Source organism: Klebsiella sp. K5-204, assembly GCF_030128585.1.
GTDB lineage: Bacteria > Pseudomonadota > Gammaproteobacteria > Enterobacterales > Enterobacteriaceae > Klebsiella > Klebsiella quasipneumoniae.
Genome location: NZ_JAKUZS010000004.1, coordinates 57,672 through 170,387, shown reverse-complemented (window position 1 = coordinate 170,387; position 112,716 = coordinate 57,672). Strand labels below are relative to the sequence as shown.

The window sequence follows — 112,716 nt, the reverse complement described above, 5'->3', positions numbered from 1 at the left end:
CGCCTTAAAACCCGGGGATGCGCTGCCTCCTAAGCCATTGCGCCAGCGCCGCCACGTCAGGGTCATGCAGGAAAGCCACTAACTGTCGGGCTCTGATCGCCCCCACGCCCGGCAGCGTGCGCCATTGCGCTTCACTCTTTGCCGTGAGGAGGCGCCAGTTTTCACTGCCAGGCTGCGCCAGCGCCCCCTGGGGCACCGGGATCCCCATCGCCAACACCCAGCGTATAAAAGGCCGTTTACGAATAAGATCAAACTGATGCCAGAGGTGCTGCCCGCGGGCAGCCGAGATCCCCGGCATCGCCTGCAGCTGCTCCGGCGTGAGCGCCAGCCAGGAAAAAAGATGCTCCATCGGGTGCTGCTGCTGAATAACGCGCCATACGCTTTCCCCTACGCCATCGATATCCAGCGCCGACTTTGATGACAACCAGACCAGCCGGGAAAGAAACTGTTCGCTGCACTCGGGGGTGGCGAAATAGCAGGTTAGCGCATTGAATTTCGCCGCCGGCGGCGTCGGTTTATGGCGCTCGACCGTCCGCCAGACAACAGCGTCGATCCTTGGAATACCCTGGCCTGCCAGACTGATCTGCAGCTGATCGCCAACCCCGATATCCAGCGCCTGCCAGCGGCTCACAGAGCCAACGTTAACCCGCTGCACGCGTTTGTCATCCAGCCGCTGGGGCTCAAGCTCAGCCACTACGTTGAGTCTGCCGCTGCGGCCAGTACTGAAATGGATCGCCCGCACCTCCATCACCCGCGATGCCGGAGGATATTTCCAGGCTGCCAGCCACTCGCCCCTTCCCGGTGACCAGACGCGCCCCGACGGTTCGCGTCCTTCACGCACAATCACGCCATCGCTGACGAAGGGGAGCGGCGAGCGATACCAGCGCTGGCGCCACTCCGCCACCTGCTCAACGCGCGTTACCGAATGGGTGTATTGTCCGCTGTAGCCAAACCCCGCCTGCGCCAGCAGCTGCTGTCGACGGCGCATATCCGAGGGACCGTCTGGCCAGGCCCAGATAAAAACGTCCAGCTGGCTCAGCGGCGCCGCCGCCGCGTCAGCCCGCATCATCAACCCGGCGACTTTCGCCCGCGCGTTCATTCCGCCAGCCTGCTCCTGAATATGCCCCTCCCGACGCAGAAATAGCTCCCCCTGCAGCACGCTGTTGGCCAGTTCGCCGGTCGTCAGCTTCGCCAGCGCCGGGATCTGCCGCGCTCGGGCGGTCCACAACTCACCGCGCAGGCCATCCCCGCGGCTAATAGCCTGAACCAGATGCCCCTGGCGATAGACCAGGGTGACCGCCACGCCGTCCACTTTAGGCTGTACCCACAGGTCGGCTTTATTTTTCATCCAGCGGGCCACGCTGGCCCCATCCGCCAGCTTGCGCACGCCAGTATGGGCGACTGGATGACGCGTATCGCCAGTCGGCGGAGGCAGATCGTCATCCTCAGGCGTCGCGCCCGGAAAGCATTGCCGCCACTGCGCCAGGCGCAAGGCGAGCTGGTCGTAAACGTCATCGCTCACCTCGCTGGCGCCCTGTCGCCAGTAAGCCTCGTTCCAGGCGTCAATCTGCTGATGTAGACGTGCGATCTCCTGTCTGCCTTTGGCCGGCGGCCAGTCCGGACACGTCGCCAGCGCGCTGGCGGAGAACATCCCTATCGCCAGCCACCCTCCTCCTTTACGCATTGCTGTCCCCTCCTTCATCACCTGGCGGAGAGTCTGCGGCAGAATGCCGGAAACCGCGACGGGCGCTTTTTCACCCTGCGAAGCGCCTTCCAGGATTTACACCTCGTTGCAGCAACGGCTGGCGAATTCAGGAAAACGGCAGGCAAAATGAAAGAAACAGCGGCAAAAAGTGTGACAAGGACTGCGTCACGCCGCGGCGACGTGTATAATAGGCTCGTATGTAGGACCTCTTTCGATAACCACATACAAAAGACACTCATGGCTCAAGGCACGCTTTATATTGTTTCCGCCCCTAGCGGCGCGGGTAAATCCAGCCTGATTCAGGCTTTATTAAAAACCCAACCGTTGTATGACACCCAGGTATCGGTTTCCCATACCACGCGGGCGCCGCGTCCGGGTGAAGTGCACGGCGAACATTATTTCTTCGTGAATCACGACGAATTCCGCTCGATGATTGGCGAAAACGCGTTTCTGGAACATGCAGAGGTCTTTGGCAACTATTACGGCACGTCGCGTAAAGCGATCGAGCAGGTGCTGGCGACCGGCGTTGATGTCTTCCTCGATATCGACTGGCAGGGCGCGCAGCAGATCCGTAAAAGCATGCCTGGCGCACGCAGCATTTTTATTCTGCCGCCGTCAAAAGATGAACTGGACCGTCGCCTGCGCGGCCGCGGCCAGGACAGCGAAGAGGTGATCGCGAAGCGAATGGCTCAGGCCGTTGCGGAAATGAGCCATTACGCCGAATATGATTACCTGATTGTGAACGATGATTTTGACACCGCCCTGAGCGACCTGAAAAATATCATCCGCGCTGAACGTCTGCGCATGAGCCGCCAAAAGCAGCGACATGGCGCTTTAATCACCAAACTATTGGCAGACTGAACCCACATTCAGTATCATGCCCAGTCATTTCTTCACCTGTGGAGCATTTTAAGTATGGCACGCGTAACTGTTCAGGACGCTGTAGAGAAAATTGGTAACCGTTTTGACCTGGTACTGGTCGCCGCGCGTCGCGCTCGTCAGATGCAGGTAGGCGGAAAGGATCCGCTGGTACCGGAAGAAAACGATAAAACCACCGTAATCGCACTGCGCGAAATCGAAGAAGGTCTGATCAACAACCAGATCCTCGACGTACGTGAGCGCCAGGAACAGCAAGAGCAGGAAGCCGCTGAATTACAAGCCGTTACCGCGATTGCTGAAGGTCGTCGTTAATCACACAGCGGGTCGCCCTTGTATCTGTTTGAAAGCCTGAATCAGCTGATTCAAAACTACCTGCCGGAAGACCAGATCAAACGTCTGCGGCAGGCGTATCTCGTTGCACGTGACGCTCACGAGGGTCAGACACGTTCAAGCGGTGAACCTTATATCACGCACCCGGTCGCGGTAGCCTGTATTCTGGCCGAGATGAAGCTCGACTACGAAACGCTGATGGCCGCGCTGCTGCATGATGTGATTGAAGATACTCCCGCCACCTACCAGGACATGGAACAGCTTTTTGGTAAAAGCGTCGCCGAACTGGTAGAGGGGGTATCGAAACTTGATAAGCTCAAGTTCCGCGATAAAAAAGAGGCACAGGCCGAAAACTTTCGCAAAATGATCATGGCGATGGTGCAGGACATCCGCGTCATCCTCATCAAGCTTGCCGACCGCACCCACAACATGCGTACCCTGGGCTCGCTACGCCCGGATAAACGCCGCCGCATCGCCCGCGAAACGCTGGAAATCTACAGCCCGCTGGCGCACCGTTTAGGTATCCATCACATCAAAACCGAGCTCGAAGAGCTGGGCTTTGAGGCGCTGTACCCGAACCGCTACCGCGTCATTAAAGAGGTGGTCAAAGCGGCGCGCGGCAACCGTAAAGAGATGATCCAAAAGATTCTCTCGGAAATCGAAGGGCGTTTGCAGGAAGCGGGGATCCCCTGCCGCGTCAGCGGTCGCGAAAAGCATCTGTACTCGATCTACTGCAAAATGGTGCTTAAAGAGCAGCGTTTTCACTCGATCATGGATATCTACGCCTTCCGCGTTATCGTCCATGATGCCGATGTCTGCTACCGCGTGCTTGGCCAGATGCACAGCCTCTATAAACCGCGTCCAGGTCGTTTCAAAGATTACATCGCTATTCCGAAAGCGAACGGCTATCAGTCTTTGCACACCTCGATGATCGGCCCCCACGGCGTCCCGGTCGAGGTACAAATTCGTACCGAAGACATGGACCAGATGGCGGAGATGGGGGTCGCGGCGCACTGGGCTTATAAAGAGCACGGCGGCGAAAGCAGCACCACCGCGCAAATCCGCGCCCAGCGCTGGATGCAAAGCCTGCTGGAGCTGCAGCAGAGCGCCGGCAGCTCGTTTGAATTTATCGAGAGCGTTAAATCCGATCTGTTCCCCGATGAGATTTACGTTTTCACCCCGGAAGGGCGCATTGTCGAACTGCCCGCTGGCGCCACGCCGGTGGACTTCGCCTATGCGGTGCATACCGATATCGGCCATGCCTGCGTCGGCGCGCGCGTCGACCGCCAGCCCTATCCGCTGTCGCAGCCGCTCTCCAGCGGTCAGACTGTCGAAATTATTACCGCGCCGGGCGCACGTCCGAATGCCGCCTGGCTGAACTTTGTCGTCAGCTCGAAGGCGCGCGCCAAAATCCGTCAGCTGCTGAAAAACCTCAAGCGCGATGACTCGGTCAGCCTTGGCCGTCGCCTGCTCAACCACGCGCTGGGCGGTAGCCGCAAACTCGCCGAGATCCCGCCGGAGAATATCCAGCGCGAGCTCGACCGGATGAAGCTGGCCTCGCTTGACGATCTGCTGGCGGAGATCGGTCTGGGCAACGCCATGAGCGTGGTGGTGGCAAAAAACCTGCAGCAGGGCGAAGCCGCTGCGGCGCCGGTGCCGGCCAATGCCTCAAACCACGGCCATCTGCCGATCAAAGGCGCCGATGGCGTGCTGATCACTTTCGCCAAGTGCTGTCGCCCGATCCCCGGTGACCCGATTATCGCCCACGTCAGTCCCGGCAAAGGGCTGGTTATCCATCATGAATCCTGTCGTAACATCCGCGGCTACCAGAAAGAGCCGGAGAAATTTATGGCGGTTGAGTGGGATAAAGAGACCGCTCAGGAGTTCATTACGGAGATCAAGGTGGATATGTTTAACCACCAGGGCGCACTGGCTAACCTGACGGCGGCGATCAACACCGCCTCTTCCAATATCCAGAGCCTGAATACGGAAGAGAAAGATGGCCGCGTATACAGCGCCTTTATCCGCCTGACCGCCCGCGACCGCGTGCATCTGGCGAATATCATGCGCAAAATACGCGTCATGCCGGACGTGATTAAAGTCACCCGTAACCGAAATTAGCTTTTAGACAAAACATTCGAATTGCATCAAGGCGGCAAGCGAATGACAAATCTGCCGGGAGCAGATTTGAACGCTGCCTGCAGCGCCCCCGTCAGGGGCGAGGCCCAGGGATGGGCCGCGTGATCCGCAGCGGCTAAAGAGGTAATTCGAAGGATTAAGAGTAATGAATTCACAGCGTTATGCGCGTATCTGCGAGATGCTCGCCAGGCGTCAGCCTGACCTGACGGTCTGCATGGAGCAGGTCCATAAGCCCCATAACGTCTCTGCGGTCATCCGGACCGCAGACGCCGTTGGCGTACACGAGGTGCACGCGGTCTGGCCGAGCAGCCGGATGCGCACCATGGCCTCCGCCGCCGCGGGCAGCAACAGCTGGGTGCAGGTGAAAACCCACCGTACCATCGCAGATGCCGTCGGCCACCTCAAAGGCCAGGGTATGCAAATCCTCGCCACCCATCTTTCCGACAAAGCCATCGATTTCCGTGAAATCGACTATACGCGCCCAACCTGCATCCTGATGGGTCAGGAGAAAACCGGCATCACTCAGGAAGCGCTGGCCCTGGCGGATCAGGACATTATTATCCCGATGATCGGCATGGTGCAGTCGCTGAACGTCTCCGTCGCCTCGGCGCTGATCCTGTATGAAGCCCAGCGGCAGCGACAGAATGCCGGGATGTACCAACGCGCCAACAGCATGCTGCCGCCGGAAGAGCAACAGCGCCTGCTGTTTGAAGGCGGCTATCCGGTGCTGGCCCGCGTCGCGAGACAAAAAGGGCTGCCTTACCCCCACGTTAACGAGCAGGGCGAAGTGGAAGCCGATGCCGCGTGGTGGGCCACCATGCAGGCTGCGAGGTAAACCCGATGTCAGGCCGCCTGTTAGATGCCGTTCCGCTCAGTTCACTCACCGGCGTCGGGGCTGCGCAGAGCAGCAAGCTGGCGAAGATCGGCCTGCATACGGTACAGGATCTGCTGCTGCACCTGCCTTTGCGCTACGAAGATCGCACCCATCTTTATCCGATAGCCGATCTGCTTCCAGGCGTTTATGCCACCGTGGAAGGCGAAGTGCTCAACAGCAATATCACCTTCGGCGGCCGCCGAATGATGACCTGCCAGATCAGCGACGGCACCGGCATCCTCACCATGCGCTTTTTCAACTTCAACGCGGCGATGAAAAACAGCCTCGCGACCGGTCGACGCGTGCTGGCCTACGGTGAAGCCAAACGCGGGAAGTACGGCGCCGAAATGATCCACCCGGAATATCGCGTCCAGGGCGATATGAGCACCCCGGAGCTGCAGGAGACCCTAACGCCGGTCTATCCGACTACCGAGGGCATTAAGCAGGCGACCCTGCGCAAGCTCACCGATCAGGCGCTCGAGCTGCTGGAGACCTGCGCTATCGGCGAACTCCTGCCGCCGGAGCTGGCGCAGGGGATGATGAGCCTGCCGGAGGCGCTGCGCACCCTGCATCGTCCGCCGCCATCGTTATTGCTTAGCGAGCTGGAAAGCGGCAAGCACCCGGCGCAGCAGCGCCTGATTCTGGAAGAGCTGCTAGCGCACAACCTCAGCATGCTGGCGCTGCGGGCAGGCGCCCAGCGCTATCACGCCCTGCCGCTCGGCGCCAACGATACCCTGAAAAATCAGCTGCTGGCCTCCCTGCCCTTTAAGCCCACCGGCGCGCAGGCGCGGGTCACCGCCGAGATCGAGCGCGATATGGCGCTGGACGTGCCAATGATGCGCCTGGTGCAGGGCGACGTCGGCTCCGGTAAAACGCTGGTCGCCGCCCTGGCCGCGTTGCGCGCTATCGCCCACGGCAAACAGGTGGCGCTGATGGCGCCCACCGAACTGCTCGCCGAGCAGCACGCCAATAACTTCCGCAGCTGGTTTGCACCGCTGGGCATTGAAGTCGGCTGGCTGGCGGGCAAACAGAAAGGCAAAGCCCGCCAGGCGCAGCAGGACGCGATCGCCAGCGGCGAGGTGCAGATGATTGTCGGCACCCACGCCATCTTCCAGGAACAGGTGCAGTTTAATGGCCTGGCGCTGGTGATTATCGACGAACAGCACCGCTTCGGCGTACACCAGCGGCTGGCGCTGTGGGAGAAAGGTCAGCAGCAGGGTTTCCATCCGCATCAGCTGATCATGACCGCCACGCCGATCCCGCGCACCCTGGCGATGACCGCCTACGCCGACCTCGATACCTCGGTTATCGACGAGCTGCCGCCGGGCCGAACCCCGGTGACCACCGTCGCCATCCCGGACACCCGGCGCAGCGATATTATCGACCGCGTGCGCAACGCCTGCACCCACGAAGGCCGCCAGGCCTATTGGGTCTGTACCCTCATCGAAGAGTCCGATCTGCTGGAGGCCCAGGCGGCGGAAGCCACCTGGGAGGAGCTCAAGCTGGCGCTGCCGGAGCTGAATATCGGTCTGGTGCACGGGCGGATGAAACCGGCGGAAAAGCAGGCGGTGATGCAGGCTTTCAAGCAGGGCGAAATGCACTTGCTGGTAGCCACGACGGTCATTGAAGTCGGTGTCGACGTGCCGAACTCGAGCCTGATGATTATCGAAAACCCGGAACGTCTGGGTCTGGCGCAGCTGCACCAGCTCAGAGGGCGCGTCGGGCGCGGCGCGGTCGCTTCCCACTGCGTGCTACTCTATAAATCGCCGCTCTCTAAAACGGCGCAGAAGCGTCTGCAGGTGCTACGCGACAGCAACGACGGTTTCGTCATCGCCCAGAAAGACCTTGAAATTCGCGGTCCCGGCGAGCTGCTCGGCACCCGCCAGACCGGCAACGCCGAGTTTAAAGTGGCGGATTTACTGCGCGATCAGGCGATGATCCCCGACGTTCAGCGCATTGCGCGCCACATTCATGAACGCTATCCGCTGCAGGCCCAGGCGCTGATCGAGCGCTGGATGCCGGAAACCGAACGCTATTCCAACGCGTAGCGGGCTTTTGCCGCGCTGCGGGCAATTTTTCTACACAATGAGTGGATTATGAAACGAGAACTGGCCATCGAATTTTCGCGTGTCACCGAAGCCGCCGCGCTGGCGGGCTATAAATGGCTGGGCCGCGGCGATAAAAACTCCGCCGACGGCGCCGCGGTGAACGCCATGCGCATTATGCTTAACCTCGTCAATATCGACGGCACCATCGTCATTGGCGAGGGCGAAATCGATGAAGCGCCGATGCTCTATATCGGCGAAAAAGTGGGCACTGGCAAGGGCGATGCGGTGGATATCGCCGTCGATCCCATCGAAGGCACCCGGATGACGGCGATGGGCCAGGCTAACGCCCTGGCGGTGATGGCGGTCGGCGATAAAGGCTGCTTCCTCAACGCGCCGGATATGTATATGGAAAAGCTGATTGTCGGCCCGGGCGCTAAAGGCGCTATCGACCTCAGTCTGCCGCTGGAAGAGAACCTGCGCAATATCGCCCGCGCACTGAACAAGCCGCTGGGCGAGCTGACCGTCACCGTGCTGGCGAAACCGCGCCACGACGCGGTGATTGCTCAGCTGCAGCAGCTGGGCGTGCGCGTGTTCGCCATTCCCGATGGCGACGTCGCGGCCTCCATTCTCACCTGCATGCCGGATAGCGAAGTCGACGTGCTGTACGGCATCGGCGGCGCGCCGGAAGGGGTGGTTTCCGCCGCGGTGATCCGCGCGCTCGACGGCGATATGCAGGGCCGCCTGCTGGCTCGTCACCACGTGAAGGGCGACAGCGAAGAGAATCGTCGCATCGGTGAAAACGAGCTGGCGCGCTGCAAAACCATGGGCATCGAAGCGGGTAAAGTGCTGCGCCTTGATGAAATGGCGCGCAGCGATAACGTCGTCTTCTCCGCCACCGGCATCACCAAAGGCGATCTGCTGGACGGCATCACCCGTAAGGGCAATATGGCCACCACCGAGACGCTGCTGATCCGCGGCAAGTCGCGCACCATCCGTCGGATCCAGTCGATTCATTACCTCGACCGTAAAGATCCGGACGTCCAGCAGCACATCCTGTAATACCGCTTTCTCTCCTCCAGGCAACCGTCCGCGGGCGGTTGTCCTGTTCTTCGTTTATATTTGATCAATAGAGCTTTCTTGCGCCTGCGGGGTGGAAATCTTGCCCGTCTGGGCCGAAGATAAAGCATCGCTTGGCAACAGGAGAAGACGATGGCGGACTGGGTTAGCGGCAAAGTGACAAAAGTGGAGTACTGGACGGACGCCTTGTTCAGTTTATACGTGCGGGCGCCGGTTCAGCCGTTTACCGCCGGGCAATTTACCAAGCTCGGGCTGGAAATCGACGGCGAACGCGTGCAGCGCGCCTACTCCTACGTCAACGCTCCCGGCAATCCCGATCTCGAGTTCTATCTGGTCACCGTCCCGGAAGGCAAACTGAGCCCGCGTCTGGCGGCGCTGAAGCCGGGCGATGAGGTCCAGGTGGTGAGCGAAGCGGCTGGCTTCTTCGTCCTCGAGGAAGTACCGAATTGCGATACCCTGTGGATGCTGGCGACCGGCACCGCGCTTGGGCCTTACCTGTCGATTCTCCAGGAAGGCAAAGATCTTGAGCGCTTTAACCATCTGGTGCTGGTCCATGCCGTGCGCTACGCCGCGGACCTGAGCTATCTGCCGCTGATGCGCGAGCTTGAGCAGCGCTACGCCGGCAAATTACGCATCCAGACGGTGGTCAGTCGCGAAACCGTGGCAGGCTCGCTGACCGGCCGGGTGCCGTTCCTGATTGAAACCGGGGCGCTGGAGGAGGCGGTCGGCCTGCCGATGACCAACGACACCAGCCATGTGATGCTGTGCGGCAACCCGCAGATGGTGCGCGATACCCAACAGCTGTTAAAAGAGACCCGGCAGATGACCAAACATCTGCGTCGCCGGCCGGGCCACATGACGGCGGAGCATTACTGGTAATCAGGCGTCCGCTTTCCAGCGCACGTCCTGGGTCTCCTTGCCGAACTTATTCTCGCCCTGGGTGCCGACAAACGCCCCCAGGTCGATCAGCATCATGACGATAATCAGCGTCGGCACAAAGCGCCCGACGCCCCACTGCCAGACCTGCGGCAGCATCGCCCAGTTCCCCGCCAGCAGCATCCACGCCAAAATCATCAGCAGCGCCCACAGTCCGGATTTGCCGCGATCGTGCAGTCGCTTCACCACCACCGCCGCCGTCGGCCACAGCAGGCAGACGATAATAAACGCCGCCGTCTGCAGATTAAGCAGATTGCTCCCTGCGAGGGTGAACAGAGCGCTCATGGTCACCAACCAGATGGCAATCCAGATCCAGAAATCGCGGCGGCCAATGCGCCCTTTAATTGAGAATAACCACTGCTGTAGGGTCATGCGTTTTTCCTTATCATCATCGTCTGCGTAGTTTACCCTGGCGTCGTGACTTTTTGACAAGCGCCGCGCTTCCCGATTTAATCGTCAGCAGGCAAAAAAAGGAACGACGGGCATGAAGAAGTGGACAATCTTGTGTTTCAGTGGGCTGATGGGCCTTGCCGTCGGCCCGCACGCGTTGTCCGCAGAAAGCGAATCGACGACCGCTGCCCCCTACCTGCTCGCCGGCGCGCCGAGCTTTGACCTGTCGATCAGCCAGTTCCGGGAAAAATTTAACGCCGATAACCCGAAGCTGCCTCTGAATGAATTCCGTTCCATATCAACCAGCCGCGATCGGGCTAACCTGACCCGCGCCGCCAGCAAGATAAACGAAAATCTCTATGCCTCCACCGCGCTGGAGCGCGGCACGCTGAAGATCAAATCCATGCAGATCACCTGGCTACCGATCCAGGGGCCGGAGCAAAAAGCGGCGAAGGCCAAAGCGCTGGAGTATATGAGCGCCATGATCCGCGCCTTCGTGCCCACCCTTAGCCCGGCGCAGAGCCAGCAAAAACTGCAGAAACTCCTGACCGCCGGCAAAGGCAAACGCTACTTCGCCGACACCGAGGGCGCCGTGCGCTATGTGGTGGCAGATCATGGCGAAAAGGGTCTGACCTTCGCTATTGAACCGATTAAGCTGGCGCTATCTGAAACGCTGGAAGGTAACAATAAATGACAAAAAGCAAAGCCTTTCCAGTGACGAGTCTCTATACTGTTTCACAGACCATGCTGCCCTCTGGGGCGGCTATATTCCTTAATTCGCTTAAGTAGCGTGGAGAATTAAAATGCGACATCCTTTAGTGATGGGTAACTGGAAACTGAACGGCAGCCGCCACATGGTAAACGAACTGGTTGCGAACCTGCGTACCGAGCTGGCTGGCGTAAGCGGCTGTGCAGTTGCCATCGCCCCGCCGGAAATGTATCTGGACCTGGCTAAGCGTGCGGCAGAAGGCAGCCACATCCACCTGGGCGCGCAGAACGTTGACGTGAACCTGTCCGGCGCTTTCACCGGTGAAACCTCCGCCGAAATGCTGAAAGATATCGGCGCGCAGTACATCATCATCGGCCACTCCGAGCGTCGTACCTACCACAAAGAATCCGACGAGCTGATCGCGAAGAAATTCGCCGTGCTGAAAGAGCAGGGTCTGACTCCGGTACTGTGCATCGGTGAAACCGAAGCGGAAAACGAAGCGGGCAAAACGGAAGAAGTTTGCGCGCGTCAGATCGACGCGGTACTGAAAACGCAGGGCGCTGCCGCTTTCGAAGGCGTGGTTATCGCTTACGAACCCGTATGGGCTATCGGTACCGGCAAATCCGCGACCCCGGCTCAGGCTCAGGCGGTGCACAAATTCATCCGTGACCACATTGCTAAAGCTGACGCCAAAATCGCTGAGCAAGTGATCATCCAGTACGGCGGTTCCGTTAACGCTGGCAACGCAGCAGAGCTGTTCACCCAGCCGGACATCGACGGCGCGCTGGTTGGCGGCGCTTCCCTGAAAGCAGACGCTTTCGCGGTGATCGTGAAAGCTGCAGAAGCGGCGAAAAAAGCCTAATCCGCTTTTCCCGGCGGCGACACGCGACCTGGATGACTGATAACTCTCTGAAGCCCGGCTTCGCACAGCGCAAGCCGGGCTTTTTTTGCCGCTACAGTTTCCCCAACAGCTGATACCAGGCGTAGTCCAGCGGCAGCAAAATCAAATAGCTCACCGCCGCCAGCGCCAGACACAGCAGCATCCCCGCCCTCGCCGGGACCTTGCCTAACCCCATCGCGACCACGATCGGCGACGCTTGATACGGCAGCAGCGGCGTGGAATAGCCCAGCACCTGAATCATAATTACGCTCAGCAACGGGAAGCCGGTGGCGTCGGCAAAGCTCTGGGCAAAGGTGGTGTAGAGCGCCGGCACGCCGTTGGCGGTCATAATAAAGTTCAGCGCGCTGGTTATCCCGGTCAGAGCGAGAAAGCTGGTGAAAGGATTGTCTTTATCCAGGGGCATCACTTCCAGCAGCGCATTGCCCACCACGCCGCCAATCCCGGTTTGGGTGACGGTGATCGCCAGCCCCAGAATCCCGGCGACGTAGATGCAGGTGCGCATATTCACGCCGCTGGCAAACTCCTCGCCGCTGATAAAGCCCACCCGCGGCAGCAGCGTTACCACCGCCGCCGCCAGGCCGGTCCACGCCGGGCCGACGCCGTGCCAGCTCTCGGTCACCCACAGCGTGAGGACCACCGCCAGCAGCCACGCCAGACGCTTCTCGTCGCGGCTCATCGCCGGCAGCGGCGCCAGGTCGCGCGGCGGATGCGGCTTACCAGGAAACAGCCAGCAGATTAGCGCCACCAGCGCCGCCCCTTTCAGCCAGCCAAGCACCGGCGTATGCAGCAGTAAATAGGGGACATAATTCAAGTGGATACCGTACGAGCCTTCCGCCGCGCCGCTCATCACCAGATTCGGCACGTTGGCGGGCAGAATGGTCGCCGACAGCTGAAAGGTGCCGAATCCCACCGCCAGCGCCAGGCCGAACCAGCCGCGGCTACCGTCGGCAATGCCCGCCCGGCGGGCCATCGCCGCCACGATCGGCATCAGCAGCGCGATGCGCCCCATGTTGGAAGGCATCACGAACGCCAGGGCGTAGCTGAGGAGTACCACGCTGGCGACCATCCGCGGCCAGGAGTCGGTTAGCCGCGCCGACAACGCCTGCGCCGCCCGGTCCGCCAGCCCGGTTTTACGGATCGCGATGCCGAGCACAAAGCCGCTGAACACCAGCCAGAAGGCCGAGGAGGCAAAGCCGCCAAAGATCACCTCCGGCGGGGCGATTTTCGCCATCATCGCCGCAGCGAAAAACAGCAGCGCGGTGATAAACTCCGGCAGCAGCGACGTCGCCCAGAGCACAATGGTGACGCCGACAATCAGTGAAGGGAGGAACAGCGGGTGGGTAAGCCAGAGCGACATGCCTGTCTCCTGTCGTTTTTTTCAGCAAGAATACGACGACAGGTAAGACAGGTAAACGCCAGAACTAGTGGTTTGCGTTAAGGATGGCGCAGCGATGATCCTGAATCTCTTCCGCCGAGGCCCGGTTCAGAGACAGCAGGTTACGCTCCGTCGCCAGCAGCACCAGCGAGCCGTCGCTCTGCTGGGCCATCGCCAGCGCGAAGCGTCCCATATGCTGACGCGCCTCCGGCACCTCTTCCGCCAGCATCAGGAATGGGCTGCGCTGGGCCAGCTCCGCCTCCGTCACCCGGCGCGCCAGGTATTCATGGCCCTCAAGCCCACCCGGTAGCGGCAGCCAGCGGCTGCTGATCGCCGCCGCATCCTTATCTAACTGCGCGCGCACATCGGGGCGCAGGCAAGAGATATGAATATGGAAATGGTTTTGCGTGCGTCCGCTGCGCGAGTTGATTGCCAGCGATACCGCGTTATCCGGGACCGGCGCGCCGTGGCGCTGGCTCATGATTTCACGCCCCTGCCAGGCCTGCCAGAAGAAGTTGGGCGTCAGCGGATCCAACAGCAGCGGGCTTTCGGTGCCGTTAATGCGGTAGGTCGGCATCAGCAAATACTGCAGCGGGCCGTTACGGTCTTTAAACAGCACATAGCCGCCCTTGAGGTTCACTTCGGCGCACGGCGACGGGTTTTGCTGCTGTTGCTGATGGGGAACGCACTGCTGCAGAACAATCTTGCGCAACGCGTCCGGGTTGCCAGAGTGCAGCCAGTAGTAGCCGCCGGCCAGCGCCGCGAGGATCGCCACCAGCAGCGCCAGCAAAAAGTATCTTACTCTTCTCATTTTCATTCCCTGTTAAGCCTGAAGCGGAAGAGTAACGTAATTTGATGACTAAATGAAAACAGATGACGGGCGGGGCGCTTTTCCGGATGGCGGCTGACGCCGTACCCGGGCTACGTACGGCGCAAAACTGTAGCCCTGCTAAGCGTAGCGCAAGCAGGGATTCCCGGGTAGCGGCTGACGCCTTACCCGGGCTACGCACGGCGCAGAACTGTAGCCCTGCTAAGCGTAGCGCAAGCAGGGATTCCCGGGTGGCGGCTGACGCCTTACCCGGGCTACGCACCGCACAAAAATGTAGCCCTGCTAAGCGTAGCGCAAGCAGGGATTCCCGGGTGGCGGCTGGCGCCTTACCCGGGCTACGTACGGCGCAAAACTGTAGCCCTGCTAAGCGTAGCGCAAGCAGGGACAAGAGGTTTAACGCTGGCTAATCTGGTCGAAGGTGCCGCCGTTGGAGAAGTGCGCTTTCTGCGCTTTCGTCCAGCCGCCGAACTCCTGATCGATGGTGAACAGCTTCAGTTTCGGGAATTCATTAGCATATTTTTTCGCCACGTTCGGATCGCGCGGACGGTAGAAGTTCTTCGCCGCAATCTCCTGGCCTTCCGGCGAGTAGAGATACTTCAGGTACGCTTCCGCCACCTGGCGGGTGCCTTTCTTATCCACGACTTTATCGACCACCGAAACGGTCGGCTCAGCCAGAATCGACTCACTCGGAGTCACGATTTCAAACTTGTCTTTGCCCAGTTCGTTGGTCGCCAGCAGCGCTTCGTTTTCCCAGGCGATCAGCACATCGCCGATCCCGCGTTCTACGAAGGTATTGGTCGAACCGCGCGCGCCGGAGTCCAGCACTTCCACGTTTTTATACAGCGCCTTGACGAACTCCTGGGCTTTCGCCTGGTCGCCATGGTTCTGATGCAGGGCATAGCCCCAGGCCGCCAGGTAGTTCCAGCGAGCGCCGCCGGAGCTTTTCGGGTTCGGGGTAATGACCGACACGCCCGGTTTGATCAGGTCGTTCCAGTCATGGATCTGTTTCGGGTTGCCCTTACGGACGAGGAACACGATGGTGGAAGTATAGGGCGCGGAGTTATCCGGCAGGCGCTTCAGCCAGTTTTTATCGATACGGCCGCGCTCGGCGATCGCGTCGACGTCGTAGGCCAGCGCCAGCGTAACCACATCCGCTTCAATACCGTTAATCACCGAGGTCGCCTGCTTGCCGGAGCCGCCGTGCGACTGGCGGATCACCACGTTGTCGCCGGTCTCCTGCTTCCAGTGCGCGCTGAACGCTTTGTTGTACTGTTCGTACAGCTCGCGCGTTGGATCATAAGATACGTTTAATAGCTGAATGTCTTTTGCCAGAACGCTGGCGGATGCCAGCAACAGAGTTAACCCTACGCCCCACTTATTCATCGCACCGCTCTCTTTATGTCGTGTTGTGATGGGCTAAGCGTGCCAGAAAGCGATTCAATGATTAAAGAATAAAAAAAGATTGGCTATAACTTGCGAGTATAAAGGAAGGGATAAGGATCACCCCCTCCCTGGCGGGAGAGGGCGCGAAGCGATTAGACTTCTTCCATGCGGCCCAGCAGCGCCTGCAGACGCTCCTGCCAGCCCTGCTGCTGCTCTTTCAGCTGGCTGTTTTCGCGCTCCAGCTCTTCACGACCATGCTGCGCGCTCTGAACTTCCTGCGCCAGGGTGTTGTTCTTTTCTTTCAGCTCTTCGATTTCCATCTGCAACAGAGTGATGGTATCAATCGCCTGCTGAACCTTAGATTCTAATTTCTCAAACACTTCTAATGACATCGTCATACCTCTCCTGAACTTGCAAGGCGTTGATAGAAACTGGTGTTTCGTATACGCGGTCCCGCCTTAACGAAAATTAGCGCACATAGCGGTGTTATCGTCGATTGTATGAATCCCCGCCTCCCCTGTCCAGCGGCAAGCCGCGCAGATTGCGGTTTGCAACACTTTTCAGTCTTTACCTGGTACTTTCAGCGCAGTTAGCTCGTACTTCATGAGCCATTGTTAATTTTATGGTTAACAAAATGCGAGGTGAAACGCTCCGGCAGCGCGCTCAATGCGCGCAAATGGCGCGAAAACGCTCATTTTCTTGACGTGGTACACACATTTGAAGTTCGATATTTCTCGTTTTTGCTCGTTAACGATAAATTAACACTATGCCTACATGGCAATATGGTCGTCTGTGACCACCCTACATACAATAATCATCACCACGCTTCAGGATTCGATTATGAGCCAAACATCAACCTTAAAAGGCCAGTGCATCGCAGAGTTCCTCGGTACCGGGTTGTTGATCTTTTTCGGCGTTGGGTGCGTGGCTGCGCTCAAGGTCGCGGGAGCCAGCTTCGGACAATGGGAAATCAGCATCATCTGGGGTCTGGGCGTCGCCATGGCGATCTACCTGACCGCCGGGGTATCCGGTGCTCACCTTAACCCTGCGGTGACCATCGCGCTCTGGCTGTTCGCCTGCTTCGATGGCCGCAAAGTGGTTCCTTTTATTATTTCGCAATTCGCTGGCGCCTTTTGCGCTGCGGCATTAGTTTACGGGCTTTATTACAATCTTTTCCTCGATTATGAAACCACCCACCATATGGTACGCGGCAGCGTGGAAAGCCTTGATCTGGCTGGCATCTTCTCCACTTACCCGAACCCGCATATCAATTTTGTGCAGGCCTTCGCGGTAGAGATGGTGATTACCGCTATCCTGATGGGCGTCATCCTGGCGCTGACCGACGATGGCAACGGCGTGCCGCGCGGTCCGCTGGCGCCGCTGCTGATCGGCCTGCTGATCGCGGTGATTGGCGCCTCCATGGGCCCGCTGACCGGCTTCGCCATGAACCCGGCGCGTGATATCGGCCCGAAAGCCTTCGCCTGGCTGGCCGGCTGGGGTGATGTCGCCTTCACCGGCGGCAAAGATATACCTTATTTCCTGGTGCCGCTGTGCGCACCGGTGGTCGGCGCGGCGCTGGGCGCGTTCAGCTATCGTAAGCTGATTGGCCGCCACCTGCCTTGCGACACCTGCGTGGACGAAGAGCAACAGAGCCCCTCCTCTTCCACCACTCAACATAAAGCTTCGCTGTAATCTGACTACGGGACACCGACTATGACCGACAAAAAATATATCGTTGCGCTTGACCAGGGCACTACCAGCTCCCGGGCCGTTGTGATGGATCATGATGCCAATATCGTCAGCGTCTCCCAGCGAGAATTCGAACAAATTTATCCTAAGCCAGGCTGGGTCGAACACGACCCGATGGAAATCTGGGCGTCCCAAAGCTCGACGCTGGTCGAAGCGCTGGCCAAAGCGGATATCAACTCCGATCAGATCGCGGCCATCGGTATCACCAACCAGCGTGAGACCGTGGTGGTGTGGGAGCGTGAGACCGGCAAACCGATCTATAACGCCATCGTCTGGCAGTGCCGCCGCACCGCAGAGATCTGCGAGCAGCTCAAGCGTGACGGGATGGAGGAGTATATCCGCAAGGCCACTGGCCTGGTGGTGGACCCCTACTTCTCCGGCACCAAGGTGAAATGGATCCTCGACCATGTCGAAGGTTCCCGTGAGCGTGCGAAGCGCGGTGAGCTGCTGTTTGGCACCGTGGACACCTGGCTTATCTGGAAGATGACCCAGGGTCGCGTGCACGTCACCGACTACACCAACGCCTCGCGCACCATGCTGTTCAACATCCACGACCTGGACTGGGACGACAAGATGCTCGACGCGCTGGATATTCCGCGCGCCATGCTGCCGGAAGTGCGCAAGTCGTCCGAAGTGTACGGCCAGACCAACATCGGTGGTAAAGGCGGGACCCGTATTCCTATCGCCGGGATCGCCGGTGACCAGCAGGCGGCCCTGTTCGGCCAGCTGTGCGTCAAGGAAGGGATGGCGAAAAATACCTATGGCACCGGCTGCTTTATGCTGATGAACACCGGCGAAAAAGCGGTGACCTCCACTCACGGTTTGCTGACCACCATCGCCTGCGGTCCGCGCGGCGAGGTGAACTACGCTCTGGAAGGGGCGGTGTTTATGGCTGGCGCCTCCATCCAGTGGCTGCGCGACGAGATGAAGCTCATCAGCGATGCGTTCGACTCCGAGTACTTCGCCACCAAAGTGAAGGACACCAACGGCGTGTATGTCGTGCCCGCGTTCACCGGTCTTGGCGCGCCCTACTGGGACCCGTATGCCCGCGGCGCGATTTTCGGCCTCACCCGCGGCGTGAACTCGAACCACATTATCCGTGCGACGCTGGAGTCCATCGCCTATCAGACCCGCGACGTGCTGGAAGCAATGCAGGCTGACTCCGGTATCCGTCTGCACGCCCTGCGCGTGGACGGCGGCGCAGTGGCCAACAACTTCCTGATGCAATTCCAGTCCGATATCCTCGGCACCCGTGTGGAGCGTCCGGAAGTGCGCGAAGTCACAGCCCTGGGCGCCGCCTATCTGGCCGGGCTGGCGGTCGGCTTCTGGCAGAACCTTGATGAGCTGCAGGAGAAAGCGGTGATTGAGCGCGAATTCCGCCCGGGCATTGAAACCACCGAGCGCAACTATCGCTACAGCGGCTGGAAGAAAGCGGTGAAACGCGCCCTGGCGTGGGAAGAGCACGACGAAGCGTAAGGTTGTTGAGGTATTCCCGGCTGGCGGCGTAAACGCCTTGGCCGGGATACAACCAGCAGGCCGCACACCCCGTAGCCCGGCTAAGCGCAGCGCGAGCCGGGGAGAAGCCGCGCCAACGCATAAATCCCGGGGTATCCCCGGGTTGCGGCGTAAACGCCTTACCCGGGCTACACAGCCCGCAGACCGCATAATCAGGTAGCGCACCGCCTCCGGGTTTTTATCAGCCAAACACCGGCAGCAGCAGAAACAGCTTAATCACCAGCGCGTTGACGATATCGATAAAGAACGCCCCCACCATCGGCACCACCAGGAAGGCCATGTGCGACGGGCCAAAACGGTCGGTAATCGCCTGCATATTGGCAATCGCCGTCGGCGTTGCCCCCAGACCAAACCCACAGTGGCCCGCCGCCAGCACCGCGGCATCGTAGTTTTTGCCCATCATCCGGTAGGTGACGAACACCGCATACAGCGCCATCGCCAACGCCTGGACCGCCAGGATAATAATCATCGGCAGCGCCAGGGAGGCCAACTCCCACAGTTTGAGGCTCATCAGCGCCATGGCGAGGAACAGCGACAGGCTGACGTTGCCCAGCACCGACACCGCGCGATCGAACACTCGATACAACCCCGCCAGCGCCAGGCTGTTGCTAAGGATCACGCCGATAAACAGCACGCAGACGAAGGTCGGCAGCTCAAAGACGCTGCCCGCCAGCAGTTGCGCAACCACCTTGCCCAGCGTCAGACAGATGGCGATCAGGGCGATACTCTCGATCAGCACCAGCGACGTGATGACACGCCCCACGTCCGGCTTTTCAAAGGCGGTCGGCGCCACCTGATCGTCCGGCGTCCCGTCAGGAGAGGAAGAGTGCTTCACCAGGTAACGCGCCACCGGGCCGCCGATCAGACCGCCGAGCACCAGGCCGAAGGTCGCGCAGGCCATCGCCACCTCAGTGGCATTGGCAAAACCATAGCGCTCAATGAACAGCTTGCTCCACGCCGCGCCGGTGCCGTGGCCGCCGGAAAGGGTGATAGTGCCGGCCAGCAGACCCATCAGCGGATCCAGCCCCAGCAGCTTCGCCATACCGATACCGAGGGCGTTCTGCAGCAGCAGCAGACCAACCACCACAATCAGAAAGGTACCCAGCACCTTGCCGCCCGCCCGCAGGCTGGCGAGGTTGGCGTTAAGCCCGATGGTGGCGAAGAACGCCAGCATCAGCGGATCTTTGAGGCTCATATCGAAATCAATTTCGATATCCATACTTTTTTTCAGCACCAGCAGCGCCAGCGCCACCAGCAGACCGCCGGCAACAGGTTCAGGAATGGTGTATTGCTTGAGGAGGGGAACGGTTTGGACGAGTTTTCTGCCGAGTAACAGCACAAGCGTTGCGGCAACGAGCGTCGATAAGGTATCGAGATGAAACATAAAAAGCTCCTTATGGCGCATGATCCATTCACACGCGACGATATTCCTGGTGTCTTTAGCTTCTCATCATGAGGAGTCAGAGGGGGATTTTACGCAGAACGGCGGAAAAAATGACAGAAAAACATATTTTGTATCCTGAATGATGCGATTTAGCATACAAAATGTTAATTATCTCGTTGCGCATATTCACGGCATAAATTTTTATGGGCAAACGCTGGCAAACGTTTGCTTTTGGTCTACAGTCCGATAAAATTCCCGCTTTGCCACCTTGGGATTGCTTGTGATGTCCGTTAACACCGCAGAGTCAGAAAATGCGCAACCGGTTGCGCATAAACCAGCCAGCGAATTAATCTACCGCCTCGAAGATCGCCCACCGCTACCGCAAACCCTGTTCGCCGCCTTCCAGCACCTGCTGGCGATGTTTGTCGCGGTGATCACCCCGGCGCTGTTAATCTGCCAGGCTCTCGGTCTCCCGGCGCAAGATACCCAACATATCATCAGCATGTCGCTGTTCGCCTCGGGCGTGGCCTCCATTATTCAGATCAAAGCCTGGGGCCCGGTCGGTTCCGGACTGCTCTCCATTCAGGGCACCAGCTTCAACTTTGTCGCCCCGCTCATCATGGGCGGCACCGCGCTGAAAACCGGCGGCGCCGACGTCCCGACAATGATGGCCGCCCTGTTCGGCACCCTGATGCTGGCCAGCTGCACGGAAATGGTTCTCTCCCGCGTCCTGCATCTGGCGCGCCGCATCATTACCCCGCTGGTCTCCGGCGTGGTGGTGATGATTATCGGCCTGTCGCTGATTCAGGTCGGATTGACCTCCATCGGCGGCGGCTACGCGGCGATGGCCGACCACACCTTCGGCGCGCCGAAGAACCTGCTGCTGGCGGGCATCGTGCTGGCGCTGATCATCATTCTCAACCGCCAGCGTAATCCCTATTTGCGCATCGCTTCGCTGGTGATTGCCATGGCGGCGGGCTATCTGGCGGCGTGGTTCCTCGATATGCTGCCGGCCAACACCGCCCCGACCAACAGCAGCCTCATCACCGTTCCGACGCCGCTGTACTATGGCCTCGGCATCGACTGGAGCCTCCTGCTGCCGCTGATGCTGGTGTTTATGATCACCTCCCTGGAAACCATCGGCGATATCACCGCCACCTCCGATGTCTCCGAGCAGCCGGTCTCCGGTCCGCTGTATATGAAACGCCTGAAAGGCGGCGTGTTGGCTAACGGCCTCAACTCCTTTGTTTCCGCGGTCTTCAACACCTTCCCGAACTCCTGCTTCGGCCAGAACAACGGCGTGATCCAGCTGACCGGCGTCGCCAGCCGCTACGTCGGCTTTGTGGTATCGCTGATGCTGATCGTCCTCGGGCTGTTCCCGGCGGTGAGCGGTTTCGTACAGCATATCCCTGAGCCGGTGCTCGGCGGCGCCACGCTGGTGATGTTCGGCACCATCGCCGCGTCCGGCGTGCGCATCGTCTCCCGCGAGCCGCTGAATCGCCGGGCGATCCTGATTATCGCCCTGTCGCTGGCGGTGGGCCTCGGCGTGTCGCAACAGCCGTTGATCCTGCAGTTCGCGCCGGACTGGCTGAAGAATCTGCTCTCCTCCGGCATCGCCGCCGGCGGTATCACGGCGATTGTTCTGAATTTAATTTTCCCGCCGGAAAAAGCCTGATTTAACGCGCCCCCGGTCGTGCCATCGGCCGGGACGCCCCCCTGTTGTCCTCCACCGCCTGCTCCGTCACGGAAATAAACCACGCCTGCCTTGAGAAGTGCGCCTAAATCGGGCATAACACGGTTATGTGCATCTCACAGAATGGAAGACCATGAAATTTCTTGGAAAGCTGATTCTCTGGCTGCTAGTCGCTCTGCTGCTCGTCATGGTTGGCGCGTGGTTCCTGCTGCAAACCCACTGGGGCGCCCGCCAGGCCAGCGCCTGGCTCAGCAATGGCACCGGCTGGCAGGTCTCCTTCGATGCGATGGTTCATGATTTCTCCTCCCCTCTGCATGTGCAGTTGCAAAACGTCACCTTTGGCCGGGAAGGCAAGCCGGCAACCCTGGTGGCGAAAACGGTCGATATTGGTTTCAGCACCCGCCAGTTTAGCGACCCGCTGCATGCGGATGAGATTGTCCTCAACGACGGTACCCTGAATCTGTCCCCCCACTCTGCCGACCTGCCGTTCGCTGCCGACCGGCTGATGTTGCGCAATATGGCTTTCAATAGTCCGGAAACCGGCTGGGCGCTCAGCGCGCAGCGCGTCACCGGCGGCGTCAGCCCATGGGCGCCGGAGGCAGGCAATGTGCTGGGGAAAACGGCGCAGATCCAGATGAGCGCGGGCTCAATGACGCTCAACGGCGTCGAAGCCAGCAACGTCCTGATTCAGGGCAAGATTGATCAGGGCGAAGTCACCCTCTCCACCCTCGGCGCCGATGTCGCCCGCGGCACCTTAACCGGCAATGCGAAACGCAGCGCCGACGGCAGCTGGCTGGTGGATAACCTTCAGCTAAATGAGATCCGACTGCAGAGCGCCGCCTCGCTGGCCGACTTTTTCGCGCCGTTAACCACGGTCCCCTCTCTGCAGATTGGCCGCCTGGATATCACCGACGCCCGCCTGCAGGGGCCGGACTGGGCGGTAACCGACCTCGACCTGAACCTGCGCAACCTGACGCTCAGTCACGGCGGCTGGCAGAGCCAGGACGGTACGCTGTCGATGAATGCCAGCGAATTTATCTACGGCTCGCTGCACTTTTTCGACCCGATCGTGAATGCCGAATTTTCACCCCAGGGTATTGCCCTGCGCCAGTTCTCCTCGCGCTGGGAGGGCGGCATGGTGCGAACCTCCGGCAACTGGCTGCGCGCCGGTAACGCGCTGGTGCTCGACGACACCGCCTTCGCCGGGCTGGAGTACACGCTGCCGGCGAACTGGAAGCCGCTGTGGATGACGCCGCTGCCGGCCTGGCTGCAAAGCCTGACGCTGAAAAAATTCAGCGCCAGCCGCAACCTGATCATCGATGTGGACCCTGCCTTCCCATGGCAAATTACCGCTCTCGATGGCTATGGCGGCGAGCTTCAGCTGGTGAAAAACGGCAGCTGGGGTGTGTGGAACGGTAGTGCGACGCTGAACGCCGCGGCGGCGACTTTTAACCGAATTGACGTGCGCCGCCCTTCACTCAAGCTGAGCGCCACGGCGTCGACGCTCAATATCACTGAGCTCAGCGCGTTCACCGAGCGCGGTATTCTGCAGGCCACCGCCGCGGTATCCCAGCTGCCGCAGCGCCAGGTCAATCTGAGCTTGAACGGCCGCGGCGTGCCGCTGAATATTCTGCAGGCCTGGGGCTGGCCTTCGCTCCCCATCAGCGGGGATGGCAATCTCCAGCTGACCGCCAGCGGCAGCGTGCAGGCCGATGCCCCGCTCAAGCCGAATGTCAACGCACAGCTTAGCGCCGTGAACATGGAGAAACAGCAGGTGGCGCAAACGATGCGCAACGGCGAGGTCAATACCGCCCCCGCCGCGCCAGCGCCCGCTCCCGTCACGCCATAGCGATATCCCATCATCCTCTCCCCCACGGGAGAGGGAAGGCTTCTCAGCAAAAACGCCGCTCTGGCTACGCCCTCTCCCTGTCAGGGAGAGGGTCTGCAGGCATTCTGAAACCTGTGTGCAATAAGCGGCTATCTGTGCCTATTTACCGCTACTGGTTCCCTTCAAATATCAGAGTTGCTATAACCAAAATACTGGAAGTCGATAAAAAACCGCTCCCTGTCCCTACAAAAATATAAAAGGATCAATCATGCCTGAAATACGTCAGCGTATTCTGGAGAATATGCAAAAATTCTCCCGGGCCATGATCGGCGCCGTATTGTTCTTGCCGGTCATTGGCTTAATTCTGGCCCTCAGTTCAGTATTAACTAATCCGACATTAATTGCTGAAACCAGTTTCCTGCACCAGCTTGGGCAGATGCTCGGCGACACCTTTTGGCCTTTATTTGGCAACCTCGGCTTATTATTTTGCGTCGGCATTAGCTATGGTCTGGCAAAAGATAAAAAAACCGAAGTCGCGCTGGTTGCGGTGATGTGCTTCATTATGTTTCTTGGCGCCAACCACTCCTGGCTGGAACACACCCACGGACTCGCCGAAAAAATTAACGGTGAATATTATGGCACCGGGCAAACCCAGCTGCTGGGCTTTGTGGTGGTGGATATGGGCGTTTTCCTTGGCATTATTCTCGGCTGCACCATCGCGTGGGTGCACAATAAAGTCTCTACCATTGACCTGCCCGGCGCGCTGTCGATGTACGGCGGCGCCAAGCTGACGCTGGTGGCGATGACGCCGGTGGTTATCTTCTACGCCATCGCCTTTACCTGGATTTGGCCGTTTATGACCCACGGCATCTCCGCCCTCACCGGCTTTATGAAAAATGCCGGGGTCGCCGGGGTCTTCGTCTATGGTTTCTTTGAAAAATTTCTTATCCCGACCGGCCTGCACCATTTTGTCTGGTCCCCCTTCCAGCTCACCCAGATTGGCGGCACCCTGAACGTGGACGGCCAGGTGGTCTCCGGTACCCAGGCCATTTTCCTCGCCTATATGCGCCACCCGGATCTGACCCCGGTGATGAATGAGGCCCTACGCTTCTCACAGCAAGGGATGACCACTATCTTCGGCCTCGCCGGCGCCTCGCTGGCGTTCTACCACACCGCGAAGCCGGAGAAAAAAGTAATGGCTAAGGCGATTCTGCTGCCGGCGATTATCACCTCCATGCTGACCGGCATCACCGAGCCGATTGAGTTCACCTTTTTGTTTGTCTCGCCGCTGCTGTGGGTGATCCATGCGACGTTAACCGCCGCCTCGCAGGCCATTTGCGACCTCTTCACCGTACGCCCCTGGGGCGCATCGGGCCTGATCGAATTTCTGATCTATAACCTGCCGCTGCCGGTCTCCTTAACGCGCTGGCCGGGATATGTCCTTATCGGGATCGGCCAGTTCGCCGTCTACTACGTGATTTTCCGCACCCTGGTGGTGAAGCTGAATCTGAAAACGCCGGGCCGGGAAGATGACGAGAGCGTGAAGCTCTACAGCAAAGCGGAGTACCGCCAGAAAGTCGCGCAGCCGCAGTCGATTACCGATGACATTATCCGCGGCCTCGGGGGCAAGGAGAATATTCTCTCCGTCGATAATTGTTTTACACGTCTGCGCGTAGCCGTGCGCGATATGGCGCAAGTTGATGACGCGCAATTAAAAAATACCGGCGCCAACGGCGTGGTGCGCAATCGTAATGAAGTTCAGGTTATTTATGGCGTAAAAGTGGGACAGGTACGTTCCCGGGTTGATAACTGGTTAGCAGAAAATTAATGAGGAGTTGGTATGAAATTAACCGTATTAGGCGGGGGCGGCGTTCGCTCTGCATTTTTAGCGAAATCTCTGGCCTATAATGCTCACCGCATTGGTTTAACGGAGGTGGTTTTTCTCGATAACTCTGCGGATAATCTGGCGATATTCGGCGAAATTGCCCGCTATGTATTTACGACCATTCGCCCGGATATTCATTTCACGACCACCACCGACCCGGTCGCGGCGCTGCAAAACGCCAATTATATTATTACCACCCTGCGGGTCGGCGGCGATGAAAGCCGCATTCGCGACGAGCGCATTGCGCTGCAACATAACACCCTCGGCCAGGAGACCACCGGCGCCGGCGGCTTCGCGATGGCCATGCGCTCGATCCCGGCGATCCTCGACTATTGCCGGCTGATCGAAGCCCATGCCGCCGAAGACGCCATTCTGTTTAACTTTACCAACCCGTCAGGCCTGGTGACGGAAGCGATCGTCAAGTCCGGCTTTAAGCGTCGGGTCTATGGGATCTGCGATGCGCCTTCCGAGCTGATTCGTGAACTGCCGGCGATCCTCGGCTGTGAGGAGCGCGACCTGAGCGTGGAATGCTATGGGCTGAACCATTTCTCCTGGTTTACCCACTTCACCGTGCGCGGGGAAGCGGTGACCGAGCGGCTGATCGCCAGCCCGGCGCTGTACCAGAAGACCGCGATGCAGTACTTCTCACCCGAGCTGGTGCGGCTGTGCGATAACCAGTTACTCAACGAATATCTCTATTATTACTACTATCGCGACGAGGCGCTGAAGGCGATTCAGGGGGCAGGCGAAACGCGCGGGGAGCAGATCGCCCGTATCAATCAGGAGATGCGCCAGGCGCTGCGCACCGTGGATGCCAGTACGCAGCCGGAAGCCGCCTTCAATATCTGGATGCAGCACTACCTGCGCCGGGAAAACAGCTATATGCAGAACGAATCCCGGCAGGAGAAATTTCATACCCGCGAGCCGCTGACGCTGCGGCAGTTTATCGAAGAGCCGGACACCGGCGGCTATGCCGGGGTGGCGCTGGATATTCTGGAAGCGGTGAACAGCACCACCACCAAGCGGATCGTGGTGTCGATCCAGAATAATGGCACGCTCGACTTTTTGCGCCCTGACGACGTGATTGAGATCAGCTGCGACCTGAGCCGGGAGGGCCTCAAGCCGGTCACGCCGACGAAGGTGCCGACGGCGCAGAAGAACATGATTTCCTGCGTGAAAGAGTATGAGCGGCTGGCGGTAGCGGCGATCCTGCAGCAGGATAAGTCGCTGGCGGTGCGGGCGCTGATGGCGCACCCGCTGATCGGTTCCTGGTCGCTGGCGAAAACCCTGGTCGAAGCTTATCTCGACGATAAGCAGTTCGCCGCCTGGCGGTAAATCACTGACCGGACCTGGAGGCGTAGGCCGGGTAAGGCGCAGCCGCCACCCGGCAACATGGCGGCGCGGCGCCTGATATATTGCCCGGCGGCACTGCGCTTAGCGAAGCTACCTATTGCCAGGTGCGCGGGTAAACCACATCTTCAGTAGCCGCTCAAAGCCTAGGATGCAGTAGCCGAAAAACGGGTTGCTCCAGTAAATATCATCGTCGAACTTCTGCGGATCGTGAATGATAAACGCCGTATCCGCAGCCTGCGCCAGCGGGCTCTGATAATCACCGGTAAAGCAGACCAGGTTGATCTCCTTCCCCTCCAGGGCCTTCACCCAGTTGAGCGCCGAGCTGCTGCGCCCGGATTTAGAAATGATCCAGATGGAGTCGAAGCGAGCGGCGTTTTTCTGCTCAAGGATTTCGTAATCCGGCCACAGCGCCAGGCTGGCATTCACCCCAGTGACGAGAAACTTGTTATAAATATACTGGGCAATCAGCTGCGAAAAGCCGCTGCCGTGGATCAGGACGCGCTGCTGCGCGAGGCTTGCCAGCAGCGGCGTCAGCGCCTCCGCCGGCTGAATGCTCATATAGTCGATATCGTTGGTGACATCGAGCTTCGGCATGGTGATATTGAACTTGATGAAATAGACCAGCTCCAGCCAGCCGCTGAACTTAAGCTTTTTCGCCAACCGCACCAGCGAGGAGGGGTTACTGTAGCACTGCTCCGCCACGGCGCGGATCCCCTGGCGGATACACAGCTCCGGGTCGTTCTGGATAAAGCGCAGCACGGTCATTTCCGTTTTGCTTAGCTTCACGTCACGAAAGATATTTTCTAAGTCCATGGCGGGCTCCTCTCAGCGGCAGCATACGCTATCACCGTTCAGGAATAGCGTCTGCGGCCTGAGTCACCAGACTGAAATGAATGTTACTTTTTGTACAAAAATGGAATAAAAAAACCCTCTCCGCCGGAACGAGGGTGAACAAGGCGAGAATAATGGGGAGGGTGGCGCCGTCGCCCATGATGCCGTAGCCAATTTTCTCTTTGACGGACAAAACAGGATCTTTCATATGGGCACAATTCCCTTGGCGGCACCACAGATGGGTACCGGTTACATTTTTTATCAGCCTTTGCCGCAGGAAGATGAATTAGGTCATTATCAGAATATGTTTCATGTATTTTGCGATCGCGTTAGCCTGAAAAGAGTATGAAAAAGTGTAACTCTTGGATTTTGAACGGATTTGTCTCAGACTGTTCTGCAAAGTCCAGTTTTAACAGTAAAAAAGTGCGTTCAGGTATGTGGTAAACGGCTGAAAGTAGCTATAATGCGCCCCGCCTCCATGTAGCAATCGAGGCGCGGAAGATCGTCATCTCCGGTGAGGTGGCTGGACTTCAAATCCAGTTGGGGCCGCCAGCGGTCCCGGGCAGGTTCAACTCCTGTGATCTTCCGCCAAAATTGCTCCACCACTATCCGAGAAAATCTAAAAATCCCTTTATTTTTAATACACATAGTTAATCTCTCATTCGTAATCGTCCGACAAGTTCGCCCTGAATCCATGAAAAATATGTATAGTGATGTGTATAGAATTTTTATGCACATTTTTGGCTTATACACATGGCACTGACAGACATACAAATCAAACGAGCAAAGCCCCAAGACAAACCATACACATTGAACGACGGGCAAGGCCTGTCATTGCTTATTAATCCCTAATGGCTCGAAGGGCTGGCGTTTCCGTTTCCGCTTTGCCGGGAAAGCGCGATTAATGTCATCTGGTAACTACGACTTGATAAACCTTGCTGAAGCTCGTGAAAAGCGCGAGATCGCCCACAAGCAAGTTGCTAAGGGCATTGACTCGGTTGAGGAACGTAATACGCAAAAACTGGCACAGCAGCTTTCAACAGAAAACGCATTCGAAGCCATAAGCCGCGAATGGCATGCAAACAAAGCTGACCGCTGGACAGTGGCATACCGCGACGAAATCATTAAGACCTTCGAGCAAGATGTTTTCCCGTTCATCGGCAAACGTCCTGTCAGTGAGATCAAACCGTTAGAATTACTTGAAGTGCTGCGACGAATAGAGAAACGTGGAGCACTGGAGAAAACACGTAAAGTACGCCAGCGGTGCGGTGAGGTTTTTCGCTATGCAATCATAACAGGCCGAGCTGAATACAACCCTGCCCCTGATTTAGCTATCGCATTGGCCGTACCGAAGCAAAAACATCATCCTTTTTTATCCGCCGAAGAATTGCCTCATTTTATCAGAGATCTTGAAGCTTATACTGGCAGTATCATAACCAAAAATGCGACAAAGATTGTCATGTTAACTGGTGTAAGAACTCAAGAAATGCGTTTCTCTACATGGGATGAAGTCGATTTAGATAAAGGAATATGGGAGATACCAGCAGAAAGGATGAAAATGCGTAGGCCACACCTCGTGCCTTTGTCTAAACAAATTATTAAACTTTTCAAACAGCATAAACCTATTACAGCGCATTATCCTTATATTTTCATTGGTAGAAACAACCGCAACAAGCTAATCTCAAAGGAAAGTATTACTCAGGTAATTGAATTAATTGGATATAAAGGCCGAGCTACTGGTCATGGATTTCGGCATATAATGTCAAACATATTACATGAACAAGGATTTGATAGTGCATGGATTGAATTACAACTCGCACATGTTGATAAAAATAAGATCAGGGGTATATATAACCATGCTCAATATTTCGAAGGCAGGATAGAAATGATGCAAATATATTCCAATATAGTATTTCAAGTAATCTAATATAAAGGAAGGGAAAGATTATCTTTCCCTATAAAATATTCATGAATATAAATATTTTTTTATTGCTTTACGTGATATTACTTTATTAAAATTAACTCCAAAATCAAGCCAGTGAATAACATTATAATAGTATGTAATCTGTTTCGAATAATCAGATAATATCATGCTAATTTGATCTTTCGTCATTGACTCAACAACTTTAAGACAAACTCTTTCACGCAAAAGAGTATTTTCTTTATTTAAAAAGTCGAATATCTTATGGTGAGGAATTTCTTTGAAACCATTTGGATTCATTTGAGATACAATATTTATTTTCAGCATGTCTGGCATGTTAATTTCTAACAACTCACTTTCCTTACCTTTTGATAGAAACAAAACAGTATCGGCAAGTATTTTGTTCTTATATTGCCCAATGCTATGAGCACCAAGTAGCGTCCCCTTCTCCTTCATCTTTGAATTACATAAATTATACACATCATCAAAATCTCCATACTTTTTAAAAAAGTTCATTATAACATTACTAAGTGAACTCCCTTTAGACCTCAAGTATCCGCGAATTAAATTTAAGTCCTCTTTTTTCATCGTCTCACAAATAAACTCAACACAGTCAAATGTGATATTATCTTTAACAAAGCCTCCGTGTTCATTAAAAAATTTCACAAACTCAGCCCTATTGTTTTCTGGTATATTGTTAAGTATCTCAGAAATAAAAATCTCTGCATTATCGGATACAATTTCTCTCACCCTCGTTATATTCTTATTATCTTTTTTTGCCAAGGCTATAATATGATCCGCATCAAATATATAGGGTGTTTTCCCCAAATCAATTAGATTCTCATTACTTTCTCTGAAGAGGTTGTGTTTAACATATTTTTTATATATAGAATCTTTATCTTCCCCAGTATTTTTTGTTAATACATCACGAGCTTTTTCTTTATATAACTTATAATTAATAGATGATAGCGTATTAATTACAATATATCTAACATCATAATCATCATGCTTTAATAGCTCTTCAAGCTGACATTCATTTATCGCACTGCGTCGGATCAACGAAGATATACAAAACTCCCTTACCTCCTTGTTTTTCACATTCAGTCCTTCAAATAACTTTTCACTTTCAAGAAGTACTTCCTTCTCTTTTAAAGCATCAAGCATTTTACTACTTATACTACTAGGTTGATACTCAAGTATTGCATCAAACCCTTTTATCACTCCGTGCCTGAAACTTATTGATATTATAGCTTCAATTGCTGAAGAACTAGTTCTAACCTCATTTCGCTCATATTCTTTAATAATTAAAGGGATATCATTTAAAGTGCCGACATCTCCAATATATTTTAAAGCAGATACTTTAACATTTTCATTGGACTCATCAATTAACCAGTCATTAAGATAAATCTGTCTATCTTTCTTAATATCATGTGCAATGAATCGCATTATATCTATAGCTTTTCTTTTACGCTCATCCTTAGTAAGCAAGGTATAGTTTTCTATACTAACGTTACTTTCGTTAATCCATTTCCATAATGGTGTGTTATGAGAATCATAATTATCTATTCCAGATAAAATCAGCCCACTAACTTCTGCTTGCCCCAAGGTAAATGAATTGGCACATTTATATAATAAGTTAGAATCATGAACACCAAGAACATTATCATCATTTAAAGGGGAATTTATAATATTCGCAATTAATCTGAAAAGTGCAATTCGCTCAGACGAAACAGCATCTAAACCTGAACACTGTAAGTTACTGATAAACTCTTTTATGAAAGAAGAAGTACTCGAAGAAAAAAAATTATGGCTGTCATTTTCGCTTTTAAAATTACCATCCACACTATTTGATTCATTGCTATTTTCCGGATGATTAGTTTCACGATCTATTATTGTTAGATTCTTTACATAATCCGAGATCCGCCTGCGTATTTTCCTCTCAAAATCCTTACTATCTGTAAATGTTTCATATAATATTTCCTTTCCGTTTATGAGCCCTTCTTTAAATTTTATTACCTTTTGGAGATCAGGACCGGGATCTCTAAGCAAATCCTTATCAAGTTCTTTAAAAAACATACTTATCTGAGGTATTTTTTCTTTTTTATAACGTTCTAATGATATAGAAAATTCCTCTTCAAAACCTGAAGTAAAATTTCCACAAGTATCAGGAGCCGTCCCCCAACGTTTCCATAGCATTCCAATAAATAATTCACAGCGTGATAAATCCCTATTAATTACCTCCTGTGGTCGCCCTATTTTACCAATTGTTTCCTCCCATCCCACAATTTCTATTTGATAACCTGTCGACTCAGCCCATAATGAATTAAACTCTTCTCCTATCTCACGAGCAATTGTTCTTTCGCTCACTAGATCGCCAGGAGATGCAATAAAAACTTTGATGACCTTTCTTGTATCTTGCATGTTTGTAGTTCCAATAGATTTGTTATCTTACAAATCTAATACTATGAGCCTGAGCACAAATCAACAAAAGTAAAGTGATATTAAGAGCTGGCGCGCAGTACTATCCCTACCTCATGGCATGGTTTACATTCAAGTTCGTAGGCAAGGTGGGAGTTACAAGCCCTATGAGTTCAATGAATTTGTAAGCAATGTAGATTACTATCAGCTTCCAGCATCAACGAAATAACTGATTTTCCTCATCCACTGGTCGACCTTTTCTTGCACTTCTCCTGACCGCCTCAGGGGCTCACCACGCCCCCGAGCAGCACCGTACCACCCACCGACACTCCCGCGAATCCGCACAGCGCAGCGACGCGCTCAGGCCGCGAAATTAAATATCATTAAATAAATACTTTACCGCTGGGCGCAGTGCTTTCCCCGCCTCGCCTGCCCGCTTCAAGGGTCGGTTTTCATGCAGGTGCAGCGGGGGGCTCAGGCCGCGCCGTGATAGGGGCTGGACAGGAATAACAGGGCGAGGAAATGCATGCAAAACCATGCACCCTGTGGATGCATGGCTTAATTCGGGAAAAATAGCGGTATTTTCGGGGATTTTTTGCGGGGGCTACCTGCCGGCCAGTTCCATGCGCCGGCGGGCATAAATCAGGCTCTGTGCGGGGGGGTATTTTTCCTGATTATCTACCCGCGAAGCCGCGTCAGGCCTAAATCCGATGGCCGTTAAAATATCGCTGTCTTCTGCCGAATAATTAATTTCTTCACCGGTACTTAGCCACATGGACAGCGCTTCCCTCAGGTAATGCGCCGAACGGTCGAGCGCATGGCCGGTCAGGAGCGCGGGCTGCTGACTGAGTCCCATCAGCTCCGGGACGAGCGTGGCCGCCAGTTCAGCACCGTGCGCCTGCATAAAGTCATTCAGCCGGTTGCGGATACTGATGCGCTGTACCGCTTCATGGGAGCGGATATAGCGCCCGGCGGCATGATTTATCTCCCATTTTTTGACCTCGATAATATCGCGCAGTGTCTGCATTCTGCCCGGTATACGGTCATCCCCGGCCAGCACCTGCTCGCGTTATTCCTGCTCGGCGGCCGCCAGTTCGGCTTTACAGCGGTTTCGTTCTTCTGACAGGCTTCAAAGGCCTGCTGTAGCGTAAGGGTGGTCATGGTCCGCTCTCCCCTGATCAATGACGGTATGGAGAGCTGTAGCAGCTCTGCACTTTAAGGGGTGCCGGGGGTGTGACTGGCTCCGCGACAGGCGGCGTTTTCTCCGCCGGGGGCCGGATAACCTCGTCGATGGATTCAGTGGTGCGGAACGCCGCCGAGCACTCAATATTGGTGCACTGGTGGTAGCACTGTTTGACGTTCTCCGACAGATAGCGGGATGTGCGGGCATGCGCCGACTTTTTGCAGAACGGACAGTACATCATGACAGCAGCCCCCGCGTTTTCAGGTCAGCCTCCCGCTGACGGATTTTCTCCTGCCAGACCTTACGATGGCCGGTAGTACTGGCGGCGTCATGGTCCATATGCGGAAGCGCGACGGCTGGGAACCTCCAGCTTATTAATGCTGAGGGTCTTAAACGCCCCCTGAAAGGCGGGCAGATCAAAGGGGCATGCCATCTCATCGACGGACAGAAACAGGCCGGAAAATGCCTGTGGATAGCGGAGGGCTATGCGACGGCACTTACCGTGCATCACCTGACCGGGGAAACCGTCATGGTGGCGCTGTCCTCCGTGAACCTTCTTTCTCTGGCGAGCCTTGCCCGTCAGAAATCCCCGGCCTGTCAGATTGTCCTCGCCGCCGACCGTGACCTTAACGGCGATGGCCAGAGCAAAGCCGCTGCGGCCGCAGAAGCCTGTGAGGGGGTTGTTGCCCTGCCGCCGGTGTTCGGTGACTGGAATAATGCGGTGATGCTGAAGGGGGAGGACGCCACACGGAAAGCCATTTATGACGCCATCCGGCCACCGGCTGACAGACCCTTCGACACCATGAGCGAGGCGGAATTTACCGCCATGAGCGCCAGCGATAAGGCGATGCGGGTGCATGAACATTACGGCGAAGCGCTGGCCGTGGATGCCAACGGCCAGCTCCTGTCCCGCTATGAAAACGGCATCTGGAAGGTGATAACGCCGTCTGATTATGCCCGCGATGTGGCCGGGCTGTTCCAGCGCCTGCGCGCCCCGTTCTCGTCGGGGAGAATTGCCTCGGTGGTGGAGCCCCTGAAACTGATTATTCCCCAGCTGGATGCACCGGCGCGCCGTCTGATTGGTTTTCGCAACGGGGTACTCGATACCAGCTCAGGTATATTGAGCCCGCACAGCAAATCGCACTGGCTGCGCACCCTGTGCGACGTGGATTTCACACCGCCAGTAGAAGGAAAAACGCTGGAAACCCACGCGCCGAACTTCTGGCGGTGGCTCGACCGGGCGGCCAGTGGCAACCCGACAAAACGCGACGTGATCCTGGCCGCGCTGTTTATGGTGCTGGCGAACCGCTACGACTGGCAGCTATTTCTCGAAGTGACCGGCCCCGGCGGCAGCGGGAAAAGTATTCTCGCCGAAATTGCCACGATGCTGGCTGGAGAGGATAACGCCACGTCAGCCGATATCGACACGCTGGAAGATCCCCGCAAGCGTGCCTCCCTGACAGGCTTCTCGCTCATTCGTCTGCCTGACCAGGAGAAATGGAGTGGTGACGGTGCCGGACTCAAGGCCATCACTGGCGGCGATGCGGTGTCGGTCGACCCGAAATACCAGAACCCGTACTCGACGCATATTCTGGCGGTCATTCTGACCGTGAACAATAACCCGATGCGCTTCACCGACCGCAGCGGCGGCGTGTCACGTGCCGGGTAATCATCCACTTCCCGGAGCAGATAGCCCCGGAGGAGCGCGACCCGCAACTCAGGGATAAAATCGCCCGCGAGCTGGCCGTCATCGTGCGCCAGTTGATTCAGCAGTTCAGCGACCCGATGAGCGCCTGCGCGCTGCTCCAGTCGCAGCAGAACTCCGACGAGGCGCTCAGCATCAAGCGCGACGCTGACCCGACCTTTGATTTTTGCGGCTATCTGGAGGCGCTGCCGGAGCCGGACGGAATGTATTTGGGGAATGCCAACATCATCCCGCGCCAGCCACGCCTGTATCTCTACTACGCTTATCTGGTGTACATGGAGGCCCACGGCTACAGGAATGTGCTCAGCCTGACCATGTTCGGCAAGGGGCTCTCAGCCATGCTGAAGGAGTATGGTCTGAATTACGATAAACGCCGCACAAATCAGGGCATGCAGACCAACCTCGCCCTCAGGGAGGAAAGCAACGCCGACTGGCTGCCGAAGTGTGATGAACCCACCGCAACATAAACTACCCGGACCGGCAACAGCCGGTCTTTTTTTGCCTGCTCACTGGCCAGAGTGAACAGTAAAGTGTTCACTGCTCACCAAGTATTAACCAGCTAACACTATGAAAATAAACAATAAAAACATCGAGTGAACAGTTTTTCCAGAAAAAACTTTTTACTCCCAAAAGTTATCTGACTGCTCAGTGCCAGGAGCGGAAGTTGGGGGTGCCAGAGACTCTCTAAAAATTGATGGTTCGTTTTGCAGGGATACTTACACTAGGAACGGACGTTGCTAGATTTTTAAATTCAAATGTTGTACCTCAACAAAATTTTTTATTTTACAAATTAATAGTCTAAAATATTATAGTGAATATTATTTCCTTATGAGATAACTTTAAGTATATAATGAAGTGAAAATAATCTCATACTTTGAGGGTGGATCGATGGGAACATGGATTACGATAAATACATCATTTAGGTCATTTTTTAGCGATAGAATCGGTTATAAATCTGGGCTAGCACTCAATAACAATGAAATGATTCAACTCTTAGATAAAAGTGATCCACTACTTGATGTCTTCACTAGCCAAAAAGAGGAATTGTGTCGCATCAGGACAAATCACATAGAAGATACTTTTCAAAAAATTTTGTATCGTCTAGGTGTCACAACACAAGATTTTATTGGTCATGCACCTACATTACTCGAGATGGAATTCAGGAATGACCCAAACAAGAGAAAACTATTCCAACAAGTATTATATACTCTTGGAGAAACTCATTTTGATAAAGGTAAACAGTCGATATTCAATGAATTTGATGAAGGCCAATACTATCAACATATTCAAACACAATTCGGGAATGAGGCATTGATTATTGCACGTAGGCTCGTGGAATTAACGAAAGATAGTGAAGAAGCCAGTCCATGGGACTGGCTTTCAGCAAGAGTACTCGATTGGAAATCACCAATTGAACTTAGAGGCTTGTTTGAGAGTGAATCATTAGATGCAATGTACGGAAGGTTCATAGATCAAAGATATTTGAATTATTTATCCATTAATACCGAAAAACTCGGTTCAATGCATTGGAGACAGTTCGAAGCTCTAACTGCTGAGTACTTTGAACGAAAAGGATACAAAGTTGAGATAGGGAGTGGGAGAAATGATGATGGCATTGATGTACGAGTTTGGAACCCTAATGCGAATGCCAGTGATCCCCCCGTTCAGATTATTCAATGCAAACGAACAAAATCACAAATTGACAAGGTCTTAGTAAAATCTCTCTGGGCAGATGTAATAAATGAAAATGCTAAAGGTGGGATAATTGTAACAACATCATCATTTTCTCCTGGAGCTCGAGATGTCTGTAAAGCCAGAAAATATTCCGTTAGAGAAATAAACAGGAAAAAAGTCATTCAGTGGTTAAATGAATTACGCAGAATCGGTAGAGGGGTATTCATGGGAGATTAGATCCAAGTATTGGGGTTGATTACTAGCTAGGATGACCTGCTCCCCGTAGATTAATACCCTGCGGTGTTAAAATGTCTTACGAACTTCTGCTCCTCGCTCAAAGCAGACTATAGCGCTCGTACCTATAACCTGTGGAGGTGAACAGTAAAGTGTTCACTGTTCACCAACTATTCACCACATAAATATATAAATAATAAAGATTAAAATGCGTAGTGAACAGTGTGAACAGTTTTTCTAAAAAAAGTTTTTTGATAAGAACGGTCACCGGTGCTTTATCTATAAGATAGCTTGTCAGTCAAGCAATTGCGTATAATCATATGTATAAAAAATAATCTTATATTTATAAGTTCCAATAAAAACAACAATATACAACAATAATATTGCTCCTGTGATCTTCCGCCAGTTTGCCTCTGCTCGCCCACAGCCACGCCCAACCAAACTGAGTCGCAAAACCCATCATCTCAGCCAATCATTTTCATCTAAACCCTGCGTTATTTTGTCTCCTGCAAACCCGTTACACTGACGCAAAGGCCGCGTGTCGTTGCCAACCGAAACAGGAGAGCCATGATGACCCCCGAACTGAGACACTGTTTTTCCATTACCATCCAGGTTGATAAACCGGTGATAGTCTCCCGCAGTCCGCAGACCGGCAAGCGCCAGCTGATCCCGATTCTCGGCGGCAGCGTCTCGGGTCAACTACGCGGCCACGTGCTGCCCGGCGGCGTCGATAGCCAGATTATCGGGCCCGACGGCACATGCAGGCTATCCGCCCGCTATGCCCTGCAGGTGGAGGAAGGGACGGTGTACGTGGAAAACAACGGTATCCGCCGGGTGCCGGCCCACTATCATGACCAACTGTTCGCCGACGATATGCGCTTTTTTAGCACTATTCCGCCGGAAGATATCTATTTTCGCACCGTCCCCACCTTCGAGGTGGATACCCCCGCGCTCAGCTGGCTAACCACCTCGCTGTTTATCTGCGCTGGCGGGCGTACTCAGGATGGGGTGATGCTCGATTTCTATCAGGTGGGCTGATTTTCACTTTCTGCATATAACTGTTATTGCCGTTAACCCGTTTTTCCCCTCCCGGCACCGGTCTACTATCGCGTCATCGCTTTATTCACCCGATTCACAGACCGGAGCAGTTATGAAAGCTATCGCCATTACTCAAGCCGCCGCTGACGGCGACAATATCCCTTTTTTAACCGAGATCGACCTGCCGGTCCCCTCCGCCCACGGGCGTGACCTGCTGGTTGCCGTGAAGGCGGTCTCGGTCAATCCAGTAGACACCAAAGTGCGCGCCGGCTTCCAGGGCGACACGCCGCGGGTGCTGGGCTGGGACGCCGTTGGCGTGGTGCAGTCCGTCGGCGAGGAAGTGACGCTGTTCGCGCCAGGCGATGAGGTCTGGTACGCCGGCGCCCTGGGCCGGGCCGGCAGCAACAGTGAATATCAGCTGGTGGATGAGCGCCTGGTGGCGCACAAACCGCGCACCCTCGATAACGCCTCCGCCGCCGCGCTGCCGCTGACGGCGATCACCGCCTGGGAGCTGCTGTTTCACCGTCTCGGCGTCACGGAAGGCGGCAACGCGGGCGACACGCTGCTGATCGTCGGCGCGGCGGGCGGCGTGGGCTCGATCCTGACCCAGCTGGCCAGTAAACTGACCGCCATGACGGTGATCGGCACCGCCTCGCGTCCGGAGAGTCAACGGTGGGTCCGCGAGGCGGGCGCGCACCATGTTATCGATCACAGCAAGCCGCTCGCCGACGAGCTGGCGCGTATCGGCATCAACGCGGTGACCCATGTCGCCAGCCTGACCAACACCGACCAGCACTTCAACGCGCTGATTGACGCCCTCGCCCCGCAGGGCAAGCTGGCGCTGATTGATGATCCGGAGACCCTGGACGTGGTGCCGCTGAAAGCCAAAAGCCTCTCCCTGCACTGGGAATTTATGTTCACCCGCTCAATGTTTGAGACGGATGACATGATCGCCCAGCATCAGCTGCTGACCCGCGTGGCGGCCCTGATCGACAACCACACGATCAAAACCACCCTCGGCGAACACTACGGCGCCATCACTGCCGACAATCTGCAGAAAGCGCATCGCCAGCTGGAAACCGGACGCGCGGTGGGCAAGATTGTGCTGGAGGGATTTTAAGATGATAACCCTGCTCGCCGTGCTCAAGGCGAAACCAGGCCAAACGGACGCGCTGCGCCAGGCCCTGCAGAAGCTGCTCCTGCCGACGAGACAGGAGCCGGGCAATCTCGACTACGCGCTTTTCCAGCTGCGCGACGCGCCGGACACTTTCTACATGCGCGAAGCGTGGCGTGGGCAAGACGCCCTTGATGCGCATGTAGAGATGCCCTATTTTCAGGCGTTTGTTATGCAGATGGAGCGTCTGCTGGCTGAGCCGCTGCGGCTGGACTACCTGACGGCGATTGAGCCCTAAGCGGACCAGCAGGTGGGGGGCGACAAATCACGCCCTTCGCCTGCCAGGCTCAAAAATTGGCGGGAAGCGGTTGGGCGATAGTCATCAACACCCCGCGGTGGATAATAATATAACCGCCTTTGCGCAGCTCCGACAGAATCGACATAATGCGGCTACGCGACAGGTTGGTACGCCGCTGGATAAACCTTAATACATTGATCTGTCTACGGTACGTCTCCGAATAGACCGCCAGCTCCATTAACAGGATGCGCACCATCTGGTAAGAGTCCACCCCCAGCAGCTCCCGCTCGCGCATGCTCAACACCATCAACCGCTGCGTCAGGATATGGGCCATCTCCTGCCACAGGTTTTTCTCATTCAGGATATTGACCGCGGCCTGATGCGCTATCCAGCGCCCGCTTAAATCCGTCTCAGCAAACAGAGAACTGTGGCGTATATCCGGGAGTCCGTTAAACACGCCATAATTATCAATTAATCCCAATATAGCCGGGGCGAGGACCGTCGATATCACCAGTTGATTTTCCGCAAAGCAAACTGAAGCCACGCCTTCTTCGAGGAGAATGAAACCGGATTCGCTTTGGGCCAGGGGAAAATGGTAATAGTTTGACTGCGCCAGTTCAAAAGGGGTGCTGACAGGCCGGAACGCGGATAATAAGGATTCCACCGCAGGTAACGGTTTTGTTCGTCGTCCATAAAAAAAAGAGGGTAATGAGCGGGAATTCTGGCCGTTGGCGTCAGGTTTCGACATCGTGTTGTGTCATTAAGTCAGGTTGAAGGGCATGATTTTCAGCGGTAATAGTATCAACACGCGCAATCATGAATAAAAACCAAGTCGTTTCCATAATAAAAAGAGTGTAAGCATTATTATCGGCATAAGCGGTTTACCTCGATTTTCCATCACTAAAAAACAATAATTTTCGTAAATATTTATACGGCTTAGCCGCTTAAATGATAAACCAGCCTTATAAATTGCGGCTCCGGCGACTCGCTCGCTTACGCCGTGCCTGATGCCGCTTTCCCCCTCGCATCTCTCCCAGTCCAGGCTACCCTTATCGATGCCACTGACCACCCGCATCCATCTCCCGCTCTATTCGATCAAGAGGTTTCGCTATGCTGATCAACGCTATAGGTACCTACTCCGCCAGCCAGCCGCTGGAATCAATGGCCATCACCCGCCGCGAACCGGGGCCGCAGGATGTGCAGATCGCCATCGCCTACTGCGGCGTCTGCCACTCCGATCTCCACCAGGCGCGATCGGAATGGGCGGGAACGCTCTATCCCTGCGTGCCGGGGCATGAAATTGTGGGCCGGGTCACCGCGGTCGGCGACGCTGTCTCGCGCTACGCCGTCGGCGATCTGGTGGGCGTCGGCTGCATGGTCGATAGCTGCCAACAGTGCGAGGAGTGCGCTGAGGGGCTGGAGAACTACTGCGACCATATGGTGCTGACCTACAACGGACCGACTCAGGACGCGCCGGGCCACACTCTGGGCGGCTATTCACAGCAGATCGTGGTTAAAGAACACTACGTGCTGCGGATAACCCATCCCGAAGCGCAGCTGGCCGCCGTCGCGCCGCTGCTGTGCGCCGGGATCACGACGTACTCGCCGCTGCGCCACTGGCACGCCGGGCCGGGTAAAAAAGTCGGCGTGGTCGGCATCGGCGGCCTTGGGCATATGGGAATCAAGTTGGCCCACGCCATGGGGGCTCACGTGGTGGCCTTTACCACCTCCGAATCCAAGCGTAATGCGGCCAGAGCGCTGGGCGCCGATGAGGTGGTGGTGTCGCGTAACGAAGACGAAATGGCGGCCCACGTCAAAAGCTTCGATTTCATCCTCAACACCGTGGCGGCGCCGCATAATCTCGATGCCTTCACCACGCTGCTGAAGCGCGATGGCACCATGACGCTGGTGGGCGCTCCGGCCACGCCGCATCCGTCGCCGGAAGTGTTCAATCTGATCATCCGCCGCCGGTCGATTGCCGGGTCGATGATTGGCGGGATCGCGGAAACTCAGGAGATGCTCGACTTCTGCGCTGAACACGGCATCGTCGCCGATATCGAACTGATCCGCGGGGATGAGATCAACGAAGCCTGGGAAAGAATGGTCAAGGGCGATGTGAAATACCGCTTCGTGATCGACAGCGCGACCCTCGCCGGCTAAGCGCCGCGGCGAAAGGTGCGCCGCCATTCGGTCGGACTGACGCCAAAGCGCGCCTTAAACTGCTGACGCCAGGTGACGGCAGAGAGATAACCCACCGCCTCCGCCACCTGCTCAACCGGCAGATCGCCCGCCTCAAGCAGGCTCTGGCTGCGGCGCAGGCGTTCGGCGGTCAGCCAGTCGGTAATGCTCATCCCGGTCGCCCGGGCGAAGTGGCGGGTCAGGCTGCGGCGGCTCATCGCCACCACCCGGGCCAGCGAATCAAGATTATGCGGCTCGGCAATATGCTGCTGCAGATAATCCAGCAGGCAGTTGATTCGCGCATCGCGGGTGTTTTTCGGCACCGGCTGGGCGATGAACTGCGCCTGGCCGCCCTCGCGGTGCGGTGAAACAATCAGCCGCCGGGCGATCTGGTTGGCCGCGAGGCTGCCGAAACGCTGGCGGATGATGTAGAGGCAACAGTCCAGCGCCGCCGCGGTGCCCGCCGAAGTAATGATCCGCTGGTCGTCGACGTACAGGGCGTTGATATCCAGCCGCACCTGCGGAAACCGACGCTGAAAATCCTGCTCAAACTCCCAGTGGGTCGCCGCGCGTTTCCCGTCCAGCAGCCCGGCGTAGCCCAGGACGAACGCGCCGAGGCACAGACCGACGATTTCCGCGCCGTTATTCCGGGCCCGCACCAGGCTATCAAGCAGCGCCTGCGGCGGGCGGCGGTCAACCTCGCCCCAGTAAGGCACCACCACGATATCCGCCTGTTCCAGCACGGCGTAATCGCCGCTGGCGTACAGCGCAAAGCCGTCGCGGGCGCGCAGCAGCCCCGGCCGCTCGGCGCAAATGTGCAGGTTAAAGCGTTTGCTTTCAGAGACCGAATCGCCAAACAGCATGCAGGGAACGGCGTAATGAAACGGGCTAAAGCCCTCTACGGCAACAATCGCCACGTCGGTGAGTTTCATCGTTCCTTCCCCTTGCGCACGTTAATAAACCACGGTTTCCCCATCCTGCGGGATACACACTACCTCGGCTATCTGATTATCCAGCGCATACTGGCGCATCTCTTCCCGGCTCACCAGGCAGTGGTTGACCGCTTCCAGGTGAATCGCCATGATTTTCGCTTCCGGCAGGGTGAAGTGTACGTTCAGGAGATCCTCTTTGCCCATGATAATCGGGCCAAAGCCGATGACGTGGGCGTAGCCGGCGTTGAGGACCACCACGTCCGGGCGCAGCTTCAGCAGGTCGGCTGCAATTTCATCACGCCAGATGGTATCCCCCACCAGCCATAGCGTCTTCTCCTGCGGATGGCGAAACAGCACGCCGCAGGCCTCGCCCAGGCGTTCGGCCATCGCCGGCACCGCGTAGGTGCGATCGCTGCCGTGCTGGCCGGAGGTGGTTTTCAGCAGGCGCACGCCGGCAAATTCGCTGTCTGCCGTCAGCAGGCGGATATCCTGGAAACCCTGGCTGCGCAGCAACGCGCCGTCGGCTTCGTGCTGGACGAACACCGGCAGGGTTTTCGGGATCGCGGCGATCGCCGCCTCGTCCCAGTGATCGTCATGGGTATGGGTGACGATCACCGCGTCAACGTCGATGATTTTATCGCGGGAAAAAGGCAGCGCCACCAGCGGGTTGCGCAGCTCGCTGCGCGCGGTGCCAGGAAAACCCGGCCAGGCGCCCTTGTCCGCCAGCATCGGATCGATCAGAAACTTTTTCCCGGCGTATTCAATAATCTGGGTCGCGTTACGGATATGGGTGATGTTCATGTTGGCGTTCCTCAGGGGGGTGATTTGACGAACATCGTACTGAGTACCAGCCTGGCGCAATAGGGGCATTTGGGCAAGGATCGATGAAATCGGGCCAACCTGCGGCGATTGCTATCCGCCTCCGGCTATGTTGTTCTGAAGGCTCCATTTTTGACAGGAGTGGCAGGATGAAGAAAAAACTGACCGCCGCCGATATGCACGACCCGCAGGTCATCGCCGAGACGCCGTGGTTCAGCATGCGCAAGGTGGGTATTGATATCGCCCCCGGCGAGCGCCGCGACTTTTACGCCATTCACTATCCGCGCCCGGCGGTGGGGATTGTGGCCATTCAGGATGAGAAAGTGCTGCTGATTCGCCACTACCGCTACCTGATCGACAAGGTGGTGTGGGCCATTCCGTCAGGCGGCGTTGACGAAGGGGAAGATCCGGCGGTCGCCGCGCTGCGCGAGCTGCGGGAAGAGACCGGCTGGCAGGCGCAACGCGTCGAGGAGATCATTCGCTTCAACCCCTCCTACGGCAGCAGCGATCAGCTGTTTATCACCTGGCTGGCCACCGGTTTACGCTGGGTGGGGATGGATGCGGATCAGGATGAAGTGATGGAAACCGGCTGGTTTACCTTTGAGGAGATAAACCAGTTGATCGCCCGCGGCGAAATGCCGGACGGGCTGTCGCTGGTGCCGCTGCTGCAATTGATGGCGCAGCCGCGCACCGGGCAGGCTACGGCTTAAGCATCCGCCAGCGGAACCACAGCTGGGCAACCAGGATCAGCACGCCGCCGATAATCTTCTGCAGCGGCAGCTGTTCGCCATACCACAGCGCGGCGGCAATGACCGTCAGCAGCGGTTCGAGCACCATGATGATCGCCGCGCTGGCCACCGCCGCGTACTTCTGCCCCTTCATCTGCAGACCGAAGCGCAGGCTGGTGGCGATGACAATGCTGGCCACCAGCCAGCCGAAGGTCGGCAGGGTCATCGGCTGGTCCCAGCGTTCAACGGCAGCGGAGAGGGTCAACCCGACGATACCAGTGATCGCCAGCTGCACGGTGGTCAGGGGGATCAGCGGTACTTCGCGCGCGCAGCGGCTGGTGTAACAGAACCAGATGGACTGCACCAGCGCCGTCAGCAAAAACCAGCCCTGGCTGGGATGGAAGACTATCGGCATGTGCAGGCTGAGCAGGCCCAGGCCCACCACCGCGATCGGCAGGCACTCCCACCAGGCCCGCGGCGGACGCACCTTCATCATCACCCACGCGGTCAGCGGGACGAACATCATCGACAGGCTCATGATAAACGCCCCTTCGCCGAGCGATGCCGTCGTGGAGACCGAGTAGATCCACAGGCAGAGGTTGAGCGCAAACCATAGCCCGCTGATGATGAGCTTTGGCCAGTGCTGCTTTTGCGGGCGAAACCCGCGGCAAAACGGCAGCAGCAGCAGCGCGGCGAAGAAAAAGCGCAGCCCAAGGAACGCGAATACCGGCATGCCGGCGATCGCCTCGCGGGAAAAAATCCAGCCGCAGGCGGCAATCACCGTCGCGGCAATCAGCAGCAGATCAGCCTGCCGTTGGCGTACCATACGCGCCTCTCCCTGTAAGTTGGCTTACCAGCCCGGCACCGCGCCGCCGTTGAAGATAGTCTCTGCCGCCTTCGCCACCTCCGGCGACTGGTACGACTGCATAAACTCCTTCACGTTTTCCGCGTCTTTATTGTCTTCCCGGGTCACGATGATGTTCACGTAGGGCGAGTTTTTATCTTCGATAAAGATGCCATCGCGAACCGGCGACAGCCCGGTTTGCTGCAGGTAGGTGGTGCTGATGATGGCCACGTCGACTTTAGGATCGTCGAGTACGCGCGGCAGTTGCGCCCCTTCCAGCTCCATAATTTTCAGATGATGCGGGTTGTCGGTGATATCCACCGCCGTCGGCAGCAGGCCGGTACCGGCTTTGAGGGTTATCAGCTTCTCTTTTTGCAGCAGCAGCAGCGCCCGCCCGAGGTTGGTCGGATCGTTGGGGATAGCGATCGTCGCGCCGTCTTTCAGTTCGGCGACTGACTTTATCTTGCGCGAATAGCCGGCCATCGGGAAGACGAAGGTATTGCCTACCGCCACCAGATGGTAGTTATGCGCTTTGTTGTCCTGCTCAAGGAAAGGCCGATGCTGGAAGACGTTGGCGTCCAGATCCCCGGCGTTGGTCGATTCGTTAGGCAACAGCGAGCCGCTGAACCCCACCAGCTCAACCTCCAGACCATATTTCTCTTTGGCCACTTTCTTCGCCACTTCCGCCACATCCTGTTCAGCGCCGTTAATCACGCCGACCTTAATGTGCTTCGCTTCATTACCCTTTTGGTCGCAGCCGACCAGCGCCAGACCCGCCAGCATTACCGCGGCGGCGGCACGTAAACGTAATCTCATCCTCTTCACCCTGTCCGTCCTGACTGTCGTTGTTTTTTTCGTGCAAAACTATAGCGACTTTCGGGTGGGGTAATAAACAGCAAACCGCGCAACCGGAAATAAAATCATCTTCGCCAGGCGCGAAGCGCTAGCCCCGTCGCCACTCGCCCGGCGTCACGCCATAGCGCATTTTGAAGCGCTTCGAGAAGGACGCCAGCGACTGAAAGCCGCAGCGTTCGGCAATGACCTCGAGGTTGGTCTGACGCTCCAGGCGCAGCAGCCGGGCGGCCAGCGCCATTCGCAGCTGCGACAGCCACGCCTGCGGCGTCAGGTGATAAACGCGGGCAAAATGGCGGGCAAAGGTGGCCCGCGACAGAAAGGCGCGGGCGGCCATGGTTTCCAGCGTCCACGGCTGCTCCGGGGTCGCCATCACCGCCAGCACCGCCGGCATCAGGCGCTCATCGCTCATCAGACGCAGCAGCCCGCCTGGCGGCTGCTGCTCGCCAAGCAGCATGCGCAGCAGCAGCACCAGCAGCGTATCGCCGAGGCTGCGCACGATAGCGCTGCCGCCGGGACGCTGCGCCAGACTTTCGCGGACCAGTATGTTAAGCAACGGCTGCAGCTCCGGGCAGTCTTCGCGCGCATCGGTATGGAGATGGATCAGCGTCGACGCCTCAGTGAACAGCCAGCTGACGTGCGGACCAAAATAGAATTCGCCGCACAGCATCTCCAGCGCCCCCTCCGCCGGGCCGGCGCGCATTTCCGTCACCGTGCCGTTAAAGCGATGCGCCACCGGCAGCACCTGGCCCCACTCCACCAGGCTCTCCATCAGGTGCGGCGAACCGTGCGGCAGGAGGACCACATCTCCCGCGCGCAGGTGATGGGTCTGGCCGCCGACGTTGAGCCGCCCCTCGCCGCGCAGCACCACGTGCCATGGCACCACGCCGCTGCGCATTTGCTGGTGCCCGGCCTGCCAGCGGCCGCCGAAGCGACAGTGCAGGTTCACTTCGCAGCGCGGCGCCAGCAGCGCCAGCAGATGACTGAGACTGTCCATGCTTCTCCTGAGACGATAAGACAAAAAGGTGAGACGAAGACCGCCAGTCTAGCATGCGGCAACCGCCTAAGATGACCCCGATGCCAACACACACCCTCGAAAACAACAGGAGTTAACCATGAGCCGTTTAGCTGATATCCGTGAACAAGACGCCACCGGCAAAGCCGCCGATATTTTCGCCGGGATCAAAAAAGCGATGGGCAAAGTGCCGAATGCCTACCTGGCCATCGGCGGCCACTCGCCGGCCGCGCTGCAGCAGGCGCTGGCGCACAATGCGATGCTACATAAAGGCAGCCTCAGCGCCCAACAGCTGGAAGCCATTAACCTGTCGGTCAGCGAAGCCACCGGCTGTGACTACTGCCTGGCCGCACATACGCTGATGGCGAAAAAAGCCGGCTTCAGCAGCGAACAGATCCACGCCCTGCGCCGCGGGGAGTATGCGGAAGAGGCACAGCTTGATGCGCTGGTGAAATTTGCGCAGACGCTGGTGACCACCACCGGCACGCTGCCGGAAGCCGACGTCGCCGCGCTGCGCAACGCCGGTTTTAGCGACCAGCAGGTGATTGAGATTATCAGCGCCATCAGCGCGATCCTGTTCACCAATATGGTGAACCGGGTTAACGACACGGTGGTCGACTTCCCGAAAGCCGATTAATCCGTCGCGCAGCGCCGGTTTTACAGCCCCAGGTCGCTGAGCCCCGGATGATCGTCCGGGCGACGCCCCTGGGGCCAGTGGAACAGGCGCTCGCTTTCGGCGATCGGCAGGTCGTTGATGCAGGCGTAGCGCGTCTGCATCAGCCCGTGCTGATCAAACTCCCAGTTTTCATTGCCGTACGAGCGAAACCAGTTGCCGCTGTCGTCGCACCACTCATAGGCGAAGCGCACGGCGATGCGATTTTCCTGCCATGCCCACAGCTCCTTAATCAGCCGATATTGCTGCTCCTTATGCCATTTTCGCTGCAGGAATTCGACAATTTGCCCCCTGCCGTGGACAAACTCGCTGCGGTTGCGCCATTCGCTGTCCATGGTGTAGGCCAGAGCGACCTTTTCGGCATCGCGGCTGTTCCAGCCATCTTCCGCAGCGCGGACCTTCTGGATAGCGCTGTCGCGGGTAAACGGCGGTAACGGGGGACGTTGTTCGGTCATGCTGACTCTCCTCTGCGGGCTAATTGCTGCTGCAGGCGCTGATTCTCCTGCTCCAGGTCATGAATACGTTGCTGCAGGTTCTGGCTGTACTCCGCCACCTGCTGCGCGCTGTAGCGCGGCGTAATGTGCTGCGGGCAGTTCCAGTCAAACGCCTGCAGATGAAAAAGAAACAGGCGCTCGATGCGGGCGCGATAGTTGGCCGGCGCCACCTGCGCCAGCAGCGGCGGGTGGTTCTCTGCCGCCACGACCTCGACGGTGGCGTAGATTTTCAGCCTGGCACGGCGCGGATAATCCATCAAAAACAGGCAGGCCCGGTCGCTGCCGCGCAGGTTGCCGGTGGTGATGTACTGACGGTTGCCGCCGAAATCCGCCATCGCCAGGGTGGTATCGTCCAGCAGATGCAGAAACCCCGGCGGGCCGCCGCGATGCTGAATGTAGGGCCAGCCGCTCTGCGACACCGTCGCCAGATAAAAGCTGTCGCGGGTGGCGATCATCCCCGCTTCGCTGTCGCCGAAGCGGTCGGCCTGGCGTCGGCTGTGCGGCGTTTGCCACAGCTGGTCGCTGCCCATTTCATGCTGCACATCCATCACGTCCGGGGTGATGGCGATATCGAGAAAGGTTGCTGCCATAGCGCCTCCTGTTGTCTGGCGCCATCATGGACTGTACTGCGAAAAATGATAATACTGGTTTCGTGGCAATCATCTTTCCAAAAATCGGGAGAATAATGGATCGATTAAGCGCGATGGCGCTGCTGGTGAAAGTGACCGAGCTGGGGAGTATGTCGGCGGCGGCGCGGGCGCTGAATATGCCGTTGACCACCGTCAGCCGCCATATCGGCGAGCTGGAGAACGCGCTGGGGGTGCGCCTGCTGGCGCGGACCACCCGCAAACTGACGCTCACCGACGCCGGGGTCGATTATGTCGCTGCCGCGCGGCGGATCCTTGAGGAGGTGGAAAACGCCGAACGCCAGGCGACGGGCGAGTATCAGGAACCGAAAGGCGAGCTGGTGATCTCTGCGCCGACAATGTTTGGGCGCCAGCACGTTCTCCCGGTGATCGCTGAATTCATCGCCCGTTACCCGCAGATTCACGTCCGTTTGCTGCTCAGCGATCGTAACGCCGACCTGGTGGGCGACCATATCGATCTGGCGGTGCGGATAGGCGACCTGGCGGACAGCAGCATGGTGGCCACCCGCCTCGGCAGGATGCGCATCGTGGCCTGCGCCCATCCGGCGCTGCTGGCGAAATACGGCGAGCCGCAGCGGCCGCGCGATCTGGCGGCGCTGCCGATCATCCGCATTGAATCGCCGATGCCCTATCGCGGCTGGCGCTTTCGCGCCGCTGAGCGCGAGGACCAGTTGATTAACCTGCCGCCGGCGTTATCGGTCACCACGCCGGAGAGCGCTGCCGATGCCGCGCGGCTGGGGGTGGGCGTAGCTCGCTTACTGCACTATCAGGCGCTGGACGGCCTGCGACAGGGTGAGCTCCGTCTGCTGCTGGAGCGCGTCGAGCCGGAGCCGGCGCCGGTCCATTTGCTGTATACCGCCCGGGACCTGGCGCCGCTTAAGCTGCGAAAATTTATCGATTTTGCCGCGCCGGCGCTGCGTCAGGCGCTGCTGCGCATCGCCGGGGCCGCTTAGTGCGTCGCGGTCTTCAGCGGCGCCTCCTTTAACAGCCAGGAGAGGACAAACGCCACCGCCATAATGCAGGCAGCCATGAGGAACGCCGCGTGGATCGCCGCGCCGAAGGCGTCGAGATAGTCGAGGCGGATATCCGCGGGCAGGTGCTGTACCGCCACCGGATTCATTCCCGGCGGCAGTACCGCGCCTTCCGGCAACAGCTTTTGCAGGTTGCTCTGCAGCACGTGCGTGAACACCGCGCCAAACAGCGCCACGCCGATGGAACCGCCGATCGAGCGGAACAGGGTCACGCCGGAGGTGGCGACGCCGTAAAGCTTCGCCGGCATCGCGTTCTGTACCGCCAGGACCAGCACCTGCATCACCAGCCCCAGACCCGCCCCCAGCACGCCGGTAAACAGGTACAGCTGCCACAGCGGTGAGTGAATGGTGATCCGGGTCAGCAGCACCATGCCGGTCACGCCAAGCAGGGTACCGAGGATCGGAAACAGGCGATATTTACCGGTACGGCTGATAATCCGCCCGCTGATAATCGAGGTCAGCAGCAGGCCGCCCATCAGGGGGATCAGCTGCAGCCCGGCCTCGGTGGGGGTCGCCTCCTTCACCACCTGCAGATAGAGCGGCAGGAAGGTGACTGATCCAAACAGCGACATGCCGATGACGAAGCCGATCAGACTGCACAGCAGGAAGCTGCGGTTGCGGAACAGCGACAGCGGAATAATCGGCTCGGCGGCCATTCGCTCTTCGTAGATAAAACCGATGACCCCCACGATGCCGAAGGCCAGAATGCACCACAGCTGCGGGTCATTCCACGCATGAACGCTGCCCCCTTCCGAGGTAAACAGGATGATGCACAGCAGCGCCATGCTGAGGTAAATCGCCCCCAGCCAGTCAATCTCATGCTGGCTGCGTTTATTGCTGCTGTGGAATACCGCGCCGATCACCAGCAGCGCGAAGAGGCCCAGCGGCAGGTTGATGTAGAAGATCCAGCGCCAGGAGGCGTGCTGCACCAAAAAGCCGCCGATCAGCGGGCCGATCACCGTCGCCAGGCCAAAAACGCCGCCGAACAGCCCCTGATAGCGGCCACGGCTGGCGGGCGGGATGACGTCGGCCACCGCCGCCATGCTGATGACCATCAGGCCGCCGCCGCCGAGCCCCTGCAGGCCGCGCATCAGCACCAGCTGGGTCATGTTCTGCGCCAGCCCGCAGAGGGCGGAGCCGACAAGAAACAGCCCAATCGCCACCTGCAGCACGATTTTGCGGCCGAACAGATCGCCGAATTTACCGTACAGCGGCACCGCGATGGTGGAGCTGAGGATATAGGCGGTAACCACCCAGGAAAGCTTGTCCAGCCCGCCCAGTTCGCCGACAATCGTCGGCAGCGCGGTGGAGACAATGGTCTGATCCAGCGCGGAGAGGAGCATCACCAGCAGCAAGGCGCTAAACAGCAGGCGTATCGACTGCACCGGTGGGTTCGCGACTTGAGAAGTCATCACAACACTCGCTTGAAATTAATTAAATGCATAATTAATATTTAGTGAAAGAATGAGTCGGGTCAAGAGATCGCCATATCATGACAGCACAAAAGGATCAGGATACCCCCCGCCGCCCGGGGCGGCCGCGCGGTAAAAAACCGGGTACCGCCAACCGCGAACAGCTGATGGACATCGCCCTGACGCTGTTTGCCCGCGACGGCGCGGCCCGCGTGTCGTTGAATGCCATCGCCAAAGAGGCCGGGGTGACGCCGGCGATGCTGCATTACTATTTCAGTTCGCGGGATGCGCTGGTGACGCAGCTGATCGAAGAGCGCTTTATGCCGCTGCGCAACCACATCAGCCGCATCTTTGTCGACCATCCGCAGGACCCGGTGCTGGCGCTGACGATGATGGTCGAGACGCTGGCGCACATGGCGGAGAAAAACGCCTGGTTCGCGCCGCTGTGGATGCAGGAGATCATCGGCGAGATGCCGATCCTGCGTCAGCATATGGACGCCCGCTTCGGCGAGGAGCGTTTTCAGGTGATGCTGGAGGCGGTGCGCCGCTGGCAGCGGGAGGGCAAGATTAACCCGGCGCTGTCGCCGGAGCTGCTGTTTACCACGGTGATTAGCCTGGTGCTGGTGCCGTTTTCGCGCATCCACAGCGATCCGCGTTTACAGGCGGTCGACCGCCAGACCATCGTCAGCCACGCGCTGGCGTTAATGGGCCATGGCGTCGGGGGTTAAGGCGTGGTTTTGACGCTTTTGTAGCCCGGATAAGGCGCCACGCGCCGCCATCCGGGATTTTCCCTGCTCGCGCTACGCTTAGCAGGGCTACAGAAATAACGGCACAACCGTAAATTTCCCTGCTCGCACTGCGCTTAGCAGGGCTACAGAAATAACGGCACAACCGTAAATTTCCCTGCTCGCACTGCGCTTAGCAGGGCTACAGAAATAACGGCACAACCGTAAATTTCCCTGCTCGCGCTACGCTTAGCAGGGCTACCACTCCCGTGTTATGTCCGGGCAGATTGCGCTCCCGATATTTCTTCTGCGCTATGTCTCTTATGGCGCAGGGAGCGCACAGGGGGCGGCCAGTCGCCGCCGCCCCCTGTACCCCCGGGCTCCGGCCAGCAAAATCGCCGCTACGCGGTACCTTCGACTTATCCCTGCAGGCTTCGGGTCGGGCCGAGGCAGCGTCCATGCAAAACACGGCCCTCAGCCCGCATCCATGCGGGCTGCCCCGGCCTTCCGGGAACGTCTCAGCGATTTTGAGGCCGCCAGCACCGGCAGTTTCAGTCGCGCAAGTGGGTATATCAACAACAGGCCGCTCGGCATCATGGCGGGCACAGCACGAACCGTAGGCCGGGTAAGGCGCAGCCGCCACCCGGCAAGAATACTGGTGCCGTGCCTGATATCCTGCCCGGCGGCGCTGCGCTTGCCGGTCCTGGGTGGGGCGAAACTACGGGAGAACTATGTAGGCCGGATAAGGCATTTATGCCGCCATCCGGCACAATCACAGGTACGGTACCTGACCGCCCGGCGATATCAGGACCGTTACAGCGCCTTCGACAAATAGTGACGCTGCATCCCCGCATGCGGGAAGTCGGGCAGCGACATCTGCAGCTGATAGCCTAATTTCTGATAAAACGGCAGCGCCTGGAAGCTAAAGGTATCCACCAGCAGATGGCTGCAGCCCAGCGCCTGCGCCTGCCGCTCCGCCTCCTGCATCAGCTCGCTCCCCAGTCCGCGACCGCGCGTCGCTTCGCTGACCCACAGATACTCAATGCACAGCCAGTTACCCTTGCGTTTGGCAATCAGCCCGCCCTGCATCACCCCTTGCGCATCGCGGGAGTAAACGCCCAGATCGCCAAACTGCGCCGCATCAAGATACTGCTGATTATAGTGCCGCAGACCGACAAACAATTCTTGTTGGTCGTCGGGATTAATGCTTTTTGTAATAATTAACGCCATTAACTATCTCCAGTATCGCGGTGCCGAAAGGTTATTTTTCCTCTCCACTTTCACAAAAAATTCTTATTTTCTCCATGATTATTTGCCTTAATTTTTTGCGTTCTAAAAGTAAGCAAAAAAACCTTTCCATTATCGCGGCGGATCGTATAATGGGAAAAAATGAGAATAATCATTCTCACCACAAAACCAGAGGAGATGCGCTTTTCACCTCCTGAAGGCCGAAGAGGTTGGCTTCAGCGGAGACACAATAACAATCACGTTCAGGAACATCTGTGTTCCTTTTTTGTCATTTTCGCTTAGCCGAAAATGCCTCAGCGCCCAACCTATTCCCTCGTTTTTAAATAAACGGGGCGGACGTCTTATATCTTGAGAAAATATAATGAAATACATCATAGCTCCCATCGCGACAGCATTATTTCTCCTCAGCGGATGCGATAATGCGCAGACATCTGCCCCGCAGCAACCCACGCCGGAAGTGGGCGTGGTCACTCTGCAAAGCCAGCCGGTTCCGGTAGTCAGCCAGCTCACCGGCCGCACCACCGCCTCGCTCAGCGCCGAAGTACGCCCGCAGGTGGGCGGCATCATCCAGAAGCGCCTGTTTACCGAAGGCGATATGGTGAAGGCCGGGCAGGCCCTTTACCAGATCGATCCCTCCAGCTATCGCGCGACCTGGAATGAAGCGGCGGCAGCGCTGAAACAGGCCCAGGCGCTGGTGGTCTCCGATTGCCAGAAGGCTCAGCGCTACGCGTCGCTGGTCCGGGATAACGGCGTCTCCCGCCAGGATGCCGACGACGCCGCCTCCACCTGCGCCCAGGACAAGGCCAGCGTGGCATCGAAGAAAGCGGCGCTGGAGAGCGCGCGCATCAACCTGAACTGGACCACCGTCACCGCGCCGATTGCCGGACGCATCGGCATCTCGTCGGTCACGCCGGGGGCGCTGGTCTCCGCCGATCAGGATACCGCGCTGGCGACGATCCGCGGTCTCGACACCATGTATGTCGATCTGACGCGATCCAGCGTCGATCTCCTGCGTTTACGCAAACAAAGCCTGGCCAGCAACAGCGATACCCTCAGCGTGACGTTAATCCTTGAAGATGGCAGCACCTACAGCGAAAAAGGGCGTCTGGCGCTCACCGAAGTCGCCGTCGATGAATCCACCGGCTCGGTAACCCTGCGCGCCATCTTCCCCAACCCGCAGCACGTCCTGCTGCCGGGGATGTTTGTCCGCGCGCGCATCGATGAAGGCATCATGAACGACGCGATCCTCGCCCCGCAGCAGGGGATTACCCGCGATGCCAAAGGCGACGCCACGGCGCTGGTGGTCGATGCCGACAACAAAGTTGCGCAGCGCGCCGTGGAAACCGGCGACACCTACGGCGATAAATGGCTGGTGCTGAGCGGCCTGAAAGCGGGCGACAAGCTGATCGTCGAAGGCACGGGTAAAGTGGCCCCAGGCCAGACGGTGAAGGCCGTTGCCGTCAACAATAACGGAGGCAACGCCTGATGTTCTCCCGTTTCTTCGTGCGTCGCCCGGTCTTTGCCTGGGTGATCGCCATTCTGATTATGCTCGCCGGCGTGCTGGCGATCCGCACCCTGCCGGTAGGCCAGTACCCGAACGTCGCCCCGCCGGCGGTGAAAATCTCCGCCACCTACACCGGCGCCTCCGCCGAAACCCTGGAGAACAGCGTCACCCAGGTGATCGAGCAGCAGCTTACCGGCCTCGACCATCTGCTCTACTTCAGCTCCACCAGCAGCTCCGACGGCTCGGTCAGCATCACCGTCACCTTTGAGCAGGGGACCGACCCGGACACCGCCCAGGTGCAGGTGCAGAACAAAGTCCAGCAGGCGGAATCGCGGCTGCCGAGCGAAGTCCAGCAGTCCGGCGTGACGGTGGAAAAATCGCAGAGCAGCTTCCTGCTGATCCTCGCGGTGTATGACAAAACCGACCGCGCCACCAGCTCCGATATCTCCGACTGGCTGGTCAGCAACCTGCAGGACCCGCTGGCGCGCGTAGAGGGCGTCGGCAGCCTGCAGGTGTTCGGCGCCGAATACGCGATGCGCGTCTGGATGGACCCGACTAAACTCGCCTCCTACTCGCTGATGCCTTCCGACGTCCAGTCGGCGATTGAGGCCCAGAACGTGCAGGTCTCCGCCGGTAAAATCGGCGCCCTGCCATCGTCCAGCGCCCAGCAGCTGACCGCCACCGTGCGCGCGCAGTCGCGGCTGCAAACCCCTGACCAGTTCAAAGCGATCATTGTGAAAAGCCAGGCCGACGGCTCGGTGGTGCGCCTGAGCGATGTCGCGCGGGTGGAGATGGGCAGCGAGGATTACACCGCTACCGCCAATCTCAACGGCCACCCGGCCGCCGGGATCGCGGTGATGATGGCCCCCGGCGCCAACGCGCTGGACACCGCGACCCTCGTGAAAAGCAAAATCGCCGAATTCCAGCGTCAGATGCCGCAGGGCTACGATATCGCCTATCCAAAGGACAGCACCGAGTTCATCAAAATCTCGGTCGAAGACGTGATTCAGACCCTTTTCGAAGCGATTATCCTCGTGGTCTGCGTGATGTATCTGTTCCTGCAGAACTTCCGCGCCACGCTGATCCCGGCGGTGGCGGTCCCGGTGGTGCTGCTCGGCACCTTCGGCGTGCTGGCGCTGTTCGGCTACTCGATTAACACCCTGACGCTGTTCGCCATGGTGCTGGCGATCGGCCTGCTGGTGGACGACGCCATTGTGGTGGTGGAGAACGTTGAGCGCATTATGCGCGACGAAGGGCTGCCCGCCCGGGAAGCCACCGAAAAATCGATGGGCGAAATCTCCGGCGCGCTGGTGGCGATCGCCCTGGTGCTGTCGGCGGTCTTTCTGCCGATGGCCTTCTTCGGCGGCTCGACCGGGGTCATTTATCGCCAGTTCTCGGTGACCATTATCTCGGCGATGATGCTGTCGGTGGTGGTGGCCCTGACCCTCACCCCGGCGCTGTGCGGCGCGCTGCTCAGCCACTCCAGGCCTCATACTAAAGGGTTCTTCGGCGCGTTTAACCGCCTGTGGGGGCGCACGGAAGCGGGCTACCAGCGCCGCGTGCTCGGCGGCCTGCGCCGTGGCGCGGTGATGATGGGCGCTTACGTCCTGATTTGCGGGGCGATGGCGCTGGCGATGTGGAAACTGCCGGGCAGCTTTCTGCCGGTGGAGGACCAGGGCGAGATCATGGTCCAGTACACCCTGCCCGCCGGGGCCACCGCGGTGCGTACCGCCGAGGTGCGTCGCCAGGTCACCGACTGGTTCCTGACCAAAGAGAAAGCCAATACCAACGTCATTTTCACCGTCGACGGCTTCAGCTTTAGCGGCAGCGGTCAGAACGCCGGGATGGCCTTCGTGTCGCTGAACAACTGGTCGCAGCGCAAAGGCGACGACAATACCGCCCAGGCCATCGCCCTGCGCGCCAATAAAGAGCTGGGGACGATCCGCGACGCCACCCTGTTCGCCATGACCCCGCCGTCGGTGGACGGTCTCGGACAGAGCAACGGCTTCACCTTCGAGCTGATGGCCAGCGGCGGTACCGACCGCGACAGCCTGATGAAGCTGCGCAGTCAGCTGCTGGCGGCGGCCAACCAGAGCGGCGAGCTGCAGTCGGTGCGCGCCAACGACCTGCCGCAGATGCCGCAGCTGCAGGTGGATATCGATAACAACAAAGCGGTCTCGCTGGGGCTGTCGCTGAGCGACGTGACCGATACCCTCTCCAGCGCCTGGGGCGGTACCTACGTGAATGACTTTATCGACCGCGGCCGGGTGAAGAAGGTGTACATCCAGGGCGAGAGCGACGCGCGCGCCGTGCCCTCCGACCTCGGCAAATGGTTCGTTCGCGGCAGCGATAACAGCATGACGCCCTTCTCCGCCTTCGCCACCACCCACTGGCAATACGGTCCGGAAAGCCTGGTGCGCTACAACGGCTCCGCCGCCTTTGAGATCCAGGGCGAAAACGCCGCCGGCTTCAGCTCCGGCGCGGCGATGGACAAGATGGAAAAGCTGGCCGACAGCCTGCCGGCGGGCTCCACCTGGGCGTGGAGCGGCATTTCGCTGCAGGAAAAGCTGGCCAGCGGCCAGGCGATGAGCCTGTACGCCATCTCGATTCTGGTGGTGTTCCTGTGCCTGGCGGCGCTGTATGAGAGCTGGTCGGTGCCGTTCTCGGTGATCATGGTCATCCCGCTCGGCCTGCTCGGCGCGGCGCTGGCGGCGACGCTGCGAGGCTTAAGCAACGACGTCTACTTCCAGGTGGCGCTGCTGACCACCATCGGCCTGTCGTCGAAGAACGCCATCCTGATCGTGGAGTTCGCTGAATCCGCAGTGGATGAGGGTTATTCGCTCTCCCGGGCGGCGATCCGCGCCGCGCAGACCCGTCTGCGCCCAATTGTCATGACCTCGCTGGCGTTTATCGCCGGGGTGCTGCCGCTGGCCATCGCCACCGGCGCCGGGGCCAACAGCCGCGTGGCGATCGGCACCGGCATCATCGGCGGCACCCTGACGGCCACCCTGCTGGCGGTGTTCTTCGTACCGCTGTTCTTCGTGCTGGTGAAACGCTTCTTCACCCGCCAACGTTCTTCTCAGGAGTAAGGTATGTTTCGTTTGAGTTTTATGTTTATCGCGCTCCTGACCGCGGGCTGCGTCTCGCTTGATCCGCATTATGATCGCCCGGCCGCGCCGGTGCCGGCTACCCTCCCCGGGGCGCACGGCGAATCGACGGCGGTGGTCGGCGACTGGCAGAAAGTGGTCAATGACGCGCGGCTGAAAAAAGTGGTCAGTATCGCGCTGAACAGCAACCGCGATGTGCAAAAGGCGCTGGCCGATATCGAGGCCGCGCGCGCCCAGTACGGCGAGACGCGGGCGTCGCTGTTTCCCACCGTCGATGCCGAGCTGAGCCATACCCGCAGCAAAACGATGGCCAGCGGCCTGAGCTCCGCTTCGCAGGCCAACGGGGCGGTCTCCAGCTTCGAGCTGGATCTGTTTGGCAAGAACCAGAGCCTGTCGCGCGCGGCGCGCGAAACCTGGCTTGCCAGCGAATTCACCGCGCAGAATACCCGGCTGACGATGATTGCCGATTTGACCACCGCCTGGGTGACGCTGGCGACGGATAACAGCAATCTGGCGCTGGCGCAGCAGACCATGGACAGCGCAGCAAACTCGCGCAACATCGTCGCCCGTCAGATGGCGGTGGGCACCGCCTCCGCCGGCGATTTAAGCTCGGCGGAAAGCGTCTATCAGCAGGCGCGCGCCAGCGTCGCCAGCTACCGCACGCTGGTGGCGCAGGATAAAAACGCTATTAACCTGCTGGCGGGGGAAACCGTGCCGGAGAGCCTGCTGCCCGGCACTCTCGACAGTCTCGGGGATAACTGCATCGCCCTGGTGCCGGCGGGGGTGTCATCGTCGGTGCTGCTGCGCCGGCCGGATATTCAGGAAGCGGAGCATAATCTGAAGAGCGCCAATGCCGATATCGGCGCGGCGCGGGCGAACTTCTTCCCGTCGATTTCCCTGACCGCCAGCGCCGGCGTCGGCAGCGACTCGCTGTCGTCGCTGTTCAGCCACGGGATGCAGGTGTGGTCGTTCGCCCCCTCCATCAGCCTGCCGCTGTTCACCGGCGGCAGCAACCTGGCACAGTTGCGCTATGCGGAAGCGGAGAAGAAGGGGCTGATCGCCACCTACGAGAAATCGATTCAGAGCGCCTTTAAGGACGTTGCCGATGCGCTGGCGCGCCGGGAAACGCTAAATGAAGAGCTCGATGCCCAGCAACAGTATGTCGCCGCCGAGCAGACCTCGCTGGATATCGCCATGAAGAGCTATCAGGCTGGGGTCGGCGATTATCTGTCGGTGCTCACCGCCCAGCGCACGCTGTGGTCGGCGAAGACGACGCTGCTGTCCCTGCAGCAAACCGACCTCAATAACCGGATCACCCTCTGGCAGTCGCTGGGCGGCGGCGCCAGTTAATTTAACCCGCCGGGCGACCGCGCCCGGCTTCTGTAAGGAATCGTTATGCCACGTGTTTCCCTCTCCTGGGCGCTGATCCTCGGCCTGCTGTCGGGCATTGGGCCGCTGTGCACGGATTTTTATCTGCCGGCGCTGCCGGAGATCACTCAGCAGCTGCAGGCCACCAGCACCCAGACCCAGCTGTCGCTGACCGCCGCGCTGATTGGCCTCGGCCTGGGTCAGCTGTTTTTCGGCCCGCTGAGCGACCGGATTGGCCGCCTGAAACCGCTGGCGCTGTCCCTGCTGTTGTTTATCTTCTCTTCGGCGATGTGCGCCCTGACCCGGGATATCAACATGCTGATTGTCTGGCGCTTTTTACAGGGCTTCGCCGGCGCCGGCGGCTCGGTGCTGTCGCGCTCCATCGCCCGCGATAAATATCAGGGCACCCTGCTGACCCAGTTTTTCGCCCTGCTGATGACGGTGAACGGCATTGCGCCGGTCCTGTCCCCGGTGCTGGGCGGCTACGTGATCACCGCCTTCGACTGGCGAATTCTCTTCTGGACGATGGCCGCCATTGGCGGCGCGCTGCTGGTCATGAGCCTGACTATCCTGCGGGAAACGCGCCCGGCCGCGGCGACCCATGCCGCCCGCCAGCGGCCCGGCCAGCCGGTGCTGAAGAATCGTCGTTTTCTGCGCTTCTGCCTGATTCAGGCGTTTATGATGGCCGGGCTGTTCTCCTACATCGGCTCCTCTTCCTTCGTAATGCAGAGCGAATACGGCATGAGCGCCATGCAGTTCAGCCTGCTGTTTGGTCTGAACGGTATCGGGCTGATTATCGCGGCGATGATCTTTTCCCGTCTGGCGCGCCGCTTCAGCGCCGAAGGCCTGCTGCGCGGCGGCCTGACGCTGGCGGTGGGCTGCGCGGCGATCATGCTGCTGTTTGCCTGGCTGCAGCTGCCGGTTCTGGCGCTGGTCGGCCTGTTTTTTACCGTGTCGCTGATGAGCGGCATCAGTACCGTCGCCGGCGCGGAAGCGATGAGCGCCGTCGACGCCGCCCAGTCCGGGACCGCGTCCGCGCTGATGGGCACCCTGATGTTTGTTTTCGGCGGCATCGCCGCGCCGTTGGCGGGCCTCGGCGGCGAAACGATGCTGAAGATGAGCCTCGCGATGGCGATCTGCTACCTGCTGGCGCTGCTGATGGGCCTCAGCCAGCCGCGCGGCGCGCGCTAAACGCCAGGTGCGGTAATAAAATATTCCACCTTGATTACCGCACTATTTCCCGCCATCTCTACCATTCTCATATTATTCTCCTCGAACTAATCGTGATACTCTTCACAGGCAAGGAATAAATAATTCCTTATACTGCGCACGACTGAGAATAACGAGGTTCCTATGAGTATTGACCTGAGCAAACTGCTGACCGAGCGACGCAACGCCAACAGCGCCAACATTGACACCCTTTCCACCCTCGAGATGCTGACGGTGATAAACCAGGAAGACCAGCAGGTGGCCCAGGTGATTACGCCCTATCTGCCGCAGATTGCCGAGGTGGTGGATAAGGTCGCGACGGCGCTGCAGGCCGGTGGCCGCTTGATTTATATCGGCGCTGGCACCTCAGGGCGTCTGGGGATCCTCGATGCCAGCGAATGCCCGCCGACTTTTGGCACCCGCCCGGAGCAGGTGGTGGGGATCATCGCCGGCGGACATAAAGCGATTCTCAGCGCCGTGGAAAACGTGGAAGACAACAAAGCGCAGGGGGCGATGGATCTGCAGAACCTGAACTTCAGCAACCGCGATGTACTGGTGGGGCTGGCGGCCAGCGGACGCACGCCGTACGTCATTGGCGCCATGGAGTATGCCCATCTTCAGAATGCCTTTGTCGCCATCGTCAGCTGTAACCCGCATGGCGAAATGGCTCAGCTGGCGGACGTCGCCATCACCCCGGTGGTCGGCCCGGAGGTAGTGACCGGCTCGACCCGCCTGAAAGCCGGTACCGCGCAGAAGCTGGTGCTGAACATGATCTCCACCGGGGCGATGATCCGCGTCGGCAAGGTCTACAGCAACCTGATGGTCGACGTCGAAGCGACCAACGCCAAGCTGATTGAGCGCCAGGTTTCCATCGTGATGGAGGCGACCGACTGCGATCGTCCCACTGCCCAGAAGGCGCTGGAGGCCTGCGGCCGCCACTGTAAAACGGCGATCGTGATGGTGCTGGCGGACTTAAGCGCCGAAGCGGCGCAGTCGCTGCTGGCGAAGAACAACGGCTATATCCGCAAGGCGCTCAGCAACACCTGAGCGCCGACAGACAGGTAACGGGCAATGGCAAAAATAACGAAAGAGATGATAGCGCGGATCCTCGCCCACGCAGGCGGCGCCGCTAACGTCGCGCAGGCAGGCAACTGCATGACGCGCCTGCGCTTGACCCTGCGCGATGAAGGCCTGGCCGACACCGCCGCCATACGCCAGATTGACGGCGTGATGGGGGTGATCGTCAGCGACGAGCAGTTCCAGGTGGTGCTCGGCCCCGGCAAGGCGCAAACCGCCGCCGAGATGATGAACGGCCTGCTGGAGGAGGCGCCCGCCGCGCCGACGCTGGCCGACGTCGCGGCGGAGAAAAAACAGGCGCTGAAGGGCAAGCAGACCAGCGCGGTGCAGAAGTTTCTCGCCAAATTCGCCACCATTTTTACGCCGCTGATCCCCGGCTTTATCGCCGTCGGGCTGCTGCTGGGCTTCGCCACCCTGGCGGAACAGGTTTTCGTGCTGGAGAACGCCCATCCGAACGCCAGCCTGGTGGCGCTGATTGGCTATATGAAGGTATTCAGCAAAGGGATGTTCACCTTCCTGAGTATCCTGATTGGCTATAACGCCCAGAAGGCGTTCGGCGGCTCCGGCGTGAACGGCGCGATTATCGCCTCGCTGTTCGTGCTGGGCTACAACCCGGAGGCGACCAGCGGCGTCTACGCCGGGATCTCCACCTTCTTCGGCCACGGTATCGATCCGCGCGGCAATATCATCGGCGTATTGATCGCCGCCATCCTTGGGGCGTGGGTTGAACGCCAGGTGCGGCGGGTCATGCCGGCCAACCTCGATATGATCCTCACCTCGGCGGTGACGCTGCTGATCATGGGCGCGGTGACCTTTACGGTGATCATGCCGATTGGCGGCTGGTTGTTTACCGGCATGTCGTGGCTGTTCCTGCATCTTAACGGCAATCCGTTTGGCTCGGCGGTGCTGGCCGGTCTGTTCCTGCTGGCGGTGATGTTCGGCGTCCATCAGGGGTTTGTCCCGGTCTATTTTGCGCTGGTGGATGCCCAGGGCTTTAACTCGCTGTTCCCAATCCTGGCGATGGCCGGGGCCGGGCAGGTGGGGGCGGCGCTGGCGCTGTTCTGGCGGGCGAAGCGCGATTCGCTGCTGCGAACCCAGATTAAGGGGGCGATTATTCCGGGCTTCCTCGGGATTGGCGAGCCGCTAATCTACGGCGTCACCCTGCCGCGGATGAAGCCGTTTGTCACCGCCTGCCTCGGCGGCGCCTGCGGCGGCTTCTTCGTCGGGCTGATCGCCTGGCTGGGGCTGCCGGTCGGCCTGAACACGGTGTTTGGTCCGTCCGGGCTGGTGGCGCTGCCGCTGATGACCTCCGGCAGCGGGATTTACGCCGGGATGGCGGTCTACGCCGGCGGACTGGCGGTCTCCTACCTGTGCGGCTTTGCGCTCACCTGGCTGTTCGGCAGTAAAAATGTCGATTTAAGTTAGAGCGCGTTTGTCGGTTAATGCCCGGCGGCGGCTTCGCCTTACCGGGCCTGCAAAATAGTTGTACCGCCGCGCCCGACTACCATTTCCTGCCCCGCCGCCCCGGGCGGGCGCATGCTATGATTCCCCTTTGTCATATTTCGCCAGAGGAAAAGATGGGCTCCAGCAAAAAAGGGATGCTGAACGTACTGATTGCCGCCGTGCTGTGGGGCAGTTCCGGGGTGTGCGCGCAGTTTATTATGCAGGAAAGCCAGATGTCGTCGCCGTTTCTGACCATGACGCGTCTGCTGTTCGCCGGGCTGATCCTGTTGATGCTCGGCTTTGTTCACGGCGACCGCATTTTCCGCGTGCTGCAAAACCGCCGCGACGCCGTCAGCCTGCTGTTTTTCTCGCTGTTTGGCGCGTTAACCGTGCAGTTCACCTTTCTGATGACCATTGAAAAATCGAATGCCGCCACGGCCACGGTGCTGCAGTTCCTGTCCCCGACGATCATCGTCGCCTGGTTCGCCCTCGCCCGTAAAGCGCGCCCCACTCCGCTGGTGCTGGGGGCTATCTGCACCTCGCTGGCAGGCACCTTTCTGCTGGTGACCCACGGCAACCCGACGACGCTGTCGATTTCGCCGGCGGCGCTGTTCTGGGGGATCGCCTCGGCGTTTGCCGCCGCGTTTTATACCACCTATCCCTCGACGCTGATTGCCCGCTACGGGACGCTGCCGATCGTGGGATGGAGCATGCTGTTCGGCGGCGCGATGCTGCTGCCGTTTTATGGCGGCCAGGGCACCGATTTTGTGGTTAACGGCAGCCTGCTGTTAGCCTTTTTCTACCTGGTGGTGATCGGTACTTCGCTGACCTTCAGCCTTTATCTTAACGGCGCGCAGAAGATTGGCGGCGCCAAAGCCGGGATCCTCAGCTGCGCCGAACCGCTGAGCAGCGCCCTGCTGTCGCTTCTGCTGCTGGGGATCACCTTCACGCTGCCGGACTGGCTGGGCACGCTGCTGATCCTGGCCTCGGTGGTGCTGATCGCCATCGACTCGCGGCGGCGGGTGAGAGCCGCCTGAGGCGATGATAACAAACGCCTTTTCAACAAGTTAAATTAACCGCTATTTGCGTGTTTTCCCGCCTGCGCATATAGTTGACGGAAGCGATTACGGAAGGAGAAGCCTGATGAAAGCATGTTGGATGGTATGCCTGGTCACCGCCCTGAGCGCCACGTCGGCGTGGGCTGAATCACCGCTGCAAAGCCTGCAGTTCGAACAGCAAAAGCAGCAGGTGCTTAAAGCGGTGAAGGAAAAATGCGCGCCAGCAAGCCACCTCAGCGACAACGATTTTGCCAATAACGTGCTGGCGACCGACGGCAACAAGAACGCGGTCCGCGAAGCAACGCTGGCGAAAGAGCGCAATAACCAGAAAAGCTACCAGGCCGCGATCGACAAAATCGTCTGTCCGGCCAAATAGCGACTATTTCAGCCTGGCGACCAGCGTTCTCCAGTCAAACGGCGTCAACTGCCTGTAGCTCAGGCTACGGGCAGCCATCTGGTGCGGAAGCTGGCGCTGGCTTCTCGCGATCGCCTTGCTCATGACCCCGCTGCTACCCACGTCACGCAGGGTTTTCACCACCTCTTCCATCTCTTCGCTGCGCCGAATTCCGTGTTCCGCCACCCGGCTGATCAGATAGTCGGGAAACGTCCCCGTCCAGCCCAGAGAGGGGAAACTATGATGCAAGGAGCTCAGCACCTCCTCCTCGACGCCATATTCACGGGCCGCGAACAGACATTCAGTGGTGAGCGCTTCAAGACCCTTGATCATCACGCTGCGGCACATTTTTATCGCCGACACCTGGCCCACCGTACTGGCGCCATAGCGGGCGTTCAGCCCCAGCCCCTGCAGACGCGGCGCCATCGCCTCCGCCTGCGGCCCGCCGATCAATAACGGTGTCTGCAATCGGGCCGGCGGCACCGGCGCCATCACCGCGACATCAATGTAAACGCCGGGAAGAAAATGGCCAGCCGCCTGCCGTTTCGTCTCCGGCGCCACGGAGTTGAGATCGAGGAAATATTGCCCCGGCTGCAGCAGCGCGGCGGCCAGCTGCGCGACCTTTAGCGCCTCACCGGCGGTCACAGTAGAAAAAACCAGCGTGGCGCTCTCCAGCGCCTGCGCCAGCGAACTCCCCACCTGAACGCCCGACTCACTGGCTTTCCTGACCATTGCCTCTCGCTCCGGGCCATTGAGCTTGCAATCCCAAATGGTCACCGCATGCTCACGGGCCAGATCTGCCGCCAGAATGCCACCCGCCTCGCCAAAACCAATAAACGCGATTGTCGTCATCATTACTCCTCACACGGCCAGACGCGGGCCGGAATAAAAACTTCGCCAGCAAACAGCAGTCGCGCCGTGCGTAACAGGCCGCAGCCTGCCAGGGCGCCATCAGCGTCAAGCTGAAGCGTCACGCTAAATTCACCTGTCGGATGCTCAACGCTGAGCAGCGGCGTCTCGCCTGGCGCGACCTGCGCCATGCCCTGCGCGACAGTGCCCGGGATCAGACAGGCGCTGGCGACACTCACCGCGCCAAAAACGCCGATCGACGCGTGGCAGCGATGCGGGATAAAGGTGCGGCTGCTGATGGCGCCGCCGTGTCGCGGCTCGGCGATCAGGGTCATCTTTGGCACCGTACGCTGGCTGACGTCACCCAACTGCATCAGTGGCCCGGCCTGCAGACGAATCGACTCGAGGCGACGTTTAAGCGCGTCATCATTATCCAGTTGTTCGCGTGTCTCATAGCCTGTGCATCCCAGATCGCAAGCGCGCAGCAGGATCACAGGCATCCCGTTATCGATGCAGGTCACCTCGACGCCATCAAAACGGTCGCGGACCCTGCCGGTCGGCAGCAGTGTCCCGCAGCTGGAGCCTGCCACATCAAGAAAATGGAGCAGGATTGGACTGGCGCTGCCCGGCACACCATCGATACGACTCTCGCCGACGTAGTTGACTCCCTCGGCATCGCAGGGGATCTCTGCCACCGCCAGTTGCCCCGTGTTCTCCATATAAATACGCACCCGAGTAAGCGGCGCATCGTGGGGAACGAGCCCACGCTCGATGGCGAAAGGGCCAACGGCGGCAAGAATATTCCCGCAATTTTGGCCGTAATCCACCGTGGCCCCCGCCACGTTCACCTGGGCAAACAGATAGTCCACATCGGCGTCAGGCCGTGCAGAGCGGCGAATAATCGCCACTTTACTGGTCAGCGGATCGGCGCCGCCGATCCCGTCAATTTGCCGGGGATCTGGCGAGCCCATCACCGCCAGCAGCACCGCATCACGTTGCGCCGGATCGGCAGGCAAATCGTCAGCAAGAAAACAGGCCGCCTTCGAGGTGCCGCCGCGCATCCACAGACAAGGGATCCCACGTTGCGCCATCTTACTCCTCCACCTCATCAGCACTGTCGTAATACCGCAGCCCCTTTTCCGCCAGACGCGGGCGCATAGCGTAAATATCGAGTCCCAACTCGCCATGGCGCATCCGCTCACGCTTCGCAAGTTCATTACTCATGCGGGCTTCCGCTTTATCAAGCACATCACGAACCTGAGCGTGCGGCAGCACCACGACTCCGTCGTCGTCAGCCACTACGACATCGCCCGGCTGCACAAGCTGGCCTGCGCAAATCACCGGCACGTTAACCGAACCGAGGCTCTCTTTCACTGTTCCCTGGGCATACACCTGACGAGACCAGACGGCGAATCCCATCTCCCGTAGCGTCTGCGAATCGCGAATGCCGATATCGCCCACCAGACCGACCACGCCGCGCGATTGTAGAGACGTCGCCAGCAGATCGCCGAAGAAGCCATCGCCGCACGGCGACGTCGGGGCCACCACCAGAATATCGCCGGCGCGGCACTGCTCGACCGCGACATGAAACATCCAGTTGTCACCTGGCGTCACCAGCACGGTTACCGCGTTGCCCGCCCGACTGACACCCTGCTGAATCGGACGGATTGTCGGCCCCATCAGCCCCTGACGATCCCAGGCCTCATGAAGCGTCGCCACCCCGGCCGCCTCACAGCGGCGCAAAACCGCCTCGTCATGGCGCGGCAGATGGCGGATCACAAGGCCTTTTTTATTTAACAGGTTCATGCCAGGTTCTCCGTTACGCGGGGGAAGATGCTCTGGAAGGCTTCGCCGTGAACGATATCGCGCGCGGCCGTGATGCCGATATTGCGCTTGGCCTGTACCCCGCGCTGCAGCGCCACGCGGGTGTAGTATTCCCACAGATGCTCCTGACCCTGCATGCACTGAATGGCCTGATACTTTTTCTCCCAGACGGCGGTGATGTCCAGTAACACATCGGGTTTCCAATTGCACTGCTCCGGCTGGTGCGGTTCGAAACAGTAAACCGGGGGAGCAGAGACAATTTTCTCACCGGGGCGATAGCCCTCTGCCTGGGCGATAATCCGTGCTTCCTGAGCCAGATGGGAGGCCAGCGGATGATCGTAGTTATAGGGATCGTGCAGGGAGTGCGTCAGGACAAAGTGGGGCTGGATACGGCGATACACATCCGCCAGACGAAATAGCGTCTCTTTATCGGCGCGCAGCGGATAGTCGCCGATATCAAAGAATTCGACGCTGGCGCCCAGGATCTCGGCAGCAGCCTGCGCCTCTTCGCGACGGACTTGCTTCACCGCCTCCTCCGTCATGTTGCCTTTACGCCATAGTTTGGCGGACTCGCCGCGCTCGCCAAAGGACAAACAGACCACATGGACCTGATAGCCCTGCAGGGCATGCAGGGCTATCGCACCGCCCGCGCGCCAAACGAAATCGGCCGAGTGGGCGCTGACGACAAGGGCACTTTTTTCGCTAACCGGATGAGACATGATGGCTTCCTCTGTTGTTTTTTTCAGCTTGTCATGTCCCGCCGTTGGGAGGTAATTCGTTAACTTGCGAAGGCTATGATTTTTATTTATGTTGTCGACTCACTCACTGTATCAGGCCTGACGAATAATGCTGAAGAGAATGCACAATAAAATCATAAATATCATGCAGCTGCGTTTTTTCTGTCAGGTCGCGCTGCGCGGAAGCGTTTCGCGTGCTGCCGATGACTTATTCCGCACGCAGTCAGCGATAACCCGGGCTATCCGCGATCTTGAAGCCGCGTTGAACGTCACGCTATTCGAACGCCATTACAGCGGCATGGTGCCCACCGAGTATGGCAAGTGCATCCTGCCGCGCGCCCGGCGGGCGATTGACGACCTGCAGGCCATTCCGGCGCTATTGCAGAAACACCATACCCGCACCAGCGGCCCCCTGGCGGACGCCGGCTGGCTGTTCAATACCCGCCGGTTAGCCATTTTTATTCAGCTCTATCACGTCAACCATACCCAAACCGTCGCGCAACAGTTGGGGATCACCCAACCGGCGGTCAGCGCCGCGCTGAAGGTCCTGGAAAAAGGGGCGGATTCGGCGCTGTTTCGCCGAACGCCAGAAGGGGTACGCCCCACGCCTGCCGCAGAACTGCTCTATCCGCCGGTCAGCAGAGCGCTCAACGAACTGGAAAATATCTGGAGCGATCTCGCCGCCCGTCGTGGGGTACTGGAGGGCACCGTGCGTATTGGCGCTCTGCCGCTGAGTCGCACCCGGCTACTGCCCACCGCCATCGCCGCCTTTCTGGCACAGCACCCGGGCATTACTCTCATGACCAATGAAAGCCCGTATGAGTCGCTGGTCGCCGATATGCGGGCAGGTAATATCGATTTTATTATCGGTGCGCTGCGCCAGGATGAAGATCTACCGGACCTCTGTAGCGAGGCGTTATTCGAAGAGGATATGCTGATTTTACTGCGTAATAACCACCCACTGCTACGCCATCCAGACCCGCGTAGCCAGCTGGCGACAGCGCAATGGGTGCTACCGCGCGCCAACGCCCCGGCACGCCATTTGCTGGATAGGGCGTTTGTCACCTTAGGATTGCCGCTGCCTCAGCCGACGGTGGAGACCGGGGATGCGGCGATGGTGCGAGGGTTGCTGAGGGACTCAGACATGCTGGCGGCGGTTTCCGCCAGCCAGATGCGTTTTGAGACAGACAACGGGCTGCTCAGCGTGTTGCCGGTCCCCCTGCCTGATACCACCCGGCGTATCGGACTGACGTTTCGCGCCGGCAGCCTGCCCTCCCCGGCGACGCAGGCGCTGTTGCGTTTTATTTATCAGCAGGTTCAGGGCGGGACCGTTTAACGTTTACCCGCCACTGAGTAAGTTACCTGTTGGTTACGCGTTTGCTGAAACGCCTCCAGCGTCTGCCCGCGCATCGCGGCGTAAATATGCAGGTTGGATACGCCGACCACCGCGCCCATTTTCTCCAGCAGGAAGAAACTGGCGCCGTACTGAATCAATCCACGCCAGTCGCGTGCGTTGAGCAACTGCTTTTCCTCCTCACTCAGTCCAGCTTCGGCATAAAGCGACTGAGGCGACTGCAGAAAACGTTCGCGCCAGGCAGGCTCAATCAGCCGATGCAGGAAACGGTTAAGCCGCAAGCCATTCAGGCTGCGCTCGTGGGTAAAAGGATAGGTTCCCGGCAGTTTCTCCACCCCGGCCAACTGCTGCGCCATATGCTGGCGATGGCGCGTCAGGGTATCGACGGGGGGCATGCGCGCATTGTTCTCAAGGATCAGCGTAGCGATACCGGTCATCGACGGCAGGTAATAGTCGCGCCAGGTTTCGGTGACATTGGCTGATAGCGCGCCGCGCATCACCAGCCACATGATCACCTCAGACCCCTCCATTCCCCCCAGTTCGGCATATTCGCCAAGGGTCATTTCGGTAAGCTTTTCCGGGTCATTAACCAGCATGTCAACAAACTGGGCGTCCCACTCAGGATTATTAAATCCGCAGCGCTCGCCATGGACCTGATGAGAGAGCCCGCCGGTCGCGACAATCGCCACATTGATATCTTCCGGGAAACTTTCAATCGCCCGCCGCAGCGCCTGGCCGAGTTTGTAACAACGACGCGCGCTTGGTACCGGAAATTGCAGCACGCCGATCTGTAACGGGATCACCGCCGTCGGCCACCCCTGCTCTTCATCCCAGGGCAACAGCGCCGAAAGCGGCGAGAAAAGGCCGTGGTCGAGCTTTTTATCCATAAAGAACGACATATCAAACTCATCGGCCATCAGGCTGGCGCCTATGTGCCTTGAGAGCGCCGCGTTGCCCTGTACCGGGGGCAGGCAGCGCGGTCCGCCGCCCTCGTCGGCAACGTCATATTGATTGTCGATTCCCAGCGTAAAAGTCGAATAGTGATCGAAGAAAAAGGCGGTCACATGGTCATTAAAAATGTACACCAGCGCATCCGGTTTTTTCTCCTCCAGCCAGCGCTGCAGCGGTTCGAAGCTCTGGAAGATCGGCGACCATGCCGGGTCCTGCTGTTTATGATGATCGACCGCGAAGCCGATAGTCGGGGTATGAGAGACGGCGATACCGCCGAGAATGTTAGCCATCTGATAACTCCACTTATCGGTGTTCCAGGGGGGATGACAAAGCGTCCAGTTCTGCCTCTGTGAGTCGAGGCTTAGCGTGATTCATACGGTGCAACAAAATACAGATCCCCGCCAGGCAGGCCGGTAGCGCAAGCACTAAAAAGATCGAGGAGTGTCCCGGTACGGCCAGCATCAGCATCCCGCCCAGCGTGGAGCTGAGAATAGCGCCGGTACGGCCGATACCATGCATCCAGCTGACGCCGGTGGCGCGGATTTCGGTTTGATAATAGGCTGGCGAATAGGCCTGCAGACCGTTCTGCGCGCCGTTAATGCACATCCCGCTGATAAAAATCAGCACCGATAGCGCCGCCGATCCGAAATCCATCAACCCCTGGGACATCAAGCACAGGCAGCCGAGAAAATAGGTTGCCGCAATCACCGCTTTCGCCGAGGCACGATCCATCAGCATACCGACAAGGATCCCGCCCAGCGGGCCACCAAGCTGGAACAAGCCGGTCATCATCGCCGCCTGCTGCAGCGACAACCCGCCGGAGCGAAGAATGGTTGGCAGCCAGCCGTTCAGCAGATATATCACGAACAGGCCCATAAAATAGGTCAGCCACAGCGCTATCGTGCCGCGGGCATAGCCATGCCGGAACAGCTGCGCCACTTTACTGCTCCGCGTGATGGGCGGCGCATTCAGCTGGAAAACGGTTTCAGCCGTAAACTGGCCCCCAAGCCGGTTAAGCGCCCTGGCGATCTGCTCGCCAGGTAATCGGCGCGCCACCATGCTCATTGCCGACTCAGGTAACATCACGATCATAAAGGGAAGCACCACGAGCGGCAGCACGCCGCCAAAAATCAGCGCCGAATGCCAGCTGTAATGCGATAACAATCCGGCGGCGATAAAGCCGCCGAGGCCGGAACCCACGTTAAAACCGCTGTACATCAGGGTGATCATCACCCCTTTACGCCGCTCCGGCATATATTCCGCCACCAGCGTGACGCAGTTGGGCATCACCGCGCCAAGTCCAAGGCCAGTAAGAAAACGCATCAGCGCCAGTTGCGATGGGCTTTGCGCCACGGCGCCGGCCAGGCTGAACAGCGCAAACAACGCCACCGACCAGAGTAAAATGCGCTTTCGGCCGTAGCGGTCAGAAAGCGGGCCCGCCACCAGCGCGCCAATGGCGACGCCGAACATGGCCGCCCCAAGAATCGGCCCCATTTCAGCCCGGCTGATGCCCCAGTCCTCGATGAGCGCCGGGGCGACAAAGCCCATCACCGCGGCGTCATACCCATCCAGCATAATGATGATGAAACAGAGCAGCAGCACGTTCCATTGAAAGCGCGAGACCGGGCGGGCATCTATCCACGCTTTCACATCGACAACGTTCATGTGATTCATAGGGTGACTTCCTCAAGCAGGCGGTACGAATGTTCTGGTTAGTGTTTTTTGAGTGGAACTTTCGTACTCAACTTAAGGCAGGTCACGCAGGCTGTCCGGTTCGAAAACCCGGCGACAGATATGAGTTTTATTTATAATGTGAGGGATACGACAAAAAACAGCCATTAAAAAACCCGCAGCCAACGGCGGCGGGTCAGGGCAAGAGCGACGATCAGTGCTTCGGAATAATTAAATCGCCGCGCAGCGGACTGCCGCCCGGGTTGTCCGTTTTCTCGGTCAACCAGTTGACGATCCGCGACGCCATCGCGTCCATGGAATATTCAATCGCCGGGATAGTCGGGATACCGGGCAGCTGTAACGATCCGGCGAGGCTAAACACCATCACATTTTGCGGAACGGCGCGGTTAAACGCCTGCAGCTGCGGCACCACGCGCTGTGCCTGCTGTTCATCGCTCACCAGCAGCGCGTTAAAGTTCAGCGTCGTGGCGTTATTGACCAGCTCCTGCACCGCCACCGACGGCGAGGTGTTATCCAGAAACACCAGATTGCGATTAAACGGCAAAAAGTTTTTTTCCAGCGCGTGCTTGTAGCCCAGCAGCACCTGATCGGCGAAGCCGCTGCTCTGGGGATGGATCAGCGCAATCTGCCTTCTGCCCTGGCTTATCAGATAGTGACAGGCGGTTTCGGCGGCGAAGGCGTGATCGAACTGAATGCTGTTTTCGCCCTCGCTGTCGAGGCAGTCCACCAGCACCACGTCCGGGCGGTTAATATTCAGAGGAAAACGCGCGCCGATGATCAGCACGTTATCGCACAGCCCGCAGGTCAACTCCTCCAGCGAGTTCATCACGCCGCTGCTGGTGTTGGCGAAGCGCAGCAGCAGGTGCTTCTGGTGCTGGCTGAGCTGTTTTTCCAGGGCGTAGAGATAGCTGGTGGTTTGATTGATATTGTCCTGGGCGCAGATGACGCCGATGCAGCCGGTGGACTGGCTAAGCAACGACTGGGCTATCATGTTTGGCCGGTAATTGAGCGTTTCCGCCGCCTGCAGCACCGCCTGACGACTGGCCTCCTTCACGCCACGTGAGCCGCTCAACACTCGCGACACCGTGGCTTTGGAAACCCCGGCAAGTCGTGAAACATCATTGATTGTCGACATCATTTTCCCCTGCGCGGGCGCCGCGCCCCGCTAAAATCCCGTAAACCTGAATCGCTTCAATTATGACCAGCGCAGTATATCCATTTCGCCATTTGTTTGGAAACCGATTTTCCATTTCAGCGCAAAACATCGCCAAATCGACAGAATAATGTGAGCCAAATCCAATAAATCCGCCCCATAAGCAGGAGATCTTGACCACTATCACAGTTCTGCTTTTTATAAATGGAAACCGGTTTCCGTCTGATATCAAATCATCCACGCAATAACTTTTTACATTTTGAGGATGGTCGTCGATGTACAAGATTATGCTGTGCTGTTCTGCCGGAATGTCCACCAGTCTGCTGGTCAGAAAGATGGTGGAGGCGGCGAATGAACGTGATCTGCCGGTGCAGATTGACGCCTATGGCGTTTCCGAATTTGACATCCAGTTTCCGCAGTATCAGGTGGTGTTGCTTGGCCCCCAGGTGAAATACATGTTGAAAACCCTGTCTGACAAAGCGGCTTCCCTCAACATTCCGGTTCAGCCCATCGATACGATGGACTACGGCATGCAGCGGGGAGACAACGTCCTGAATTATGCTCTGTCGCTGATCCCAGCGGCGCACTGAGAGGTGTTGAAATGAGTTCTCTGTATCAGTCCATGATTGCCGTGATCGAGCAATCTATTACTCCGCTGGCAGGACGCCTTGGGCAGCAGAAATATGTTATCGCTATCCGCGATGGCTTCACTGCCGCATTGCCGTTTATGATCATCGGCTCTTTCATGCTGGTATTTATCTTTCCGCCGTTTTCACCCGATACCACCAACGGCTTTGCCCGCGGCTGGCTCGATTTCTCCCAGCACTACCGCGAACAGCTGATGCTGCCGTTTAACCTCAGCATGGGCGTAATGACCTTCTTTATCTCGGTCGGCATTGGCGCCAGCCTCGGTCGTCAGTTTCAGCTCGATCCGGTGATGTCCGGTCTGCTGGCGTTTATGGCCTTCCTGCTGGTCGCCGCGCCCTATGCCGATGGTAAAATTTCCACTCAGTATCTGTCCGGCCAGGGCATTTTTACCGCCCTGATCACCGCCATCTATTCCACCCGCGTCTACGCGTGGCTGAAGCAAAACAACATCACCATCCGTCTGCCGAAAGAGGTGCCGACCGGCGTCGCCCGTTCATTTGAAATCCTGATCCCGGTGCTGGTGGTGATTGGTACTTTGCATCCGCTGAACCTGTTTATCGAAGCGCAGACCGGGATGATCCTGCCGCAGGCGATCATGCATCTGCTGGAGCCGCTGGTTTCCGCCTCCGACTCGCTGCCGGCGATTTTGCTCTCCGTTCTGATGTGCCAGATTTTCTGGTTCGCCGGGATCCACGGCTCGCTGATTGTCACCGGCATTATGAACCCGTTCTGGATGGCCAACCTGTCGGCAAACCAGGCGGCGCTGGCGGCCGGCACGGTGCTGCCGCACGTCTATCTGCAGGGTTTCTGGGATCACTATCTGCTGATTGGCGGCGTCGGTTCGACCCTGCCGCTGGCCTTCCTGCTGCTGCGTAGCCGGGCCACTCATCTGCGCACCATCGGCAAGATGGGCATCGTGCCGAGCTTCTTTAATATCAACGAGCCGATCCTGTTCGGGGCGCCGATCATCATGAACCCGATGATGTTTATCCCCTTCGTCTGCGTACCGATGGTCAACGCGGTGCTGGCTTACGGCGCGACGCGTCTTGGCTGGCTGAGCCAGGTGGTGTCTCTCACTCCGTGGACCACGCCGGCACCGATTGGCGCCTCGTGGGCGGCCAACTGGACGCTGAGCCCGGTAGTGATGTGCCTTATCTGCATGGTGATGTCGGCGGTGATTTACCTGCCGTTCCTGCGCGCCTATGAACGTTCCTTAATGAAAACCGAAGTTGAGAAAACCAAAAATAGCGTTCCGGTGGCAGAAACCGTTAGCTAATTCCTCTCCGCCCCGGAGAGATAATATGATGACAGCGTCATAATGCAGAAAAAGGACTTTCACTGCATTATTAAATAATAAAGACCTCAGGAATACACATGATTGAATTAGAAGATGCGGTAATGGAAATTATCGTCAATGCGGGACAGTCACGCTCATTATGTTTTGAAGCGCTGCATGCGGCCCGAACCGGAAATATCGACGAAGCGCGTTTACTCTTAAATGAGGCCGACGGTTACGCCCGCCGGGCGCATCAGATGCAGACCCAGCTCATCGAGCAGGATGCCGGTGAAGCGCGTCAGCCTATGACGCTTATTATGGTACATGCCCAGGATCATCTGATGAATTCGCTGCTGGCCCGCGAGTTCTCAGAAGAATTAATCCATCTGTACCAGCGTTAATTAATATGGAATAACGTCAGCGAGAATATTACTCTCCGGCGTCGCTGTACCCTAAAAAAACAAATCAGCTTATTTTGGTTATTTATTTTAGCCAGAATGGGATGGTTATTATCTGAAATATATTAATTATTAAAGCGAGATAACCATGAATACTGTGAAAAAACTGCCTTTAGCCATGGCGGTTGTCGCCGCGCTGTGCCCAATTTCCGTAATGGCGCAAGAATTTACTCAGGAACAGATCGACGCCATTGTCGCCAAAGCCGTTGATAAAGCGCTGGCCGACCGCCAGGCGAAAATTGACGCCGCGGCCGACAAAAAGGTCGACGTCATTACCAACCCGCAGACCACCGCCGCCTCGCCGGATGTGGCGATTCCGTTCGGCCTCAAGTTCAGCGGCTATGCCCGCTATGGCGCCCATTTCCAGACCGGCGACCAGAAATATGTCGGCGTCGACGGCTCCTATAACGGCGCCTCGGCGATCGGTCGTCTGGGCAACGAAAGCAACGGCGGCGAATTCCAGATCAGCAAAGCCTTCAAAAGCGCGCAGGGGGCTATCTGGGATCTCAACGTCATGTTCGACCACTGGAGCGACGAGGTTAACCTGAAGAAGGCCTACGTCGGCGTCACCAACGTGCTGGAATCCAACCCCAACGCCTATATCTGGGCCGGCCGCGACTTCCACCAGCGTCCGCAACAGGGGATCAACGACTACTTCTGGATGAACCACGACGGCCAGGGCGCCGGGGTGAAGAACTTTGATATCGGCGGCGTGCAGTTCGACGTGGCGACGGTCTCGCAGGTGAAATCCTGTAGCCCGGAAGTGATGGCCGACGAGACCAACCCGTCGCGCATCACCTGTACCGGCAGCTCCGACACCGGGGACAACGGCCACTACGCGCTGACCACCAAAACCCACAACATCAAGGCCGGGCCGATCGACGTCGAGGTGTACGCCAACTACGGCTTTGACTCGAAGGCGGTGGACAGCGACGCGCGTCTCGAAGCCTGGCAGGGCGGCCTGGTGCTGAGCCACACCAACGACAGCGGAGTGAACAAGGTGATCCTGCGCTACTCCGACAACTCGGATAACAGCGTCTACAACAAAACCGACGACCTGACCACGGTCTACGCCAGCTTCGAGGGCAGCCATAAGTTCACCCAGCAGGCGCAGGTGGAATATCTGCTGGCCTTCCACGACTACGACAACGGCAAAGATAATACCGACAACCGCAAAAACTACGGCGCCATCGTGCGGCCGATGTACTTCTGGAACGACGTGCACTCCACCTGGCTGGAAGCGGGCTACCAGCGCGTGGACTACGACCAGGGCGGGGATAACCACGGCTGGAAGCTGACGCTGTCGCAGAACATCGCCATCGGCATGGGGCCGGAGTTCCGTCCGATGCTGCGCTTCTACGTGACCGGCGGTCAGGTGGACAACGAGCATACCGCGAAGGTCAACGGCACCAAAGACCAGCAGCTGGATTCGCTGAACGTCGGCGGGATGTTTGAGGCGTGGTTCTGATGCGATAGCGTTGTCGAAGGAGCGTTCCCGGCTGGCGCTACGCTTAGCCGGGCTACGACTGGTGCGCTCCATTTATGCCGGATGGCGGCATAAATGCCTTATCCGGCCTACGTTCCTTCCTGCGGGCTCCCCCTGTAGGCCCGGCAAGCGCAGCGCCGCCGGGCAGGACACTTCAAGCTCCATACCTGCGGTAGTGCCGGATGGCCGCATCAATGCCTTATCCGGCCTACAGAAAACCACCTTCCTCTCGTAGGCCCGCGCAAGCGGAGCGCCGCCGGGCGGTCAGGCGCCAGCCCCGCATGACGACATCCACTCTTTATCTCTGACACAAACGACGGGCGATGCGCTCCAGCTTCATCATCAACAGCAGCGTGACGCCCACCAGCACGATGGTCAGCGCCGAGCCATCGGCGATATTACCGCGATCGGTCAGGCTGAAAATGGTCACCGGCAGGGTGGTCCAGCCCGGCGGATAGATCATCACCGTCGCTCCCAACTCCCCCATCGACAGCGATAAACTCAGCGCCAGCGCCGAGATCATCCATGGCGTCATCAGCGGCAGCGTCACATGGCGCAGGCGGTACCACGGGGAAGCGCCCAGGCTGGAGGCGACGTTTTCAATATCAGCGGAAATTCGCGCCAGCCCGGTGGTCACGTTGCTGAAGGTAAAGGCCGAGATCAGCACGAAATGCGCCGCCAGGACGATAAAGAAGGTGCCATTCATCTGCAGCGGCCCCTGGCTGAAGGCCACCAGAATGCCCAGTCCCACGGAAACCGAGGGGATGGCGCTGGGCAGATAAAACATCAACCCAAAATATTTCTGCAGCTTCGCGCCCGTCTGGCGTAGCGCCAGCGCCGCCCACATCCCGCACAGCAGCGCCAGCAGGCTGGCGCAGAAGCCCACCATCAGGCTGGAAAACAGCGAATCCCACGCCGCGCCGCGAAAAGCGTTAACAAAGTGGGCAAAGGTAAAGCCGGTGGGCAGCAGGCCGTTCCACTGCTGGCTCAGGCTGGAGAGCAAAATCACCGCCAGCGGCAGCAGGAAGATGCCGGCAAAGAGCGTCACCGCCAGCGCGCCCGCCGCCGCACGGCCTTTACGCGACCAAATCAACATCGTTAACTCCTTACGCCAGTGCGCGCCGCCGCCAGCCGATAGAGCATAAACAGCCCCAGCGACAGCAGAATATTCATCAGCGCGATCATGCAGGCCACGCTGTAATCCGACTCCAGAATCGCCTTGCTGTAGACCATCATCGGCAGGGTATTGACCCCTTTGGCGCCGATAAACAGCACGATACCGAACTCGTTAGTGGTCAACAGCAGGCACAGGCTGCCCCCCGCCATCAGCGCCGGCAGCGCCGCCGGGAAGATAACCTGGGTCATCACCCGCAGCGGGTGAGCGCCAAGAATACTCGCCGCTTCCAGCTGACTCTTATCGATCTGCCGCAGTCCGGCCATCAACGGGCGCATCACCAGCGGCGTAAAGACGGTGATCTCCGCCAGGATCACGCCGTTAATCGAATAGAGGAAGTCCACCGGCGGCAGTTCAAAGGCGAACAGCGCCATCAGGGCGCCGTTGAGCAGCCCCGCCGAGCCGTAAATAAAGGTGAACGCAAGAGTGATAAGGAAAGTCGGCAGCGCAATAAAAGTATCGATCACCCGGCAAATCAGCTGGCTGCCGGGGAACGGAATAAACACCAGAATCAGCGCCAGAACGCTGCCGAGCACCAGGCAGCCAAGGGTAGCGAACACCGCAATCTGTAAGGTAGTGAGCAGCGCGCCAATAAAGCGTTTTGAGTCAATCACCTGCCAGAAGGTTTCGAGGCTCAGGTTGCCGCTGGCGTCGCGCAGCGCCTGTTCGGCGATCAGCAACAGCGGATAGAAAAACAGCGTCGCCAGCACCAATAGCGGCAACGCCAGCCACAGGTAAGGGCGCAGGTTTCGCGCCGGGCGCGTAAGGATTAAGGTTTGCGCCATCATTGCTCCTCGATCAGAACCGCATCGCCAGGTTCGAAGTAGAGCGCCAGCTTGTCGCCCGCGCGCGGCAGGGGGTTGACGTGAGTCATGACGATCCGCACCGCTTCGCCCGCGACGTCGCACAGCAGATGCGTCAGATCGCCCTGCCAGTGTACCGAAGTCAGGGTGGCGTTGAGGCGATTACTGGTTGCCGATCGCGGCGCCAGGCTCATATGCTGCGGGCGAATGCATAACAGCTTGTTGTTGCCATGCAGCCCGCCCCGGCTGAAGGCGTTAACCAGGCCGCCGCCGCAGCTCACGTTAACCAGACCCGGCTGAAGACTATCGGTCAGCGCCGTCGCCTGCAGGATATTGGCGCGGCCGAGGAATTCGGCGCTAAAGCGGTTCGGCGGATAGTGGTACAGCTCGTGCGTTTCGCCATGGGCGATCAGCGACCCGTCTTTCATAATGCCGATTTTATCCGCCAGAGTGAGCGCTTCGGTCTGATCGTGGGTGACGTAGAGGATGGTCAGCTCCGGCAGTTCGCGGTGCAGACGGGCAATCTCTTCCACCATGTTATGACGAATTTGCGCATCCAGCGCCGACAGCGGTTCATCAAGCAACAACACCCGAGGACGCACGGCAATGGCGCGGGCTATCGCGACGCGCTGCTGCTGGCCGCCGGAAAGCTGATGCGGATAGCGGGTGGCGTAGTCCGCCATACCAACGATTTTTAAGGCTTCAGTCACCCGCCCGGCGATCAGCGCCCTGGGCTGCTTTTGCGCCCGCAGGCCGAAGGCGACATTGTCTTCCACCTTCATATGGGGAAACAGCGCGTAGTTCTGCACCACCATCGCCAGCCCGCGCTGGTAAGGCGGCAGGTGGGTGACGTCCGTGTCGCCGATCAGGATCCGCCCGCCAGCCGGTTGCACAAATCCGGCAATCGCCCGCAGCACGGTGGTTTTCCCGGAACCGGAAGGGCCAATCAGCGCCAGCACCTCACCGGGTTCAATGGTCAATGACAGCGGTTTTAAGACCACGTTGCCGTGGTAGGAAACGCGCAGCGAGTCCAGGGTGATCCCGGAAGTCCCCGCCAGCGACGGGGAAGGGGTGACGGTCGTTTTCATTAACATCAGGCTTACTCGCTATCGGTCACTTTATGCCAGCGGGCGATATCCGCCGAGAGAGAAAGCGCAACGTCGTCCCAGTTGGGTTCCCAGCGCTTCACGCCGTCGAGCGCCGCCTGCGCCGCCTTAAAGTTAGCGTCATTCGGCGCCACGTCGTTGCGTACCGGTAAGCCCCAGGAGCACGCGCTGACGCTGGATTGCGCCGGTTTATCCAGCAGAAAATTAATCAGCTTTTTGCCGTTTTCGCTGTTCGGCCCGTTCTGCACCAGCCCGATGGTGTAGGGCAGCGCCAGCGCGCTGCGCTCGCCGTTATCATCCGCCGGCCAGAAAATTTTAACGTTCGGGTTACGCGCCATCTGCGACAGGTTCATCTGCAGATCGCCGTTGGCGACGTACAGCTCGCCTTTGTTGACCAGCGCCGTCAGCTTGCCGGTGGAGGCCGATGGGCCGACGTTATTGGCCTGGAGCTTGCCAAGATAGGCAAAGCCAGCGTCTTTGCCGCCAAGGCTGTGGAAGGCCTGCAGCATCACCGCAGTGCCGTCCCCCGCCTGGCCCGGCGTGGAGTACTGCAGCTTATTCTTAAAGCGGCTATCCAGCAGATCCTGCCAGCTGGCCGGCGCGGTTTTCAGCAACTGACCGTTATAGATGAAGGTCAGATAGTTGTTCACCAGCGGCGAATAGCGGTCGTTGGCGCCAGGGATCTGCGCGCTGCCCTGTGGAGTAAAGGTGGCCAGCAGCTGCTCTTTCGCGGCGCGCTGGATAAACGGCGGCACCGTGACCAGTACGTCGGCCTGCGGATTGGTGCGCTCCTTCGCCAGACGCTCGACAATCGCGCCGGAGCCGCCTTCCACATACTGCACTTTGATGCCCGTCGCTTTGGTGAAGGCGTCGAACTGGCTCTGATACCAGCTGTTATCGCCGTCATGCAGGCCGTCGGCGGAGTAAACCGTGACGACGCCGTCCGCCCAAACCGGGGAGCTGGTCAGCGCGAACAGGGACAGCAGAGCAAGTCGGGAGAGTTTCATCGTGTTAGCCTCATCGCAGTTAGTTATTCTGGTGTAGACCAGATTTGCCTTCACGCTACCGGGGGTTTATGACAAAACGATGAAAGAAGTGTGTCGAAAGAGTTAAAACGAGGGGAGGCATAGCCCCGGTTAACGCTGACGCCACCGGGGACACGGGAAGGATTAATGCAATAAAATCAATGGGTATCGACTTCGATCCGTAGGCTGTCATGCCGCCAGTATTCGATATCGTAATCAAGAATACGCCCGTGCTGATCGTAATTCAGCCTGCGCAGCAGCAGCGCCGGGCGCCCCTCCATCACCCCCAACGCCGCTGCGGCCTGCGGCGGCATGGAGGTGGGATAAAACGACAAATGCATACTGGTATAGATCAGGTCGTACTGGCTCTGATAAATCTCGGTCAGACTGCCGTTGAGATCGTGGCGCAGCAGCTCCGGCACCCGGGCCGGCAGGCAGTGGTTTTCGCAATAGCACACCGGACGCCCGTCGGCATAGCGCAGGCGGGTCAGCAGGTAGACCTGATCGAAGGGCTGCAGCGCCAGCGGCGCCATCACATCCAGCGGCACGGCGGATAACCGGCCATCAAGCAGCACCGTTTTCGGCTCACGTCCCTGCTCGAGACACAGCTTGTGGAAGTTGGTGTTCTGCGTCGGATCCAGCCACAGCCGCTCCGGCGTCACAAACCAGCCGCGGCGGTCGGCGCGGTAGATCACGCCGCTGGCCTCCAGCTGCGCCAGGCTCTCGCGCACGGTGATACGGGTCGTGTTGAACAACGCGCACAGCTCGCGCTCGGAAGGCAATTTATCGCCGCTTTTGAGGGCGCCGTTTTGAATACGCGCCTGCAGCTGCGCCTTAATCATCAGGTATTGCGGCATCTCGCCAGAGGGTGATTTCATGTTTACTCGCTGCCACTTTTGGTGCGCTCATTATACATAGCCAGATGAATTTTTTGTTGCAGCGCCACATTTCCTTTGACCCTGCCCCGGCTTTGTCTCCATGATAAATACCAATCTGGTATAGACCAAATGGTGAGACAAATGACTTCTCGGAACTACCTGCTGCTGACCCCCGGCCCGCTAACCACCTCCCGCACGGTGAAAGAGGCGATGTTATTCGATAGCTGCACCTGGGATGATGATTACAATCTCGGGGTGGTACAGACCATTCGTCAGCAGCTGGTGCAGCTGGCCACCCCGGCCGCCGGGTATACGGCGGTGCTGCTGCAGGGCAGCGGCAGCTACGCGGTCGAAGCGGTGCTCGGCAGCGTCATCGGCGAACAGGGCAAAGTGCTGATCGTCAGCAATGGCGCCTATGGCGCGCGCATGATTGAGATGGCACAGCGGATGGGTATCGCCTTCCACCCTTACGACTGCGGCGAAGTCGCCCGCCCGGACGCCGCGGCGATCGCGCGGATCCTGCGGGATGACCCGGCGATCACCCATATCGCGATGGTGCATAGCGAAACCACCACCGGCATGCTCAACCCGATTGAAGAGGTGGCCGCGCTGGCGAAAGAGTATGGCAAACGCTATATCGTCGATGCGATGAGCAGCTTCGGCGGCATTCCGCTGGATATCGCCGCGCTGAATATTGACTACCTGATAAGCTCTGCCAACAAGTGCATTCAGGGCGTACCGGGCTTCGCCTTCGTCATCGCCCGCGAATCGGAGCTGGCCGCCTGCAAAGGCCGCTCGCGCTCGCTGTCGCTGGATCTTTACGCCCAGTGGCGCTGTATGGAGGATAACCACGGCAAGTGGCGCTTCACCTCGCCGACCCATACCGTGCTGGCCTTCGCCCAGGCGCTGAAAGAGCTGGCCCAGGAGGGCGGCGTCAGCGCCCGCCATCAGCGCTATACCCGCAATCAGCGCCGACTGGTAGCCGGAATGCGCGCGCTCGGCTTCCGGCCGCTGCTCGACGACAGCCTGCACTCGCCGATCATTACCGCCTTTTATTCACCGGATGCGCCGCAGTATCGCTTTCACACCTTCTACCAGAAGCTGAAAGATCAGGGCTTCGTGATCTATCCCGGCAAAGTGTCGCAAAGCGATTGCTTCCGCATCGGCAACATCGGCGAAGTCTACGACGCCGACATCACCGCCCTGCTGGCGGCCATCGACAACGCCATGTACTGGAAACAATAAGGAACCGCCATGAACCGTATCTCCGCTCTCATTCTCGACTGGGCCGGCACCACCGTGGACTTCGGCTCCTTCGCGCCGACGCAAATTTTCGTCGAGGCCTTCCGCCAGGCCTTCGATATTGAGATCACCCTTGAAGAGGCCCGCGTACCGATGGGGCTTGGCAAATGGCAGCACATTGAGGCGCTGGGCAAACTGCCGTCGGTCGACAGCCGCTGGCAGGCGAAATTTGGCCGGGCGATGACGGCCGCTGATATCGATGCGATCTACGCCGCGTTTATGCCGCTGCAAATCGCTAAGGTTGTCGATTTTTCCGCTCCGATCGCCGGCGTGGTCGACACCCTCGCCGCGCTGCGCGCCGACGGACTGAAGATCGGCTCCTGCTCGGGCTATCCGCGCCCGGTGATGGAAAAACTGGTTCCAGCCGCCGCCGCCCAGGGCTATGCCCCGGACCACTGGGTCGCCACCGATGACCTTGCCGCCGGCGGGCGTCCCGGGCCGTGGATGGCGCTGCAGAACGTGATTGCCCTGGGCATAGACGATGTGGCCCACTGCGTGAAGGTCGACGACGCCGCGCCGGGCATCAGCGAAGGGTTACATGCCGGGATGTGGAGCGTCGGCCTGGCGGTGTCGGGAAATGAATTTGGCGCCACCTGGGAGGCGTATCAGGCGATGTCGAAAGAGGAAATCGCCACCCGTCGCGAGCGGGCGGCAGGCAAGCTGTATGCCGCCGGGGCGCATTATGTGGTTGATACCCTGGCGGACCTGCCGGGGGTGATTGCGGATATCAACGCCCGGCTGGCAAAAGGCGAGCGGCCTTAAGCGGGTGAATTCACCTTCACTTTGGCCGCCACCAGCAGGCCGGTAAACAGCATCAATACCCCTGACAACATCAGCGGCGACAGCAGGCCTAAATGGTCAAGCGCAATGCCGCCGACCGCGGCGCCGCAGGTGTTGGCCAGCTGGATCACCGCCACCTGAATCGACCCGGCTTTTTCCGCCTGATCGGAGAGGGAACGGGTGATCCACGTTGACCACCCCACCGGGATCAAGGCGAACGCGAAGCCCCAGATGATCGCCACCGTCGAGGCGACGATTTTGCTTTCCCCCCACAGCACCAGCGCCGCCGCGCAGGCGGTCAGCACCAGCGGCGCAATCGCCAGCGCCGCTTTCACCGAGCGCTTGAGCAGCACCGAGGAGAGCGACGTGCCGATGAAGCTGGCGATACCAAAGCTCAGCAGCACCAGCGTCAGGCCATCGACATCAAACCCGGCGAGGGTCATGTACACCGGGCGAATATAGGTAAAGAAGGCGAACTGTCCGGCAAAAGCCATGAAAATGGCGCACATGCCGGCCATCACCCCCGGCCGCTTCAGCAGGCCAAACATTTTTTGCTGCTGAGCTGCCGATTCACCCGGCAGCGACGGCAGCGCTTTCAGCACCCAGATCGTACACAGCACGCCCATCACCGCCGCGCCGTTAAACACGTTGCGCCAGCCGATAAGCCCGCCAAGAAAACTGCCCAACGGGGCGGCGATCACCAGCGCGATGGATACCGCGCCGAAGATAATCGACAGCGCTTTCGGCACCACGCGCATCGGCACCAGACGCATGGTCAGCGAGGCTGACATCGCCCAGAAACCGCCGAGCGCCAGCCCCAGACAGGCGCGTCCCAGCAGCAGTAGGGTGAAGCTATCGGCAAAGGACACCAACAGGCAGGAAAGGGTCAGCAGCAGCGAAAAGAGGATCACCACGTAGCGGCGATCAGTTTTGCCAATAACGGAGGTGATAAACAGGCTGGAAAACATCGCGACGAATGCCGTCGTCGTCACCGACTGCCCGGCCATCCCTTCGGAGATGCCTAAATCTAGCGCCATCGGCGTCAGCAGACTGACCGGTAGAAATTCGACGGTAATCAGGCAGGCGACGCAGAAAGCAACCGCGAAAACTGCCGACCAGTTTGGTCGCGCGAGCTCGCGTGCGTGGGTTTTGGCTTCATTTGAATGACTCATGAGTGACCTGCGAAGAAAGTGGCGGAAAGCTGCGCAGTGTAACATTTTGTTTGTGACGCATTTAACGTTTTCGCAACTCTTCTCGCTTTTCATAAGAGGATGCGTAGCTGCTCGCATGTTTAAAAAAACGATGCTTGCTATCGCTTTAACAAATCTCAGGAGAATTTAATGTAGCACTATGTGCTATATTTTTAACGACAGGATGTCAGCAATGCGTATCTTTAAAACCAAATGGTTCGCCAGAGAGGTTAGCTCTCATGGCATTACCGACGACGAGCTCTATCAGGCAATTCAATCTGCGCTTCAGGGCAAAGTGGTTGATTTAGGAGGAGGGGTTTATAAAAAGCGACTCAACAAGAATCGCGATCGCGCAATCATCCTTACCAAAAGCGCAGGGTATTGGTTTTATACCTTTCTATATGCCAAACAGGATATGGCCAATATCAACCATCGCGAATTAATGGGGTTTCGTGAGTTAGCAAAACACTATGCCAATCTCTCTGAAGAGAAAACGACGGCCTTAGTTAAAAGTAAAGAATTGGTGGAGATTTGCGATGACAGCAAAAAATAAATACAAAAGCCCGGCTTTCGAAGCGATCCATAGCGCTGCGTCGGGGCTATTCAGCGTTGGCGCAATCCCACAGGAAACAATGCGCCATTTTGATGAATCATGTCTCGGTAGCGTAGCCGCACTTCAACCCATTGAAATTAAAGCGCTACGTGAACAACTCAATGTTAGCCAACCCGTGTTCGCTCGTTATCTGAATACCAGTGTGTCTACCGTGCAAAAATGGGAGACTGGCGCTAAACGACCGAGCGGAACGTCATTAAAATTGCTTAGCGTCGTACAAAAACACGGCCTGAAAATCCTACTGTAGTTATTCTGCCGGATGGCGCTTACGCTTATCCGGCCTACAAGGAACGTAAGGGAGATATGGTTTTGAACCACAGGCCGGATAACAATGATATCAGTGCAACCAGTGCACGCCGTCTTCCGGGAGAAACAGGTCGTTATAGCGCTGCTGAAGGTTATGCAAATCGCTCACATCCGGATCCAGCTCGCGCAGAAACCCTTGCGCAAGGCGGATTTGCGCGTCGGTGATCGGCGCCGCTAAACGCGCTTTTTGCATCAGGCGATACCAGTAATGCAGGTTTTTTTCGCTGGCGTCGACAATCGCAACCTGCCAGATCAGCAGCACCTGCGCGGCATTCTGCAGATGCGCTTCATTCGGCCGTTCCAGGTAACGCAAATACTCATTGCCGGCGGTTTTACCCAGCTGATCGATCATCGATTCCAGCGGGACGGGCGTAATGCCAAGGCGTTCGCTCAGGCGGCGGATCGCGCGGCGTGAATCAGAGGTAAGCACCCGAAATCCCACAACAAACACCACTACCAGGGTGGCCAGTCCTATCCAGATCATGCATCCTCTCATCCAATCGCGGCCTGACTATCATAATGGGAATTTGCCTGCTGTCGACTGCCGGACCTGGCATAATGCGCAAGAAATAAAAAAGCCCGGCGCGAAGGCCGGGCAAGGTTACCCAATACCTGGTGAATCAGGCGGTCTGCAAAATACGGTTCTTTTTCTCGCGGCGAATTTTACGCTCTTCGAAGATAGCCACGATGGCCATCAGGCAGATACAGCCGATGGCGGCGGCGTCCAGCGCCGCAAAGGTGCCGGCCCAGCCGGTGAGACCGAAGACCGGCGTGCCGTCGGCGATCATCCCCAGGCCCAGCTTGGCGAAGCTATCGCCGATCAGATAGGCGAAAGTGCCCTTGATCCCATCGGCGGCGCCGATCGCTTTTTTCGGTACGAAACCGACGGCGGCGACGCCGATCAGCAGCTGCGGACCAAACACCAGGAAGCCCAGCGCAAACAGCGAGGCCAGGTAGACGTACTGGTTGCTGGCATGTTGATAAACGCCGAGGGTGGCGATAATCAGCGCCAGCGCGATGCAGGCTACCAGCGCGCGGCGGCCGTTGGCCAGGTCCGACAGCCAGCCCCACAGCAGCGTGCCAACCAGGGCGCCGACTTCAAACAGGGTAAAGCCCTGAATCGCCACCTCTTTAGACAGCTTCAGCTCCTGGAAGGCATACACGGTGGACCACTGATCGATACCAATACGCACCACGTAGAGGAAGATGTTGGAGAAGCACAGCAGCCAGATCACTTTGTTTTTCAGCACGTACTCAACAAAGATCTGCCACTTGGTCATCGCGTTTTCTTCGGTCTCTTTATCCTCTTCGCTGATCGCTTCGCCAAACAGCTCTTCCGCCGTGCCGAGGCCATAGGATTCCGGGGAGTCGCTACCATAGCGCAGGCCAATAAAGCCGACGATTAACGCAATAATCGACGGGAAGATAAACATGCCGATAACGTGGCCGTCGAACAGGTAGTTGGCGCCAAACAGCGCCACGCCCGCCGCGCCGGCGCCGCCGAGGTTGTGAGAGATATTCCAGAAGCCGAGGAAGGTGCCGCGCTTACGGCGAGGCGTCCATTTGGTGATGGTGGAATAACTGCACGAGCCGCCGGTGCTCTGGAAAAAGCCGCTCAGCGCATAGAAGGCGATCATCAGGAACAGACTGGTGGAACCCGCGCCCATGCTGGCGCTAAAGCCCAGCATGCAGATGGCGGAGAGGATCAGCATAAACGGCAGGAACTGCTTGGTGTTTTTGCCATCGGCATAGTAGGAAACCAAGGTTTTCCCTACGCCGTAGGTAATGGAGAAGCCCAGGCCAATCATCCCCAGCTGCGTCATGCTCAACCCGTAAGTGGAGATCATGTCGTTCTGCGCAATATTAAAGTTCTTGCGGATCAGATACATGGTCAGGTAGCCGATGAAGACCACCAAATAGGACTGCATGAAAGGTTTGAACCACATTTTGCGCCGCACGTCGAGCGGCAGATCAAGGGTCGGCTTACGAACCTGATTCAGAAAGGCCAGCATGGGTATCTCCTGAGCTGATTTTTTATGCCTGCGTCATAGCCAGGCATTGTAAAAATCAGCGCGCCGTCTGGCCTGAGACGGCGTCCAGGTGAAACCGGGAAAATTTCCTAGTTTTGCCCCATTCGCGGCGAAAGAGTGAGATGCATCACGCTTCACTGGCCGCGCGCGGCGCCTGGGCGTTTAAGAAAGGCAGCAGCAGCAGCGCGGAAATGCCGGCGGCAATCGCGATCGCCACGAAGAATCCGGTCCAGTGCCAGATATCCATTACCTGCGCCAGCGGCCAGCCGGAAAGCGACGCGCCAAGATACGCGAACAGGCCGACAAACCCGGTGGCCGCCCCGGCGGCCTCTTTATGCGAACACTCCGCCGCCGCCATGCCGATCAGCATCTGCGGGCCGAAGACGAAGAAACCGGTGGTGAAGAAGCAGGCCGCCTGCATCACGTAGCTGGCGAACGGCATCAGCCACAGGCCGCCAACCGACAGCAAAATTCCGGCGGCGAAGATCAGGTTCATCGGCCCGCGATTGCCGTTAAACAGCTTATCCGAGCCCCACCCCGCCACCAGCGCGCCGATAAATCCGCCCAGCTCGAACATGGTCACCGCCGAGTTAGCGGTCACCAGATCGACGCCAAGCGTCTCCGACATATACAGATTGCCCCAGTCGTTAATCGCCGCCCGCACCACGTAAACCAGCACATAGCACAGCGACAGCAGCCAGATATAGGGGTTGGCCAGCACGTAGCGGGTGAGGATCTCTTTACGCGTCAGTCCGGCGCCCTCCTGCTGCTGGGCAATCTCCAGCGCATCGTGACGCCAGTCGCCGACGGCGGGCAGCCCCACCGCCTGCGGACGATCCCGCAGTCGCCAGCACAGGTATAATCCGGCGAGGATCGCCAGGCCCCCGGCGATGATCATCCCCGCGCGCCAGCCGTAATGTAGCGCCGCCGCCCCCACCACCATCGGGATCAGCGCGCCGCCAACGTTATGCGCCGTATTCCACAGCGCCCACCAGCCGCCGCGCTCGGTGCGTGAATACCAGGCCGTCAGCAGCCGGGCGCAGACCGGCGAGCCCCACCCCTGGAAGAAGGCGTTTAGCGCCCACAGCAGGGCGAAGGCCCACAGTGAGGAAGAAAAACCGAACAGAATATTCACCACCCCGGTGGCGATAAGCCCCAGCCCCATAAAATAGCGGGCGTCGGAGCGGTCGCTGACGATACCGGAGAAAAATTTCGACAGTCCGTAGGTGATGTAGAACAGCGTGGCCAGCAGACCGATATCGCTGCGGGTCAGCACGTTGCTGGCGAGAATATCAGGAACCGCGGCGTTAAAGCTTTTGCGGGTGAAATAGAACAGCGCGTAGCCCAGCCAGATGGTCAACAGGATATGGCGACGCCAGTAGCGATAACGCGCATCAAGCTCGCGTTTATCACTAATCGGCGCGGCGTCCGGCGGGGCTTTTAAAAAGGCGAACATCGGCGATCCTCTCAGGCGTAACGCAGCGGTAGATTGACGCACACCCGGGTACCGTGGGTGCAGGAGATCGTCAGCGTGCCCCCCAGGGCGGTCACGCGCTCGCGCATGCCGGTCAGACCGAACCCCTGCGCGCTGGAGCCCGGCGGCAGGCCGCAGCCGTCATCTTCCAGCACCAGCATCAGTCGCTCCTCCTGCTGCCAGCCCTGCAGGGTCACAGCGCTGGCGCTGGCATGCTTGACGATATTGTTCAGTCCCTCCTGGCAGACGCGGAACAGGGTCACGCGCTGGTTTTCACTCAGCCCCGCCTCGTTAATCCGCCAGTCGAGATGACTGACGATGCCGCGGTCCTCCAGCTCCATTTCGCGCATCAGAGAACGTACCGCCTGCTCCAGCGGCAGGTCGTCAAGCTGGCGCGGACGAAGACGGCCCAGCAGGCGACGCACCGAGTCATACACCCCCAGCGACAGGTGTTCAATCAGTTGGCCGCTCTGGCGAACGCTGGCGTTGTCCGGCGCCAGCCGCTGGACGATCCCCGCCTGGGTGCGTATTGCCGTGATGGTCTGCCCGATATCATCGTGGAGCTCGCGGGCAACGTCGCGGCGCACGCTCTCTTCAGTCTCCAGCAGACGATCAGCCAGCCGCCGATTGCGCGCCAGCTCGCTCTGTAGCGACTGGTTCAGCTCGCGCAATCGCTGGATCCCCGCCCCCAGCAGCAGCCCGGTGAGGCTCTGCGCCAGCAGCGAAAGCAGGAGATCGACGGGGTGATCGTGCCAGGTCTGGCTGGCAATCAGGGCGATCGCGTTCATCAGCGTAGCGATCAGCGCTCCCTGCCAGCCGTAGTGCCAGGCCAGAGCGATAATCGGCAGCGCGAGGCAAAACGGGGTAAAGCGGGAGAGCTCGGCGGGCAGCCCAAGCTGCAGCCACAGGCTTATGGTGAATAACAGCAGATACCAGATCAGATGCCGCCCGCGCCAGTTTACCGGCTGCGCCACCAGCGACGGCCCCAGCGGCCGCCAGACGGTGCTGGTGAGGTAGTGCCAGAACACCAGACAGGTCGGCGCCAGGGTCAGGCCGCCGGTGAGCGTCAACAGCAGGGCGTTAAGCCCCTCGTCCCCCTCCGCCAGCCAGGGCAGCGATTGCAGCAGCGCGGCGGCCATTAACGCCCCGCCCTGACGCAGAAGCGTCAGCCAGTCGCGCTGCTGGCGATATCGCGAGATCAGCGCCACCGGCAGGAGGGTCAGCAGGCTTCCGGTCATCAATATTATCGGATGCGCCAGCGCCACTTCCTGCGTCAGCCAGAAGATCAGCAGCCACTCGCTTCCCAGCAGCACCGGCCAGTAGCCGCGCGGGCACTGGAGCATCAGCCCCAGCCGCAGGCCGAAGGGGAACAGCAGCACCGCCAGATCGGCGCGCTCCACCAGATGCAGGCTGATGCTCCACAGACAAAACCAGGCGGCGGCGAAGATAAAGGCGCAGCCGATCACCGACAGCAGGCGCGGGAGTAAGGTCTTCATTGCCAGCTGTCAAACATGCGGCGCGCCAGCTCGACGTCATTGCTGACGCCCAGCTTTTCCAGCAGGTTGGCGCGGTGAACGTGGACGGTTTTCGGCGACAGCCCGAGCTCAGCGGCGATCTCTTTTACCGCCATGCCCTGCGCCAGCTTTTCCGCCACCTGACGTTCGCGTTTGGTGAGCGGATCCTGGCGCCCGGCGGCCAGCTTCATGGCGATATCCGGCGTGAGATAGCAGCCGCCCGCCGCCACCGTGCGCACCGCGGCGATAAGTTCGTCCGGGCTGCAGCGTTTCGACAGAAAGCCGCGCGCGCCGGCGTTGAGCGCCTGCTCGACCAGCGCCGGGCTGTCGTGCACCGACAGCATGATGGTCGCCATCCCCTTCGGCAGCTGGCTGAGCAGCTCCAGCCCGGAAATATCCGGCATCGAGATATCGCAGATACAGACCTGAACGCCGCGCCCCGGCAACCCCGCCAGCGCCTCGCGGCCGCTGCCAAATTCGGCGACAACCTGAAAATCAGTTTCCAGCCCCAGCAGCTGAGCAAAGCCGGAGCGGACAATCAAATGATCGTCAATAAGGGCGATGGTGGTCATGATAGGGTCCTGGTGCCTGAGGCAACAAAGCGCTGTGTCCGTAGGCCGGATTAGCGCAGCGCCATCCGGTAAAGGCGCTTACCTTAACCATAAGCACCTTACCGTTCAAGCCTTGCGCGATTTACTCGAAGAACACCGCAATTTTGTTAAACATGGTGGGATCGGACTGGTTACGCGCCACTTTGGTGACATCTTCCAGCTTTTCAATCTGGCTAATCATCTGCCCGAGACGCTGATCGTCGTTCACCAGCAGCCAGATGCGGCTGTGTTCGCTGCCCTGAATCGGTAGACAGAGAATACCTTCGACGTTAAACGCGCGGCGGGCAAAAAGCCCGCAGACGTGGGTCATGACGCCGGGGTGGTTGCGGACGGTGAGCTCCAGGATGACGTTATCACAGTGTTTTTGCATGGCTTATTCCCCCACCATTTCAGTATTAGCCGCACCCGGCGGTACCATCGGATACACTTTCTGCTGCGCGTCGATGCGCACGTGGATCAGCGCCGGCCCCGGACGGTCGATGATCGCCTGCAGCGCTGCCTGCGGATCGGCTTCGTTATTTAAATCACAGGTTTGCAGGCCAAAACCGGCGGCAATCTGCATAAAGTTAATCATCCCCGGATAGGTGGCGGCAAAAACCCCCTGCTGATAGAACAGGCTCTGCTGCTGATGCACCAGCCCCAGCGCTTCGTTGTTCAGCAGGATAATTTTTACATCCAGCTGATTTTCAGCGGCGGTGGCCATCTCCTGAATATTCATCATCAGGCTGCCGTCGCCGGAGAAGCAGATAACCTTGCGCTGCGGATTCGCCAGCGCCGCGCCGATCGCCGCCGGCAGGCCGAAGCCCATGGTGCCAAGACCGCCGGAGGTCAGCCACTGCCGCGGACGGTTGAGCGGGTAGGCCTGCGCCGTCCACATCTGGTGTTGGCCTACGTCGGTGGTGATGATCGCTTCATCATCCACGCAGGCGGCCACGGCGTTAATCAGGCCATAATGGGAGAGCGGGTCGCTTTCCTGCGGGATGGCGCAGGGGAATTCGCGCTGCAAGTCGGCCACCAGCTGGCGCCACTCCTCGCGCGGCTGTGCCTCAACCTGCGGGTTCAGCTGGGCTAAGACTTCCGCCACATCGCCCTGAATCGCCACGTGCGGTTGCTTAATTTTGCCCAGCTCGGCGCGGTCGATATCGACGTGGATAATCTTCGCGTTCGGGCAGAACTGCTCGGTCTTGCCAATCGCCCGGTCATCAAAACGCGCGCCTAAAACAATCAGTAAATCCGCTTCCTGCAGAATGAAGTTGGTGCTGCGCGCGCCATGCATGCCCAGCATCCCCAGCGACAGCGGGTGCGCCTTCGGCAGCATGCCCAGCGCCATCAGGGTCATGGTGGTCGGCAGGTTGGCTTTTTCCGCCAGCTCACGGATCTCCTGCGGCGCGTTAATCACCCCGCCGCCCAGATAGAGCACCGGACGCTTCGCCGCGTTGATCATCGCCGCCGCTTCGCGCACGCTTTCGGGGGCGAATGCCGGCGCTGCGGCGCGCTCGCCCGGCTCCGGCAGCGTTTCCAGCTCAATGGTCGCCGACTGTACATCCTTAGGAATGTCTATCCACACCGGCCCGGGACGCCCGGACTGAGCAATACGGAAGGCGTCGCTGATCACCTGCGGCAGCTCGGCGATGTCGCGCACCAGATAGTTATGTTTGGTGATGGGGATAGAGATGCCGTAGGTGTCCACTTCCTGGAAGGCGTCGGTGCCGATCATCGATGCCGGCACCTGGCCGGTGATGCAGACCAGCGGAATCGAATCCAGGCGGGCATCGGCGATCGCCGTCACCAGGTTCGTCGCCCCCGGGCCGCTGCAGGCCATACAGACCGCCGGTTTGCCTTCGGTACGCGCCATCCCCTGGGCGATAAAGCCCGCGCCCTGCTCGTGGCGCGCCAGGATGTGGCGGATCTGCGTGCTCTGGCTTAAGGCATCGTAGATAGGCAGGATGGAGCCGCCCGGAATGCCGCTAACCATAGTGATACCCTGGCGTTCCAGTAAATGAACAACCAGCTGCGCGCCGGTAAAGCGCATTGTGTTTGATGTGGTGCCCGAACTTGCCATGCTCCAGTCCTTTTCTTCTGGGCCGACTTTACCGGGGGGCTCGCCAACAAAAAACCCCGCTCGGTTTGCGCCGGCGGGGTTTGGAATTCGTGTTGTTCCGGACCCTACGGCGCATTGCCGACGACGACCACCACAGACACGACGACCACCGCGGCTGGCGCGGTTTTTAGTAGGGTCGAAGCGATCAGGGTTGCGTTCATTAGGGACCTGTTGTGTCGAAAAATAAGCTGAATTTATACAAACACAGGTTTTACGTTTTCACAATGGATTTATTTTCATCCACGAAAATTTGCGCGAAAGATCACAGTTCGGCGCAAAAGGGCAGAAAACAAAAAACCCCGCCGGAGCGAGGTTTTTATCAGCATGGTTACAGGTGGTAGCCGCAAGCACACTGTATTACGTCAACGCCAAAAGTATACGCGATCGCTGCAGTTCACGCAATTTAAGGTCGGTTTTTCTCTGTCATAGAGTATGGGATAGCGCGGCGGATTTGTCCAAAAAATACTGTTCATCCATACAGTATTTATCTATACTGGGTGTGTTCATGGTGTGCCATTCGGGGGCCGCAAGTTTGACCGGCGCAACGAAGTCCTGGCTGAAACGGGTGGTGCCGTCAGTGCCTTAACCCCGAGAGAGCACACTGTGTTACGTCAACAACGTGCAGTCACTGGCCCGCGCGGCAACGCGTGGTTCAGCGCTGCGCACCCCTGTCGTTGCAGGCGGCGGGCCGGGAAGCCGTCCACGGAAGGAGCCACCACAGGCCAGGGCGACGCCGCCGGCGACAGGCAGGGATAAGCTGACAACGGGCAGCGGAAAGGTACGTCAGCTTATTGTGCTCCTTAACCACAGGAGACGCGCGTATGGGCGGAATGGATATTATTATTTTAATCCTGAAACTCATGGTTGCTGTGTTGCAACTACTTGATGCAGTCCTGAAACAGTTCCGCTGATTCAGGTTCAAGTCGCACCTGAGGGGGGCGGGAAACCGCCCCCCTGCAGGCGCCCGCCGGGCGTCCCGGGATGACTTGATGGAGGAAGCTATGCCACCCCTGTTAATTGCCGCCACGACGCCGGATGCCCCGGGGTTCGCGGCGCTGCGCACCGAAAGCCTTGAACAGCATTTCAATATGCTGCGCCGCCTGGCGGAAAACTGGCAGAGCGGCAAAAACCGCTTTACCGCGCCGGGCGAAACGCTGCTGGGCGCCTTCGTGAATCACCAGCTGGTTGGGGTATGCGGCATCAATAGCGATCCCTTCAGCCCCCAGCCGCGGGCCGGGCGTATTCGCCACCTCTACATCAGCGAGCGCTACCGCCGCCGGGGGATCGGCCAGCAGCTGCTGGTCTCGGTTATCACCCACTCCAGCGCCTGGTTCGATTTTCTCAACACCCACGCTCCGGCGCAGGCCTGGCCCTTTTATGAAAGACTTGGCTTTCGCCCGGTGTACGATGAACCGCGGGTGACGCATCGCCTGTTTTGTTCGCTGTAGCCCCGCTGGCTGGCAGCGCGGGCGCGTGTTACAGTCCGGTGACCTTCACTGTTGAACCTGTCTGCGATGACCCTCACCGTATTCTGCATTTTGCTGTTCGCCGCCCTGCTGCACGCCAGCTGGAACGCTATTGTCAAAGCCAGCGGCGATAAAATGTACGCGGCGATCGGCGTCAGCGGCTCGGCCGCGCTGCTCGCCCTGGTGATGCTGCCTTTTGCCCCGCAGCCCACGCTGGCCAGCGCCCCCTATCTGCTGGCGTCGTGCGCGTTACAGGTGGTGTATACGGTGCTGGTGGCGAAGACCTATCAGGTGTCGGATATGAGCCAGACCTATCCGCTGATGCGGGGGACTGCCCCGTTGCTGGTGGCGGCGATAAGCGTGCTGTTTCTCGGCGATCGTTTGTCGCCGCTGGCCTGGCTGGGCATCGGCGTCATCTGCCTGGCCATTCTGGCGATGGCCTTTAACGGCCGCGCCAGCTCCCGCAAAGGCATCGTGCTGGCGCTGATCAACGCCTACTTTATCGCCGGCTATACGCTGGTGGATGGCACCGGCGTCCGGCTGGCGGGCTCGGCGCTGGGCTACACCCTGTGGACCTTTTTTATGAACGGCTTCTGCCTGCTAAGCTGGGCAATGATGACCCGCCGCGCTGAAGCCAGCCGCTATCTGCGCCTGCACTGGCGAAAAGGTATCCTCGGCGGGATCGGCACCATGGGCTCCTACGGCCTGGCGCTGTGGGCGATGACCCAGGCGCCGCTGGCGGTGGTCGCCGCGCTGCGTGAAACCTCCATTTTGTTCGGCGCGCTGATCGCGTTTATCGTCCTGAAAGAGCAACTGATGCCGCTGCGCATCGTCGCCGCCTGCGGGATTGCCGCCGGGGCGATCCTCCTGCGCCTCGCGTAACCTGAAATGGCAACATTAGTTGCCGTTCCTGTTTACATAATCTGCCTGGAATTCCCTCAACAATCGGCACTTTGCAGTTGTTCTGTCATTTTTATATGGTAGATTCCTCCATCGTTTACGGTGTGTGCCAGTCACATATTCTTAATTTTTATTTACTCACAAAGTATTCATCGACATGAAACGGCATAAAAACTTCAATTTGTTGTTGATGCTGGTACTGCTGGTGGCCGTCGGCCAGATGGCGCAGACCATCTATATTCCGGCCATCGCCGACATGGCGGTCGCGCTGAACGTCCGCGAAGGGGCGGTACAAAGCGTAATGGCGGCCTACCTGCTGACCTACGGTATTTCACAGCTGTTTTACGGCCCGCTCTCCGACCGCGTGGGTCGCCGCCCGGTGATCCTCGTCGGGATGTCGATTTTTATGCTGGCGACGCTGGTAGCCATTACCACCCATAGCCTGCCGGTGCTGATCGCCGCCAGCGCCATGCAGGGGATGGGCACCGGCGTCGGCGGCGTGATGGCGCGCACCCTGCCCCGCGATCTGTACGAAGGCGCCCAGCTGCGTCATGCCAATAGCCTGTTAAATATGGGCATTCTGGTCAGCCCGCTGATTGCCCCGCTGCTCGGCGGCATCCTCGACACCCTGTGGAACTGGCGCGCCTGTTACGCCTTCCTGCTGGTGCTGTGCGCGGGGGTGACCTTTAGCATGGCGAAATGGATGCCGGAAACGCGCCCGGAGGGCGCGCCGCGCACCAAACTTCTGGCCAGCTACAAAACGCTGTTCGGCACCGGCGCCTTTAACTGTTACCTGCTCATGCTGATCGGCGGCCTGGCGGGGATTGCGGTATTCGAAGCCTGTTCCGGCGTACTGATGGGCGCGGTGCTCGGCCTGAGCAGCATGGCGGTGAGTATTCTGTTTATTCTGCCGATCCCGGCCGCCTTCTTCGGCGCCTGGTTTGCCGGCCGGCCTAACAAGCGTTTCCCGACCCTGATGTGGCAATCGGTTATCTGCTGCCTGCTGGCGGGTCTGATGATGTGGATCCCGGGGCTGCTGGGCGTTATGACCGTCTGGACCCTGCTGGTGCCGGCGGCGCTGTTCTTCTTTGGCGCCGGCATGCTGTTCCCGCTGGCCACCAGCGGCGCGATGGAGCCATTCCCGTTCCTCGCCGGTACCGCCGGGGCGCTGGTTGGCGGCTTGCAGAATATCGGTTCCGGCGTGCTGGCATGGCTGTCAGCAATGATGCCGCAAACCGGTCAGGGCAGTCTCGGGCTGCTGATGATGCTGATGGGCCTGTTGATTCTGCTGTGCTGGCTGCCGCTGGCCTCGCGCTTTACCCATCATCAGCAGCCGGTATAAGCGCGGCGGCCGCTCCCCGGATAGCGGCTGACGCCTTACCCGGGCTGTCCAACATCATAGCGGGCTAGCCCGGCTCATTTTCAGGTCAGACTATGCAGCCACTCGATAAAGGCGTCGATTTTCGGCCACTGGCGACCCGGCAGGGTGGTCACATAGTAGTGCTGGTGGCATTTCAGCGTCATATCGCCAAACGGGGCGATCAACTCCCCGCTCTCCAGACGCTTCTGCACCAGCCGCTTACGCCCCATTGCCACCCCGAGGTGGTTCATCGCCGCGATCGCCGCTAAATCGGAACGATCGAAGCCAATGCCCGACGATGGCGGCAGGTCCACCGCAAACTGCTGCGCCCAGCTATACCACTCATCGGTGCCGGAATCGTTGCTCCATGCCTGGCGGTCGTGGAGCAAGGTACAGTGGCGCAGATTGCCCGGATTCGACATTAACTGCCGCTGGTGCGCGTAATTCGGCGTACATACCGGCACGATCGCCTCATCCATCAGAAAATGGTGGCTCAACTGCGACGACGGCGCATCATCAAAATAGATCGCCAGATCGATGCCCGTCCGCTGCAGGTTAACGTTCTCGTTGCCGGTCAGCACGGTGAGGGAGATGGCAGGGTAACGGCGGGTAAAGTCTCCCAGAGCCGGCACCAGCCAGCACTGGGCGATAGAGGGCCGCGAGTAGACCGTCAGACTGCCGGAGAGCTCCTGGTTTTTGATGTCGAGGATCTCCTGATTGAGGCCATCCAGCGACGACTTCAGCGCCCAGTAGACCCGCTTACCTTCACGCGTCAGCTCAACTTTACGATGCGAGCGGACAAAGAGCAGGATCCCCAGCTCCGCTTCCAGCTGATTAATCCGGTGGCTGACGGCGCCAGGTGTGAGCGCCAGCTCGTCGGCGGCCAGGGCAAACGACTCGTGCCGCGCCGCTACTTCAAAGGTCGACAGCCTGGAGAGCTGCCAGCCGTTCAGCAGCCGGGTACCTATGTTTTTTAGCACATCCATCACGCGCTCCTGGCTAATACAGTGGCTGTTGATGATAAAAAAATCACGCCGGTTTTGCCGCTAAAGGGTGAATTAATTTGACCCACAGCATGATTAATGGTCTGTTTTTGAGCCAAATCACCGACTTGATTCAATTCTCCTCACCTTAAAGCCCATTTATATCGTTTGTCAGCCCATGAGGTTTCTCGCTTCAATAAGGCCAGATTATTCACAGGCGAGGTGGAATATGGGTTCGCAAGTCTGGGTTGTGAGCACGCTGCTGATCAGCATCGTGTTAATCGTCTTAACGATCGTCAAACTGAAGTTTCATCCTTTTCTGGCGCTGCTGCTGGCGAGCTTTTTCGTCGGCGCGATGATGGGAATGGGCCCGCTGGAGATGGTCAACGCCATTGAGAGCGGGATCGGCGGCACGCTGGGCTTCCTGGCGGCGGTGATCGGCCTCGGCACCATTCTCGGCAAGATGATGGAGGTCTCCGGCGCGGCGGAGCGCATCGGCCTGACGCTGCAGCGCTGCCGCTGGCTGTCGGCGGACGTGATTATGGTGCTGGTCGGCCTGATCTGCGGCATCACGCTGTTTGTCGAAGTCGGCGTGGTCCTGCTGATCCCGCTGGCCTTCTCCATCGCCAAAAAAACCAACACCTCGCTGCTGAAGCTGGCTATTCCGCTGTGTACCGCGCTGATGGCGGTGCACTGCGTGGTCCCTCCGCATCCGGCGGCCCTGTTTGTCGCTAACAAACTGGGCGCCGATATTGGCACAGTGATTGTCTATGGCCTGCTGGTCGGTCTGATCGCCTCGCTGGTTGGCGGCCCGCTGTTTCTCCGAGCGTTAGGCAACCGCCTGCCGTACAAACCGGTCCCGGCCGAATTTGCCAATCTTGAGGTCCGCGAGGCGTCGACGCTGCCGTCGCTCGGCGCCACGCTGTTTACCGTACTGCTGCCGATTGGCCTGATGCTGGTGAAAACCGTCGCCGAACTGAACATGGCGAAAGGCGGCACGCTGTATACGGTGCTGGAATTTATCGGCAACCCCATCACCGCGATGTTTATCGCCGTCTTTGTCGCGTATTACATGCTCGGCATTCGTCGGCAAATGGGGATGGGCGTCCTGCTAACCCATACTGAAAATGGCTTTGGGTCGATCGCCAACATCCTGCTGATTATCGGCGCAGGCGGCGCGTTCAACGCGATCTTAAAATCCAGCGGCCTGGCCGATAGCCTGGCGGTGATCCTGTCGAACCTCGATATGCACCCGATTCTGCTGGCCTGGCTGGTGGCGCTTATCCTGCACGCCGCCGTCGGCTCTGCCACCGTGGCGATGATGGGCGCCACCGCCATCGTCGCGCCGATGCTGCCGCTCTATCCCGGCGTCAGCCCGGAGATCATCGCTATTGCTATCGGTTCCGGCGCCATTGGCTGCACGATCGTCACCGATTCCCTCTTCTGGCTGGTCAAACAGTACTGCGGCGCAAGCCTCAGTGAAACGTTCAAGTACTACACGACGGCGACTTTTATCGCGTCGCTACTTGCACTGGCCGCCACCTTCCTGCTTTCTTTCATTATCTGAGCGCAAAGAGACGTATGATGAAACACGCTGAATTGACTACCTTGACCGCGACCTTCCCGCTTGTGCAGGATCTGATCGCCCTGAAAGAAACCACCTGGTTTAACCCCGCCACCACCCCTCTGGCGGAGGGATTGCCTTACGTCGGCCTGACCGCCGACGACGTGCAGGACGCCCATGCCCGCCTTCAGCGCTTCGCGCCCTATCTGGCGGAAGCCTTCCCGGAAACGGCCGTCAGCGGCGGGATCATCGAATCGGAAGTGGTCGCCATTCCGGCAATGAAGCACCGCCTCGAGCAAAAATTCGGCCAGCCGATTGGCGGCGAACTGCTGCTGAAAAAAGACAGCCATCTGCCGATCTCCGGCTCGATCAAAGCGCGCGGCGGCATTTATGAAGTGCTGACCCATGCGGAAAAGCTGGCGCTCGAGGCCGGGCTGCTGACTACCGCAGATGATTATCGCAAATTGCTGACGCCGGAGTTTAAACAGTTCTTCCGCCAGTACAGCATCGCCGTCGGCTCAACCGGCAACCTCGGGATGTCGATCGGCATCATGAGCGCCCGCATCGGCTTTAAGGTTACCGTGCATATGTCCGCGGACGCCCGGGCGTGGAAAAAGGCCAAACTGCGCAGCCACGGCGTGACGGTGGTGGAGTATGAAGAGGACTACGGCGTGGCGGTCGAACAGGGACGCAAGGCGGCGGAATCCGACCCGAACTGCTTTTTCATCGACGATGAAAATTCGCGCACGCTGTTCCTCGGCTATGCCGTGGCCGGCGAGCGCCTGAAGGCGCAGTTCGCCAAAGCCGGACGGGTGGTCGATGCCGACCATCCGCTGTTCGTCTACCTGCCGTGCGGCGTCGGCGGCGGCCCCGGCGGCGTGGCGTTTGGCCTCAAGCTGGCCTTTGGCGACCACGTTCACTGCCTGTTCGCCGAACCGACCCACTCTCCCTGCATGCTGCTCGGCGTCTACACCGGGCTTCATGACCAGATAGCGGTGCAGGATTTAGGCATTGATAACCTGACCGCCGCCGACGGTCTGGCGGTCGGCCGGGCGTCCGGCTTCGTTGGCCGGGCAATGGAGCGCCTGCTCGACGGGTTCTATACCCTTGACGACCAGACGATGTATGACATGTTGGGCTGGCTGGCGACAGCGGAAAATATCCGCCTTGAGCCCTCCGCGCTGGCCGGGATGGCCGGGCCGCAGCGCGTCTGCGCCAGCAAAGCGTACCATCAGCTGCAAGGGCTGAGTGAGCAACAGCTGCAGCAGGCGACCCACCTGGTGTGGGCCACCGGCGGCGGAATGGTGCCGGAAGAGGAGATGGCGCAGTATCTGGCGAAGGGGCGCTAATCTTCAGCGCAGCAGCAGCATCAACGCCTCTGGCGGCCGCTGCTGTCGGCGCAGGTCCCGCATCACTCGCATATAGGGCCCGCTGAGATCGTAGAACTGCCGATAACCCGCGCACAGCGGGTCTTCCTGTTCGCCGCAGCGGCACAGGCGTAGCCACGGACAGCCGTAGCAGGCGCTGTTGGCCGCCGGCGCGCCCGCCCGCGTTATCAACTCGCCGCACCAGGCGCTCAGCGTCTCGCTAAACAGCAAAATATTGATACGGCCAATATCTTCCCGCACCCAGCGGTGAAAGACCGCGCAGAGAAACTCTCCCCACAGCGCGGCGTCGCCAGCCGCCAGCTGCGGAATAAAATGGATAGCCGTAAGCCCCTGTTGACGCAGCTGCGCATAGAACGCCTGCGGCTGGCGGCAATGCTCCGCCTCGACCACTACCGCCTGAAAGGGAGTGTCATGTTGCTGGCCGGGGGCATGAGTGAGAGGCAAATTCGCCGGACATCCTGTCATGACATATCCCTAATGAATGAAACGATCTGTTGAAGGTGAGTAACAGCAAACAGGAATGCCAGAGAAAGTACTGCGAGTGCGATCAAAAATTTGTCACGAACCGCCCGCGGCTGCAAAAAATCGCTGTCGTCGACGTCCATCAGATGACGACGGCGGGTATAGCCCCAAAGGATCCCCGCCACTATCGCCAGCACGCCGATCGACAGCCAGAACGGCAGTCCGGCGCGGTGCCAGCTGTGCTTAATCGCCAGCGCCATCAGCGCGCCATAGCCCAGCAGGGTGCGAAACCAGGCCAGGGAGGTGCGCTCTGGCTGTAGCCCCGGGTCGCTTTCCCGCCGCGCCCGGCGTTTATCCGCCATACAGCACCAGCAACATCACCGCGACCACCACCGCCAGCAGCAGGATGCTAATCACCAGCAGCGTCCGGGTATAGGGGAGATCCTGCTTCAGGCGCATCGCCTTCTCGTTGTTCAGCCAGCGCAGATAGCCATAGATGGCCATGCCGCCGGCAAACAGGCATAGCAGCAGGGCGAGAATTTCACGGATCAGCGGCGTGGCAAAGTCTGGCGCCAGCTGGTCAAGACCGACGCCAGCGGCAAGAAAACCGAGCGCCGTGCGGATCCACGCCAGAAAGGTGCGTTCGTTAGCCAGCGAAAAGCGGTAATCAGGCGCTTCGCCGAGGCGGGAGATTTTCATGACGATTCCTTGTTCATCGCGCAGCAGGCTTCAGCATAGCGTAAATCAGGAACCGGGGAGAAGCATCGGCGCCCCGCAGGGCGCCGGTCAACGGCGGGGATTAATGCAGCTCCGGCCAGTAATCCTTATTGGCGGCAATCAGGTCGTCGAGGATCGCTTTCGCCACCGAGGCGCTCGGCACGGTTTTCGACAGGGTAATCGCCTGCCACAGCTTGTGGTAAGAGCGTTGTTCCCAGGCATCGACCACCAGTTTTTCCACCGCCACCTGCTGGCTCATCATCCCTTTCTGGAAGTGCGGGATGTCGCCGACCGTCAGCGGCTCCGGCCCGTTGTGGCCCACCAGGCAAGGAATTTCCACCATCGCGTCGGCGTCAAAGTTATGGATCGCGCCATTGTTCGGCACAATCAGCAGCATCCTTTCCTGCGTGTTAAAGGCGATGGCCGTCGCCAGATCGACGATATACGACGCGTGCTCGTCAATCTCCAGATCGCCTGCGGAGGATTTCCCGGCGGCAATAATCGCCCGGCAGGCGCTGAAGACGTTTTTCTCACGATGATCCATCACCTCATTGGCGCGGGTGCGTTCCGGGTTGGAGTGGGCCACCACGTAGTCCGGGAACAGGTAATATTTCAGGTAGGTATTCGGCATGGTCTGCGGATCCAGCGCCTGCACATCTTTCGCTTTGGCAAAGGTGTCGTTCCAGCTTGCCTCGGTGTGCGGGTCGTTAGAAGGCGGTACATAGCCGTATTTCGCCACATATTCGCGCAGTTTCGGCATCAAATCGTTGCCGTCGAGATCCTCAATCGAGGTCCACCAGCCGAAGTGGTTGAGGCCGTAGTAGCGCACGCGCATCTGTTTACGGTCTTTGAGGCCGACAATCTGCGCCATCCGCCCTTCAATGCCGATCGGCATATCGCAGATGTTGAGGATTTTGGCGTTCGGCCGCAGACGACGGGTGGCTTCCGCCACAATCGCCGCCGGGTTGGAGTAGTTAAGCATCCAGGCGTTCGGCGAATATTTTTCCATATAATCCACCAGCTCCAGCACGCCGCCGATAGAGCGCATACCGTAGGCGATCCCGCCCGGTCCGCAGGTCTCCTGGCCCAGCACGCCGTGGCGCAGCGGGATTTTCTCATCCTGTTCACGCATCGGATATTTCCCGACGCGGATATGCGCCATGACGAAATCAACATCGGTAAACGCCGCCTGCGGATCGGTGGTATAGCTGAATTCAATCTCCGGCGCCTGCTCTTTGAGGATCACTTTGCACGCCTCGGCGATGGTCTCCTGCCGCGCCCCGTCGTTGTCGTAAAATTTCAGCGACCGCAGCGGAAAACGATCCTGGTTTGCCAGCAGCATCAGGACAATGCCCGGGGTGAAGGTGCTGCCGCCGCCTGCGATAACAACTGAGAATTTTTTCATGATACTGCCTCCGTCATGGTGGTATGTTCGGTCGAAAGAGAATCTTTCATCAGGTTTTCCAGCTGGTCGCGTACCTGGGGAACGTGCAGGCCGACGATGACCTGAATCCCGTTGCCGCGGCGTACTACCCCGTGGGCGCCCAGCGCTTTAAAGACGTCGTCACTTTGCGTTTTCGCCATATCGACCAGCGCGATGCGCAGTCGGGTGGCGCAGTTATTGATACTTTCAATGTTGCTGGCGCCGCCGAGGGCCTGCAGAAAGCCAGCGGCCTGGCCCAGCCGGGTCTCTGGCGCGGCTGCCGCCGTGGTTTTACCCCGCGCCGCCTGATAATCAGCCTTGCTGTAGAGCTTGATTTCGCTCTCTTCCCGGCCCGGCGTCTTCAGGTTCAGACGCAGGATCAGGGTGCGGAAGACCACGAAGTAGAGGGCGGTGAAACAGAGACCAATACCTATCTGAATGAACATCATCGAGGCGTGGTGATGGAACATCGGGATCCAGTTTTGCGGCAAGAACTGGTCGAGCAGGCCGCCGCCGAAATTGCCCACCACCCCGCAGATGTACATCACTGTCGCCATGGACGCCGCCAGCACCGCGTGGACGGCGAACAGCAGCGGCGAGATGAACAGGAAGGTGAACTCCAGCGGCTCGGTGATCCCGACCAGCATCGCGGTCAACGTGGCGGGGATCAGCAGGCCGGCGACCTTGACGCGATTTTCCGGCGCGGCGGTGAAGTAAAGCGCCAGCGCAATGCCCACCGAACCAAACACTTTCGAGTTACCGTGCAGGGCAAAGCCGCCCTCCGGGAACAGCGTCTTCAGCGGTTCCGTACTCTGGCTGAACGCCTGCAGATGCTCTGCCCAGTAGACCTGCAGTCCGCCCTCCACTACCGCCGGGCCAAAGATGAACGGGCCATAGACGAAGTGATGCAGACCGGTGGGGATCAGAATGCGCTCAAGGAAGATGTAGACCCACACCCCGAGCGCGCCGGCAGAGCGCAGGAAGGCCTGTAGCGATTCAATACCCAGCTGGACTTTTGGCCAGCCGAGCAGCGTCAGCCAGGCGCAGGGGATCATCGCGAGGAAGGCGACAATGACCACAAACGATGAGCCCTGGAAGATGCCGAGGAATACCGGCAGGGGCTTATCGAAATAGCGATTATGCAGGGCCGTCACCAGGCCGGAGATGACGATCGCCCCGATAATGCTGGTGTCGAGGGTTTTAATCCCGGCAATCATCGTCAGGCCGCTGCCGGCCGTGGGTTCAACGGAAAAGTCGACGCCGAAGAAGTGGCCCCAGGTCATCCCCATGGCGTTAATAAAGTAGTTCCAGGTGAGAAAGCTCACCAGTACCGCCAGACAGGCCCGGCCCTGGGCCTGCTTCGCCAGGCCAATCGGCAAGCCGACGGCGAAAATCAGCGGCATATTACGAAAGACGGTCCAGCCGCCCTCTTCGATGATGTGAACGATCTGTGCAAACAGGCTGTCGGGTGCGGTCAGCGCTTCGCCGACGAACATCGGGTTGCGCAACATAATGGCGATACCGACCACGATCCCGGCGAAAGGAAACAATAAAACCGGGGTAAACATGGCGCCGCCAAAGCGTTGTATTTGACTGAGCATTGGGAAATCCTCATGTAACAACTCGTAGGGTGAATGGCCTTCTTTTTCTTGATTACCGGCCTCACTCGAGAATAGGAATTTGCCCCTCCAACAACATGCCGCGCCGTTGCGATTCGTGATCGCTTTCATGGTTTTAATTTGGCCAAAGTTGTCTACTTCGTTAACAAAAGTTAGACATCGATAAGCCAAAGGATGAAATCGATCTAATGAATGGATAATAACCTGCTGTCTTAAAACTCATTTTTTAATAACAGGTGAAGAAAATAACCTCGCTCTTTCCTGTACAAGAGGACTACTGGTGATCTACAAATCCATTGCTGACCGCCTGCGGCTGCGGCTGAATTCTGCCGACTTCTCCATCGGCAGCCCGCTGCCGGGAGAGAAAAAACTGGCCGAGGAGTTCGGGGTGGCGCGCATGACCATCCGCAAAGCCATCGACCTGCTGGTGGACTGGGGGTTGGTGGTCCGTCGCCACGGCTCGGGGACCTACGTGGCGCGTAAAGACGTCCATCATGAAACCAGCAATCTCACCGGCCTGGCGGAAGTGCTGCGCAAGCAGGGTAAAGAGGTGGTAAGCCAGGTGCTGGCCTTCGAAGTGATGCCTGCCCCGCCGGCCATCGCCAGCCTGCTGCGAATTAAAATTGATGAACGGATCTACTTCTCGCGGCGGGTGCGCTTCGTCGACGGCAAGCCGCTGATGCTGGAGGATAGCTATATGCCGGTGAAGCTGTTCCGTAACCTGTCGCTGAGCCATCTGGAGGGATCGAAATTTGATTATATTGAGAAGGAGTGCGGGATCATCATCAGCGGGAACTATGAGACCCTGACGCCGGTGCTGGCGGACAGGCAGCTGGCGCGCTCAATGAACGTTCCGGAGCAGACGCCGCTGCTGCGGATTACCTCCCTTTCCTACAGCGACAGCGGCGAGTTTCTTAACTATTCGGTTATGTTCCGCAACGCCAGCGAGTATCAGGTGGACTACCATCTGCGCCGCGTCCAGGCGCACAGCCCGCTAGCTCAGCCCCCAGAACAGCACGGCGAGTAGCTGCGGGGTGATAATCCGCAGGAACATCACCAGCGGATAGACGGTAGCGTAAGAGAGCGCCGCCGCGCCGCTGGTGGCGTGCAGATTGTTGGCGAAGGCCAGCGCCGGCGGGTCGGTCATCGAGCCGGCCAGCATGCCGCACAGCGTCAGATAGTTCATTTTCGCCAGCATGCGCGCGAGAATGCCTACCGTCAGCAGCGGGATGGCGGTGATGAAAATGCCGTAACCGATCCAGCTCAGGCCATCGCCCTGGGTCAGGGTCGCCACAAAGTCGCCCCCCGATTTCAGCCCGACCACCGCCAGAAACAGCACGATCCCCAGCTCGCGCAGCGCCAGGTTGGCGCTCGGCGGCATAAACCAGTACAGCTTGCCGATGCTCCCGATGCGCCCGAGAATCAGCGCCATAATCAGCGGTCCCCCGGCCAGCCCGAGCTTCAGGGCGGCGGGGAAGCCGGGAATAAACAACGGGATAGATCCCAGCAGTACCCCGAGGCCGATGCCGATAAATACCGGCAGCATCTGAACCTGCTGCAGCTTCTGCTGGGCATTACCCAGCTCGGCGGCCACGGCGTCAATCGCCTCCGGACGGCCGACCAGGTTAAGAATATCGCCAAACTGCAGGCTGGCGCTGCTGCTGGCCACCAGCTCGACGCCAGCGCGATTAAGCCGGGAGATCACTACGTCATAGCGCTGTTTGACGTGCAGATCGCGTATTTTCTTCCCCAGCACTTTCTCGTTAGTCACCACCACCCGCTCAACCTTCAGGTCGGTGCCGCGCGTCGACAGCGAGGTGGCCACCTCCTGGCCGATCACCAGTTGCGCATTATGCAGATCCTCCGGCCGCCCCACCAGGTGCAGCAGATCGCCGGCCTGGATAAGGGTGCCCGGCGCAGGCACCATTAGCAGCTCACCGCGCTTCAGTCGCGAACAGACGATATTGTCGCTGTTGAGCATCGGCACATCCTGAATCGCCATCTGGTTGAGGTTAGGGTTCTCCACCCGCACGTTGATGGTGTGCAAATGGGCATGGCCGTTGCCACTGCTCTCCTCAAATTGCTGAGCCTCTTTCTCAACATTGATGCGAAAGAACAGGCGCACCAGCCACATGGTCAGCAGAATGCCGCAGATGCCGAATGGATACGCCATCGCATAGCTCATCCCCATCTGATCGACCACCTCGAACGGCACCCCGAGATCGCGCAGGATTTGCTGCCCGGCCCCCAGCGCCGGCGTGTTGGTCACCGCGCCGGAGAAGATGCCAAGCACCACCGGGAGAGGAATATTGAACAGTTTATGCAGCACCGCCGTGACCAGGCCGCCAAGAATCACGATCAGGATAGCGAAAAGATTGAGCCGCAGGCCTGAGACCCGCAGCGAGGCGAAAAAGCCCGGCCCCACCTGGATACCGATGGTGTAGACAAACAGGATCAAGCCGAATTCCTGAATAAAATGCAGCATCGGGCTGCTGAGGGCGACTCCCGCCTGATCGACAAAGTGGCCGACGATAATGCCGCCAAACAACACGCCGCCAATACCAAAGCCGACGCCGCGGATTTTGACATTGCCGATCCACAGCCCAATCACCGCCACCAGCGCCAGTACGCTGACCGTCAATGCTATCTCACTCATGGTATCGTCCCTGTGAATAACATTATTATTAACAGGGATTATGACCGCTGCCAGACGGGTTGTATGCAGCCTGGCGCACAATACCAGCAAACAGACCGGCACAAAAAAGCCCCGAAAATCGGGGCTTTATCAATAGGTTGCTTTATTAGCTATTTAACGCCGGTCGTTCGCTGATGGCGATGCGCTGCGGGGCGATCTGCTCAGGCTCATGGCGGGTCAGATCGATATGCAGCAGACCGTTGGTGAAGGTCGCGCCAGAGACCTCCATGTTGTCGGCGAGGGTGAAGCTCAGGCTGAAGGCCTGGCTCACCAGCCCCTGGTGCAGCCAGGTGGTCTCTTTTTCCGGCTGCTGCGGCGTGCCTTTTACCACCAGGCGGGTGCCTTCCAGCTGAATATCCAGATCTTCCTGACGGAAACCGGCCAGCGCAAGGGTGATGCGGTAGTGGTTATCGTCGCTTTTTTCGATGTTATAGGGCGGGAAGCTCTGGCTTTCGCCGGCGGTTTGCAGGGCGCTGGCCAGTTTGTCAAAACCGATCCATTGACGCAGCAGGGGGGATAAATCGTAGTTACGCATACTGTTTTCTCCTTCTGTGAAGCGAGTGAATATCTGCGAATTGCGCGAATTCGCATATGCTCCCTGACGGCGAGCAGGTTGTTACATCAGGCCGCCACGCGGCCTGAGAGGGACAATTAGTTGATTTCGATACGGCGCGGCTTGTTCGCTTCCGGGATCACCCGTTCCAGATCGATATACAGCAGTCCGTTTACCAGGTTGGCGCCGCGGACATGAATGTTTTCCGCCAGCTGGAATTTGCGCTCGAAGTTACGCTCGGCGATCCCCTGATACAGGTAGGTCCGCTCTTTCTGCTCGGCAGCGTGGGCGCCTTTGACGATCAGCAGATTGTCCTGGGCGGTGATCTCCAGCTCGCTTTCAGCAAAGCCAGCCACCGCGATAGCGATGCGATAGTGGTTTTCGTCTACCAGCTCGACGTTATACGGAGGGTAGCCGCCATTGCTCTGGCTTTGATTGTTTTCCAGCAGGTTAAACAGGCGGTCGAAACCAATGGCTGAACGATAAAGCGGGGAGAGATCGAAGTTACGCATAATAAATAGCTCCTGAAAATCAGCGAGAATCAAATGACCTTCCATCGTGGACAGGCCGCGGTAATCCGGAATACCCCTCAGGCGTATTCTCAGTGGGTTACACCTATAAAATGGGTTTCTCCCCGTGCTTTTCAAGGGATTGAGGGCGTTTTTTTTTGCAGTTTGCCGATGATTGCTTAGACTGGGGGGAGGAGCACAAAAAGCAAAGTGCGATGCCCACCACAGTGCGGCGCAATAACGCTATGCATTCACGGGATGGCCCGATATAACCGCTAAAAGGTTATCTCAACGCCCGAAACGACGATGGAAGAACAATGAAAAGCAGACGACTGTTAAAGCTGGTCCTGTTCAGCGGGATAATAAGCCTGAGCGGTTGCTCCAGCGTAATGTCACATACCGGTGGCAAAGAGGGAACCTATCCGGGCACGCGATCCAGTGCGCAAACGCTGGGGGACAACAATACCAACTGGGGTGTGAAATCGCTGGTGGCGCTGGACATGCCGTTCACCGCCGTCATGGATACCCTGCTGCTGCCGTGGGATATGTTCCGCACCGACAGCTCAATCAAATCTCGGGTCGAAAAGAGCGAGAAGGCCACGCTGGCGACCAACTCGGTGATCCCGCCAGCGCCGATGCCTGCCCAGTAAGTTATCGCCCGGTCTGCGTGACCCACAGCTGGCGATAACCGTCCACCTCCTCCATCCAGGCAATCTGTTTACCGTCTGGCGAAAAGACGATCGCGTCCGCCGAGGGCGCATGAGCATGCGCCTCGGTTAAAAAGGTGATATCGCCTGTGCCGGCATGACAGCAGGCAATCCGCCCCTCCAGTACAAAGCCCAGCCACTCTCCCGACGGATGCCAGTTAAACGCCGACTGGATACCCGACGTGTGATGCGTCAACTGCCGCGGCTCGCCCCCCTGTGGGGAAATCAGCCACAGCTGCACCACACCGGCGTCGTCGCGCATCAGGAAGGCGATGCTCGTAGCCTGTGGATTGGCGCGCACCCAGTGACGTGGAATATTCACCAGCCCCGGATAACGGCGATGGTGGGTGAAGGTCAAACGACGCTGACTGACGCCCGCCGGCGGCGCGGGCATCGTGGTTGCGGTACCGGCCAGCGGCTCCCCGCCGGGCTGCTTCCAGCTGGCTTCATCCTGCGGCAGATCGACAATAAACAGCTCCGGGACTTTGTCGCCGTTTTCCGCCAGCGTATCGCCAATAAACGCCAGCGCATGGTTCCCCACCCAGCCCTCTTCATAGGCGCGATTAATCTCATCGCTGCCCGGCGCGGGAGTCGGCGTCGTGCGGCTCACCAGCACGCACCAGTGGCTGCCGCCGTATTCGCGCGGATGGTGGCCCGGCGGCGTCACGGGTCCATACGGCGCGGCCACGCCGACGTTGCGCAGATCCAGCGCCGGGTCGCGCTCGTGCAGCACATGATCGTTGTAGGTAAAACTGACCAGCTGGCCGTTGGGGCTATAGACATGGACGTGGCTGCCGCCGCGCAGCGCCCCGGGGGTGTAAGGGGCAGTGATGTCCATGGCGTCCAGATTCTCGACGGTATCCTGAAAGGCCACCACCCCGCGGCGGTGATGAAAATCATACTGCCATTGCGCATCCGGCCGCTCGGGGCCGTGAATGAACACGTAGCGCTCCTGGGTTGGATGCACGGTCACCACGCCCACGTGCGCGCCTTGCGTGGCACGATAAATGGTCTCCACCGCGCCGCTGTTTACGTTCACTCGCTCAATGGTCTCGCCGGTGAACGACGCACCGGACGGGCGGACGTCGAACACCAGCCACTGGCTGTCGGGGGTCCAGGTACGGGTATTGGTGAGCTGGTGGTTACGAGGGGCAAAGGTAACTTGTTTCATGGTGTGCTGACCGGGCCGATATTAGAGTGGCCTTAGCATACCGCAATCCGCAGCGGGTTTAATGCCCGGCGACAAGCTTAAAACGCTTCGCCGACCTGGAAGTAAAAGCCGCTGCTGCCTTTGCCGATACCGTAGTCGAGGCGAACGTTAACGCGAGGTTTGAATTCAAAGCGGTAGCCGACGCCCGCCGAAGGCAGCCAGCGTCCGTCATTCAGGGAATCCATGGATGGCCCCATGGTTCCCGCCCCGGCCCAGGCCACAATCCCGTGTCGCCAGGTGAGCTGCCGGCGGTATTCCAGTTGGCTGCTAACGACGTTTTTGTCGCGATAACGCCCCTGATAGTAGCCGCGCATCCGCTCATCACTGCCCAGCAGGGGCATCATGCTCCACGGCACATCGCCCTGGGTGAAAGCGCCATCGGCCTCCCAGGCGAGGACGCTTTTCTCGCTGAGGGCATGATAATGGCTATAGTGCAGCTGAAATTCGTCAAAGCGGGTATCGCTGCCTAAGCCGGGCGCATAGTGGGTGTAACGGAAGTTGGCATACTGACCCCGGCGCGGATTGGGGACGAAGTCGCGATCGTCCCAGTTGAGCGCGACGCTGGCGCCCGAGCTGAATACCGACGGCCCCTGCGGGGTATTTTCAATTTTCGGCAGATCGTTATGGTCCATCTCATCGGCATTCTGCGCCGCCAGCGACCATCCGGCGCCGAGATAAACATTGTCGATAAGCTGCCGGTAGACCGTCGGGCGCAGGGTCAGCACCTGGGCGGTATATTTCTCTTTTTCGTTGTCTTTATCACCGGCATGAAAGCCTTGTCCCCAGAAATACGTCGGGGTGTTGGCCATCGATCCATCAACAAAAATTCGCCATCGGTCGTGGTCAAAAAAAGCGTAGTTTTTCACGCTAAGGCCGAAGGCGCCGGTGGAGCTGGCGTAGCCGCTGAGCGTCAGCGTGGAATTCTGGCTGGTGGTATCCTGCGGATCGGGACGGTAGAGACCGACGACGGCAGTGCCGATGCCCAGCCCCAGCTCCGGCGTATAGAACGGACCGGGCATCACGCCCCAGTCAATGCCTTTGCTGGCGTCGAATTCATCGCTGGCGCCGAGATGCTGCAGCCAGCCGTCGATTTGCTCGCGGCTGATGGCCTGCGCCTGGACCGGCGCGCATAGCGCCCATGTCAGAAGCAACAGAACAGGGTTAAGCGGTCGGCTCAAAAGCGATACTCGCCTGAGATAAAGAAGCTGTTACGCTCGGCAAAACCAAACTCCGTGGTGATATTAAAATTCTGCGTCAGCTCATACTGCGCTCCCACCAGCACGTTCCACGGCGACTGCAGATGCTGTTTCACATCAAAGCGGCCATGATTGTCCTGGTTGGCCAGGTTGACCATGTTTTGCAGCATCGGCGACGGCATCGAGAGATCGTTAAGGCTACCCTTAAACTCTTGCTGCACGTCCTGATACATGCTGCCGGCCCATAGATTCAGCTTTCCGGCCGGGAGATGTAGCGCATCGACCGATGGCGTATTGAAACGATAGCCTACGCGAGGCGAAAAGGTAAACGCATCGATGCTGCCGTCGAGGATATCAAAGCGCGTCTGGGTGTAGTTAGCGTCCAGTACGGTAAACCAGTTGCCGATGCCGCCCACCAGCGTGGTGCCCATCCCATAGGTGGTGCCTTTAAAATCGAGGCGAAAGTCGAGGTC

Annotated in this window: 107 protein-coding genes, 1 tRNA gene, 4 pseudogenes and 1 other annotated feature (1 of these 113 cut by a window edge); of the genes and pseudogenes, 54 read left to right on the top strand and 58 right to left on the bottom strand. The window is 58.7% G+C overall.

Annotated features, from left to right (window positions below; all coding sequences use genetic code 11):
* Positions 1-4 precede the first annotated feature (4 nt).
* Positions 5-1,684, bottom strand: coding sequence for an NAD-dependent DNA ligase LigB (gene ligB / locus MKR05_RS12365; RefSeq protein WP_072413808.1), 1,680 nt, complete (start codon positions 1,682-1,684; stop codon positions 5-7).
* Positions 1,685-1,942: 258 nt separating this feature from the next.
* Here ligB and gmk point away from each other — a divergent pair, with 258 nt between their 5' ends.
* The 7 genes from gmk to fpr all read left to right on the top strand — a co-directional run bounded on the left by gmk (position 1,943) and on the right by fpr (position 9,931).
* Positions 1,943-2,566, top strand: a complete 624-nt coding sequence (gene gmk, locus MKR05_RS12360; protein ID WP_002922664.1) for a guanylate kinase — start codon at positions 1,943-1,945, stop codon at positions 2,564-2,566.
* Between the two features lie 54 nt (positions 2,567-2,620).
* Entirely contained in the window at positions 2,621-2,896 is a 276-nt protein-coding gene (gene rpoZ, locus MKR05_RS12355; protein WP_000135058.1) for a DNA-directed RNA polymerase subunit omega, read from the top strand.
* Positions 2,897-2,914: 18 nt separating this feature from the next.
* Positions 2,915-5,035, top strand: coding sequence for a bifunctional GTP diphosphokinase/guanosine-3',5'-bis pyrophosphate 3'-pyrophosphohydrolase (gene spoT / locus MKR05_RS12350; protein ID WP_004205080.1), 2,121 nt, complete (start codon positions 2,915-2,917; stop codon positions 5,033-5,035).
* A 163-nt stretch (positions 5,036-5,198) separates the two neighbouring features.
* Positions 5,199-5,888, top strand: coding sequence for a tRNA (guanosine(18)-2'-O)-methyltransferase TrmH (trmH, locus tag MKR05_RS12345; protein WP_017900060.1), 690 nt, complete (start codon positions 5,199-5,201; stop codon positions 5,886-5,888).
* Between the two features lie 5 nt (positions 5,889-5,893).
* On the top strand, positions 5,894-7,975 hold the full coding sequence (gene recG / locus MKR05_RS12340) for an ATP-dependent DNA helicase RecG (RefSeq protein ID WP_023291375.1): 2,082 nt from the start codon (positions 5,894-5,896) through the stop codon (positions 7,973-7,975).
* Between the two features lie 48 nt (positions 7,976-8,023).
* Positions 8,024-9,034, top strand: a complete 1,011-nt coding sequence (gene glpX / locus MKR05_RS12335) for a class II fructose-bisphosphatase (protein WP_023291376.1) — start codon at positions 8,024-8,026, stop codon at positions 9,032-9,034.
* 150 nt (positions 9,035-9,184) lie between these two features.
* Complete coding sequence (gene fpr / locus MKR05_RS12330) at positions 9,185-9,931, top strand: ferredoxin--NADP(+) reductase (RefSeq protein ID WP_023291377.1); 747 nt, start codon at positions 9,185-9,187, stop codon at positions 9,929-9,931.
* Here fpr and MKR05_RS12325 read toward each other — a convergent pair whose 3' ends face one another.
* Positions 9,932-10,360, bottom strand: a complete 429-nt coding sequence (locus tag MKR05_RS12325; protein WP_004173894.1) for a DUF805 domain-containing protein — start codon at positions 10,358-10,360, stop codon at positions 9,932-9,934. It abuts the gene before it with no gap.
* Between the two features lie 112 nt (positions 10,361-10,472).
* Here MKR05_RS12325 and MKR05_RS12320 point away from each other — a divergent pair, with 112 nt between their 5' ends.
* Positions 10,473-11,072, top strand: coding sequence for a YiiQ family protein (locus MKR05_RS12320; RefSeq protein WP_023291378.1), 600 nt, complete (start codon positions 10,473-10,475; stop codon positions 11,070-11,072).
* Positions 11,073-11,181: 109 nt separating this feature from the next.
* Complete coding sequence (tpiA, locus tag MKR05_RS12315) at positions 11,182-11,949, top strand: triose-phosphate isomerase (RefSeq protein ID WP_002922909.1); 768 nt, start codon at positions 11,182-11,184, stop codon at positions 11,947-11,949.
* A gap of 91 nt (positions 11,950-12,040) precedes the next feature.
* Here tpiA and MKR05_RS12310 read toward each other — a convergent pair whose 3' ends face one another.
* The 4 genes from MKR05_RS12310 to zapB form a co-directional block, all read right to left on the bottom strand.
* A complete protein-coding gene (locus MKR05_RS12310; protein WP_023291379.1) occupies positions 12,041-13,345 on the bottom strand; it encodes an SLC13 family permease in 1,305 nt (434 codons plus the stop codon).
* Positions 13,346-13,409: 64 nt separating this feature from the next.
* Positions 13,410-14,180, bottom strand: a complete 771-nt coding sequence (locus MKR05_RS12305; RefSeq protein ID WP_072199002.1) for a CDP-diacylglycerol diphosphatase — start codon at positions 14,178-14,180, stop codon at positions 13,410-13,412.
* A gap of 405 nt (positions 14,181-14,585) precedes the next feature.
* The gene (locus MKR05_RS12300) at positions 14,586-15,575 is read right to left on the bottom strand and encodes a sulfate ABC transporter substrate-binding protein (RefSeq protein ID WP_023291381.1); all 990 of its coding nucleotides are present in this window, start codon (positions 15,573-15,575) and stop codon (positions 14,586-14,588) included.
* A gap of 152 nt (positions 15,576-15,727) precedes the next feature.
* A complete protein-coding gene (zapB, locus tag MKR05_RS12295; RefSeq protein WP_086075620.1) occupies positions 15,728-15,973 on the bottom strand; it encodes a septal ring assembly protein ZapB in 246 nt (81 codons plus the stop codon).
* Between the two features lie 442 nt (positions 15,974-16,415).
* Here zapB and MKR05_RS12290 point away from each other — a divergent pair, with 442 nt between their 5' ends.
* Positions 16,416-17,267, top strand: a complete 852-nt coding sequence (locus MKR05_RS12290) for an MIP/aquaporin family protein (RefSeq protein ID WP_012967047.1) — start codon at positions 16,416-16,418, stop codon at positions 17,265-17,267.
* 21 nt (positions 17,268-17,288) lie between these two features.
* Positions 17,289-18,800 (top strand): glycerol kinase GlpK, encoded by a 1,512-nt coding sequence (gene glpK, locus MKR05_RS12285; protein WP_004873089.1) that lies wholly within the window; start codon positions 17,289-17,291, stop codon positions 18,798-18,800.
* Positions 18,801-19,020: 220 nt separating this feature from the next.
* Here the strand turns inward: glpK and gltS are convergent, their stop codons facing one another.
* A complete protein-coding gene (gltS, locus tag MKR05_RS12280) occupies positions 19,021-20,223 on the bottom strand; it encodes a sodium/glutamate symporter (protein ID WP_032454381.1) in 1,203 nt (400 codons plus the stop codon).
* A gap of 283 nt (positions 20,224-20,506) precedes the next feature.
* On the opposite strand from gltS, the gene MKR05_RS12275 reads away from it, so the two are divergent.
* The 4 genes from MKR05_RS12275 to MKR05_RS12260 all read left to right on the top strand — a co-directional run bounded on the left by MKR05_RS12275 (position 20,507) and on the right by MKR05_RS12260 (position 26,964).
* Complete coding sequence (locus MKR05_RS12275) at positions 20,507-21,898, top strand: NCS2 family protein (RefSeq protein WP_101989328.1); 1,392 nt, start codon at positions 20,507-20,509, stop codon at positions 21,896-21,898.
* A 151-nt stretch (positions 21,899-22,049) separates the two neighbouring features.
* Positions 22,050-23,765, top strand: a complete 1,716-nt coding sequence (locus MKR05_RS12270) for an AsmA family protein (RefSeq protein WP_284118639.1) — start codon at positions 22,050-22,052, stop codon at positions 23,763-23,765.
* Between the two features lie 247 nt (positions 23,766-24,012).
* On the top strand, positions 24,013-25,572 hold the full coding sequence (locus MKR05_RS12265; protein WP_072422177.1) for a PTS transporter subunit EIIC: 1,560 nt from the start codon (positions 24,013-24,015) through the stop codon (positions 25,570-25,572).
* A gap of 12 nt (positions 25,573-25,584) precedes the next feature.
* Positions 25,585-26,964 (top strand): 6-phospho-beta-glucosidase, encoded by a 1,380-nt coding sequence (locus MKR05_RS12260; RefSeq protein ID WP_023291387.1) that lies wholly within the window; start codon positions 25,585-25,587, stop codon positions 26,962-26,964.
* A gap of 108 nt (positions 26,965-27,072) precedes the next feature.
* On the opposite strand, the gene MKR05_RS12255 is transcribed toward MKR05_RS12260, so the two are convergent.
* On the bottom strand, positions 27,073-27,795 hold the full coding sequence (locus tag MKR05_RS12255) for a MurR/RpiR family transcriptional regulator (protein WP_032454378.1): 723 nt from the start codon (positions 27,793-27,795) through the stop codon (positions 27,073-27,075).
* 31 nt (positions 27,796-27,826) lie between these two features.
* The gene (locus MKR05_RS12250) at positions 27,827-28,021 is read right to left on the bottom strand and encodes a hypothetical protein (RefSeq protein WP_101989326.1); all 195 of its coding nucleotides are present in this window, start codon (positions 28,019-28,021) and stop codon (positions 27,827-27,829) included.
* Positions 28,022-28,309: 288 nt separating this feature from the next.
* Between MKR05_RS12250 and MKR05_RS12245 the strand changes: the two genes are divergently transcribed.
* Both MKR05_RS12245 and MKR05_RS12240 read left to right on the top strand, forming a co-directional pair.
* A tRNA-Sec gene (locus tag MKR05_RS12245) sits at positions 28,310-28,404 on the top strand.
* A gap of 162 nt (positions 28,405-28,566) precedes the next feature.
* Positions 28,567-29,740: pseudogene (locus tag MKR05_RS12240) on the top strand (tyrosine-type recombinase/integrase).
* A 39-nt stretch (positions 29,741-29,779) separates the two neighbouring features.
* Here MKR05_RS12240 and MKR05_RS12235 read toward each other — a convergent pair.
* From MKR05_RS12235 to MKR05_RS12220, 4 genes and pseudogenes are all read right to left on the bottom strand, one after another.
* Positions 29,780-32,155: a DUF4062 domain-containing protein gene (locus MKR05_RS12235; RefSeq protein ID WP_137910598.1), complete on the bottom strand. Its 2,376-nt coding sequence runs from the start codon at positions 32,153-32,155 to the stop codon at positions 29,780-29,782.
* A 601-nt stretch (positions 32,156-32,756) separates the two neighbouring features.
* Positions 32,757-33,313: pseudogene (locus tag MKR05_RS12230) on the bottom strand (phage polarity suppression protein).
* 17 nt (positions 33,314-33,330) lie between these two features.
* Positions 33,331-33,576: an ogr/Delta-like zinc finger family protein gene (locus MKR05_RS12225; RefSeq protein WP_101989324.1), complete on the bottom strand. Its 246-nt coding sequence runs from the start codon at positions 33,574-33,576 to the stop codon at positions 33,331-33,333.
* Positions 33,573-33,698 (bottom strand): annotated as a pseudogene (locus tag MKR05_RS12220) (glycoprotein 3); the annotation flags it as partial. The gene MKR05_RS12225 and the pseudogene MKR05_RS12220, both read right to left, overlap by 4 nt.
* Between MKR05_RS12220 and MKR05_RS12215 the strand changes: the two are divergent.
* From MKR05_RS12215 to MKR05_RS12195, 5 genes and pseudogenes are all read left to right on the top strand, one after another.
* A pseudogene (locus MKR05_RS12215) lies at positions 33,694-35,507 on the top strand (primase-like DNA-binding domain-containing protein); the annotation flags it as partial. The pseudogenes MKR05_RS12220 and MKR05_RS12215 sit on opposite strands and share 5 nt — an antisense overlap.
* Before the next feature lie 421 nt (positions 35,508-35,928).
* The gene (locus tag MKR05_RS12210) at positions 35,929-36,951 is read left to right on the top strand and encodes a restriction endonuclease (RefSeq protein WP_101989323.1); all 1,023 of its coding nucleotides are present in this window, start codon (positions 35,929-35,931) and stop codon (positions 36,949-36,951) included.
* 567 nt (positions 36,952-37,518) lie between these two features.
* Complete coding sequence (locus MKR05_RS12205) at positions 37,519-37,986, top strand: DUF3237 domain-containing protein (protein ID WP_032454383.1); 468 nt, start codon at positions 37,519-37,521, stop codon at positions 37,984-37,986.
* Positions 37,987-38,098: 112 nt separating this feature from the next.
* Complete coding sequence (locus tag MKR05_RS12200; RefSeq protein WP_044525062.1) at positions 38,099-39,106, top strand: zinc-binding alcohol dehydrogenase family protein; 1,008 nt, start codon at positions 38,099-38,101, stop codon at positions 39,104-39,106.
* A gap of 1 nt (position 39,107) precedes the next feature.
* Positions 39,108-39,398 (top strand): putative quinol monooxygenase, encoded by a 291-nt coding sequence (locus tag MKR05_RS12195; protein ID WP_032454386.1) that lies wholly within the window; start codon positions 39,108-39,110, stop codon positions 39,396-39,398.
* Between the two features lie 49 nt (positions 39,399-39,447).
* On the opposite strand, the gene MKR05_RS12190 is transcribed toward MKR05_RS12195, so the two are convergent.
* Positions 39,448-40,146, bottom strand: a complete 699-nt coding sequence (locus tag MKR05_RS12190) for a winged helix-turn-helix transcriptional regulator (protein WP_044525063.1) — start codon at positions 40,144-40,146, stop codon at positions 39,448-39,450.
* A 362-nt stretch (positions 40,147-40,508) separates the two neighbouring features.
* Between MKR05_RS12190 and MKR05_RS12185 the strand changes: the two genes are divergently transcribed.
* The gene (locus MKR05_RS12185) at positions 40,509-41,558 is read left to right on the top strand and encodes an NAD(P)-dependent alcohol dehydrogenase (RefSeq protein WP_044525064.1); all 1,050 of its coding nucleotides are present in this window, start codon (positions 40,509-40,511) and stop codon (positions 41,556-41,558) included.
* Here the strand turns inward: MKR05_RS12185 and MKR05_RS12180 are convergent.
* Entirely contained in the window at positions 41,555-42,508 is a 954-nt protein-coding gene (locus MKR05_RS12180; RefSeq protein WP_023291396.1) for a GlxA family transcriptional regulator, read from the bottom strand. The genes MKR05_RS12185 and MKR05_RS12180 overlap by 4 nt on opposite strands.
* Before the next feature lie 21 nt (positions 42,509-42,529).
* On the bottom strand, positions 42,530-43,309 hold the full coding sequence (locus tag MKR05_RS12175) for an MBL fold metallo-hydrolase (RefSeq protein ID WP_023291397.1): 780 nt from the start codon (positions 43,307-43,309) through the stop codon (positions 42,530-42,532).
* Positions 43,310-43,476: 167 nt separating this feature from the next.
* Between MKR05_RS12175 and MKR05_RS12170 the strand changes: the two genes are divergently transcribed.
* Positions 43,477-44,037 carry an NUDIX hydrolase gene (locus tag MKR05_RS12170; RefSeq protein WP_044525065.1) on the top strand — a complete coding sequence of 187 codons (561 nt, stop codon included), beginning with the start codon at positions 43,477-43,479 and terminating at the stop codon, positions 44,035-44,037.
* Here MKR05_RS12170 and MKR05_RS12165 read toward each other — a convergent pair.
* The 3 genes from MKR05_RS12165 to MKR05_RS12155 all read right to left on the bottom strand — a co-directional run bounded on the left by MKR05_RS12165 (position 44,027) and on the right by MKR05_RS12155 (position 46,748).
* Positions 44,027-44,881, bottom strand: a complete 855-nt coding sequence (locus MKR05_RS12165) for a DMT family transporter (RefSeq protein WP_023291399.1) — start codon at positions 44,879-44,881, stop codon at positions 44,027-44,029. The two genes, MKR05_RS12170 and MKR05_RS12165, sit on opposite strands and share 11 nt — an antisense overlap.
* A 24-nt stretch (positions 44,882-44,905) precedes the next feature.
* Positions 44,906-45,715 (bottom strand): lipoprotein NlpA, encoded by an 810-nt coding sequence (gene nlpA, locus MKR05_RS12160; RefSeq protein ID WP_023291400.1) that lies wholly within the window; start codon positions 45,713-45,715, stop codon positions 44,906-44,908.
* A 127-nt stretch (positions 45,716-45,842) separates the two neighbouring features.
* Entirely contained in the window at positions 45,843-46,748 is a 906-nt protein-coding gene (locus MKR05_RS12155) for an AraC family transcriptional regulator (RefSeq protein ID WP_023291401.1), read from the bottom strand.
* 118 nt (positions 46,749-46,866) lie between these two features.
* Between MKR05_RS12155 and MKR05_RS12150 the strand changes: the two genes are divergently transcribed.
* A complete protein-coding gene (locus MKR05_RS12150) occupies positions 46,867-47,403 on the top strand; it encodes a carboxymuconolactone decarboxylase family protein (RefSeq protein ID WP_032433699.1) in 537 nt (178 codons plus the stop codon).
* Positions 47,404-47,423: 20 nt separating this feature from the next.
* Here MKR05_RS12150 and MKR05_RS12145 read toward each other — a convergent pair whose 3' ends face one another.
* On the bottom strand, positions 47,424-47,894 hold the full coding sequence (locus MKR05_RS12145; RefSeq protein ID WP_044525066.1) for a nuclear transport factor 2 family protein: 471 nt from the start codon (positions 47,892-47,894) through the stop codon (positions 47,424-47,426).
* Positions 47,891-48,523 carry a pyridoxamine 5'-phosphate oxidase family protein gene (locus MKR05_RS12140; protein WP_048298581.1) on the bottom strand — a complete coding sequence of 211 codons (633 nt, stop codon included), beginning with the start codon at positions 48,521-48,523 and terminating at the stop codon, positions 47,891-47,893. Before MKR05_RS12140 ends, MKR05_RS12145 begins: the two co-directional genes overlap by 4 nt.
* Before the next feature lie 95 nt (positions 48,524-48,618).
* Between MKR05_RS12140 and MKR05_RS12135 the strand changes: the two genes are divergently transcribed.
* A complete protein-coding gene (locus tag MKR05_RS12135) occupies positions 48,619-49,533 on the top strand; it encodes a LysR substrate-binding domain-containing protein (RefSeq protein ID WP_023291405.1) in 915 nt (304 codons plus the stop codon).
* Here the strand turns inward: MKR05_RS12135 and MKR05_RS12130 are convergent.
* Positions 49,530-51,023 (bottom strand): MDR family MFS transporter, encoded by a 1,494-nt coding sequence (locus MKR05_RS12130; RefSeq protein ID WP_032454395.1) that lies wholly within the window; start codon positions 51,021-51,023, stop codon positions 49,530-49,532. The two genes, MKR05_RS12135 and MKR05_RS12130, sit on opposite strands and share 4 nt — an antisense overlap.
* Positions 51,024-51,103: 80 nt before the next feature.
* Between MKR05_RS12130 and MKR05_RS12125 the strand changes: the two genes are divergently transcribed.
* Positions 51,104-51,751, top strand: coding sequence for a TetR/AcrR family transcriptional regulator (locus MKR05_RS12125; protein ID WP_023291407.1), 648 nt, complete (start codon positions 51,104-51,106; stop codon positions 51,749-51,751).
* An 810-nt stretch (positions 51,752-52,561) separates the two neighbouring features.
* Here the strand turns inward: MKR05_RS12125 and MKR05_RS12120 are convergent.
* On the bottom strand, positions 52,562-52,978 hold the full coding sequence (locus tag MKR05_RS12120; RefSeq protein ID WP_044525071.1) for a GNAT family N-acetyltransferase: 417 nt from the start codon (positions 52,976-52,978) through the stop codon (positions 52,562-52,564).
* On the opposite strand from MKR05_RS12120, the gene MKR05_RS12115 reads away from it, so the two are divergent.
* Positions 52,953-53,069: a hypothetical protein gene (locus MKR05_RS12115; RefSeq protein ID WP_032429230.1), complete on the top strand. Its 117-nt coding sequence runs from the start codon at positions 52,953-52,955 to the stop codon at positions 53,067-53,069. The genes MKR05_RS12120 and MKR05_RS12115 overlap by 26 nt on opposite strands.
* On the opposite strand, the gene MKR05_RS12110 is transcribed toward MKR05_RS12115, so the two are convergent.
* The gene (locus tag MKR05_RS12110; protein WP_032454401.1) at positions 53,029-53,151 is read right to left on the bottom strand and encodes a hypothetical protein; all 123 of its coding nucleotides are present in this window, start codon (positions 53,149-53,151) and stop codon (positions 53,029-53,031) included. The two genes, MKR05_RS12115 and MKR05_RS12110, sit on opposite strands and share 41 nt — an antisense overlap.
* A 206-nt stretch (positions 53,152-53,357) precedes the next feature.
* On the opposite strand from MKR05_RS12110, the gene eefA reads away from it, so the two are divergent.
* From eefA to MKR05_RS12070, 8 genes are all read left to right on the top strand, one after another.
* Complete coding sequence (gene eefA / locus MKR05_RS12105) at positions 53,358-54,482, top strand: multidrug efflux RND transporter periplasmic adaptor subunit EefA (protein WP_032454398.1); 1,125 nt, start codon at positions 53,358-53,360, stop codon at positions 54,480-54,482.
* A complete protein-coding gene (eefB, locus tag MKR05_RS12100) occupies positions 54,482-57,589 on the top strand; it encodes a multidrug efflux RND transporter permease subunit EefB (RefSeq protein ID WP_101989321.1) in 3,108 nt (1,035 codons plus the stop codon). Before eefA ends, eefB begins: the two co-directional genes overlap by 1 nt.
* Positions 57,590-57,592: 3 nt before the next feature.
* Positions 57,593-58,957, top strand: a complete 1,365-nt coding sequence (gene eefC / locus MKR05_RS12095) for a multidrug efflux RND transporter outer membrane subunit EefC (RefSeq protein ID WP_087827821.1) — start codon at positions 57,593-57,595, stop codon at positions 58,955-58,957.
* 45 nt (positions 58,958-59,002) lie between these two features.
* Positions 59,003-60,166 (top strand): multidrug effflux MFS transporter, encoded by a 1,164-nt coding sequence (locus MKR05_RS12090; RefSeq protein ID WP_023291412.1) that lies wholly within the window; start codon positions 59,003-59,005, stop codon positions 60,164-60,166.
* Positions 60,167-60,328: 162 nt separating this feature from the next.
* Positions 60,329-61,231: an N-acetylmuramic acid 6-phosphate etherase gene (gene murQ, locus MKR05_RS12085; protein WP_087827822.1), complete on the top strand. Its 903-nt coding sequence runs from the start codon at positions 60,329-60,331 to the stop codon at positions 61,229-61,231.
* Positions 61,232-61,255: 24 nt separating this feature from the next.
* A complete protein-coding gene (gene murP / locus MKR05_RS12080; RefSeq protein WP_023291414.1) occupies positions 61,256-62,686 on the top strand; it encodes a PTS N-acetylmuramic acid transporter subunit IIBC in 1,431 nt (476 codons plus the stop codon).
* 152 nt (positions 62,687-62,838) lie between these two features.
* Positions 62,839-63,741, top strand: coding sequence for a DMT family transporter (locus tag MKR05_RS12075; protein ID WP_004205129.1), 903 nt, complete (start codon positions 62,839-62,841; stop codon positions 63,739-63,741).
* 106 nt (positions 63,742-63,847) lie between these two features.
* A complete protein-coding gene (locus tag MKR05_RS12070; RefSeq protein ID WP_023291415.1) occupies positions 63,848-64,138 on the top strand; it encodes a YicS family protein in 291 nt (96 codons plus the stop codon).
* Between the two features lie 3 nt (positions 64,139-64,141).
* On the opposite strand, the gene MKR05_RS12065 is transcribed toward MKR05_RS12070, so the two are convergent.
* The 4 genes from MKR05_RS12065 to galB are packed head-to-tail and all read right to left on the bottom strand — an operon-like array spanning position 64,142 to position 67,548.
* Positions 64,142-65,008, bottom strand: a complete 867-nt coding sequence (locus tag MKR05_RS12065) for a DUF1932 domain-containing protein (protein ID WP_049013491.1) — start codon at positions 65,006-65,008, stop codon at positions 64,142-64,144.
* Positions 65,009-65,010: 2 nt separating this feature from the next.
* Positions 65,011-66,096 carry a 4-oxalomesaconate tautomerase gene (locus MKR05_RS12060; RefSeq protein ID WP_044525076.1) on the bottom strand — a complete coding sequence of 362 codons (1,086 nt, stop codon included), beginning with the start codon at positions 66,094-66,096 and terminating at the stop codon, positions 65,011-65,013.
* Position 66,097: 1 nt separating this feature from the next.
* Positions 66,098-66,811, bottom strand: coding sequence for a 4-carboxy-4-hydroxy-2-oxoadipate aldolase/oxaloacetate decarboxylase (locus tag MKR05_RS12055; RefSeq protein ID WP_023291418.1), 714 nt, complete (start codon positions 66,809-66,811; stop codon positions 66,098-66,100).
* Complete coding sequence (galB, locus tag MKR05_RS12050; RefSeq protein WP_012540275.1) at positions 66,808-67,548, bottom strand: 4-oxalmesaconate hydratase; 741 nt, start codon at positions 67,546-67,548, stop codon at positions 66,808-66,810. The genes MKR05_RS12055 and galB overlap by 4 nt, the downstream gene beginning before the upstream one ends.
* A gap of 127 nt (positions 67,549-67,675) precedes the next feature.
* On the opposite strand from galB, the gene MKR05_RS12045 reads away from it, so the two are divergent.
* Complete coding sequence (locus MKR05_RS12045) at positions 67,676-68,902, top strand: LysR family transcriptional regulator (RefSeq protein WP_023291419.1); 1,227 nt, start codon at positions 67,676-67,678, stop codon at positions 68,900-68,902.
* Here the strand turns inward: MKR05_RS12045 and MKR05_RS12040 are convergent.
* The 4 genes from MKR05_RS12040 to MKR05_RS12025 form a co-directional block, all read right to left on the bottom strand.
* Entirely contained in the window at positions 68,899-70,161 is a 1,263-nt protein-coding gene (locus MKR05_RS12040; protein WP_023291420.1) for a gallate dioxygenase, read from the bottom strand. The two genes, MKR05_RS12045 and MKR05_RS12040, sit on opposite strands and share 4 nt — an antisense overlap.
* A 13-nt stretch (positions 70,162-70,174) precedes the next feature.
* Positions 70,175-71,545, bottom strand: coding sequence for an aromatic acid/H+ symport family MFS transporter (locus MKR05_RS12035; protein WP_023291421.1), 1,371 nt, complete (start codon positions 71,543-71,545; stop codon positions 70,175-70,177).
* A gap of 211 nt (positions 71,546-71,756) precedes the next feature.
* Positions 71,757-72,698 (bottom strand): LacI family DNA-binding transcriptional regulator, encoded by a 942-nt coding sequence (locus MKR05_RS12030; RefSeq protein ID WP_032429020.1) that lies wholly within the window; start codon positions 72,696-72,698, stop codon positions 71,757-71,759.
* Positions 72,682-72,999, bottom strand: coding sequence for a hypothetical protein (locus MKR05_RS12025; protein ID WP_124070018.1), 318 nt, complete (start codon positions 72,997-72,999; stop codon positions 72,682-72,684). Before MKR05_RS12025 ends, MKR05_RS12030 begins: the two co-directional genes overlap by 17 nt.
* Between MKR05_RS12025 and MKR05_RS12020 the strand changes: the two genes are divergently transcribed.
* The 4 genes from MKR05_RS12020 (at position 72,992) to MKR05_RS12005 (ending at position 76,566) form a co-directional block, all read left to right on the top strand.
* A complete protein-coding gene (locus MKR05_RS12020; protein ID WP_023291423.1) occupies positions 72,992-73,306 on the top strand; it encodes a PTS sugar transporter subunit IIB in 315 nt (104 codons plus the stop codon). The genes MKR05_RS12025 and MKR05_RS12020 overlap by 8 nt on opposite strands.
* Positions 73,307-73,317: 11 nt before the next feature.
* Positions 73,318-74,640: a PTS sugar transporter subunit IIC gene (locus tag MKR05_RS12015; RefSeq protein ID WP_023291424.1), complete on the top strand. Its 1,323-nt coding sequence runs from the start codon at positions 73,318-73,320 to the stop codon at positions 74,638-74,640.
* Between the two features lie 98 nt (positions 74,641-74,738).
* Positions 74,739-75,041 (top strand): PTS lactose/cellobiose transporter subunit IIA, encoded by a 303-nt coding sequence (locus MKR05_RS12010; RefSeq protein WP_004205145.1) that lies wholly within the window; start codon positions 74,739-74,741, stop codon positions 75,039-75,041.
* 145 nt (positions 75,042-75,186) lie between these two features.
* Positions 75,187-76,566, top strand: coding sequence for a carbohydrate porin (locus tag MKR05_RS12005; RefSeq protein WP_048335625.1), 1,380 nt, complete (start codon positions 75,187-75,189; stop codon positions 76,564-76,566).
* Positions 76,567-76,882: 316 nt separating this feature from the next.
* Here MKR05_RS12005 and phnV read toward each other — a convergent pair whose 3' ends face one another.
* The 5 genes from phnV to phnR all read right to left on the bottom strand — a co-directional run bounded on the left by phnV (position 76,883) and on the right by phnR (position 81,570).
* The gene (gene phnV, locus MKR05_RS12000; protein ID WP_101989627.1) at positions 76,883-77,680 is read right to left on the bottom strand and encodes a 2-aminoethylphosphonate ABC transport system, membrane component PhnV; all 798 of its coding nucleotides are present in this window, start codon (positions 77,678-77,680) and stop codon (positions 76,883-76,885) included.
* A gap of 2 nt (positions 77,681-77,682) precedes the next feature.
* Positions 77,683-78,543, bottom strand: a complete 861-nt coding sequence (gene phnU / locus MKR05_RS11995; RefSeq protein WP_065813006.1) for a 2-aminoethylphosphonate ABC transporter permease subunit — start codon at positions 78,541-78,543, stop codon at positions 77,683-77,685.
* The gene (gene phnT, locus MKR05_RS11990) at positions 78,543-79,655 is read right to left on the bottom strand and encodes a 2-aminoethylphosphonate ABC transport system ATP-binding subunit PhnT (protein ID WP_032454410.1); all 1,113 of its coding nucleotides are present in this window, start codon (positions 79,653-79,655) and stop codon (positions 78,543-78,545) included. Before phnT ends, phnU begins: the two co-directional genes overlap by 1 nt.
* Positions 79,656-79,660: 5 nt before the next feature.
* Complete coding sequence (gene phnS, locus MKR05_RS11985) at positions 79,661-80,674, bottom strand: 2-aminoethylphosphonate ABC transporter substrate-binding protein (RefSeq protein ID WP_101989628.1); 1,014 nt, start codon at positions 80,672-80,674, stop codon at positions 79,661-79,663.
* Between the two features lie 176 nt (positions 80,675-80,850).
* A complete protein-coding gene (phnR, locus tag MKR05_RS11980; protein WP_023291430.1) occupies positions 80,851-81,570 on the bottom strand; it encodes a phosphonate utilization transcriptional regulator PhnR in 720 nt (239 codons plus the stop codon).
* Positions 81,571-81,711: 141 nt separating this feature from the next.
* Between phnR and phnW the strand changes: the two genes are divergently transcribed.
* Together phnW and phnX are read left to right on the top strand one after the other, a co-directional pair.
* Positions 81,712-82,815: a 2-aminoethylphosphonate--pyruvate transaminase gene (gene phnW, locus MKR05_RS11975; protein WP_044525082.1), complete on the top strand. Its 1,104-nt coding sequence runs from the start codon at positions 81,712-81,714 to the stop codon at positions 82,813-82,815.
* Between the two features lie 9 nt (positions 82,816-82,824).
* A complete protein-coding gene (gene phnX, locus MKR05_RS11970; RefSeq protein ID WP_049013468.1) occupies positions 82,825-83,634 on the top strand; it encodes a phosphonoacetaldehyde hydrolase in 810 nt (269 codons plus the stop codon).
* Here the strand turns inward: phnX and nepI are convergent.
* Positions 83,631-84,824: a purine ribonucleoside efflux pump NepI gene (gene nepI, locus MKR05_RS11965; protein ID WP_101989629.1), complete on the bottom strand. Its 1,194-nt coding sequence runs from the start codon at positions 84,822-84,824 to the stop codon at positions 83,631-83,633. The genes phnX and nepI overlap by 4 nt on opposite strands.
* Positions 84,825-85,035: 211 nt before the next feature.
* Here nepI and MKR05_RS11960 point away from each other — a divergent pair, with 211 nt between their 5' ends.
* Positions 85,036-85,395 (top strand): type II toxin-antitoxin system RelE/ParE family toxin, encoded by a 360-nt coding sequence (locus MKR05_RS11960; RefSeq protein ID WP_238875158.1) that lies wholly within the window; start codon positions 85,036-85,038, stop codon positions 85,393-85,395.
* Positions 85,379-85,702, top strand: a complete 324-nt coding sequence (locus MKR05_RS11955; protein WP_044525085.1) for a DNA-binding transcriptional regulator — start codon at positions 85,379-85,381, stop codon at positions 85,700-85,702. The genes MKR05_RS11960 and MKR05_RS11955 overlap by 17 nt, the downstream gene beginning before the upstream one ends.
* Before the next feature lie 90 nt (positions 85,703-85,792).
* Here MKR05_RS11955 and MKR05_RS11950 read toward each other — a convergent pair whose 3' ends face one another.
* From MKR05_RS11950 to ivbL, 8 genes are all read right to left on the bottom strand, one after another.
* On the bottom strand, positions 85,793-86,245 hold the full coding sequence (locus MKR05_RS11950; protein WP_004901545.1) for a DUF1198 family protein: 453 nt from the start codon (positions 86,243-86,245) through the stop codon (positions 85,793-85,795).
* A gap of 136 nt (positions 86,246-86,381) precedes the next feature.
* Positions 86,382-87,773, bottom strand: coding sequence for a hexose-6-phosphate:phosphate antiporter (uhpT, locus tag MKR05_RS11945; protein WP_004202242.1), 1,392 nt, complete (start codon positions 87,771-87,773; stop codon positions 86,382-86,384).
* Between the two features lie 145 nt (positions 87,774-87,918).
* Positions 87,919-89,247, bottom strand: a complete 1,329-nt coding sequence (locus MKR05_RS11940) for an MFS transporter (RefSeq protein WP_023291436.1) — start codon at positions 89,245-89,247, stop codon at positions 87,919-87,921.
* A gap of 11 nt (positions 89,248-89,258) precedes the next feature.
* Positions 89,259-90,740: a signal transduction histidine-protein kinase/phosphatase UhpB gene (gene uhpB, locus MKR05_RS11935; protein WP_072199062.1), complete on the bottom strand. Its 1,482-nt coding sequence runs from the start codon at positions 90,738-90,740 to the stop codon at positions 89,259-89,261.
* Positions 90,741-90,757: 17 nt separating this feature from the next.
* Positions 90,758-91,351: a transcriptional regulator UhpA gene (gene uhpA / locus MKR05_RS11930; protein ID WP_023291438.1), complete on the bottom strand. Its 594-nt coding sequence runs from the start codon at positions 91,349-91,351 to the stop codon at positions 90,758-90,760.
* Positions 91,352-91,472: 121 nt separating this feature from the next.
* A complete protein-coding gene (gene ilvN / locus MKR05_RS11925; protein WP_017899675.1) occupies positions 91,473-91,760 on the bottom strand; it encodes an acetolactate synthase small subunit in 288 nt (95 codons plus the stop codon).
* 3 nt (positions 91,761-91,763) lie between these two features.
* Complete coding sequence (ilvB, locus tag MKR05_RS11920) at positions 91,764-93,452, bottom strand: acetolactate synthase large subunit (RefSeq protein ID WP_023291439.1); 1,689 nt, start codon at positions 93,450-93,452, stop codon at positions 91,764-91,766.
* A gap of 104 nt (positions 93,453-93,556) precedes the next feature.
* The gene (ivbL, locus tag MKR05_RS11915) at positions 93,557-93,652 is read right to left on the bottom strand and encodes an ilvB operon leader peptide IvbL (RefSeq protein WP_002923286.1); all 96 of its coding nucleotides are present in this window, start codon (positions 93,650-93,652) and stop codon (positions 93,557-93,559) included.
* A gap of 12 nt (positions 93,653-93,664) precedes the next feature.
* On the opposite strand from ivbL, the gene MKR05_RS11910 reads away from it, so the two are divergent.
* The 5 genes from MKR05_RS11910 to emrD all read left to right on the top strand — a co-directional run bounded on the left by MKR05_RS11910 (position 93,665) and on the right by emrD (position 97,199).
* Positions 93,665-93,832 carry a hypothetical protein gene (locus tag MKR05_RS11910; RefSeq protein ID WP_014343455.1) on the top strand — a complete coding sequence of 56 codons (168 nt, stop codon included), beginning with the start codon at positions 93,665-93,667 and terminating at the stop codon, positions 93,830-93,832.
* Positions 93,833-94,282: 450 nt separating this feature from the next.
* Positions 94,283-94,402, top strand: a complete 120-nt coding sequence (gene tisB / locus MKR05_RS11905; protein ID WP_004145059.1) for a type I toxin-antitoxin system toxin TisB — start codon at positions 94,283-94,285, stop codon at positions 94,400-94,402.
* 90 nt (positions 94,403-94,492) lie between these two features.
* A complete protein-coding gene (locus tag MKR05_RS11900) occupies positions 94,493-94,939 on the top strand; it encodes a GNAT family N-acetyltransferase (protein ID WP_004202251.1) in 447 nt (148 codons plus the stop codon).
* Between the two features lie 66 nt (positions 94,940-95,005).
* Entirely contained in the window at positions 95,006-95,839 is an 834-nt protein-coding gene (locus tag MKR05_RS11895) for a DMT family transporter (RefSeq protein ID WP_284118654.1), read from the top strand.
* 175 nt (positions 95,840-96,014) lie between these two features.
* Complete coding sequence (gene emrD, locus MKR05_RS11890) at positions 96,015-97,199, top strand: multidrug efflux MFS transporter EmrD (RefSeq protein ID WP_023291441.1); 1,185 nt, start codon at positions 96,015-96,017, stop codon at positions 97,197-97,199.
* Positions 97,200-97,279: 80 nt separating this feature from the next.
* On the opposite strand, the gene dsdC is transcribed toward emrD, so the two are convergent.
* Positions 97,280-98,203 carry a DNA-binding transcriptional regulator DsdC gene (dsdC, locus tag MKR05_RS11885; RefSeq protein ID WP_044525088.1) on the bottom strand — a complete coding sequence of 308 codons (924 nt, stop codon included), beginning with the start codon at positions 98,201-98,203 and terminating at the stop codon, positions 97,280-97,282.
* A 226-nt stretch (positions 98,204-98,429) separates the two neighbouring features.
* Here dsdC and dsdX point away from each other — a divergent pair, with 226 nt between their 5' ends.
* Together dsdX and dsdA are read left to right on the top strand one after the other, a co-directional pair.
* On the top strand, positions 98,430-99,767 hold the full coding sequence (gene dsdX / locus MKR05_RS11880; protein ID WP_048335644.1) for a D-serine transporter DsdX: 1,338 nt from the start codon (positions 98,430-98,432) through the stop codon (positions 99,765-99,767).
* A gap of 17 nt (positions 99,768-99,784) precedes the next feature.
* On the top strand, positions 99,785-101,113 hold the full coding sequence (gene dsdA / locus MKR05_RS11875) for a D-serine ammonia-lyase (protein WP_044525090.1): 1,329 nt from the start codon (positions 99,785-99,787) through the stop codon (positions 101,111-101,113).
* 3 nt (positions 101,114-101,116) lie between these two features.
* Here dsdA and MKR05_RS11870 read toward each other — a convergent pair whose 3' ends face one another.
* The 5 genes from MKR05_RS11870 to MKR05_RS11850 all read right to left on the bottom strand — a co-directional run bounded on the left by MKR05_RS11870 (position 101,117) and on the right by MKR05_RS11850 (position 105,355).
* Positions 101,117-101,617: a regulator gene (locus MKR05_RS11870; RefSeq protein ID WP_238875159.1), complete on the bottom strand. Its 501-nt coding sequence runs from the start codon at positions 101,615-101,617 to the stop codon at positions 101,117-101,119.
* Entirely contained in the window at positions 101,614-101,976 is a 363-nt protein-coding gene (locus MKR05_RS11865) for a DUF202 domain-containing protein (RefSeq protein WP_023291446.1), read from the bottom strand. The genes MKR05_RS11870 and MKR05_RS11865 overlap by 4 nt, the downstream gene beginning before the upstream one ends.
* Complete coding sequence (locus MKR05_RS11860) at positions 101,966-102,313, bottom strand: YidH family protein (protein ID WP_004202264.1); 348 nt, start codon at positions 102,311-102,313, stop codon at positions 101,966-101,968. Before MKR05_RS11860 ends, MKR05_RS11865 begins: the two co-directional genes overlap by 11 nt.
* Before the next feature lie 100 nt (positions 102,314-102,413).
* Positions 102,414-103,736: a 6-phospho-alpha-glucosidase gene (locus MKR05_RS11855; protein WP_017899668.1), complete on the bottom strand. Its 1,323-nt coding sequence runs from the start codon at positions 103,734-103,736 to the stop codon at positions 102,414-102,416.
* Positions 103,733-105,355, bottom strand: coding sequence for an alpha-glucoside-specific PTS transporter subunit IIBC (locus MKR05_RS11850; RefSeq protein ID WP_023291447.1), 1,623 nt, complete (start codon positions 105,353-105,355; stop codon positions 103,733-103,735). The genes MKR05_RS11855 and MKR05_RS11850 overlap by 4 nt, the downstream gene beginning before the upstream one ends.
* 298 nt (positions 105,356-105,653) lie before the next feature.
* Here MKR05_RS11850 and MKR05_RS11845 point away from each other — a divergent pair, with 298 nt between their 5' ends.
* Positions 105,654-106,400 (top strand): GntR family transcriptional regulator, encoded by a 747-nt coding sequence (locus MKR05_RS11845; protein ID WP_032454424.1) that lies wholly within the window; start codon positions 105,654-105,656, stop codon positions 106,398-106,400.
* Here the strand turns inward: MKR05_RS11845 and MKR05_RS11840 are convergent.
* The 3 genes from MKR05_RS11840 to ibpA all read right to left on the bottom strand — a co-directional run bounded on the left by MKR05_RS11840 (position 106,368) and on the right by ibpA (position 109,133).
* Positions 106,368-108,029 (bottom strand): putative transporter, encoded by a 1,662-nt coding sequence (locus MKR05_RS11840; RefSeq protein WP_072414106.1) that lies wholly within the window; start codon positions 108,027-108,029, stop codon positions 106,368-106,370. The two genes, MKR05_RS11845 and MKR05_RS11840, sit on opposite strands and share 33 nt — an antisense overlap.
* Positions 108,030-108,174: 145 nt before the next feature.
* The gene (ibpB, locus tag MKR05_RS11835) at positions 108,175-108,603 is read right to left on the bottom strand and encodes a small heat shock chaperone IbpB (RefSeq protein WP_023291450.1); all 429 of its coding nucleotides are present in this window, start codon (positions 108,601-108,603) and stop codon (positions 108,175-108,177) included.
* Positions 108,604-108,719: 116 nt separating this feature from the next.
* Positions 108,720-109,133 (bottom strand): small heat shock chaperone IbpA, encoded by a 414-nt coding sequence (gene ibpA, locus MKR05_RS11830; RefSeq protein WP_004151523.1) that lies wholly within the window; start codon positions 109,131-109,133, stop codon positions 108,720-108,722.
* Positions 109,127-109,202, bottom strand: a sequence feature (ROSE (Repression Of Heat Shock gene Expression) occurs in the 5'-region of heat shock genes and acts as an RNA thermometer to modulate expression.). (Overlaps the previous gene by 7 nt.)
* Positions 109,203-109,447: 245 nt before the next feature.
* Between ibpA and MKR05_RS11825 the strand changes: the two genes are divergently transcribed.
* Positions 109,448-109,780, top strand: a complete 333-nt coding sequence (locus MKR05_RS11825; protein WP_023291451.1) for a YceK/YidQ family lipoprotein — start codon at positions 109,448-109,450, stop codon at positions 109,778-109,780.
* Between the two features lies 1 nt (position 109,781).
* Here the strand turns inward: MKR05_RS11825 and MKR05_RS11820 are convergent, their stop codons facing one another.
* The 3 genes from MKR05_RS11820 to MKR05_RS11810 form a co-directional block, all read right to left on the bottom strand.
* On the bottom strand, positions 109,782-111,008 hold the full coding sequence (locus tag MKR05_RS11820; protein WP_110244066.1) for a DUF3748 domain-containing protein: 1,227 nt from the start codon (positions 111,006-111,008) through the stop codon (positions 109,782-109,784).
* 77 nt (positions 111,009-111,085) lie between these two features.
* Positions 111,086-112,201 carry a BamA/TamA family outer membrane protein gene (locus tag MKR05_RS11815; RefSeq protein ID WP_162543142.1) on the bottom strand — a complete coding sequence of 372 codons (1,116 nt, stop codon included), beginning with the start codon at positions 112,199-112,201 and terminating at the stop codon, positions 111,086-111,088.
* Positions 112,202-112,221: 20 nt separating this feature from the next.
* On the bottom strand, positions 112,222-112,716 hold the 3' end of the coding sequence (locus tag MKR05_RS11810; RefSeq protein ID WP_101989634.1) for a hypothetical protein. 588 nt of this gene lie beyond the right edge of the window; the window shows 495 of its 1,083 coding nt (coding positions 589-1,083); its start codon lies beyond the right edge, outside the window; the stop codon is at positions 112,222-112,224.

Excerpts from the sequence above, each read along its gene's own strand:
- ligB (WP_072413808.1), bottom strand. The coding sequence starts at position 1,684 with ATGCGTAAAGGAGGAGGGTGGCTGGCGATAGGGATGTTCTCCGCCAGC.
- gmk (WP_002922664.1), top strand. The coding sequence starts at position 1,943 with ATGGCTCAAGGCACGCTTTATATTGTTTCCGCCCCTAGCGGCGCGGGT.
- rpoZ (WP_000135058.1), top strand. The coding sequence starts at position 2,621 with ATGGCACGCGTAACTGTTCAGGACGCTGTAGAGAAAATTGGTAACCGT.
- trmH (WP_017900060.1), top strand. The coding sequence starts at position 5,199 with ATGAATTCACAGCGTTATGCGCGTATCTGCGAGATGCTCGCCAGGCGT.
- recG (WP_023291375.1), top strand. The coding sequence starts at position 5,894 with ATGTCAGGCCGCCTGTTAGATGCCGTTCCGCTCAGTTCACTCACCGGC.
- glpX (WP_023291376.1), top strand. The coding sequence starts at position 8,024 with ATGAAACGAGAACTGGCCATCGAATTTTCGCGTGTCACCGAAGCCGCC.
- fpr (WP_023291377.1), top strand. The coding sequence starts at position 9,185 with ATGGCGGACTGGGTTAGCGGCAAAGTGACAAAAGTGGAGTACTGGACG.
- MKR05_RS12325 (WP_004173894.1), bottom strand. The coding sequence starts at position 10,360 with ATGACCCTACAGCAGTGGTTATTCTCAATTAAAGGGCGCATTGGCCGC.
- MKR05_RS12320 (WP_023291378.1), top strand. The coding sequence starts at position 10,473 with ATGAAGAAGTGGACAATCTTGTGTTTCAGTGGGCTGATGGGCCTTGCC.
- tpiA (WP_002922909.1), top strand. The coding sequence starts at position 11,182 with ATGCGACATCCTTTAGTGATGGGTAACTGGAAACTGAACGGCAGCCGC.
- MKR05_RS12310 (WP_023291379.1), bottom strand. The coding sequence starts at position 13,345 with ATGTCGCTCTGGCTTACCCACCCGCTGTTCCTCCCTTCACTGATTGTC.
- MKR05_RS12305 (WP_072199002.1), bottom strand. The coding sequence starts at position 14,180 with ATGAAAATGAGAAGAGTAAGATACTTTTTGCTGGCGCTGCTGGTGGCG.
- MKR05_RS12300 (WP_023291381.1), bottom strand. The coding sequence starts at position 15,575 with ATGAATAAGTGGGGCGTAGGGTTAACTCTGTTGCTGGCATCCGCCAGC.
- zapB (WP_086075620.1), bottom strand. The coding sequence starts at position 15,973 with ATGACGATGTCATTAGAAGTGTTTGAGAAATTAGAATCTAAGGTTCAG.
- MKR05_RS12290 (WP_012967047.1), top strand. The coding sequence starts at position 16,416 with ATGAGCCAAACATCAACCTTAAAAGGCCAGTGCATCGCAGAGTTCCTC.
- glpK (WP_004873089.1), top strand. The coding sequence starts at position 17,289 with ATGACCGACAAAAAATATATCGTTGCGCTTGACCAGGGCACTACCAGC.
- gltS (WP_032454381.1), bottom strand. The coding sequence starts at position 20,223 with ATGTTTCATCTCGATACCTTATCGACGCTCGTTGCCGCAACGCTTGTG.
- MKR05_RS12275 (WP_101989328.1), top strand. The coding sequence starts at position 20,507 with ATGTCCGTTAACACCGCAGAGTCAGAAAATGCGCAACCGGTTGCGCAT.
- MKR05_RS12270 (WP_284118639.1), top strand. The coding sequence starts at position 22,050 with ATGAAATTTCTTGGAAAGCTGATTCTCTGGCTGCTAGTCGCTCTGCTG.
- MKR05_RS12265 (WP_072422177.1), top strand. The coding sequence starts at position 24,013 with ATGCCTGAAATACGTCAGCGTATTCTGGAGAATATGCAAAAATTCTCC.
- MKR05_RS12260 (WP_023291387.1), top strand. The coding sequence starts at position 25,585 with ATGAAATTAACCGTATTAGGCGGGGGCGGCGTTCGCTCTGCATTTTTA.
- MKR05_RS12255 (WP_032454378.1), bottom strand. The coding sequence starts at position 27,795 with ATGGACTTAGAAAATATCTTTCGTGACGTGAAGCTAAGCAAAACGGAA.
- MKR05_RS12250 (WP_101989326.1), bottom strand. The coding sequence starts at position 28,021 with ATGAAAGATCCTGTTTTGTCCGTCAAAGAGAAAATTGGCTACGGCATC.
- MKR05_RS12235 (WP_137910598.1), bottom strand. The coding sequence starts at position 32,155 with ATGCAAGATACAAGAAAGGTCATCAAAGTTTTTATTGCATCTCCTGGC.
- MKR05_RS12225 (WP_101989324.1), bottom strand. The coding sequence starts at position 33,576 with ATGATGTACTGTCCGTTCTGCAAAAAGTCGGCGCATGCCCGCACATCC.
- MKR05_RS12210 (WP_101989323.1), top strand. The coding sequence starts at position 35,929 with ATGGGAACATGGATTACGATAAATACATCATTTAGGTCATTTTTTAGC.
- MKR05_RS12205 (WP_032454383.1), top strand. The coding sequence starts at position 37,519 with ATGACCCCCGAACTGAGACACTGTTTTTCCATTACCATCCAGGTTGAT.
- MKR05_RS12200 (WP_044525062.1), top strand. The coding sequence starts at position 38,099 with ATGAAAGCTATCGCCATTACTCAAGCCGCCGCTGACGGCGACAATATC.
- MKR05_RS12195 (WP_032454386.1), top strand. The coding sequence starts at position 39,108 with ATGATAACCCTGCTCGCCGTGCTCAAGGCGAAACCAGGCCAAACGGAC.
- MKR05_RS12190 (WP_044525063.1), bottom strand. The coding sequence starts at position 40,146 with ATGTCGAAACCTGACGCCAACGGCCAGAATTCCCGCTCATTACCCTCT.
- MKR05_RS12185 (WP_044525064.1), top strand. The coding sequence starts at position 40,509 with ATGCTGATCAACGCTATAGGTACCTACTCCGCCAGCCAGCCGCTGGAA.
- MKR05_RS12180 (WP_023291396.1), bottom strand. The coding sequence starts at position 42,508 with ATGAAACTCACCGACGTGGCGATTGTTGCCGTAGAGGGCTTTAGCCCG.
- MKR05_RS12175 (WP_023291397.1), bottom strand. The coding sequence starts at position 43,309 with ATGAACATCACCCATATCCGTAACGCGACCCAGATTATTGAATACGCC.
- MKR05_RS12170 (WP_044525065.1), top strand. The coding sequence starts at position 43,477 with ATGAAGAAAAAACTGACCGCCGCCGATATGCACGACCCGCAGGTCATC.
- MKR05_RS12165 (WP_023291399.1), bottom strand. The coding sequence starts at position 44,881 with ATGGTACGCCAACGGCAGGCTGATCTGCTGCTGATTGCCGCGACGGTG.
- nlpA (WP_023291400.1), bottom strand. The coding sequence starts at position 45,715 with ATGAGATTACGTTTACGTGCCGCCGCCGCGGTAATGCTGGCGGGTCTG.
- MKR05_RS12155 (WP_023291401.1), bottom strand. The coding sequence starts at position 46,748 with ATGGACAGTCTCAGTCATCTGCTGGCGCTGCTGGCGCCGCGCTGCGAA.
- MKR05_RS12150 (WP_032433699.1), top strand. The coding sequence starts at position 46,867 with ATGAGCCGTTTAGCTGATATCCGTGAACAAGACGCCACCGGCAAAGCC.
- MKR05_RS12145 (WP_044525066.1), bottom strand. The coding sequence starts at position 47,894 with ATGACCGAACAACGTCCCCCGTTACCGCCGTTTACCCGCGACAGCGCT.
- MKR05_RS12140 (WP_048298581.1), bottom strand. The coding sequence starts at position 48,523 with ATGGCAGCAACCTTTCTCGATATCGCCATCACCCCGGACGTGATGGAT.
- MKR05_RS12135 (WP_023291405.1), top strand. The coding sequence starts at position 48,619 with ATGGATCGATTAAGCGCGATGGCGCTGCTGGTGAAAGTGACCGAGCTG.
- MKR05_RS12130 (WP_032454395.1), bottom strand. The coding sequence starts at position 51,023 with ATGACTTCTCAAGTCGCGAACCCACCGGTGCAGTCGATACGCCTGCTG.
- MKR05_RS12125 (WP_023291407.1), top strand. The coding sequence starts at position 51,104 with ATGACAGCACAAAAGGATCAGGATACCCCCCGCCGCCCGGGGCGGCCG.
- MKR05_RS12115 (WP_032429230.1), top strand. The coding sequence starts at position 52,953 with ATGCTTTTTGTAATAATTAACGCCATTAACTATCTCCAGTATCGCGGT.
- MKR05_RS12120 (WP_044525071.1), bottom strand. The coding sequence starts at position 52,978 with ATGGCGTTAATTATTACAAAAAGCATTAATCCCGACGACCAACAAGAA.
- MKR05_RS12110 (WP_032454401.1), bottom strand. The coding sequence starts at position 53,151 with ATGATTATTCTCATTTTTTCCCATTATACGATCCGCCGCGATAATGGA.
- eefA (WP_032454398.1), top strand. The coding sequence starts at position 53,358 with ATGAAATACATCATAGCTCCCATCGCGACAGCATTATTTCTCCTCAGC.
- eefB (WP_101989321.1), top strand. The coding sequence starts at position 54,482 with ATGTTCTCCCGTTTCTTCGTGCGTCGCCCGGTCTTTGCCTGGGTGATC.
- eefC (WP_087827821.1), top strand. The coding sequence starts at position 57,593 with ATGTTTCGTTTGAGTTTTATGTTTATCGCGCTCCTGACCGCGGGCTGC.
- MKR05_RS12090 (WP_023291412.1), top strand. The coding sequence starts at position 59,003 with ATGCCACGTGTTTCCCTCTCCTGGGCGCTGATCCTCGGCCTGCTGTCG.
- murQ (WP_087827822.1), top strand. The coding sequence starts at position 60,329 with ATGAGTATTGACCTGAGCAAACTGCTGACCGAGCGACGCAACGCCAAC.
- murP (WP_023291414.1), top strand. The coding sequence starts at position 61,256 with ATGGCAAAAATAACGAAAGAGATGATAGCGCGGATCCTCGCCCACGCA.
- MKR05_RS12075 (WP_004205129.1), top strand. The coding sequence starts at position 62,839 with ATGGGCTCCAGCAAAAAAGGGATGCTGAACGTACTGATTGCCGCCGTG.
- MKR05_RS12070 (WP_023291415.1), top strand. The coding sequence starts at position 63,848 with ATGAAAGCATGTTGGATGGTATGCCTGGTCACCGCCCTGAGCGCCACG.
- MKR05_RS12065 (WP_049013491.1), bottom strand. The coding sequence starts at position 65,008 with ATGACGACAATCGCGTTTATTGGTTTTGGCGAGGCGGGTGGCATTCTG.
- MKR05_RS12060 (WP_044525076.1), bottom strand. The coding sequence starts at position 66,096 with ATGGCGCAACGTGGGATCCCTTGTCTGTGGATGCGCGGCGGCACCTCG.
- MKR05_RS12055 (WP_023291418.1), bottom strand. The coding sequence starts at position 66,811 with ATGAACCTGTTAAATAAAAAAGGCCTTGTGATCCGCCATCTGCCGCGC.
- galB (WP_012540275.1), bottom strand. The coding sequence starts at position 67,548 with ATGTCTCATCCGGTTAGCGAAAAAAGTGCCCTTGTCGTCAGCGCCCAC.
- MKR05_RS12045 (WP_023291419.1), top strand. The coding sequence starts at position 67,676 with ATGCTGAAGAGAATGCACAATAAAATCATAAATATCATGCAGCTGCGT.
- MKR05_RS12040 (WP_023291420.1), bottom strand. The coding sequence starts at position 70,161 with ATGGCTAACATTCTCGGCGGTATCGCCGTCTCTCATACCCCGACTATC.
- MKR05_RS12035 (WP_023291421.1), bottom strand. The coding sequence starts at position 71,545 with ATGAATCACATGAACGTTGTCGATGTGAAAGCGTGGATAGATGCCCGC.
- MKR05_RS12030 (WP_032429020.1), bottom strand. The coding sequence starts at position 72,698 with ATGTCGACAATCAATGATGTTTCACGACTTGCCGGGGTTTCCAAAGCC.
- MKR05_RS12020 (WP_023291423.1), top strand. The coding sequence starts at position 72,992 with ATGTACAAGATTATGCTGTGCTGTTCTGCCGGAATGTCCACCAGTCTG.
- MKR05_RS12015 (WP_023291424.1), top strand. The coding sequence starts at position 73,318 with ATGAGTTCTCTGTATCAGTCCATGATTGCCGTGATCGAGCAATCTATT.
- MKR05_RS12010 (WP_004205145.1), top strand. The coding sequence starts at position 74,739 with ATGATTGAATTAGAAGATGCGGTAATGGAAATTATCGTCAATGCGGGA.
- MKR05_RS12005 (WP_048335625.1), top strand. The coding sequence starts at position 75,187 with ATGAATACTGTGAAAAAACTGCCTTTAGCCATGGCGGTTGTCGCCGCG.
- phnV (WP_101989627.1), bottom strand. The coding sequence starts at position 77,680 with ATGTTGATTTGGTCGCGTAAAGGCCGTGCGGCGGCGGGCGCGCTGGCG.
- phnU (WP_065813006.1), bottom strand. The coding sequence starts at position 78,543 with ATGGCGCAAACCTTAATCCTTACGCGCCCGGCGCGAAACCTGCGCCCT.
- phnT (WP_032454410.1), bottom strand. The coding sequence starts at position 79,655 with ATGTTAATGAAAACGACCGTCACCCCTTCCCCGTCGCTGGCGGGGACT.
- phnS (WP_101989628.1), bottom strand. The coding sequence starts at position 80,674 with ATGAAACTCTCCCGACTTGCTCTGCTGTCCCTGTTCGCGCTGACCAGC.
- phnR (WP_023291430.1), bottom strand. The coding sequence starts at position 81,570 with ATGAAATCACCCTCTGGCGAGATGCCGCAATACCTGATGATTAAGGCG.
- phnW (WP_044525082.1), top strand. The coding sequence starts at position 81,712 with ATGACTTCTCGGAACTACCTGCTGCTGACCCCCGGCCCGCTAACCACC.
- phnX (WP_049013468.1), top strand. The coding sequence starts at position 82,825 with ATGAACCGTATCTCCGCTCTCATTCTCGACTGGGCCGGCACCACCGTG.
- nepI (WP_101989629.1), bottom strand. The coding sequence starts at position 84,824 with ATGAGTCATTCAAATGAAGCCAAAACCCACGCACGCGAGCTCGCGCGA.
- MKR05_RS11960 (WP_238875158.1), top strand. The coding sequence starts at position 85,036 with ATGCGTATCTTTAAAACCAAATGGTTCGCCAGAGAGGTTAGCTCTCAT.
- MKR05_RS11955 (WP_044525085.1), top strand. The coding sequence starts at position 85,379 with ATGACAGCAAAAAATAAATACAAAAGCCCGGCTTTCGAAGCGATCCAT.
- MKR05_RS11950 (WP_004901545.1), bottom strand. The coding sequence starts at position 86,245 with ATGATCTGGATAGGACTGGCCACCCTGGTAGTGGTGTTTGTTGTGGGA.
- uhpT (WP_004202242.1), bottom strand. The coding sequence starts at position 87,773 with ATGCTGGCCTTTCTGAATCAGGTTCGTAAGCCGACCCTTGATCTGCCG.
- MKR05_RS11940 (WP_023291436.1), bottom strand. The coding sequence starts at position 89,247 with ATGTTCGCCTTTTTAAAAGCCCCGCCGGACGCCGCGCCGATTAGTGAT.
- uhpA (WP_023291438.1), bottom strand. The coding sequence starts at position 91,351 with ATGACCACCATCGCCCTTATTGACGATCATTTGATTGTCCGCTCCGGC.
- ilvN (WP_017899675.1), bottom strand. The coding sequence starts at position 91,760 with ATGCAAAAACACTGTGATAACGTCATCCTGGAGCTCACCGTCCGCAAC.
- ilvB (WP_023291439.1), bottom strand. The coding sequence starts at position 93,452 with ATGGCAAGTTCGGGCACCACATCAAACACAATGCGCTTTACCGGCGCG.
- ivbL (WP_002923286.1), bottom strand. The coding sequence starts at position 93,652 with ATGAACGCAACCCTGATCGCTTCGACCCTACTAAAAACCGCGCCAGCC.
- MKR05_RS11900 (WP_004202251.1), top strand. The coding sequence starts at position 94,493 with ATGCCACCCCTGTTAATTGCCGCCACGACGCCGGATGCCCCGGGGTTC.
- MKR05_RS11895 (WP_284118654.1), top strand. The coding sequence starts at position 95,006 with ATGACCCTCACCGTATTCTGCATTTTGCTGTTCGCCGCCCTGCTGCAC.
- emrD (WP_023291441.1), top strand. The coding sequence starts at position 96,015 with ATGAAACGGCATAAAAACTTCAATTTGTTGTTGATGCTGGTACTGCTG.
- dsdC (WP_044525088.1), bottom strand. The coding sequence starts at position 98,203 with ATGGATGTGCTAAAAAACATAGGTACCCGGCTGCTGAACGGCTGGCAG.
- dsdX (WP_048335644.1), top strand. The coding sequence starts at position 98,430 with ATGGGTTCGCAAGTCTGGGTTGTGAGCACGCTGCTGATCAGCATCGTG.
- dsdA (WP_044525090.1), top strand. The coding sequence starts at position 99,785 with ATGAAACACGCTGAATTGACTACCTTGACCGCGACCTTCCCGCTTGTG.
- MKR05_RS11870 (WP_238875159.1), bottom strand. The coding sequence starts at position 101,617 with ATGACAGGATGTCCGGCGAATTTGCCTCTCACTCATGCCCCCGGCCAG.
- MKR05_RS11865 (WP_023291446.1), bottom strand. The coding sequence starts at position 101,976 with ATGGCGGATAAACGCCGGGCGCGGCGGGAAAGCGACCCGGGGCTACAG.
- MKR05_RS11860 (WP_004202264.1), bottom strand. The coding sequence starts at position 102,313 with ATGAAAATCTCCCGCCTCGGCGAAGCGCCTGATTACCGCTTTTCGCTG.
- MKR05_RS11855 (WP_017899668.1), bottom strand. The coding sequence starts at position 103,736 with ATGAAAAAATTCTCAGTTGTTATCGCAGGCGGCGGCAGCACCTTCACC.
- MKR05_RS11850 (WP_023291447.1), bottom strand. The coding sequence starts at position 105,355 with ATGCTCAGTCAAATACAACGCTTTGGCGGCGCCATGTTTACCCCGGTT.
- MKR05_RS11840 (WP_072414106.1), bottom strand. The coding sequence starts at position 108,029 with ATGAGTGAGATAGCATTGACGGTCAGCGTACTGGCGCTGGTGGCGGTG.
- ibpB (WP_023291450.1), bottom strand. The coding sequence starts at position 108,603 with ATGCGTAACTACGATTTATCCCCCCTGCTGCGTCAATGGATCGGTTTT.
- ibpA (WP_004151523.1), bottom strand. The coding sequence starts at position 109,133 with ATGCGTAACTTCGATCTCTCCCCGCTTTATCGTTCAGCCATTGGTTTC.
- MKR05_RS11825 (WP_023291451.1), top strand. The coding sequence starts at position 109,448 with ATGAAAAGCAGACGACTGTTAAAGCTGGTCCTGTTCAGCGGGATAATA.
- MKR05_RS11820 (WP_110244066.1), bottom strand. The coding sequence starts at position 111,008 with ATGAAACAAGTTACCTTTGCCCCTCGTAACCACCAGCTCACCAATACC.